Below are 87810 nucleotides of genomic sequence, written 5' to 3' on the forward strand. Positions count from 1 at the left end.
AGGATAGAAAGGTGAAGTTCACCACGACCTGATACGCGGAATTTATCTGGATCGTCTGTTTGCTCAACGCGTAGTGCAACGTTGTGTACCAATTCCTTCTCAAGACGCTCAAGGATGTTACGTGACGTTACGAACTTACCTTCTTTACCCGCGAATGGAGACGTGTTTACTTGGAACGTCATTGTTACTGTTGGTTCATCAACAGACAATGGTGGTAATGCTTCTACTGCGTTTTGTGCACAGATAGTGTCAGAAATTTTCAGCTCGCCAAGACCAGTGATTGCGATGATATCACCCGCGTTAGCTTGTTCCACTTCGTGACGCTCTAGGCCAAGGTAGCCCATTACTGTACCCACTTTACCGTTGCGAGTTTTACCGTCAGCACCAATAATGGTTACCTGCTGGTTTGGCTTAACGCTACCACGAGTTACGCGAGCCACGCCGATAACACCAACGTAAGAGCTGTAGTCTAGCTGAGAAACTTGCATCTGTAGTGGACCATCAAGGTCAACATTTGGCGCGTCAACAACATCAACGATAGTTTGGAATAGTGGTTCCATGTTCTCGCCAGTTTCGCCTTCTTCTAGAGAAGCCCAACCGTTAAGTGCTGATGCGTAAACTACTTTAAAGTCTAGCTGGTCATCAGTTGCACCTAGGTTGTCGAACAGGTCGAACACTTGGTCCATAACCCAATCAGGACGTGCGCCAGGGCGGTCAATCTTGTTGATTACAACGATTGGTTTTAGACCGTGAGCAAACGCTTTTTGTGTTACGAAACGCGTTTGAGGCATTGGACCATCAACTGCGTCAACGATAAGTAGTACAGAGTCTACCATCGACATGATACGCTCAACTTCACCACCGAAGTCCGCGTGTCCCGGAGTATCTACGATGTTGATACGGTAATCGTTCCAGTCGATTGCTGTGTTTTTAGCAAGAATGGTAATACCGCGCTCTTTCTCGATGTCGTTCGAGTCCATGACTCGCTCTTCAGCTTCACCGCGAGACTCAAGCGTGCCTGATTGTTGTAGCAGCTTGTCAACCAACGTGGTTTTACCGTGGTCAACGTGCGCGATGATCGCGATATTTCTTAATTTATCAATCTGTGGAGTAGCCATGGATATTGATTCACTTAGATAGATGAAATGCCCCCACGCTGAGAACGGGTGCTCTCTGGCGACATTTGCTGATTAAAAAAACGGCCATAATGTACCAGATTTTAGCAAAAAGCCTAGAAATATGTGATCTACTCCCGAGCATTTCTGCGATTTTTACGCTTAATGCCCATTTTCTTCCTCAGAACGAATTGATTAAACGCAACTTTATTCTAATCGATGCATAATTCAAATTGACTCTTGCTCAAAAACTGGGCTGAATACGCAATCTATCTGTCACATTATGGTGCAACAATGATTTTTAGCACCATAATAGTGCAATCAAAGATCATTTTGGTGCAAGCAACTGCACCAAACTAGCATTCAAAAACACAATTGCTTGAAATTAATGGAATATTTTTTTTGGCACGGTTTTGGCTTTAGTTAAAACAGCATCGATTAATGAAAAGTCAAATTGATTAATCAATGCCAGGTTTCATGAATAATTCATAAATCGAGCTTTTACCGCTTATTAACACTGGAGGTTATCCAAGATGTCAGTAGAAAACGTTCTATCGCTGATCCAAGAAAACGAAGTTAAGTTTGTTGACCTACGCTTCACTGATACAAAAGGTAAAGAGCAGCACATTTCGATCCCTGCTCACCAAATCGACGCAGACTTCTTCGAAGAAGGTAAAATGTTCGATGGTTCATCAGTTGCTGGCTGGAAAGGTATCAACGAATCAGACATGGTAATGATGCCTGACGCATCTTCTGCTGTGCTTGACCCATTCACGGAAGACGCAACACTAAATATCCGTTGTGACATCTTAGAGCCTGCAACAATGCAAGGCTATGACCGTGACCCACGCTCTATCGCAAAACGCGCTGAAGACTTCATGCGTTCTACAGGTGTTGCAGATACTGTACTTATCGGTCCTGAGCCAGAATTCTTCCTATTTGATGACGTGAAGTTCTCGACAGACATGTCAGGCTCTTTCTTCAAAATCGACGACGTAGAAGCGGCATGGAACACAGGTTCTGACTACGAAGAAGGTAACAAAGGTCACCGTCCAGGCGTTAAAGGTGGTTACTTCCCAGTAGCTCCAGTAGATTCATCTCAAGACATCCGTTCTGCTATGTGTCTAGTAATGGAAGAAATGGGTCTTGTTGTTGAAGCGCACCACCACGAAGTGGCAACGGCGGGTCAAAACGAAATCGCAACTCGTTTCAACACGCTAACAACCAAAGCTGACGAAATCCAAATCTACAAGTATGTTGTACACAACGTTGCTCACGCGTTTGGTAAAACAGCGACGTTTATGCCTAAACCACTTGTTGGCGACAACGGCAGCGGTATGCACGTTCACCAGTCTCTAGCAAAAGATGGCGTAAACCTATTTGCTGGTGACAAGTACGGCGGTCTATCTGAAATGGCGCTTTACTACATCGGTGGTATCATCAAACACGCTCGTGCAATCAACGCATTCGCTAACCCATCAACAAACTCGTACAAACGTCTTGTACCAGGCTTCGAAGCACCAGTAATGCTAGCTTACTCAGCGCGTAACCGCTCTGCTTCAATCCGTATCCCAGTGGTACCAAGCCCGAAAGCACGTCGTATCGAAGTTCGTTTCGGTGACCCAGCGGCGAACCCATACCTATGTTTCGCAGCAATGCTTATGGCTGGTCTTGACGGTATCAAGAATAAGATCCACCCAGGCGAAGCGATGGATAAAGACCTTTACGATCTTCCAGCTGAAGAAGCAGCAGAAATCCCAACTGTTGCATACTCACTAAAAGACGCGCTAGCAGAGCTAGATGCTGATCGTGAGTTCTTAACAGCGGGCGGCGTATTCTCTGACGACTTCATCGATTCATACATCGACCTTAAGTCTCAGGACGTAGAGCGTGTGAACATGACAACTCACCCTGTTGAGTTCGAACTTTACTACTCTGTGTAAGGTCGACACTGTGTAAAATGTAAACACAGCAATAAAATATTAGGCTCGCCTCGCAGGCGGGCCTTTTTTGTATTCGCCAGTCAAGCTTCGACGTTTAACATGAGAGGATAATAAAAATACACTTAGAATTTTTCCTTACAGGTCAAAGAGCTAAGCCATTGAAACGTGAAATCATCGAACAAGAGAAGGTGAGCAATGAAAGTTCAGCTTATTCCATCACTGTGTGCACTCAGCGGATTGTTAATCGCCTCTATCGCCTTCGCGCAGGTCGCGTATACGTGGGTAGATGAAAATGGCGTGGTTCACTTTAGTGATACACCAAACAAAGGAGCAAAAGCGATCGCACTGCCAAACCTTGAAGCCAGCGCACCAGCTCCTGAGGTAGAAAGTACTGAATCGCTCGCACCTCAGACTACGCCATCTACTGCATCACAAAACAAGCCAGAGAAAACAACCGAGAAGCCTCTTCCATTACAACTCTCGATGCTGACTCCCAAGCACAACGAGACCATCCGCAGTAATCGAGGCATCATCAATATTCAATTAGAAACCAATCGCAAGCTTGGTATCGGTGAGCAATTGCAATTGTTACTCGATGGAAAACCTTATGGTGCACCACAAAACCATATAGTGTGGCAGTTAAACAATATTGACCGAGGCACTCACACACTTGCTGTGCACGCGAAAAGAAGCGGCAAGCTTATTGCATCTACTAGCCCTATAACGGTGCATTTACATAGAGCAAGTGTTAAGCCGACCGTAAAAGGGGCAAAATAGAATATCTGGTGAAAAAAATCACATCACAGCGGTGCTTTTCACTTTTTCTTCTAAGATTTATTCGCCATACTTAACGTTCAATTGCACCATTATTGTGCATCGCACAATCTTAAAGCAAAACAAGGACGTAATGTGGATACCAGTCTTCCTAGTGCCATTCTCAACAATATGGTGACAGCAACGCTGATTCTTGATGATGGATTGGCCATCCGTTATGCCAATCCGGCTGCCGAATTGCTGTTTTCTCAAAGCGCCAAACGAATTATTGAACAATCACTTTCTCAATTGATTCAGCATGCGTCGCTGGATCTCGCGCTGCTCACTCAACCGTTGCAAAGTGGCCAAAGCATCACCGACAGTGACGTCACTTTCGTTGTTGATGGCCGCCCTTTAATGCTAGAGGTGACGGTTAGCCCTATCACTTGGCAAAAACAGTTGATGCTTCTGGTCGAGATGCGCAAAATTGATCAGCAGCGCCGACTCTCTCAAGAACTGAACCAACACGCCCAACAACAAGCGGCGAAGCTGTTAGTCCGAGGGCTTGCACATGAGATCAAAAATCCGCTTGGCGGCTTACGCGGTGCGGCGCAATTGTTAGAAAAAATGCTGCCAGAGCCCTCTCTCACCGAATATACACACATCATCATTGAGCAAGCAGACCGTTTAAGGGCGCTCGTGGATCGATTACTAGGACCGCAAAAGCCAGGTAAGAAGACACAAGAGAATCTGCACCAAATTCTTGAAAAGGTTCGCCAACTGGTTGAATTAGAGTCACAACGCTCAATCATCATTGAACGAGATTATGACCCAAGCTTGCCAGAGATTTTGATGGATACAGACCAAATCGAACAGGCAATGCTTAATATCGTCAGCAACGCCGCACAAATTCTTAGCCATCAAGAACACGGGAAAATAACCATTCGCACCAGAACGGTGCACCAAGCCAATATTCACGGCAAACGCTGTAAACTCGCTGCTCGTGTCGAAATCACAGACAACGGCCCAGGTATTCCACCGGAACTACAAGACACGCTGTTCTATCCCATGGTCAGTGGCCGCGAGGGAGGAACTGGATTAGGGCTATCTATTTCGCAAAATTTGATCGACCAGCACAATGGAAAAATAGACGTAGAAAGCTGGCCTGGTCACACAACATTTACTATTTATCTGCCGATCTGATTGCGCTAATGGACTTCAAGTCGCGTCAGTTTTTCGGTTTGCTGCAAGGATTACTACATGAGTAAAGGATATGTTTGGGTCGTTGATGACGACAGTTCAATTCGCTGGGTAATGGAGAAAACGCTCTCCTCTGCCAACATCAAATGTGAAACCTATGCCGATGGAGAAAGCGTGTTAATGGCGCTCGAACGCGAAGTGCCGGATGTTCTAGTATCAGACATTCGCATGCCAGGTATTGATGGGTTGGAGCTACTAAAACAAGTACAGCGCGATTACCCAGACCTTCCCGTGATTATCATGACCGCACACTCAGATTTAGATGCGGCAGTGAATGCGTACCAAAAAGGTGCTTTTGAATATTTACCAAAACCTTTTGATATTGATGAAACCTTAACTCTGGTTGAGCGAGCCATTGCACACAGCCACGAAAACAAACGCGAGCAGCTCTCTCCAGAAGACATTCCAGCAGAAACGCCTGAAATTATCGGTGAAGCACCAGCGATGCAAGAGGTGTTTCGCGCCATTGGTCGTCTTTCTCGCTCCTCTATTTCAGTCTTGATTAACGGTGAATCGGGCACGGGTAAAGAACTCGTTGCTCATGCACTGCACCGTCACAGTCCACGTGCTAACAAACCTTTCATTGCGCTCAATATGGCGGCGATTCCCAAAGACTTGATTGAATCAGAACTATTTGGCCACGAAAAAGGCGCGTTTACGGGGGCAAACAATGTTCGTCAAGGACGATTCGAACAAGCCAATGGCGGCACTCTATTTTTAGACGAAATCGGCGACATGCCATTGGACATTCAAACTCGTTTACTACGCGTTCTAGCTGACGGGCAGTTTTATCGAGTGGGCGGTCACTCTCCGATTAGTGTCGATGTACGAATTGTCGCGGCAACACACCAGAACTTAGAAAAGCTGGTGCACGAAGGTGACTTCCGTGAGGACCTCTTTCATCGCTTAAACGTGATTCGCGTTCAGATCCCGGCACTGCGTGAGCGTAAGCAAGACATTGAAAAGCTTACACAGCATTTTCTTATCCGTGCGGCTGATGAGCTTGGTGTGGAAACAAAAACTCTCCACCCGTCGACTGTAGAGATTCTTAACCGCCTTGATTGGCCTGGCAACGTGCGTCAATTAGAGAATATTTGCCGTTGGTTAACCGTTATGGCCAGTGGTAGCGAGGTGTTACCAAATGACTTGCCAAGCGAACTACTCGAAGAGAAAAAATCCATTTCAGACTCTGCACATGGTAGTTGGCAAGAACAATTGGCGGATTGGGCACGGCATTCACTCGCAGCAGGAGATAAAGAACTACTTTCTTACGCTTTACCAGAATTTGAACGCATTTTATTAGAAGCAGCCTTAGAGCACACTAAAGGTCATAAGCAAGATGCCGCTAAAGTATTAGGCTGGGGGCGAAATACACTCACCAGAAAATTAAAAGAATTGTACTGACAATCACTTACGTGGTGCGTTAACAACGAGCGTCGTTTGTCACTCGATATTAATAAAAACATCAGTACAATTGTGGCGCACCACCATCTATGTGATTAGGCGATGTCTACTGCTACGACTCAAATTACACTGCGTACTGCTGTTCTGATTCCATTTGTCATGATCTTCTTACTGGCGATCGGTGTCGTTGTCTACGTCCAAAAACAAAGTTACGAAGAAGTGGTCACGGATATCAGTGACAAGCAACTTTCCGTGTTAACCGAAAGTGTCCACGACCACCTCAATAGCTATCTACGTAAGCCTTTTACTGCGGTTATGGCTCTCGCGCACAACGTCAGCTATCACAACCTTTATCGCCCTCACGATACCTCAGACATTCAAAACTACCTGCTGAGTGCATTCAAAAATCTTTACCAATCGATACCGCAGTTGGATGTAATCGCATTTGGTTCAGAAAACGGCGACTTTGCAGGCTTTCGCCGCGAGCTTTCCGACGATTACACCTTAATGGTGCAAGATCGCTACACCGATGGTGATCTGGTTATTTATGGAACCAACCATGTGAGTAACAACATTCGAACGGTTATCTCCCAATACGATCCTCGCACTCGCCCATGGTATAAGCCCGTTGCAGAGAGCCAAAACGCCACTTGGTCTGAAATTTATACCAACGCTGATGAACGCCAGGATATTACGCTATCAGCCATGACGCCGGTGTACAAACACGACCAATTTGCTGGTGTTTTGGTGACAGACATTCGTATCAATACATTCAACGAATTCCTGCGCGAGTTAAAATACAACACTAAAGCGTCGGTCTACATCATGGACCCAGATCATCGTTTAATCGCTCACTCAGGCCCGGGAAGCGTCATCTCATGGGGCACAAAATTTTCGGATAAAGGGCAGCGTTTGCTTGCCGCTGAAAACGCAGACCCGATCATCAAAATCAGTGCGAGCCGAGTCCGGTCTTTCGATCTCAACAACACCAAGCAACCTTATACTTTTTCATTTGAACATGATGGCCAACGTATTTTCAGTCGGCTAACCCCGTATCGAGACCAAGACGGCTTAACATGGTTTATCGGCACCTCCATTTCGGAGTCTGAGCTTCTCGGCCTGTTACCAAAAAGCCAGCAAGAGAGCTGGCTCGTTGGCATTATTGTAAGCCTATTTGGTATCGCCATCAGTTGGATCATTTTCAACCGAGTTACCAGACCAATTAACGCGACGGCCGCCGCCGCTCAGCACCTGGCAAATGGGGATTGGGATAGCGGCATGCCAAAGCCTGGTTATGTGTATGAGACAACCGTACTGGTTCATGCTTTTAATGAAATGGCGAACAATCTAAGAGCTTCATTCAAAGCATTGCGTGAACAGTTGGTTTATGACTCTCTGACACGCTTATATAGTCGTCAGGGTTTGGTCGAAATCTGTGAAAATCAGTCTGATCTTTGTCACGGCAGTTTATTTTTACTTGGTATCAACAAATTTAGAGATATCAACGACAGTGTGGGTCATCACAACGGCGACCAGCTGTTGGTCAGCATCGCTGAAAGGTTAAAACAGCAGTTTCGTGACAACGCATTATTGGCTCGGATTGGTGGTGATGAGTTCGCGGTGTTTCTCTCAAATGTCGACACTGAAACCAAAATTAAACAAACCGAGCGTCGATTACAGCAACTCTTTTCCACCCCATTTATGGTGGAAGGCGAGAATGTAGTGATGAAGATTTCACTTGGTATTGTACAAACCCAGCCAAACGAAACCATGCCTTTATGGTTACGCAACGCCAGCATCGCATTAAGTTACGCCAAACAAGACTCACTGACTGGTGTTTGTCACTACAGCCCAGAACTAGCGAGCGCTTCAAAGTTTCGTACGCAAATGCTGACCAAGATCCAAACTGGCATTGAAAACCGAGAGTTTATTCCTCATTACCAACCGATTGTGGATCTCGTCAGTGGCACAGTGTGTGGCGCCGAAGCACTTGCGCGTTGGCATAGCGACTCAGGTATGGTGTCACCATTAGATTTTATCCCAATCGCGGAAGAAAGCGGCATGATCAAAGCCATCGGCCAACAGATTCTGTTACAAGCTTGTCGCGACACTTACCAAGCGATCGAAAGCAAACAGTGGCCGTCGGACTTCCAACTGCATGTGAATATCTCCGTTAATCAACTATCTTGCCCAAGTTTTGTTGATACGGTGACAAGCGTATTGGATATCACGAAATTACCAGCAAGTAACCTCACACTAGAGATCACAGAATCACGCATCATTGATAGCGCACCGACCACACTAGAAAATATGACTAAGCTGCGTGAAATGGGTATTGGTATCGCGATAGATGACTTTGGCACCGGTTACTCATCACTGGGTTACCTCCACTCTCTACCGTTTACTTGCTTGAAGATTGATCGCACCTTCATCAATCAACTCACGCAAGAAAACTTAAACAGTTCAGTCGTCGCTGCCGTCATCAATATCACAGCAGGTCTCAAAACTAATGTCGTCGCGGAAGGTGTCGAGGATAGCAATCAAGCACAATTACTCCGCTCTTTAGGCTGTAATCAGGTGCAAGGCTTCTACTACAGCCGCCCTATGCCACTAGAAGAATGGCCAACACATTTGGTGAACATGAAGTAGAAAAGAGCGAGAATCGTTGATTTCCTAGTCATCCTCTACTGACAATCTACCCAACTGTTATTTATACTTAACTGCAAATCTTACCCATGTATTGTCACAGATGATGTTTGGGCCCTGTTCCAGTTCATAACTATCCGGATCGACAAAATGATAACGAAGAACCTTCCTCTTACTGATTTGCACCGTCACCTCGACGGTAACATTCGTACTAAAACGATTCTTGAGCTAGGCCAAAAGTTTGGCATTGCCCTACCAGCGTACGATATTGAGTCTCTCACTCCTCACGTTCAAATTGTCGAAGCGGAACCCTCTCTTGTTGCTTTCCTTTCTAAGCTCGACTGGGGTGTTGCTGTACTGGGCGATCTAGATGCGTGTCGTCGTGTCGCGTACGAAAACGTAGAAGACGCGCTAAACGCACAAATCGATTACGCAGAGCTGCGTTTCTCTCCTTACTACATGGCGATGAAACACAAGCTACCAGTAGCGGGGGTTGTTGAAGCCGTCGTGGACGGTGTGCAAGCGGGTATGCGCGATTTTGGCGTGAAAGCCAACCTGATCGGTATCATGAGTCGCACATTTGGCACTGACGCATGTCAACAAGAACTGGACGGCATTCTGAGCCAGAAAGATCACATCGTTGCCGTCGACCTTGCGGGTGACGAACTAGGCCAACCGGGTGATCGCTTTGTGTCTCACTTCAAGCAAGTACGCGATGCTGGCCTTGGGGTAACGGTCCATGCTGGTGAAGCAGCAGGTGCAGAGAGCATGTGGCAAGCAATCAATGAGCTGGGCGCAACTCGTATCGGTCACGGCGTAAAAGCGATTCACGATCCAAAACTGATGGATTACCTAGCAGAAAACCGCATTGGTATTGAATCTTGCCTGACGTCAAACTACCAAACAAGTACGGTAGAAACGCTAGAAAACCACCCTCTCAAGCAGTTCCTAGAGCATGGCGTTCTTGCGTGTTTGAACACTGACGATCCAGCGGTTGAAGGTATCGAACTGCCATACGAATACGAAGTAGCGGCACCAGCCGCTGGCCTGAGCCAAGACCAGATTCGCCAAGCGCAAATCAATGGCCTTGAGATTGCGTTCCTTTCAGAAGCAGAAAAATCGGAACTGAGAGAAAAAGTAAAAGATCGCGCTTAAATCCAGCGAAAACATAAAAAAATGCCAGCATCTGCTGGCATTTTTTATATCTTGAATCTGTATCTCTGATTAAATAACACGAGAGAACTGTTGCTGACGTGCCTTTGCTCGTAGGTATTTATCGAAGCTCATACAAATATTACGGATCAACAAACGACCTCGCAGCGTCACACGAATTTCATTATCATCCACTTCCACCAGCTCATCGTTAATAAAGGTCTGAAGTAGCTGCAAATCTTCTTTAAAGTACTGTTCAAACCTCACTTTAAACTCAGACTCAATGGCTTTCTTGTCTAACTTGAAGTTACAAATCAGCTGCTTAATCACTTCACGACGGAGCAAATCATCGGAGTCCAGAGAGACCCCTTTCCATAGAGCGTGACGAAGTTCGTTGACTTGAGCGTAGTATTTCTTCAGCTCTTTCTGGTTTTGCGCGTACGCATCGCCGATCATCGAGATTGCAGAAACACCAAAGCCAACCAAGTCACATTCACCTTGTGTGGTGTAGCCTTGGAAATTGCGATGCAAAATACCTTCGCGCTGGGCAACAGCAAGTTCATCGTCCGGCAAAGCAAAGTGGTCCATACCGATAAATTGGTAGCCAGCATCAGTCAGTGTCGCGATGGTGTCTTGCAGAATCGCCATCTTCTCTTCTGCCTTTGGCAGATCTTCGTCTTTAATCTTACGCTGCGCTGCAAATAGCTGTGGCATGTGCGCGTAGTTAAACACGGATAGACGGCCCGGCTGCATCTCTAGCACTTGTTCTAGAGTCTTGGCAAAAGATTCTTTGGTCTGCTTCGGTAAACCGTAAATCAAATCTAGGTTCGTCGAACGAAAGCCTAACTCTTTTGCGCGCGCAACCATCGCAACGATGAACTCTTCATCTTGCTCACGATTCACCAGTTTTTGCACTTCTTTGTTGAAGTCCTGAACACCGATGCTCAAGCGATTGAAGCCTTCACTACGCAGATGATCCAGCATGGTCAGCTCGATTTCACGCGGGTCAACCTCGATACTGATTTCAGCATCGCTACTAAAAGTAAACTCTTGGCGTAGCAGGCTCATTACACGCGTGATTTGCTTTTCAGAGAGAAACGTCGGTGTACCACCACCAAAATGCAATTGCGTCACGGTGCGACCAACAAGTAATGCAGCACGTTGACGAATTTCGTGTTCAAGCACGTCGAGGTATTCATCCGCTTTGTGCGAGTGGCGCGTAATGACTTTATTACATCCACAGTAGTAACAAAGCTTGTGACAGAACGGAATGTGTACGTACAGCGATAATGGGCGTTCTGGGTATTGAGTGCATGCCATATCATAATCAGAAATGGTGAACGCTTCATGAAACTCCAGCGCCGTTGGGTACGACGTATAACGAGGCCCGGAATAGTTGTACTTATCCAATACCGCTTGATCCCAGACGATTTGCTGTTTCGATTCAGTGTGTTGATTCGACATGGTGGTACTTTCCGTTAAATGCTAGGGCAACGAAAGCCGTCACCCGATATTCAGAGCCGCTATTTTGCCATACGACGATGACAAGCGTGGCAACGCCGACTGGCTTTTTAAGTATAAAACTAAAGAAGTGCTAGCGTGATCACGATACCCCCATTAGTCATAAGGAGACTATTGGGGGTCGCGCTTAAATCATCTGAATATTGATTTGATTATTCAGTGGCTGGACGTTTTTCTGCAACACTTTGAGCTCCTCAATAATCGCATCAGTGAGGCGGCTTTCCGCTTTATGACGCGTCAAGTTCTGTTGCATACGCTCTTTCTTGGCAAGTTGTTGGCGTTCTTCGCCACGCGCCATATCTTTCACGATGTGGTAAAGCTCAGAAATCGCAGGGTACGTTTTATCGAAATCAACGCGGTCTTCACCTTGTACATAATCCATGATGTTATACACACGGATACTGATTTCAGATAAATCGCACTGGCCTTGAATGCCCGCCTGACACAAGGTATGCACATTCTCAAAAATGTTGGCGTTACGTTTGTCTATCGCCAATTTTTGATGCTTCAGCTGCAATTCCTTTTGCTTTTTCAATTGAAGCAGAAGGTAACCTGCATAAGAAGCGAGTGCGATGATAATCACAACACCAGCAATAGCTAATAAGGTTACATTCATAGCTTAATTATCCTTTATAGTCGTCGAAATTAATGTCGTCGAAATCTGCCAGCAAGTCATCATCGTTGCGCGTGCTTTTCTCAGCAGGTGCAGTGAAGTCTTCCTCTTCTTCAGGTTCCAACAAACCTAGTTGGTCCATTAGTTTCTCAATGCGATCGAGTTTCTCATCGACGAATTTCTGTAGACCTGTGCCCAGGTTTTCACCCGCTTCAATACGGTCTAGCAACACGTTCAATTGCGCGTCATTTTCTAGCATCTCTAGTTCTTGCTCTGCCGACAAACGACGCTCTTGCTTCGTCATTTTCTTCGCAGGTTCAACAATCAGAGGTATTTTCTTTTTGCTGCCTAAGCGCGGGTCGCGATTTTGTGCAGCAGCTTGCTTTTTCTGCTCGTTAACTTCTGAGTTACGGTTACCCGTTTTCAGACCTTTACGCTTTTTAGCACGCTTGCGTAAGCGGCCTTCCACATCAGATTCTGTACGGTTACGAGTTACAACAAACTCAGGTGCACCAGCGGCACCCGGTTTTCTAGATTTTTTACTACGGCTCATTACTGGGGTTTCCTCAGTAAAATTACATCATTACCAATAAATTCGAGTTCGAGCTTATCCCGCTCAGCTAGGAACTGGAACGTGTCACGACTAAAGAACACTACGTGAGTGAGATCGTTCTTATAATGCCATGATTTGAAAGCCTCCACGTCGATGACCATTTTCGTCATCAGGCCTATCCAGCCCCCTGGCTTAACTAAATTCAACCATTGCTTCCACACCAAATCTGGGTGGTAGAGGTGCTCTATCACCTCTGTTGCTGTCATGAAGTCGTACGTTTTTTCTAAAACCGACGTATCAGGGTGGTAGTAGAGATCGTACAACGCCATGTTGTGCCCCGCCTCTTCCAGCATCAAGGAGAGCGTTGGGCCAGGACCACAACCAAAGTCGATACCATTTGATTGTGGAGAAATTCGCTCTGTGATCGGGTCAGCAATACGCGACAAAAAGCGTCGGTAACCCAAATCATCGGGGTTGTTCTCATGCAAATCATAGTGAGCTTTTTCGCTTTCCGCATCCAAACGTTGGTCTGGATTTACGAATACCAAGCTGCACTGCTCACATTGAAGATATTCACGACGCTTATCTTCAAAATAATGGTGAGTGCGCTGATTTTGGCATAAAGGACAGGTATGCATGCTGACTTCCTCAAACAGGGATGCGAAACATACCAGAAAGTGAACTCGGATTGGAGTGTTGTTGAGTATTTTTTCAGCAATTTTTATTAAAAAACTTTGTTTACAACCTATAAAGCTAAATAAGTGCAGTAATCTCAATTCAAGTTACGACTGAGCAAGTCAACGGATATAAAAAAAGCGACAGTCAGACTGTCGCTTTCTAAGTGCCATCAATTGGCGAAACTGTGTTGCACACATTTGGTGCACCAATGATCCCTTTGTTTTTAGAGCTTTCCCTGCCAAAAAGAGTTGTTTTTCATCTTCCTGATGAGTTTTGGCTATCCGTTTACTTCCTGTCTACTGAGCAACTTCCTGTGCCTGATCCGTTTCACTGTCTTAACCGTCAGACGAGATGACCATCCTTATCTGATAGGCTCCCTACCTATCTAAATCCCTTTCTAAATCACCAAGCATCCGAGCTACATCCTTGGAGACCTAAACCGTGGTCTTAAATCCTTACATTCACTCCCTGTGAACGACTTCTACTTTACGCCATCCCGTTATGCTCACAAGTAATGGGTTGAAAAAATAATCCGCCTATTTTTCTAAAAAATCAAAATTATCATTTAATCAAAAGCTTAAAAACACTAACAAGAAAAAGCCAACATCAAGTATGGCAAATGTCTCACAAACTGCCGAGCCAACTATCGCTTTCGCATCCAAACTCGACTGTGATATCTGTCACGAACAAAAATGCCCTAGTGGATTCACTAGGGCATTTTTGTACAAGTTGCTCGAACGATGTAGGGACATCTACCCAACCAGCTCAAGATGCAGGATCTTGAGCGATTTAGGTATATTAGTGCAGACCGCCAACGTATTTAGACAGCACTTCGATATCTTCGTCTGTCATTTTCTTCGCGATGTCGCGCATCATGGCATTCATATCATTGCCACGGTCGCCATCACGGAATTTTTCTAGCTGAGCTTTGATGTAGTCAGCATGCTGACCAGAAATTTTCGGGAAACCTGAAAGCTCAGTACCATTGCCACGAGGACCATGACATGCAATACATGCGGTTAGGCCACGCTCGGCATCACCAGCGGTATAAAGCGTTTTGCCTTTTGCTACTACATCTTCAGGTGTTGAGTTTTCTGAAACTGGTAGCGAAGCGTAGTAAGCAGATAGGTCTGCGATATCTTCATCGCTCAGTGGCATTGCCATACCACTCATTACAGGATCGTAACGACCTTGTTTACCACCACTTGTCATGCCTAGCTTAAGTTCTTTTAACTGCTTCTCAAGATACTTAGCGTGTTGGCCTGCGAGTTTCGGGTACGTTGTTATTGCACTGTTGCCATCTGCTCCGTGACAGGCGACACAGGTTTGTGATTTTGCTTTACCAGCCTCAATATTACCTTGGGCCCATACTGAGCAACTGGCTAAAAGACTCAAAATTAGCGCTAATTTCTTCATGACATTCCATTATAATTATCAAGCTTCCAGTACCACGGAATGTGAACATACCGCGTACACTCATGGTACAATAGGCGACCTTATGCCGAGCACGGTTATTTTACACATTTTCACAAAAAAGTAATCAATCGACTACACAAAGTCGAGATGGAGTTAACAGTGAGCGTAAAAATTCATTACCAAAATACGCATTTCATCACCAGCGCACCCGATATTCGTCACCTGCCGGAAGACGAAGGTGTCGAAATTGCGTTTGCAGGACGCTCAAACGCTGGTAAATCGAGTGCACTTAACCGTCTAACTAATCAAAAAAGCTTAGCCAAGACATCAAAGACACCTGGTCGTACGCAATTAATCAACCTTTTCAAAGTAGAAGAAGGTTGTCACATTGTCGATCTACCTGGATACGGTTTTGCTCAAGTACCGGTAGAGATGAAAAACAAATGGCAGAAATCTTTGGGTGAATACCTACAGAAACGCGAGTGCCTAAAAGGCTTAGTGGTTCTAATGGACATTCGTCATCCAATGAAAGATCTCGACCAACAAATGATTTTCTGGGCCATCGATAGCCACATTCCTGTGCAAGTTTTGCTAACCAAAGCAGATAAACTAAAAAGTGGTGCACGCAAACAAACTCTACTGAAAGTTCGTAAGCAAGTAGAAACTTTCGGTGGTGACGTTTCTGTTGATGTGTTCTCTTCACTGAAAGGATTAGGTGTCGATCAGCTACGTGCAAAACTGGATACCTGGTTTGCACCAGCACTAGCACACCTGATAGAAGAAGACGAACAAGAGATACCAGCGAGCGATGAAGAATAATTAACAATATTTGTTAAATTTCTTCGACACGGCCCTGCCATTTGGTGGGGCTTTTGTTTATCTGAACTAAATAACAGGCAATAAAAATCCCCGCCTTCCTGGCAGGGATAACGGGAGAGAAAAATTGGTAATTATTGTTATGTGACGAAGCATTGCTGAACTGAGATTCGATTTCAATAGGTTAAAAAGCGCTCTTGTTTCCTGTGTATCACCAAACATTCACTCCAAAAACACCCAATAGTGTTACAATTCAGACAGTTAAGCCAAGCAAATCTTCAAAAAGATGTAACTTAGTTTCTTTCAAGAAAAAATAATAGTGTGACTGGCGTAAATTTACAGGATGAATAACGCGATAAATTTGAAGGAAAAATCGAGATTTTGCAGTGATTTAGAAAGGTCAAAAAAGAAGGTTTCTGAAGGCTTACTTTAAGCTACTGATCCAAAAGAATAATTTTCTTTCGTCCAATAAAAAACGCCCCAGTCAAAAACTGACTGGGGCGGCTGAATCAGCCTAATCCAATAACGTGAAACAAAAGGTCTGAAAGATAGAACATCTTACCTCTGTACCCTACGAGTATTAATGTACAACAATTGGTCAGAATTGCAAAGAATTTTTGTAGTTTTTTTTCATGAAATTTTTATTAAGCAACATCAAAGTTAACTTTGCGCTAGCTTTTTTAATCTCAAAAAAAAGCCAGCGTTTGTGCGCTGGCTCATAATTAATTGGTTATTTTGGTCTAAAAGTGACTAATGAGCTTGATCCCAGTTATCACCGTGACCTGCTTCTGCAACCAACGGTACTTTTAGCTCTGCTGCAGATTCCATCAATTTCTGTACTTTACTTTCAATTTCGGACAATGATGACTCTTCAACTTCAAAGACCAATTCATCGTGTACTTGCATTAATAACTTCACACGACCATTGCCTTCTTCCTGAATCCACTGATCAACCCACAGCATCGCTTTCTTAATGATGTCCGCAGCCGTACCTTGCATTGGTGCGTTGATTGCCGCACGTTCAGCAGCTTTACGACGCATCCCGTTGCGCGATTTGATTTCTGGTAAATGCAAACGTCGACCAAAAATCGTTTCAACATACCCTTTATCTGCTGCCGTGCTGCGTGTGTCTTCCATGTACTGCATCACGCCTGGGTAACGTTCAAAGTATGTATCCATGTACGCTTGAGCCTCACCACGAGGAATGCCTAATTGCTTCGCCAAACCAAACGCACTCATGCCGTAAATAAGACCGAAATTAACCGCTTTCGCACGACGACGTTGCTCACTTGAAACGTCCTCAATAGAAACCCCCATGATTTCTGCTGCGGTTGCCGCGTGGATATCTTTGCCATCACGGAATGCATCCAATAAAGCTTGGTCGCCAGAAAGGTGCGCCATGATGCGAAGTTCGATTTGCGAGTAGTCGACCGCTAAGATTTTATGCCCTGATGGCGCGACAAACGCTTGACGAATACGACGGCCGGCTTCGTTACGAATTGGAATATTCTGTAAGTTCGGATCAGTAGAAGATAGACGACCCGTTGCGGTCACTGCTTGGTGGTAAGAAGTATGCACGCGACCCGTTGATGGGTTGATCATCTTCGGCAGTTTGTCGGTGTAAGTTGATTTTAGCTTCGCCAGACCACGGTATTCCAAAATCAGTTTTGGTAGTGGGTAGTCTAGTGCGAGTTCTTGCAGAACTTCTTCATTCGTCGATGGTGTGCCTGATGGCGTTTTCTTCACAACCGGTAAACCCATTTTTTCAAATAGGATGGCTTGTAATTGCTTTGGCGAGTTCATGTTAAACTCTTGCTCTGCAATTTCGTACGCTTTCTTTTCAAGCTCATCAAGGCGAGCGGTAATCTCGACCGACTGCGCACTCAGCTTCATTTCATCGATAAAGACCCCAGTGCGTTCAATGCGCGAAAGAACTGGCACCAACGGCATTTCAATCTCTTCGTAAACTGTCTTCAGGCTTTCATCCTGCTCGATATTAGCAAACAAGCGATTGTGCAGACGAAGGGTCACATCCGCATCTTCTGCCGCGTATGGCGATGCTTGTTCCAGTTCGATTTGGTTAAACGTAAGCTGATTTTTGCCTTTACCTGCAATTTGCTCAAAAGAAATGCAGCTGTGCTGTAGGAAGCGAAGCGCCAAGCTGTCCATATCGTGTTTACCGCCGACACTGTTGTAGATATACGATTCCAACATCGTGTCGTGCTTGATACCTTTTAGCTCAATGTCGTAACGAGCGAGTACAGACGCATCATACTTTAAGTTTTGACCGACTTTTGCTTTCGCTGCATCTTCAAGAATTGGCTTCAGCTGTTCTAGTACCCAATCACGATCAAGCTGTTCAGGCGCATCTAAATAGTCATGTGCAACTGGCACATAAGCCGCAATACCTTCATCGACAGCGAATGACAAACCAACTAGATTCGCTAGCATGTAATCTAGGTTATCGGTCTCCGTATCAAATGCAAACAGCTCAGCCGTTTGAAGTTTATCTAGCCAAGCATTGAAGGTTTCTTTATCCAGAATTGTTTCATATTGGCTGCGATCGATTGTTACCGCAGAAGTTTCCATCTCGGCTTGAGAAGAAGAAGCTTGTGAAGATCCAGCAAGCTCTACAGCCTCCACAGATCCAGAACCGCCTTCAAGTAGTTCATTCAACCAAGATTTAAACGTCAGTTGGCCATACAGCTTCACTAATTCGTCTTTATTTGGTTCCGCTTTCAGCAATGATTCTGGCGTTTCCTCAAGCTCAACATCCAATTTGATGGTCGCGAGCTCATACGAAAGCATGGCATTTTCTTTGTTGTCGATGAGCTTTTTCGCCATGGTTTTAGAACCACGGAAACCAAGCCCTGCAATATCATCGAGGTTTTCATACAACTTCGTCAGACCACCAATACCTTGCAGTAGTGCGGTCGCTGTTTTATCACCGACACCCGGTACACCAGGAATGTTATCTACTTTATCGCCCATCAGTGCTAAGTAGTCGATGATCAACTCAGGTGGAATGCCAAACTTTTCAACCACACCTTCACGATCCATTACGACGTTCGTCATGGTGTTGATCAAGGTAATGTTATCATCCACTAGCTGCGCCATGTCTTTATCACCAGTACTGATCAATACAGGCATGCCCTTTTGTGATGCTTGGTATGCTAACGTACCGATGACGTCATCCGCCTCGACGCCAGGAACACAGATCAGCGGCAAACCCATTGCACGAATAACATTGTGTAATGGTTCAATTTGACAACGCAGGTCATCCGGCATTGGCGGACGATTCGCTTTGTATTCTGCATACATATCATCACGAAAGGTTTTTCCCTTTGCATCGAAAACCACCGCGATGCGCTCAGACGCAAACTGACGCATCATGCTGCGTAACATGTTCACGACGCCGTAAACGGCATTAGTTGGAATTTCACCATTGCTCATGGTGCCCGGGTAGGCGTGAAAAGCGCGATATAGGTAAGAAGAGCCGTCGATAAGGATCAACGGATTTTCAGGAATACTTGCCATAATTGTCTGTATCCAATTCAGTACTTGAGAGATCTGCCTAGGATGCCATGACTGCTGATCTGAATCTATCTTGTTCGCTCGATCTAGGTCGCGTAAATTTTTCCGACTTTATTCACGAAAACACCACCTCCTGTGGATAACTCTGTTTATAGAAATTATCCACTGGTTATCCAATAACAAAAAACACAAGAAAACACCAACCCAAACCATTGATTAATAACAATAAATTCGCATAACGGCGAGAAGATCAACGATCCTAAAATGATCATCGCATGTGGAAAAGATATTAATAGTGACGTCAAATAGAAATCGTAGAAAAGAAAAAAGCGACCCGAATGGGGTCGCCTAGCAGAAGTGGTAAAGCAAATTCTGTAAATAGAGCAGCTTAACCAAGAAGCTATAAATTACACTGGAAGCAATGTGAGCAATGTCGTGTCAAAAAGAATTCGTGCAAGTTCTCGGAAAAATGTTTCATCACTTCTCAACTTTCAGTTAATTAACTTCTGTTAATAAGTCACTCAACGTCCTTGTGAACTTTCCTCATTCCCTAAGACAGGTTTAATAATAATGATTCTCATTTCGTAGTCAACAGTTAAATGAGAAAAAATCTCATTTATTTTCACATTGCTTTAATGAAATGCACTCGAGATTCTCGAAGATTTACTTTTTCTTCAAACTTTTCAATTATATAGCCATTTCTCAATAACAAGCGAAGCATAGCCGGAAACTGGTTTCGAGATTTCACTTTTAATGTGTTGTAGCCTTGTTCTGCCACCCAATCCTCTTGAGCTTCCAAAAGCAGTTGTGCCACGCCTTCATTTCGAGCTTCAGGGACAACACCACCTAACCAGCTATAGAAAACACCATCCTCTAATTCGTAACCTATTTTGAAGCCGACAATCGTGCCATTTTTTTCTGCAACGAGGATTAAACTGTTTTTCTCTTCTAAACGTTGAGTCATGGAGTCTACCGTTTCTCCTTTCGAAAACTCGGTAACACGCGCCACAACTTGAAGTGCTTCTTCCAATGTGCCTTCACGAATCAGCATTGTCATTGTTCTCTTCTCCAAAATAAAAATACCCAAGCACCTTGGATTGTTACTGTTGTAATCCGCCTGAGGTTACTTGGGTATATACAGACGAACAACTCTTGTTGGTCTGGTATTTCTCACTGAGCGATAATTACTCTTCTGTCGCTTCCGGAGTACGATTTAGGTGTTGAGCAGTTTGTGCATTCTCTTCTGCCAACCACTCAGCAACGTCTTTCGCAAAGTACGTTAAGATGCCATCTGCACCTGCACGTTTGAAGCACAATAGTGATTCCATCACAATTTCACGCTCTTTGAGCCAGCCATTCATGATCGCCGCTTTATGCATCGCGTACTCACCAGACACCTGATAAGCAAACGTCGGTACCTGAAGTTCGGTTTTAACTCGGCGAACTACATCTAAGTATGGCATACCAGGTTTAACCATCACCATGTCCGCACCTTCATTGATGTCTAGCGCCACTTCATGGATCGCTTCGTCAATGTTTGCAGGGTCCATTTGGTAGTTTTTCTTGTTGCCGCCTTTTAGATTTGAAGAAGAGCCAACCGCATCACGGAATGGTCCGTAGTAGTTCGATGCGTACTTAGCCGAGTAAGCCATGATTTGAGTATGAATGTAGCCCGCGTTTTCTAATGCTTCGCGGATCTTACCAATTCGGCCATCCATCATGTCTGAAGGCGCGACTACGTCAGCACCCGCTTCTGCATGAGACAAAGCCTGCTTAACCAATACTTCTGTGGTTTCATCATTCATTACGTAGCCATCTTCATCGATGATGCCGTCTTGGCCATGTGTCGTGAATGGGTCGAGTGCCACGTCTGTGATTACACCAATTTGAGGAATGTGTTCTTTAAGCGCTCGTACTGCTCGCTGAACCAAACCTTCTGGGTTGTAGGCTTCAGTAGCACATAAGCTTTTAGCGTCTTGGTTTACGACAGGGAAAAGCGCGATTGCTGGAACGCCTAGATTTGCAAGGTATTGTGCTTCTTCTAGCATTAAATCAATCGACAAACGCTCTACACCCGGCATGGACTCCACGCTCTCACGACGATCTTTACCCATAAGAATGAACATTGGATAAATCAGATCATTAACAGAAAGTTGGTTCTCAGCCATCAAACGACGACTAAAATCGTGCTTACGTAAACGACGCATACGGCGTGCAGGGAATGGACCTTGAATTGATACAGACACCATTTTCTCCTTGTCTGGACGGTTATGATGATCAAATCATCTGGTGAACAAAATCATATCACTCTTGATGCATGTTGCGAGTGACAATCTGGAAAAAGGTAATGAAAAAAACTGAAAATGACCCAGCACTCACACTCAAGTATACTTCGAATACGAAACCAACTATGAAGCACAGAGAGTAACGATGATCGATACCCACGCGCACATCTATGCCAGCGAATTTGATAACGACCGCGATGAAGTAGTACAACGCGCCTTAACGCAAGGCATTAATAAAATCCTGTTGCCAAACATCGATCTGGACTCTATTGAGCCCATGCTACAAACCGAAGCGGCATATCCTGACGTGTGCCACTCAATGATGGGACTCCACCCTTGTTATGTGGACAGCAATGTTGAACAAACGTTGGAGATCATCCGCGGTTGGTTTGAGAAACACAAGTTTATTGCGGTGGGCGAAATCGGTATCGACCTGTATTGGGATAAAACCTATCGTGCTGAGCAAGAAATGGCGTTCGTAGCTCAACTTAACTGGGCAAAAGAGATGGACTTACCAGTCGTTATCCACACTCGTGATTCGATTGAAGAAACACTCACTTTGCTAAGACAAGAGCAAGATGGTCGTCTGCGTGGTGTATTCCACTGTTTTGGAGGCAGCTTAGAAGAAGCGCAAGCAATCAATGAGCTAGGCTTCCACTTAGGCTTGGGTGGCGTATCGACCTTTAAGAATGGCGGGATGGATAAAGTCATTCCACATTTGGATATGCAGTGGGTCATTTTAGAAACCGACTGTCCATATTTAGCGCCTGTGCCACACCGTGGTAAACGTAATGAACCAGCCTACACTTCTCTCGTTGCACAACGTGTTGCCGACTTGCGTGATGTCGACATCGCAACCATCGATGCCATAACGACTGAGAATGCCAAAAAGCTGTTTAATATTTAATTCACGAGAATTGAAAAAAGCGACGAAATCAACGTCGCTTTTTTATCACCTAAACTATTGAATGAACGATTCAACCCGTTGAAATAGTAGAACAATCCATACAAAATTATTGATAAACATAATAATTAACTAGCAACTCTACTTACTTCTCATATCGTCACTTTACTTCGTCCGCTTTGCAAAACTGTCGACAACTCGACACATTATTTTTCTATACTGATTTACGCCCATTAATTAGCACAAATGTAAAACAGCATGAATATGGAAGTTGAAGTGTGTACACATGGTGCTTACTTACAACGCGTACCGCGCAGTTTTTTTCAAAAGCTGCTGGGCATCAAGGAAGTATACGTATGCACAAAATGTGGTTACGTCATGAAAGTTAAGTAATTAGCCCAAGAAAAAACCAACCGCAAAAAAAGCGGCTCAATTGAGCCGCTTTTCACATCTAGATTAGCCTTATTCTTCGGTTTCCGCTTCTACTTCTTCGCTTCGACGAGTATAAAAACGCGCGAAGAACAAACCGACTTCAAACAGTAAACACATCGGAATAGCGAGTAAGGTTTGCGAGATCATGTCTGGTGGCGTTAACACCATACCTACGACAAACGCAGCCACTATAATATAAGGACGTTTCTGTCTTAAATCTTCTGGTGTAGTGGCCCCAGTCCAACACAACAAAATAATCGCAACAGGCACCTCAAATGCGATACCAAACGCCATAAATAGCGCCAGCACAAAGTCGAGATAACTCGAGATATCAGTTGCAAACTCTACTCCACCAAGAGAGATGGCGGTAAAGAAGCCAAACACCAATGGAAATACCACGAAGTAGGCAAATGCCACTCCACAGTAGAACAATAGCGAACTAGAGAACAGCAGTGGCATGATCAATCGACGTTCATGCTTGTACAAACCTGGCGCTACAAAGGCCCAAACTTGATACAAAATAAACGGCACCGCAATAAATACCGAAGCAATTAACGTCAGCTTAAGTGGCGTAAAAAAAGGTGACGCTACATCCGTAGCAATCATGGTCGCGCCTTCAGGTAGACGTTCTACTAAAGGTGCGGAAACAAACTCGTAAATGTGGTTAGAGAAATAAATTAGTCCGACAAACACGACCAACACTGCGAGGATTGAACGCAGTAGTCGGTTGCGAAGCTCCAACAAATGACTAATTAAAGGTTGTGTCTGCTCGACGGTAGACATGGCAAACCTCTTATTAAAAACCAGATCAAAAAGGAGCTACCAATCACTAGTAGCTCCTCCTAATGAGACTATTCGGCTTTCTTATCTGCCGCTGTAACCTTGCTCTCTTGCGCTTTCTCTACCTTTTCTGCTGCTGGCTCTGTTTTTACAGGCTCAGCCTCTGAATCGGTGTTCTTTGCGTAAGGACGATTTACAGATTGCGCTGCCTTCTTCAACTCTTCAACTGAAGATTTCAACTCAGGGGACAAATCATCCATCCCCATTTGTTCTGCTTTGCGCAAGTTTTCTTGCAGCTCTTGGACTTTCAGCTCGTGTGACAATTCGTCTTTGACGCTATTTGCCATACTCTTAGCGGCACCGATAAAGCGAGACACGCTGCGAATAGCATGAGGCAAACGCTCCGGCCCAAGAACGACCAGACCAACAACAGATATTAATACCAGTTCCCAAAAACCGATATCAAACACGTTTTACGCCTGCTCTTTGTCTTTTTTCGTTTCAGGAGCAGCTTCTTTTTTCTGCTGCTCTTCTAGACTTTTTGGTTCGAAGTCTGCGTCTTTGTCATTTTTCGCAGGTTCATCTTCGCTCATCGCTTTTTTGAAGCCCTTAACGGCACCACCCAGATCGCCACCGATACCGCGTAGTTTCTTTGTTCCGAATAGCAATACAACAATTACAGCAATGATTAGAAGTTGCCAAACACTGATACCACCCATTCTCTTTACCTCGGGTCTTTAAACAAACAAAAATATTTCAAGAGTTTAACGTCTATTGACGATAAGCTCGCCAACTAAGCAGCCAAAATGTGACACCTGCGATACCGCAGGCCAACGAAAGCTGCTCAAAAGCATCGTTCACCAATATTGCCGAGCATACGACTAAAGTCGCGCCAACGCCAAACAAAAACTTTCCTGTCGCCTGCTGGCGCTTGCTCTGGCGATACCCTTGATAAAGCTGATCCATACGTTGATTCATCGCTTTACCTTGTTTCAGGCTATCGTAAAGTAGCTCTGGCAGTTCAGGTAATTTCTCTGCCCAAAATGGTGCGCGGTCTTTAATCGCATTCACTAGAGCTTGCGGCCCAACTTGATTCATCATCCATTCCTCCAGGAATGGTTTTGCGGTCTCCCACAAATCGAGTTGAGGATATAGCTGCCTACCAAGCCCTTCCACGTACAATAGCGTTTTTTGCAACAGTACAAGCTGTGGCTGAACCTCCATATTGAATCGACGTGCCGTGTTGAACAAATTCAACAACACATGACCAAAGGAGATTTCGCACAATGGCTTAGCAAAAATAGGCTCACACACAATGCGAATCGCGAACTCAAACTCATCGACATTGGTATCCGCAGGCACCCACCCTGAATCCACATGTAACTCCGCCACTCGGCGGTAGTCACGATTGAAAAACGCCAGGAAGTTTTCCGCCAGATAACGCTTGTCTTCGCTATTAAGTGTACCAACGATTCCGCAATCTAGCCCTATCCACATTGGGTTCTCTGGATGTTCGGGTTTGACGAACACATTACCCGGATGCATATCGGCATGGAAAAAGCTGTCTCGGAACACCTGAGTGAAGAACACACTCACACCGCGTTCCGCGAGCAATTTCATATTGGTGCCATTTGCTTTCAAGCCTTCAATATCAGAGACTTGAATGCCATATATTCGCTCAGAAACCATGACAGTTTCATTACTGAAGTCGGGAAAAACTTCAGGAACATACAATTCTTCGCTGCCCTCAAAGTTGCGGCGCAACTGAATGGCATTCGCCGCCTCACGTCGCAAGTCGAGTTCATCAAGCAGGGTTTTCTCGTACTCACGCACGACTTCAACTGGTTTTAAACGACGTGCTTCAGGCATCGCTCCGGCGACTATACGCGCCATTCGGTGCATCAGTTTTAGATCTGAATCAATGACTGGGCGAATATCTGGGCGGATAACCTTTAATACCACTTCTTGGTTAGTGTCTTTTATGCGCGCAGTATGTACCTGAGCAATCGACGCAGACGCCAGTGGTTTGATATCAAACTCGGTAAACCATTTTTCTAACGGACCACCTAATGCTTGCTCCATCTGCTTTTTTGCCAACTCGCCATCAAAAGGAGCGACTTGGTCTTGAAGTAAAGCTAGGGGATCAGCGATATGCGGAGGAAATAAGTCACGGCGCGTCGACATCATCTGACCGAACTTAATCCAAACCGGCCCCAGCTCTTGCAGTGCTAAACGCAGACGTTCACCGAGTGGTTTTTCTGGGTGCTTGTTCTTAATCCAAAACAAGCTTTTGCGCAGTAAAAGCGGAGCTTTGGTCAGTTGGTGATCGGGAAGCAGCTCATCTAAGCCGTATTCCAGTTGTACTTTGGCGATGTGGTATAAGCGCTTTAGTTCTGCTGGCGTCATGGTTTCTCCAATGCAGGCTTATCTGCATCCAGCTTATTCAGCAAAGCCGTTAAACGAGCTTCAATGCGAGAAGCCTGGCTGCGAACCTCATCAACTTGGTCGCAGAAATAGGCCACTTCTAACGGAGCGGGAGCCAGTTTCCATTCTTCAGTCACTACTTGCGCAAGATGACGCTGGTGTTTTTCTGCTTGAGACGCAAGAAAGTTGCCGATGTTTTTTGAACCTTGCACAAAGGTATGTGCGGCGACATCGCCAGTCACGCGAGACAACCACTCTTCAACATCTGGTTTGCAATCCACCATCAACTGAGAGAATTTCTGCGCCAATTGAATATCGCCTTCGAGTTCAAGTTTATCTTGTTTAATAAGACGAGTGATGTTGGCCTGATCGCGCAGCTCTGGTAACACACTCAAGTTGAGCGATAGATAGCAGTTAGGCTGCCCTTCGTAATGACCAAGCACATCAATTTGCTGACTAAAAACGAATGTCAGTGTTTTATTGATCTCTTTCAGGTGAACTTGAATAACTTGACCTTTTAGACGCGCTAAACGACGGCCCAATGCTGGGTCGTCTTTGATCAGTGTATTCAGTGACGTTTCAATCACAGCGGTGATAAGTGGTTCAAATGGCATGCCGTTAACCCTTAGAATTTATAACCGCGATGCAAAGCCACAATACCACCAGTTAAGTTGTAGTATTTGGTGTTTTCAAAACCTGCGTCTTGCATCATGCCTTCCAGCGTTTCTTGGTCTGGATGCATACGGATTGACTCCGCTAGGTAGCGGTAACTCTCTGAGTCATTCGCAACTAGCTCACCGATTCTCGGCAACAAGTGGAATGAATATGCGTCGTATACTTTCGATAACGGCTCTAGCACTGGTTTTGAAAATTCCAACACCAATAGACGGCCGCCTGGCTTCAGTACGCGGAACATTGAACGAAGCGCTTTGTCTTTGTCTGTCACATTACGCAAACAAAAACTGATGGTGATAACATCAAAATAATCATCAGGGAACGGCAGTTCTTCTGCGTTGGCTTGAACGTAATGCACGTTACCCACAATACCGTTGTCACGCAGTTTATCGCGACCAACGTTAAGCATTGAGTTATTGATATCGGCAAGGATGACATGGCCTTCATCGCCAACAATGCGCGAGAATTTCGCCGTCAAATCCCCCGTACCACCACCTAGGTCAAGAATACGCTGGCCAGGGCGAGCGCCACTACAATCGATAGTGAAGCGCTTCCAAAGGCGGTGAATACCACCTGACATCAGGTCATTCATGATGTCGTATTTTGTTGCCACGGAGTGGAATACTTCGGCAACCTTAGTCACTTTTTCGTCTTTTGCCACTGTAGAGAAACCAAAGTGAGTGGTTTCATTCTCTAACGCTGTATTGGATTGCAAACTTGTGTCCGTCATTCTAATTCCTCTTAGGCAGCGCTTTCCTCTACGGGGCGTTTGTTGACAAATAAAATCGCCCACTGCACTGCGGGCGATTAGTTTACTTTATCCTCAGCCGGATGTCTTTCTACTAACGGGTCATTTTCTGAAAATGCATCACTCTGCGCTAACTGCGCGAGGTCGGAAGAAATCGGTCGTTTAATTTCAACTCCCAAGTGTTTAAAGCTTTCGGCTTGGCGAATCACATTTCCGCGCCCTGTGGCAAGCTTGTTCATCGCACCTTGATAGCTTTGATTCGCCTTATCCAGCGCACCACCGAGCCCCTCCATGTCGTCTACAAACAATCGTAATTTGTCGTAGAGTTTTGTCGCACGCTGCGCAATCATTTTGGCGTTTTCATTTTGGCGTTCATTGCGCCATAGATTATCAATGGTGCGCAATGCCACCAGCAACGTTGTTGGGCTCACCAAAATGATGTTTTGCTCCATCGCGTCTTTGATCAAACTTGGATCGGCTTGAATCGCGACTTGGAACGCCGGCTCAACCGGGATAAACATCAGAACATAGTCCAAACTCTGAATACCTTTGAGTTTGTGGTAGTCCTTCATGCTTAACCCTTTGATATGTGCACGTAGAGCGGCTAAATGCGCATTCAAAGCCTGATCGCGCTCAGCATCAGTTTCGGCGTTGAAGTAGCGCTCATAGGCAACCAGCGCCATTTTAGAATCCACAACCACTTGTTTGTTTTGTGGGAGATGAACAATGACATCAGGTTGGTAACGCTTGCCAGCTTCATTTTGTAAGTTCACCTGAGTCTGATATTCGTGCCCTTCACGCAAGCCAGATTCGGCAAGTACCCTAGCGAGCACCACTTCGCCCCAGTTACCTTGCTGTTTGTTGTCCCCTTTCAACGCTTGGGTCAAATTAACCGCTTCGCGCGTCATTTGCTCGTTCAAACGTTGCAGGTTTTTCAGCTCATGCACTAAGGTATGGCGCTCTTTAGCTTCTTGACTAAAGCTGTCATTAACGTGCTTTTTGAACCCTTCTAACTGTTCTCTAAGCGGTGACAACAAGCCTTCTAAACTCTGACGGTTTTGCAAATCGACCTTCGCGGTTTTTTCTTCAAACAGTTGATTGGCCAAGTGCTCAAATTGTTGTTTCAAGCGTGCTTCTGCTTGTTCTAAAATTTGCAGTTTTTCGGCATTAGCTTGGTTAATTTGCTCATGGCGAGCTTGCTGTTCACGCAGCTGCGTTTCTAGACGTGATTTGTGTTCACGCATTTGGCCAAGCTCATCAAAGTATTGCTGGCGCTCTTGCTTTACAGCCTCGAAGTAACGCAGTTTTTCCATTGCTGCCATCAGCTTTCCATGTGTTTGGCGTACTTCAAACGCGGCTTTATCGCGCTCATCATCTAATTCATCCAACTCTTGCTGAGCATCGGCAAGGCTTTGCTTGACCTGTTCAAGTTGCTGTTGATGAAGCTGTTTTTCTGAAACAAGTTGTTGCTCGAGAAGCTGAGTTTGGGTGATAAAACGCTGTTTCACCCACCAACCGGCAGCGACACCACTAAGCGTGGCAGCACAAAGAGAAGAGAGAATGAGAGATTGGTACTCAAGAATCCATTGCATAATAGCGAGTTAGCCTGTGTTTTGTATCTATAACAATGGTATTTAGACACTGGATAAATGTCCAGTTTGTTGGATGAAAAATCCTCGCATACACTAGGCCTTCCTATAATATTCTTTCTTCCGCTCAAATTATCCAAACCGAGCGGCACATCATCACGCAGAGGCATCATGAACGAGCGTCGCGCCCTAGGATTTGGGCTCTCAGCAGTATTACTTTGGTCTACCGTTGCAACCGCATTTAAACTCACGTTGGCAGAATTTACGCCTATTCAAATGCTATGCATTGCCAGCATCGTCTCTGCGATTGCGCTAACAGTAATCTGTGGTGTGCAAGGTAAATTGGGCCAGTTAAGTGCTACATTTTTCTCAAACCCTTGGTATTACCTACTGCTTGGGTTGATTAACCCTTTGGCGTATTACGTTATTCTGTTCAAAGCATATGACTTGCTGCCCGCATCTCAGGCTCAAGCGATCAACTACAGCTGGGCCATCACCTTAACGCTAATGGCCGCTGTTTTCTTAGGACAAAAGATCCGTGGTAAGGACTGGCTGGCTTGCGGTTTTAGTTATGTCGGCGTGATAGTGATTGCCACACAAGGCAATCTTTTAGGCATGGAATTTGAGAGCCCGTTGGGTGTTGGTCTTGCGCTGCTATCAACGCTGCTGTGGGCCGGTTACTGGATTTTAAATACCAAAAATAAGGCCGACCCTGTGGTTGGCGTTCTGCTCGGCTTTTTGGTCGCTATTCCATTCGCCATTGGTTTAAGTCTTTATGAAGGTGCTGGCTGGCAGATGATCTCAGCTAAAGGCTGGGCAGCGGTGACGTATGTCGGACTGTTTGAAATGGGGATCACTTTCGTTTTGTGGCTGAGCGCACTCAAATCAACGCAAAACACCGCGCGTATCAGTAATCTGATCTTTGCTTCTCCATTTATCTCACTCATGTTGTTAGCTACCATCATCGGCGAAGAAATTCACCCTTCAACCTTGATTGGCCTAGTATTGATCATCAGTGGCTTAGTCATTCAGCAAGTCTCATGGGGCAAGAAAACCAAAGCGGTAAACGCTTCTTAATCACCTATCAAAAGCCCTAAAAAACGATGCAATAAGTTGGATAAAAAAGAGATATAGATAACATTTTAATGATAGAAAGCACTTTACGCTGCTAGGATTTAGCTACGCGTTGGATACGATACTCACAAAGCCCAATAGCTTACGCTAGATTCTAATATAATTACCTTTGGGCGATTTAGGACTCGTTATTAATTATGTTTCGCTTCGCTATTCCTTCGCCTTTGATGGCAGACTGGCAACACGTTCTGCGACAATGCTGTAATGTAACTCAAGCTCAGGGACAGCTTTATACTCTGAGCGATACTCAGCAGTGGCTATCGACTGAGGTGTCCACCTCAACCCAAAATCATCGTGCTATCGTCGATGTGATAACGCAAGTTGTCGATCACTTTACGCCGACAGATTTTACAGTTAGCCATACCCCCTTTGAAGAGCAAACCTTGAGCATTGGACCGATTTGGCTACCTAATGGCGAATTGCTTGCCGTACTGACACTGACTCACCCTAATGATCAATCAACGGTTGTTTCGGCATGGCTAAGCGCAATCGCGGGGCGGATCAGCTTTGATATCAACTTGCACTGTCAGCAAGAACAAACGCGACATCAAAGCGCGGAAATAAAGCCAACACCAACACTACAAGAGTTTATCGACTGCCTTGAAGACCACGTATGGATAAAAGGCATGGATGGTCTTTATTCGATGACCAACCGAAGCGTAGAAAATGCGTGGCAAAAAACCAACAGTGAAATCATTGGCAAAGACGATTTTGCCCTGTTTAGCCATGAACGTGCGGAAAAATTCATTGATGCCGATAAATTGGTGGTAGCCACTGGCACGCAAAATATTGTTGAAGAATGCCGTCAAATTGATGAAAACAATAACCCCACTTGGCTAGAAACCATTAAGTCTCCTGTCCGTGATCATGCGGGAAACTTAATCGGCATTCTGGGGATGACACGTAACATCACCCGCCGAAAAATGGTAGAAACGCAGCTCTCCTTAGCGTCCCAAATTTTCAACAATTCGCAAGAAGGCATGGTCATTACAGACCGCAATGCCAACATCATTGATGTAAACACGGCTTTTACCCAAATTACAGGTTACCGCTCTGAAGAGGTGATAGGAAAAAACCCACGAATTCTGCGCTCAGGTCATCATGATCAAGGTTTCTATCAACAGTTGTGGCATCAACTCGAAAACAAAGGCCAATGGAAAGGCGAATTCATCAACAGAAAGAAAGATGGCAGCATTTATCCGCAATTAGCGACCATTAGCGCCGTAATGGACGATAAAAACCACCTTATTAACTACATTTGTGTGTTTGAAGATATCTCTGTGCGTAAGGCACACGAAGAAAAGCTGCAGCGCATGGCTTTTTACGATCCATTAACCAATCTACCTAATCGCACTCATTTACTTAGCTTACTCGAGCAACACATCGAAACCGGACACAAAAGCCAGCAGACGTTTGCCACCCTATTCTTAGATATCGACCATTTCAAACACATCAACGATAGCATGGGCCACTTCTGTGGTGACCAATTGCTGTCTAAGTTAGCGATTCGTCTGCAAGATGTGCTTCACCTCAATGCGCATGTGGCTCGCATTGGCGGCGATGAATTTGTGATTATTTTGCCAGACATCCATAGTGATGTTTCCTTATTGGAAACCGTCGGCGATATTCTAAGCGTATTCCAGCAACCATTCGACTTGGCAAACCACGACTCACTTCGTGTCTCGACAAGTATTGGTATTGCCTTGTACCCAAGAGACGGTCAAGACAGTGAAACCTTACTGAAAAACGCAGACACCGCGATGTACTTAGCGAAGAAAAATGGACGCAACGGCTACGCGTTTTACTCACCGGATTTGACCGATAAATCCGTATCCCATGTACGCATTCAATCCGCTTTGCATCAAGCAATAGAAAAACAACAACTCCGGTTAGAATTCCAACCGCAATACAATTTGGAACAAAATACGATTGTCGGCGTGGAAGCTTTATTACGCTGGCAGCATCCAGAGTTTGGCCTTGTACCACCAGCAGACTTTATTCCAATTGCAGAAAAAACAGGGCTGATTCAAAGCATTGGTGAGTGGGTGTTACAACAAGCCTGTTTGCAAGGTAATGCTTGGCTGGACCAGGGCATCGAGTTTGGCAAAATCGCCGTCAATGTTTCTGCATTGCAGCTTCAGCAGTCAAATTTCATTCAGCGATTAAGTACTATCCTCGATAACACCGGATACCCTGCCCAACGGTTAGATTTGGAGATCACAGAGAGCTTTTTACTGATCGACCCTCAACAAGCCATTGCATCGTTAAATCAATTACGAGAGCTGGGTATTGAGATTTCTCTGGATGACTTTGGAACTGGCTATTCGTCTTTGTCTTACTTGAAAGGTTTGCCAATCAACAAACTGAAAATTGACCGCTCATTTGTCAGTGATGTCCCAAGTAATAGCGACAGCAACGCGATTGTGAATGCCATTATTGCCATGGGAAAAACGCTGTCGTTGAAAGTCGTCGCGGAAGGGATAGAAACTCGGGAACAAGCCGATTATTTATTCGAAAAAGGCTGTATTTATGGTCAGGGATATTTATTTAGTCAGCCAGTGAGCGCTGAAAAACTGTTTCGTTGAACCAGCTTGCTCCTCAAGTCACTCTCGCGGTGCCACGTCCGCGGAGGTGATTTGTTTTGCTTGATTTTGGGTTGATTGGCATAGCTCTAGACGATCAACCAAAATATTGATACAAACCAGCAACGGCACACCGATCAATAGTCCCATTCCGCCCCAAAGCCAGCCCCAAAAAACAAGCCAAACAAAAATCACTAACGGGTTTAAGTTAAACCTTTTCCCCAATAGTGTTGGTGTAACAAACTGACTTTCAATCAAATTGAGCAGTAAATAGATAGACACCACCGTCAGCATAAAACTGACCGACTCCAACTGCAGATAAGCCACAAAACCGAAACTCACCATGGAGATGACTGGGCCGAGATACGGCGCAAAATTCATCACGCCAGCAAACGCGCCCCACAAGAACGGGTCCTCAAGGCCTAAAACAAAAAACACCGCCCCAACACTCAACCCAAGTCCCGCATTCACCAACGTGATAGTGCCAATGTATCGAGATAGGTCTTTCTGTAGTGCTTTGACCAGTTCAATCGCTTGGCGCTGCTTGGCAAACCCATGTAAGTAAGACACTGACTTTCGAAATAAGCTTCGTCCATGATTGAGCATAAAGTAAACCATAAACAGCACGATCATCGCTTGTGTCAAAATCGTCGGCGTAGTGGTCGCGAGCGTTTTTACCAAAGAAAAGACGGTGTTGTTCCCGACCTCATCCATACTCATATCATTGGCGATATTCAATGGAGTATTAAGGTGATCAGCCGAAGCTTTAGTAACTTCACTTACTTCTTGCGACACATTTTTCACGATACTGGGCAGCTCAGACCACCATTGCTTGGCGGGCTCCGACATGGCGGCAAGACCAATAATTGAGGCGCCAACGAGGAATGACAGTGTCAACACGACGGTAATAGCACGTGGTAAGCCTTTGTCTTCAAGATAATTAATGAAAGGACTGCACAGCAGAGAAATAAAGGTGCTAAGTACAATAGGTAACAATATTGGCTTGGCAAAATACAGCCCTGGGACGAGTAACAGGACGAGAAGCGTTGCACCAATCGCAGTGTTGGCAGGAATGTTCAATTTCGCTGTCATAATAAGCTCAGAATCGGTAAGAAAATTTTGCGGTGAAATCCGCTATTAGAGTGGTTCGCCCTCTGTCGTCGCAGCGTTGCTTATTTGTTTTGTGTTGCTGCATTTCCATTTTGCTCCGCATCTGACTCATCCAGAGAAGCTGCCGCGACCGGCTTTGTGAGCGAATCGGTAATATCAGACACGCTGCTAACCAATAGCCCCATTGACGAAATAGAAGAAGTCAGTCGAGACAATCGACCTGCTTTTGCAGCGGTAACGGCAACGACAGCACTAATGCCTAATGTCGTCCAAGGGTTTTCTCTCACAAACTTCTTGGTGGTAAACGTGAACATTTCCATCGACAAACAGCATTGCTCTAGAGACGCTTTACCTTCCATCCGCTTGATCCGCATGGCTCGGTTGAGCTTTTGTAGCGAGCGCATCCCACCCCTCCTGTAATTGTTCTGTCGTATTTTTGAATCCAAGAAATCCAACTAAACGCTTCTGCCACCAGGCTAAAGCAAATAATGCCAAGCCTAATGATGTGATAAATACACCCACGGCAACATATACGTTGGCAGTTAACTGATAAGCCACCACCCCAGAGGCAAGGCACAAACTGAATACGAACAATACCGACAATAGGGTAAAAACAACGGTACACAGCAAAATCTGACGCACTGCGGACACGTTAACTTTCATCTCCAAGAGGAACAAATCCAACGTTGAACCTGACCATGCTTTTAGCGATTTCGTCAGTTGGTCCAATTGCGCAAGAATGCTGCTCAAACCATTAATGGTTTGTTGGATATCCTGTTCTTCTGCCCCATCAGGGGCTCGGCCGCTGTCTGAAGCCGCCGAGCCTGATTGCTGATTGGTAACTTGCCCTGAGTTATTCATGTGAAGCCTCGCCTTTCTGTTGTGTGGCTTAATCCTTGATGACCACTATTATTTGATCAGCTTCGAAACCGCCCAACCAGCAAGGAAGGCACAGCCTATGCTCAGCAATGGGCGCTCCTTGATTACATTTTCTGCCGACTTAGTCGCCTGCTGAACTTGCTGTGCACCTACATCCAGCTTCTCTTTGGCTTGGTCTTTCATCGCGCCAACGGCTTCCGTCGTGGCTTGTTCCGCTAAGTGATATGCTTCTTCTAACTGCTCTTGAGGTTTTACTGTGCTTTCTTTTGTAGTAGCCATAACTAGCCTCCATTAATGAGTTGAATAGTGAATCAAGTGAAACAATGTTTGACCTCACTTACTCCCTACAAAGCCATATCCATGCCAGAATTTTAAGTTATTGTTTTTTATTGATTTTATTTTTATTTTGATAAAAAGCCGTATCTGTACGTGTAATTCTTTCCAGGCTTTCCCCGCCATTCTTGTAATTTTTTCTTAGCGCCTTACCGACTGTTAGCAAGTTATTGCAAAACAAGATATTAAGTCACTGATTAATAAGACTTAAAGTTCATTGGCATACAACCTGCAACTGAAGACGAAACATCGTGTTTGTATTCCATACGCTCAAACACCCCTATCACCAGTAAATAAGGAGTGGCATATGAAAAATGAAAACATCGCCTCAATCATTGAGCTTATCGAAAGCGGAAATGAAATTTACAACAAGGCCATCGAGAACATCGACAACACTTCTTTGAATAATGTGTTGGTAGAACTGCTCAGAGTACGTGAGCGTGCAGTCATTGAGCTCACTCCCTACTCTCTAGCAAGTAACAATGAAGAATCTGCCGACGACACTCCGGTTTCCTACACCATCAAGGCGCGTGAGGTCTACAGCGACGTGATGAAGGAAGTGTCCTCTGACAAAGAGTCTATGTATTTAGAACAGCTTGAAGGTGTCGAAAGCAAGGTACTCAAAGAGATTGAGAATTTGATTACTTCCCACCCAGAGCAGGCGGATAACTCGGTTCTGCTGAAAGTTCGTAGCGATATAAAAAGCTGCAAAGAAAAACTCAGCAGCATCAGCCTTATTAGCTAAAACTTGGTGGTCGCCTTTGCAATAAAGCTCAGTATTGAGCAAAGAAATGGCCAACTTGCTTTGGCCATTTCTGACAAGCCCACAGGCGCATTAACATAACCATCACGAGAAATGTCCCACGACAATAGTCATAAATAAAGAGGTCACTATGACATTGGATAACAATCGAGTAAGGGAGCTACTCGTAAAAATGACACACCATCGCCAAACGTGTTTGCCTCTCGTTAACCCGCAATCACATATGACACTCGCAAGAGCGGCATATCGATTCGTGAAAATAGAAAAAGTGATGATCAAAAAGATGGCGAAGCTGTTCTTCGATCAAGACGGTGAACAATTCATTGCAGAAAATGCCACCGAATACGGCGTTGCCGAGTTAGGCAATTACAAAGAAATGCATTTTATGAATAAACTACTGTTAGATGATTTAAAAGCCCTGCTTAGAGCCATTGACGACACCAACTTAACCGCACTTGTTTCTTATTGGTTAGCTGCTTTACAAGTTGAAAACGATGAAATTGAAAAGCACTTACCTCAGGGTGAGTAATTGTACTCGCCCTTCTTTCTTTCACTTTGTTTAAACCACATCCCCAATCAACCTAGTAAAAGGTGCAGATAGAAAAAAGCCGCTGCATCTACGCAGCGACCTTAATAGCCTTTTTACGACGCACACCAAATCATCAAACAACACAGAAAAAGCGCCATGTAGAATACGAAGCAAATGGCGCGTTATCCGCGGATTATCTGTGTTAAAGCGAAGCTGATTTACGTCTCTGGCTTGGAACAAATACGTTCAATGACTTTGGACGCAGCTTGATTGCCAGTTGCTCATCAGAATACAGTTCACCATCAATCACATACTCAATCGGTTTATTCGCAGAAATAGTGACGCTCTGAGCCGTCGCGTATTGAAAATGTGTCGATTCTTCCTGTGCGCCTACGCTCGTTAATGTCAGATCCGACAATGCGATAAGACGTCCGCCTAAAGACTCGGTGTGATCTAAATATGTGATATGCAGCTTGCCATCATCAGGCTGCGGCGCATCACCACCTTGGGCAAGCAACGTACTAAATGGAGCGATATTCGCAACGACAAAACTATGGACTTCAAGCGTTTGTGTATTATTGTCGTGGTTTCCATCTCCAGTTGGAGCATCTAACGAAACGGTTAAAGCTTGCGTTTCTTCCGCCACTACAGCATTAAAAAAGCCGGTGAGGTAAGCGAGTTGTCCAAAAACATTTTTCTCTTCTCGCTGAGCGTGCTCGATCATTTTCTGTTCTAGCCCAATGCCTAAGACCAATAAAATAAGCCGCTGATTACATTCCGCAGTATCAATACGTTGGCAGTGTCCGCCAAGCAACGCTTCACACGCTTTTTCGACTGGTGAGAATTTTGCGCCAACGCCATAGAGCACATGACATAACGCATTGGCAGTTCCGAGCGGAACAATACCGAGTTTGAGGTCGGTATCCACCAATTGGCTCGCCACCTCTGTTACTGTGCCATCGCCACCAGCTACGATGATTTGCTTAGCTCCACTTTCTTTTGCCTGTTGTGTTAGCTGCTCGGCGCTGAGGTTTGTGGTGGTTTGATGAATACTCAAGCGATATTTTTTGGTTAGTTCACGAATCAAGTGCTGTTCGTTTTCCTCCCATTTGCCGCCACCTGCAACAGGGTTAACCACCATCCAAGTGGATTGATCCAGCCCCAGTACGCCTTTTTCACTGATCGCTCGTAACGTCCTAATCTGTAATTTATTCAATCTCGCGGTACTGCGTACGTCATTGATTTTTTTCATCACGGATTCAACCGTCAGTGACGGGTCTTTGCTCAGTAAATACGCCGCCACAACAAACACTGAACGACCACGCCCTAACGCACAATGCACAACCACTGCCCGCGAGCACGAGATTTGAGTATCAATCCAGTTAATCGCATGGCGAAGGCGCTCTAGCGTCGGGGCTTTGTGGTCGAGTACCGGAATCGAAAGGTAATGAAACTGCTTGTCGGTCATCGCACTTTCAAGGCCTGCAAATTCTGCGGTGACATCGACAATACAAGAGATTTCATTGGATTCGAGAAAATCTAAGTCACTCTGAAACAAACGGCGAGATAGGTATAAATTGTCGCTGACTTTTTGGATTGGAGGCACTGTATCACGCCGTCTTTCCCAGGCGTTATACGCTCTAGCCCCCAATAGAAATGGGATGAATGCCCAGCGAATCCACCTGACAATCTTGCCATCTTGGTTTTTTCTAAAAATAGAGGGAATGTCGAATACGTAGGCTACGCTGACCAACGCTAAAGAAAGAGATATCCACAAGAACAGCAAACTAACGATAATTTGAGGCGTATATATAGCGGCCAATAAACTGATCAGAGCGCCAAGAATATAATATTTGATGATAAACATTCGCTCTCCTTGCCTTCAGCGAGTGCACTTTTTAGTGGAAGTTAGAATACGCGGGGGATTGAGCTTGGATACATGAACTTGAGTAAACGCCTTGATTGAGTGCCTTCCCGTGCCGAAATGGCACGAAAAGGTCCAACACTCTACCTAGCTTGCCATCTCTTCAACATAACCATCCGCTAGTTTCATTTTCTGCTTATCGGTCATTACTTTGCCGGCTAACTGGAAGAAACGCTGTTCTTCTTCCTCAAGATGGTGCAACACTTTGTGACGCAAGGTTTTCATTAGGTTGAGCCACGCTGGCGAGCTCATATCGGTTGCATCAAGCTGTGCAATCACTTTATCAATTTCATGATGCTCTGCGATGCCATGGCGAGTGAGATCAATGGTCTTATCGCTATCTATTAAAGGCGCGTAGAAAAATCGCTCTTCTGCCGCTGCGTGCTGTTCGAGTTCCTCTTTAAGGTTGTGGTAAAACTCTTCACGAGCGGGGGAATCTCCAGACGTTTCCATCAGAGCATCGAGTAAAAGGCGCTGCTTTTCATGACTCTCTTTCAGTACATCAAATATGTTTTTCATCTTTGACTCCTTATCTGATTGTAAACAATTGGGACAAAAGGAAGGGCGGTGATTGACCGCCCCTCTCTTACATAGCTATGCGTAAAAAACCTAACCTGATTCGGCTAACAGTCTTGGTCTTCAGCGTTTAGATTTTCTTTAATGTTTTCACATTCATCTTCAATCGCATTTTGGGTTTCTTCGGCGGCTTCATCTATCTTTTTGCCGGCCTGTTCCATTGGCCCTTCTTCACTACAAGCTGCCAACGCAAACACCAAACCGAATACTGCGGCGATACGGTAAATAAATGACGTAAGTTGCATGGAATCTCCTATCTATTTACGTTTTTTCTTCCTAGCAGAACAATCACTATTGATACAATTAATGACAATAGGAATAGGTAAAATATCACTTGCGCGATAGAGGCAGCAGCTCCTGCAATACCAGTAAAGCCTAATAGTGCAGAAATTAGTGCCAGTGCCAGAAAAATAAACATCCAACGAACCATAGTGTTACCTCCTAATAAAAGTGGGTTAAATCACTCGGCTCGCTATTATTGAACCACTTCTAGCTTATCAATCACCTTATTTACGTCATTGGTGTTATTTGCAATTGAAATTGCAAGATCATGCTCCGCATCTGAATTAACTTTACCTGCCAACGTTACCGTTTTGCGTTCTGTCGTTACATCAATATCCGTACCACTCACATTGGTATCCATTAGTAGGCGCGTTTTAACTATAGTCGTGATTTTAGAATCGGTCAGTGTAGCTAAAGCTTCTGAATCAGTTTCTTTCTTGCCTTCATTCACTACTGACAATTCGTTGTTTACTTTTTTCACACCATCAAGACCAGTAACAAGCTCTTCGGCAAGTGATTTTTCAAGATCATTGTTTACCGAACCAGAAAGGGTAACGACCTGATTCTCAACATCGGTATTGATATCAAAAGAGTTGAGATTGCTGTTTAGCAGTAGTGTGGTTTCAGCTTTACCATCTAGCCAAGCGTCCATGGATTCTTTTTCCCATTTATCACTCGCTAAGACTGCTGTAGATGAAGTAGCAAGAACTGACGTAAGTACAATTTTAGCTGCGATGTTATTCATGGTAATTCTCCTTTATTGACGTTGCACTTCCCTAGGAGCAAACCATGTGCCAACTTTATAACTTATTGTTTTTAATTAACTAATAAAGAAAAGAGGTAAAAATGAGATGAGCAATAAAGTATAAGCATGAATTATTTACACGTAAAAAATGTAATTTTTAATCGGTGACAAGCCTCCGTCACTTGTGCCGAAATAACCTGATAAAACAGAAAGGCTATTTCTCCAGAATCAATTAATAGCAAAATTATTATTTAAAAAATAAAAATCTGAACAAAAGGAAATATCTACTGATGGCTCTCACCGATATATATCAAAAAGGGGCTAACAACATAAAAATACCGAACAAATCCTTAAATCTATGCTGACAATATTTTGTCTTGTGAAGTGAGAATAATCCACGTACATTGTTTCTGTCATAGTAAAGAGGACATTTCTATGTCGATGCCAAGCCTGTTTCTAAGAATACAAGATCCATCACTTAAAAATGCCATCGCTTCTTGCCAGGAACTGAACAAATTTCGTCTGCATGACATCGATGCCGCAGACCAATGGATTGAAGATTTCCTACAACTCAAACCGGAAGTTGCGATTGTTGAAGTCGCCCACTTTACTAGTGCAGATTATCAACGTCTTTCTAATATCGAAGACATCTACGATATGGACTTGATCATCATTAGCTCAGGCGCTCCAAACGAGAACTTGGATAAGCTGATGAACTTGGGTGCTATTTTTCACTACAGAAAGCCCGTTGATATTGCCATTCTGACGGACACCCTGAGCGAAGTCAGCCAGTACTATCAACACAAACAAGATCAAGGGCGTAAAGTGTCCACCAGCGATCTTGACCAATTTGGTCTTTTGGTCGGCTCTTCCTCTCCGATGCATCAGCTCTATCGTATGATCAGGCGCGTTGCTAAAACAGAAGCCAACGTCCTTATTGTCGGTGAAAGTGGATCAGGCAAAGAACTGGTGGCGCAGACCATCCACTTAGCGAGTGAGCGTAAACAACAGCCCTTTATAGCGATTAACTGTGGTGCCATTAGCCCTGAATTGGTTGATAGTGAACTGTTTGGCCATGAGAAAGGCGCTTTTACCGGAGCAAATAAAACTCACCAAGGTGTATTTAAGCAGGCAGAGGGCGGCACCCTATTTTTAGATGAAATCACCGAGATGCCTATCGAGCATCAAGTGAAGCTATTACGGGTGCTAGAAACCGGAGAGTATCGCCCAGTTGGCAGTAATACGGTTCATATCGCTAATACTCGCATCATTGCTGCTACAAACCGTGATCCTAAAATCGCCATTGAGGAGCAGTTCCTGCGTGAAGATCTGTTTTTCCGCTTATCGCATTTCCCATTAACGATACCGCCACTGCGAGAACGAGGCGGTGATATCGTCGGTCTGGCCAAGCACTTTATCGCGCACCGCAACGCCAATGAGGCAAAAACCAAAACGATTCTTGACTCTGCGATCCAAAAAATCGCTGCACACGACTGGCCAGGTAATGTCCGTGAGCTCAAACACACGATCGAGCGTGCATTTATTTTGGCTGATGACACCATCCGAGATGAACACCTTATCTTCGACACACCACCATTGGAAACAGGCACCAGCATCGAAGACCTTGTTCCGGCGGGCGTTTCGCTAGAAGAGCTAGAAAAAGCCGCCATTCTCAATACCCTTGAAGAGAATCAAGGCAATAAAACGGAATCAGCGCAGGAGTTAGGCATTAGCGTGAAAACGCTCTATAACAAACTCGAAAAGTATCAAGACGAGTAACTCGCTATGGGAATACAAAAAGAGCACTGACTTTTATTCAGTGCTCTTTTTGTATCTTATCTTTTATGCAGTTAGGCTGCGTTTGGTGTTTGATTAAACCCACTGCCCCGCAACAAAGCCGCTCGACCAGCACCACTGAAAATTGTAGCCCCCTAGCCAACCAGTCACATCCATCACCTCACCAATAAAATAAAGCCCTTTAATGTCTTTGCATTCCATGGTTTTCGAGGATAAGTGATCAGTATCGACACCGCCGAGTGTCACTTCCGCAGTTCGGTAGCCTTCAGTGCCATTCGGGGCGATATCCCAATGCTCTAGGCGCTCCACAATCGCCGCAAGCTCCTTTTGATTGAACTGTTTTAGCGGTTTATCGACTAGCTCTTTACGTTCAATTAAGACTTCAACCAGACGCTTAGGCAGCACTTTGGCAAGCGTATTCTTGAGTGACTGATTTGGATGCTTCTCACGACTGCGTTCTAATAACTCAGCAACATCATCGTTTGGCACAAGATTGATCAACACCTTTTGTCCGGCCCGCCAGAATGAAGAAATCTGTAACACTGCTGGACCAGATAACCCACGATGTGTGAACAACAGGGCTTCTTTGAACATGGTGCCATCTTCAGCCGTAATTTCCGCAGGTACCGCGATACCGGATAACTCAGCAAAGTCTTCTTTGTCTTCTTTATGCAGAGTAAATGGTACAAGACCTGCCGTGGTTGGGATAACTCGAAGACCAAATTGTTCCGCGACTTTATAACCAAATGGTGTCGCCCCCAGTTTTGGCATCGACAAACCACCTGTTGCGATAACTAAAGACTCACATTCGACAATCTCAGTACCAGCATGCAAACGAAAGCCTTCATCAATTTTTTCAATCGAATGAACATCGCATTGGTAACGCTGCTCGATGTTCGGCATGTCACACTCAGCTAACAACATCTTCACGATATCTTTGGCCGTAAATGCATCGACACAAAACAACTGGCCGTGATCACGCTCTTCGAACTCAATGCCATGTTTACACACCATCGAGATGAAATCCCAGTTAGTGTATTGGGAGAGCGCCGACTTAACAAAGTGCGGGTTTTGACACAAATAGTGATTAGCTGAAACGTCGTAGTTAGTGAAGTTACAACGACCACCGCCCGAGATAAGGATTTTACGTCCTGGCTTTTTAGCATGATCGAGCACCAAAACACGGCGGCCTCGCTTGCCTGCTTCTGCAGCACACATTAAACCTGCTGCGCCTGCGCCAATTACAACAACATCAAATTTCTTACTCATCGGTAGCTCTTAGACTGATTGGTATCGAATCAAAATAAAAAAGGATGTGCACATTGCACATCCTTGCTTTCTAGGCGCGACATTCTACCGACAAATACCGAAAGGGAAAAGCGCTTAAACTCTAAGCGCTCTGTATGTCCGCAAAATCTCAGACAGAACAACTTCTGGATTATTGACTCTTAGAGAATGAAGGCCGCAAGTAGCGTCACGCCGAGCAACGCGGTCGATAGAACAAACAATTCACGCACTCTTTCACACTTACCAGTAAAAATTTCATCGTGGTGATGATGATATTCTTTACTTTTAATGTAGTGATACAACCTCACCTGCTTGGTGACATTTCCATGAGTAGTAAAAAAACCATTACCATCAACTTGCTGATATAACAGCGGATGCGCTTCACGCATGATATAAATTAGAGAACGAAGAGCGGTGAGATACCGGATCATATTAACTCCAGTTACCACCATTAGCGCAAATAAGATTGTGTCTCCACTGATCATCTTTTCCTCCCTACATCTTCAACAATGCTCAAAAGAAAAAGACGACCAAGACTTCGTCTTTACCCGCTACTTACAACGTCCCAAAACGCGTTTACGCAGCTGGAGCATCCATGATTGAAGATGAACCTTCTTTCGCCATTTGTGCTAGATCTTTGTCGATGAAGAACAACGCTTTACCGTCTTCACCTACCAGTTCGATCTTATCTAAAATCCCTTTAAACAACTTCTCTTCTTCGTGCTGTTCTGACACGTACCACTGTAGGAAGTTAAACGTTGAGTAGTCTTGGCTAGTAAATGCAACGTGCGCCAGTTTGTTGATTTTTTCCGTGATCATTTGCTCATGTTCAAATGTCTCGCGAAAAACGTCACCTAGGCTCGCAAAGTCATGCTTTGGCGCATCAATAGCGCCTAAGATTGGCATTGAGCCAGTTTCACTCACGTAAGTGAATAGGCGTTGCATGTGCTCCATTTCTTCTACGGCGTGAGCGCGTAAAAATTCAGCCGCACCTTCAAAACCTTTGTCTTCACACCAAGCACTCATTTGTAAGTATAGATTGGATGAGAAAAATTCTAGGTTAATTTGCTCATTCAATTGTTCGACCATAGTTTGAGACAGCATGTTAACTCCTATTATTGTGCATGCAATATACCCAAGTAACCTCGAAATAAATGACGCTGCGAGAATAGCTTGGTCTGGCAGACACGGCGAAGTTTCACTTCAACTCCAGTCAGTAACACTACGCTTATTTCAGCATATCAAAGTCACTTGGGTATAACGCCACTATAACATGATTACTGAGACAAGACTTTGTACCTACGGCACCGATATGAGATCACTTCAGCAAATTTTTTTTGGGGTTGGTGCTAATCTAAAACTATGACCTTACAAGGAGATAGCAATATGAGTTACAAACACATACTTGTGGCAGTCGACCTTTCAGACGACAGTAAAGTGTTGATTAAGAAAGCCGTATCACTGGCTAAACCTCTGGATGCGAAAGTCTCTTTTATTCACATCGACGTGAACTACGCAGAACTCTACACTGGGCTTATCGATATCAATATGGCAGAAGCGCAACATCAAGCAATGGAAGCATCGCGCACACAATTGGCAAACTTCGCAGAATATGCGCAATACCCAATTGCCCATACTTTAGTCGGTAGTGGCGATTTGAGTAATGAGTTGTGCGATACCATTCAAGACTACAGTATCGATTTGGTGGTTTGTGGTCATCACCAAGATTTCTGGAGCAAGATTCTATCTTCGACTCGACAGCTTATTAACTGCTCACCAGTCGATATGCTGGTCGTACCGCTAAAAGACTGATTGGCGCAACGATAAAACTTGGTTAGACTGCGGGCACATTTGTTGTTGATAAAGATTCTCATCCATGGCTTATCTATCCGCAGTTACCCTACTTTGGGCATTCTCATTTAGCCTGATCGGCGTTTACCTCGCCGGTCAGGTTGATTCTTGGTTCTCGGTGTTCATGCGCGTGGCACTGGCGAGTTTGGTTTTCATTCCCTTTTTGAAATTCCGTGGCGTTAGCAAATCCCTAATCGCGAAACTGATGACTGTCGGTGGCTTCCAGCTCGGTTTGATGTATTGCTTCTACTACCAATCTTTTTTGCTCCTTTCCGTGCCAGAAGTATTGCTGTTCACCGTATTCACACCCATTTACGTCACGCTAATCTATGACTTCTTGAAAGGTCGCTTTTCACCTTGGTACTTAGTTACCGCTGCAATAGCCGTATTTGGTGCCGCCTGGATTAAATTTGCAGGCATTAATGAAGATTTCCTACTGGGCTTTTTGGTCGTACAAGGAGCAAACCTCTGCTTTGCCATCGGTCAGGTGGGCTACAAATATATCATGGAGAGTGAGCCCGTCGATTTGCCACAACACACCGTGTTTGGCTACTTCTACTTAGGTGCACTTTGTGTAGCAACCGTGGCTTTCGCGCTCATGGGTAACCTCGACAAACTACCAACCACTACAACGCAATGGGGCATTCTGACATACCTTGGGTTGATTGCTTCTGGTTTTGGTTACTTTGCTTGGAACAAAGGCGCGACTATGGTGAACGCAGGTGCACTGGCAGTAATGAACAATGCATTGGTTCCGGCGGGCTTGATTGTAAACATTGTGATTTGGAACCGCGATGTTGATGTCATGCGACTCGCCATTGGCGGTGCGATCATCATGCTATCCCTATGGATTAACGAAACCTGGGTGAAAAAGCGCGTCGAAATGAGCTACGCCAATAAGTAACGCCATCGCTACTAACAAATATTCCAGCAATAAAAAACGCTCTCCGACTGGAGAGCGTTTTTTGTTTGATTAATGCACTTTGGCTTGTGAGATTGCGTTTATCAAAGCATTAGGTGGCGTTGGCAGCAACACTTCTAGTTTCGCATTACGCGCTTCCAGTTTACGCTGACGCTTAAGTAACTTTTGTTGTTTTTTCGCCACTTTTAGCAACTTCTTTTGCTGCTTATAGTGCTTTTTCAGTGCTTTTTTCGCTTTCTTGAGCGATTTTTTATCCGCTAAATCAAACCATACTGATGCGTCGGCTCTTACTGGCTCCGGAGATTTTTTGGCTTGTTTTTTCTCTTTCACGCGCTCAACAACACGCTTCACAATCGCTGCTTTTTCGTTGCTTTGTTTAGTGGTCACTGGAATCGCTTGTGATGGCAGAGCTTCAACCAATAAGCCACATGCTTGTTGCTCACTCAATGGCTTGTCTTGGCATTTTTGTGGAGGAATTGCGGCTGGCTTACAAAGGGTATCTTTGGCCGATGAAGAGCGTGCGCAAGAACGACAAACGAATTTTGGTGCGACAACTAAACGATGGATATCACCAAGTTCTGCCGCGATCTGTTTGCGACTCATTTTACATAAACGTTTAGCCATTCTACTACTCCAGCTTCCCAGTTATCGACCGCATCACAACAAGTGAAATAATAATAATTCTTAGTTAGATATACAGTCAGGGAAGGGAATTAGCAAGAGAAAACTATCAATAGAGACGAGGAAAGAGAGGCTGAGTCACAGCACGACACACCGTACTATGACAAGAAAAGTTGAGCCGTCAGGAAGTTATGCCATCGATGCTTTAACGTAGACATCGAAGCGATTTTTTTTCGTTTCAATCGCCATGGTCGGTTTTTTCTCGTTCAGCCAGTTAGCATAGTCTGGGCGTTTAACTACTACACGCTTTGTGGCTAACGCCATGGCTGGTTCTAGCAGACCATCGGCGTCCAAATCGGCGCCAACCAACGATTGGAAAACGCGCATTTCTTTTTTCACGAGCGCCGACTTCTTTTTATTTTCTGGGTGCGGATACATCGGGTCAAGATACACCACATCTGGCTGGAAAAAGTCTTTATCTTGCGCCAATTGTTCCAGCGCATCATGGCTAGAAGCATGGATTAGCGACATGCGCTCAGATACCCAGGTGCCGATTTCTGGGTCTTGTTTCGCTCGATCCAAGCCATCATCTAACAAAGCCGCTACGACTGGATGACGCTCGACCATCTGCACTTTACAACCTAGCGAGGCGAGCACAAACGCATCACGACCAAGACCTGCCGTGCCGTCTAACACGGTTGGCGTTGCCCCTTTGTTCAACCCCGCAGCTTTCGCAATTGCTTGGCCTTTACCACCACCGAACTTGCGACGATGACCTACCGCACCACCAATCAAATCCACAAAGATTGCCCCCAGCTTTGGCTCATCCACTTTACGTAGCTCCAAACGCTCGGTGGTTAGCACCAAAGCAAAATCGCTATCGTCAGTGTGAGAAAGCTGCCAACGCGCAGCGAGTTCATCAAGATGAGATTGTTGAGACGGGTTTTCACAGATCAATTGCAGTTGCAAAAGGAGGCTCCAATAAAAATCGAGGTAACTGGCGCTGAGTGTATACCTAAGTTACCTATTAATGCTAGGTTGAGCTTGCTACGAAGAGGTTATACAACCGTCAGTTGCTCCACTAGCTCAGAAAGCGGCTTAGGATGACCAATACCGTAGCCTTGACCGTAGTCCACACCGAGGTCTATCAAATGCTGCATAACCTGGTCATTTTCGACAAACTCCGCCACCGTCACTTTACCTAGTTGCTTCGCCAAGTCATTGATTGAACGAACCATCACGCGGTCCATTTCATTTACGTTGATATCTTGCACGAAAAGACCATCAATTTTCACGATATCGACAGGAAGTTTCTTTAAGTAACCAAATGAAGACAATCCAGATCCGAAATCATCCAATGCAATCATACAACCCAAAGCCTTTAGCTTGGTAAACAGCTCAATGGCTTGATCCAGATTGCTCATCGCCGCTGTCTCGGTGATTTCTAAGCAGATTTTTTCACACGGCAGAGTCGAACTTTCCAATCGCTCCAATAAGAAGTCAATAAACTCTTGATTCCCCATAGATTGACCTGAAAGGTTTATCGAACAGCGACCAAGCTGTTCAACCACCTCAGGACGCTGTTCAAACCACTCTAGCGTTTGAGTAATAACCTGCTTATCAATCCAATGGGCAATGTTGTAGCGCTCGGAAGCAGGGATAAACAGCGCAGGAGAAACATAATCACCGTACCCATTGCGAATACGCACCAAAATCTCAAAATACATTTGAGTCTCGTGCTTTTGTAAGCTTTTTATCGGTTGAGCAAACAGTTCTAAACGTTGATTCGACAATGCCTCATGCACCAAATTGACGCTCTGCATTTCCATCTGACGACGCTGCAACTCTTCGTTATCTAAGCTGAATAGATTATAGCGGTTACGGCCTTGCTCTTTAGCGGCGTGACAAGCAGAGTCTGCTTGAGCATGCACCATTTGTGGCGTATCAGCGGTATGATCGATGATACGGATACCAATTGAGCAACTGATGAACAGGCGTGTGTCTTCCCAAATAAAGAGGTGTTCGCTTAGTGTCGAGATGATCAGTTTGGCAATATTGATGGCGCCATATTCGTCACAGTCTTTGAGTAACACCGCAAACTCATCGCCTCCCATTCGAGCCAAGGTGGAATTGTACGGCAGAACGCCTTCCAGCATACTGGCGCAGAATTGAATCGCCGCATCACCTGCATCATGCCCAACCGTATCATTGAGGACTTTTAGTTGATCTAAGTCGAGGTACAACATGGCGTGGACTCGACGATGGCTGTCCACTTCGCACAGTGCGGTCTTAAGCTCTAGTTCAAAATGGTTTCTGTTGTAAGTCCCCGTCAGTAAGTCATAGCGAGCTTGGTATTCCAATTTCTCGGAGAGCAGTTTGGTTTCGGTAATATCTTCGCCCACAATCAGCAGTTGCTCAGATTCACTCAGCGGACGAATATTCTCGCGCACCCAAACACGATGACCATTTGCATGACGATACTCGACTTCACGTCGCCAAACACCATGCACTTGCTGGTTGGGTTGCAATAACACTTGGCGAGGGAACAGCACTTTGTCATCAAAATAGAACTCCCTCAGGCGATGTCCGAGCATGTCCATCGGTTTGTAGCCAAGAAGTAGTTGAGCAAATCGATTCACTTCTTGAATTCGGTTATTACTATCAAGCGTCACCATCATCACGGGCTGCTGCTCGTAATAGTTGCGTAGGGTTGACTCACGTTGGTAGAGCTTGTCCTCCATCAATTTACGACTGGTAATATCGCGCGCTTCAAACAAGTATTGCTTATGATTCCCTACTTGCTGAGAAAAAGGCTTGAGCGAAACTTCTAACACCAATGCGCCGTGTTCTTTACTCCAAATTTCAGCTTCAAACGTCGACACTTGATGGTGAGGCGCGTGGAAATACTCCTCAAGCAACGCTTGTGCTTTTTCACTCCAGTTGGGGTGAAACCAAAGTGGTCGGTCTAAGCGCAGTCCTTGGTGATAAAGTAAGGATTGAAGGTGATCGTTGCCCGATTTAAGCACACCGTTGGCATCCAAAATGCCCATATACTGCATGCTCTGATCGAAAATCGATTCTAGAATAGCCTGGCTTTCTCGCGCAGCGCTCTCACTTCGACGCATCCGCTGTAAATAATAACCCATCAGCAAAATGACCACCGACATCACCACAAACAGGCTACCAAACAGGCGAATTTCCTTGGCAAAACGTTCAGAAAGCTTCATTGGCTTATTAAAAAATACCGCAGAAACCTCTTGTTCAGCCCCCAATCCCCAACGCGCTACCGCTTGGTAATCGAGCTTTATTTCAGAATCACTTTTTTTCACCGCAGGCAGAGGCTGATCAGGGTTATCCAAAACGAACTCAAGCATCTCTGCGCTCTCAATACCATGCCGATAACCACTTTGAATAACCCCTCCAACTGCGCCATGACCCAAACCAATGTCATGCACCATAAACAGCGGCGCGTTTGAGACTTTGTTGACACCAACCCAGTCACGCTCGCTGCCAACCATACCTTGTTTATCTCGGTAATAGGTCCAGAACAAGACGACTTTATCGGAACTCAGTTTTGCGACTTGTTGTTTTAGATCGATGATACTGTCTGGGACAACTTGTACGATTTTGTCTCGATATTGCGGGAACTTGAGGACAAAATTGTCGATTTGATAACGCAACACCTCACCGGTCACCGAGTGGTCACTGACGATGAGAACTTGTGTGTAGTTCGGATGTAAGCGCTCAATAAGAGCGAGATTCGCTTCCAAATCGACATCTTCCATAACTCCGGTTGCATTCAGAGAACGATGTAAAGAAGGATGGTAGTTATTAATGCCGTTAAATATAACTGGGGTGTCTTTGATGATTGAGGCTAAACGCTGCATGAGTTCAAGCGCATTGTTATCGCTCACTAAAATGGCATCGAATCGCTCTTTGCGTAATTTCGTAAGATATAAGGATTTTAGTTGTGCAAAAAACTGCTCACTCTGGTTACGTTTCGAGTCTAGATAGAGCACACGCATGTCCAGCGCTCGATCGCCCAGCTGTTGCTCGATGCCTCGCTGTATGGAGTCCGTCCAGAAAAAACCCTGATGATAGGAGTGCACGACCAACACCTTCGGATCTGAGGCCGTAGCAAACGCGCTCCAACATAGCGCGGCAATAACCAGAAAACGCTGCACATTATCTCCATAGCTCGGAGTTAACCCGCAGTTACTCCTGCCAAACCTTGTGAATCCTATCCGCTATGAGTATAAAAGGGAGGTAAAACTCTATCCCTAACGGAAATCATAGTATGAATGCGAGCCTGCCGAAACTCGACGACCTTGACCGCGCAATATTAAAAACACTGATGGCTGACGCCAGAACGCCCTACGCAGAAATGGCAAAGCAGTTCGATGTCAGCCCTGCCACTATCCATGTGCGTATCGAGAAGATGAAGTCGGCGGACATCATCGAAGGAACGGAGGTGATCATCAATACTAAAAAGCTTGGCTACGATGTGTGCTGCTTTATTGGTATTAACCTCAATGCAGCTCGTGATTACCACTCCGCGTTAGAAAAACTCAACGCGCTCGACGAAGTCGTTGAAGCTTACTACACCACGGGCGCGTATAACATATTCGTCAAATTGATGTGCAAATCGATTGAAGAGCTGCAATTTGTACTGATCGACAAGCTGCAAGCCATTGATGAGGTTCAGTCCACGGAGACATTGATATCGTTGCAGAACCCGATCAACCGAAACGTAAATCCGTAAAATTTTTTATAAAAAATGTACAAAAAAGGCCAACCGTTCGGTTGGCCTTGATGTTTTTTGCTCAATTTACGCCGCAATACCCGAATGGCGCAACAGTGCATCGATTTGTGGCTCGCGGCCACGGAAGCGCTTAAACAGCTCCATTGGCTCTTCACTGCCCCCCATTTCTAGGATGTTGTTCAGGAAGCTTAGACCCGTCTCTTTGTTGAAGATGCCTTCTTCTTCAAAGCGAGAATACGCGTCTGACGACAGCACTTCAGCCCACAGGTAGCTGTAGTAACCCGCACTGTAGCCACCAGCAAAAATATGGCCGAAGCTGTGTGAGAAACGCGCCCACTCAACCGCAGGAACTACCGCGACTTTCTCTTTCACTTTCGCCAGAGTTTCCAGTACACGCGCACCCACTTCAGGGTCATATTCGGTGTGAAGCGTGAAGTCGAACAAGCCGAATTCTAGCTGACGCAAAATACCCATCGCAGATTGGAAGTTTTTCGCTGCGAGCATTTTGTCTAGCATCGCTTTAGGTAGCGGCTCACCTGTCTCATAGTGACCAGAAATGAACGCCAGCGCATCCTCTTCCCAACACCAGTTTTCTAGGAACTGACTTGGTAGCTCAACCGCATCCCAAGGCACGCCATTAATACCTGAAACAGCACCTGTATCAACTTGCGTCAACATGTGGTGGATTCCATGACCAAACTCATGGAATAGCGTCACGACTTCATCGTGCGTGAACAGTGCTGGTTTGTCGCCCACTGGACGGTTGAAGTTACACGTTAGATACGCAACCGGCGTTTGCAGCTCGCCAGATAGCGTAACGCGACGACCACGACAATCATCCATCCACGCGCCGCCACGTTTGTGTTCACGAGCGTAGAGATCTAGGTAGAAACTGCCACGGAGTGTGCCTTCAGCATCAAAGATATCGAAAAAGCGCACAGATTCGTGCCAAGTGTCTACGCCTTCGCGCTCAGTAACGGTCATACCAAACACGCGGTTTAGCACTTCAAACAGACCGCTCACGACTTTTGACTCTGGGAAGTATGGGCGCAGTTCTTCATCCGAAATTTGGAACAGGTGCTGCTTTTGTTTCTCGCTGTAGTAAGCGATATCCCAAACGTTCAGCTCTTCAACACCAAACTCACTTTTCGCAAACTGACGTAACTCTTCGACTTCACGTTCACCTTGCGGTTTCGCTCGTGTCGCTAGGTCATTCAGGAAGCCCAGCACTTGATCCGGCGTTTCAGCCATCTTTGTTGCTAACGACTTTTCACTATAAGTATTGAAACCTAGCATACGTGAAATTTCATGGCGCAGTTTTAGCTGCTCAGTAATGATTTCTGAGTTATCCCATTTGCCTGCGTTTGGACCTCGATCAGAAGCGCGCGTCACGTACGCTTCGTACACTTCTTTACGCAACTCTTGGTTATCGCAGTACGTCATGACAGGTAGGTAAGATGGGATATCTAGCGTAATGAGGTAACCATCTAACTCTTTTGCTTCTGCGGCAGCTTTCGCTGCTGCCAGCGCCGATTCTGGCATACCTGCTAGGTCTTTCTCGTCTGTGATGTGCTTGGTCCAACCCATGGTGGCATCCAGCACATTGTTAGAGAATTTAGAGCTCAGCTCAGACATACGTTTGCTGATCTCGCCGTAACGGTGCTGCTCATCGGATGGCAAACCAATGCCTGATAACTCGAAATCACGCAGTGCATCAGTGATGGTTTTCTGCTGGGCACGAGTTAACGTTGCAAATTCTTCGCTCGCTTTGATGGTTTTGTACGCTTCGTACAACCCTTTGTGCTGACCAACCCAAGTGCCGTACTCTGACAAAATTGGTAGGCAACTTTCGTAAGCTTCACGTAGCTCTTCGCTGTTCACTACCGAGTTCATGTGACCCACTGGCGACCAGATGCGGCTTAAGCGATCATCCGCTTCTTCAATTGGCGCAATCACACTGTCCCAAGTTGGGTGAGCGTTGTCTTGTAGAACTTCATCGATTTTTGCTCGGCAGTCAGCAATCGCTTGCTCAACGGCAGGCTTGATGTGTTCTGGTTTAATTTGAGAAAACGGAGGTAGGTCCGTAAACGTCAGAAGAGGATTAGACATGAATAATTCCTTTTGTGTTTTGACTCTGTGATTGCCTGTCTATTTTGTGTAGATAGGCCAACTCAATGTACAGACGAGCCAGCAACATGGATTGGGGGAGCTCCGTTCCCTTTCTCTATGCCGCGATGACCATCTTATAGTCAACCAGCGCTACTCTGTCCTTGAGTCTTGTTATACCTAAATGAGATTTCACACCCTTTTGAGTGCGAGAAACTCACCTAGTTCAATTCGATTACCAATAGTAAGTGTGGGTGACTTAAAGAAATTTCAATAGCGTCCCCTTATCAGAGGAACAGATTTGATTGGAAGTTCTACATCTTTAAGTTACTTGAGTATAATACCGCCATAGAGTGAAAATCACAGACCACACTCAGCCAAAGAGTGTTTCGAGAGTTTAATTTGTTAAGTTACCGCCACAGCTTCCACGCTGGCAACCATGCCGACGTGGTCAAACACATCGTTCAAAGCCTCATTCTTGATGCGCTGAAACAAAAAGATAAGCCATTCGTTTATCACGATACCCACTCGGGTGTGGGCCGTTACGATCTGACTCACGAATGGTCTGAAAAAACGGGCGAATACAAACAAGGCATCGCACGTATTTGGGATAACCCAAGCATTCCTGAAGACATCAAAAGCTACATCGATGCCATTAAAGTGCTCAACAATGGCGAGAAGCTGCGTTACTACCCAGGCTCACCACGTGTGGCGCGCGCGCAAATCCGCCCACAAGATCGTATGGTGCTGACCGAGTTGCACCCGGCCGATCACCCATTGTTAGAGCAAGAATTCCATCGTGATCGCCAAGTGAGCATCTTCAAAGAAGACGGATTCCAACGCCTCAAAGCAAGCTTACCGCCACAAGAGCGTCGTGGTTTGGTGCTGATTGACCCACCATACGAACTCGCGAAAGAGTACCGCGATGTGGTGCGAGCGATTCATCAGAGCCATAAACGTTGGGCAACCGGTATCTACGCGATTTGGTACCCAGTGGTAAACCGCCACGACATCGAAGATATGATCGAAGGCTTGGAAGCACTGGGCATTCGTAAAATTCTGCAAATCGAGTTAGGTGTTGCACCAGATACCAACGAGCGCGGCATGACGGCATCCGGCATGATTGTGATTAACCCGCCATGGAAACTGGAAAGCCAGATGAAAGAGATTCTGCCATTCCTGCAAGACGCGATCGCACCAGCAACTGGCCACTGGAAAGTGGACTGGATTGTGCCAGAGTAAGCACTTCAGTACTGCTATCTTCAAGCGCAACGATATTCTCGTTGCGCTTTTTTATGCTCTCACCTTCTCCCTCCAATCGTGCTTATTCTTCTTTTTGTGCCTCTCATCGCTATTTGTCATAAGTATTGTCGCTTTTTCCCATTTAGGAATTAGTCGAATTCGATTTATGATAGTGGGATAACGGTGGCATTGAGTTCGGACAAGGTCATCCCAATCTATCTATGTACCAGATAAAATTTATAAGCTCTTGGAGAAAGTAATGGCGACTCATTTTGACTATATCTGTATCGGTGGCGGCAGTGGCGGCATCGCATCTGCAAACCGTGCGGCGATGTACGGCGCGAAAGTTGCGCTAATCGAAGCTCAAGACCTTGGCGGTACCTGTGTCAACGTAGGTTGTGTACCGAAAAAAGTGATGTGGCATGGCGCGCAAATCGCAGAAGCAATGAACCTGTACGCAGAAGATTACGGTTTTGATGTCGACGTGAAAGGTTTCAACTGGAGCAAACTAGTTGAGAGCCGTCAGGCGTACATTGGTCGTATTCACCAATCTTACGATCGCGTTCTTGGCAACAACAAAGTAAACGTGATTAAAGGCTTTGCTAAGTTTGTTGACGAAAAAACTGTCGAAGTAAACGGTGAACACTACACAGCAGATCACATCCTGATCGCGGTTGGTGGTCGTCCTACTATTCCAAACATTCCAGGCGCTGAATACGGCATCGATTCAAACGGCTTCTTCGACCTAGCAGAGCAACCAAAACGCGTTGCGGTTGTGGGCGCAGGCTACATCGCAGTTGAAATTGCTGGCGTACTGCACGCGCTAGGTACAGAAACGCACCTGTTCGTACGTAAAGAGTCACCACTGCGTAGCTTCGATCCAATGATCATCGATACGTTGGTTGAAGTGATGGACGCAGAAGGTCCAAAACTGCACACCCACTCTGTACCAAAAGAAGTGGTAAAAGAAGCCGATGGCAGCCTAACTCTGCACCTAGAAAACGGTGAAAGCCAAAACGTTGACCAACTGATTTGGGCAATCGGTCGTCACCCTGCGACAGACGCAATCAACCTAGCGTCAACCGGTGTGGCAACGAACGAAAAAGGCTACATCAAGGTAGACGAATACCAAGAAACCAACGTGAAAGGCATCTACTGTGTGGGTGACATCATGGAAGGCGGTATCGAGCTAACGCCAGTAGCAGTGAAAGCGGGTCGTCAACTTTCTGAGCGTTTGTTCAACAACAAACCAAACGCGAAGATGGACTACGATTTGGTACCAACTGTGGTATTTAGCCACCCACCAATCGGCACTATCGGTCTTACAACGCAAGAAGCAGAAGAGAAGTACGGCAAAGACAACATCAAAGTCTACACATCTGGCTTTACTGCGATGTACACCGCTGTTACTAAGCACCGTCAACCATGTAAGATGAAGCTTGTATGTGCGGGCGAAGAAGAAACGGTTGTTGGCCTACACGGCATCGGTTTCACGGTAGATGAAATGATCCAAGGCTTCGGCGTAGCAATGAAGATGGGCGCAACCAAAGCAGACTTCGACTCTGTTGTGGCTATCCACCCAACGGGCTCTGAAGAGTTCGTAACGATGCGTTAATTACGCTCTAATCGCATTGCTGATTTCAGTGAATCATTTGAAAAGGTCATCTTAGGATGACCTTTTTTTGTTATCCCATGCTTAACTCGCATTCTCTAATAATGTGCGAATAAACTCGGCTTTAATAGCACTCTCCTGCTTACCATCATGAATCAGACACAAGTCTGCACGCAGTGACTCTTTCAGCTTGATAAAACGAATCCCATGCCAATGATGCTGAGAAAACGTCGACGGCACCAACGTCACGGTATTGCTGTTTGCTACATATGCCATCAAGGTGCTTGGCTCCACCACTTGTTTGCCAATATAGGGTGAAAAGCCTTCTTGCAGACAGGCATTGATGATGAAGTTTGCCGAGGCAGAATTCGCCAAACTCATAAACGCAAACTCACACGCCTTTAAATCTTGGAGCCGCAGCAAAGATTTGCTGGCTAACTCATGTTGCTCCGACACCGCCACCACAAACACATCTTTGCCCAAAGACACCGACTGGTACGGATAAATGTTGAGTGCATCGGCAAAACGCACGATGCCCACATCGATTTTCTTCTCGCTCAGATGCTTCTTTTGCGTCTCTGGGTTAAGGTCAAAAATGTCGGCGTGATAAGTGTCATGCTCAGCATGGAAGCGCTGTAACAAACGATCAAATCCGCCCCAAAATGCGCTACTTACCACACCAACTCGCAGGATATTTCTCTGGTTCAACCCCACTTGCTGCACTTGATTGAGCGAGACATCCAAGGTCTGAAAAATCAGTTGGCATTTGGACTCCAACAATCGTCCGGCCTCCGTTAGCATGACGTTTCTTGAATCACGCTCAAACAGTTTGACGTTAAGCACTTCTTCCAACTCTTTGATGCGATTGCTCAACGGCGAATTGGTGATATTGAGGTTCTCGGCGGCCTTAGTGAAATGCTTGGTTTGTGCGACCTCGTAAAAGTAACGCAGCATCTTCAGCGTCACGCGCTCAAATGGTTCTGACTTCATAATTGAGTCCTAGCGAATTTCATCATCCTCTTTTTAAGGATGATAGTAGCGAATAAAGCAAAGATAACCAGCGCAGAAAGTCACACAATGGAATCAACACACAACCAGAAGGTGACTAACATGAATCACGATCCAGTAATCGGCGCGCTACAAACCATTCGCGAACGCAAACCAAACTTCCAACCTAAAGCGGCGTTTATTTTAGGCTCAGGCTTAGGCGTATTGGCAGACGAGCTACAAGACAAAGTGGTCATTCCATACGAAGAGCTCGAAGGCTTTCCGGTTAGCACCGTGCAAGGCCACTCTGGTGAGTTGGTACTTGGCACCATGGGCGGCGTAGACGTAGTGTGCATGAAAGGTCGCGGTCACTACTACGAACACGGCTCAATGAAGGTCATGACAACACCCGTACGAACCTTTAAAAAGCTGGGCTGTGAGTTTCTGCTCGTCACCAACGCGGCAGGCTCACTTCGCCCTGAGCGTATTGATGTCGGCTCTCTGGTGGTATTTCATGACCACATCAACACCATGCCTGAATCGCCAATGATCGGTCCGAATGATGAAGAGTACGGCCCGAGGTTCTTCAGCCTCGCCAATGCGTACGACAAAGACCTGCGCGCAGAAGCGTTTGAAGTCGGCAAAGCCAATGGTATTCACCTGAATGAAGGCGTGTTTGTCTCTTACACAGGCCCCAACTTTGAGACCGCAGCCGAAATCCGCATGATGCAAATCATCGGTGGTGATGTCGTGGGCATGTCGGTCGTGCCAGAAGTGATTTCTGCGGCGCATTGCGGCTTACCCGTATTGGCAGTATGTGCGATCACCAACATGGCAGAAGGCTTGGGAGATGTAGAATTGTCTCACGCCCAAACATTGAAGTGCGCGAAGCTAGCCGAAGCCGATTTCATTCGCTTTATTAAGCGCTTTATGAAGCATCACTTCTAAAGCCGTTTCATCCCAAAAAGAAAAAGGGTCATCAAGTTACTTGATGACCCTTTTTCGTATCACGTTTCCCAACGTTCGGGGGCATTTCGGAGCCGTTTGTGCGTTTTACTTAACTGCGCGAACCAATTCAGCAATGCCTTCCCAATCGCCGTTGTCCATCATTGCGGTTGGCACCATCCAAGTACCGCCACAAGCTACAACCGATTTCAGCGCTAGGTAATCTTCCACGTTGGATGGGCTCACGCCACCTGTTGGCATGAATTCCACTGGGTAAACCGCCGTGAGTGCTTTCAGCATGTTTACGCCGCCTGATGGCTCAGCAGGGAAGAACTTCAACGTACGCAGACCCATTTCCATCGCTTGCTCAACCAAGCTTGGGTTGTTTACACCCGGTACGATAGTCACACCACGTTGCTGACAGTATTTCACTGTGGTTGGGTTGAAGCCTGGGCTAACGATAAAGTCCACGCCTGCTTCGATCGCGATATCCACTTGTTCTGTGGTCAGAACGGTGCCCGCGCCAATCAACAATTCTGGGTACGCTTCACGCATGATGCGAATCGACTCCGCCGCCGCTTCGGTGCGGAATGTCACTTCCGCACATGGTAAACCGTTTTCTACCAACACTTTTGCCAGTGGCAGAGCGTGTGCTACGTCGTTGATTGCGATAACTGGGACGATTTTGATTTCTCTTAATCGTTGTTCAAGTGTTGTCATGGGGAACCTCTAAAGAATAAAGCTTAATGTTGCGACGATAATAAACGCGATACCGCCAAGTAACGTTTCCATTACCGTCCAAGTTTTTAATGTGGTTTTCTCATCCATCTCAAGCAGACGAGATACCAACCAGAAACCAGAGTCATTGAAGTGAGACAGTACCGTTGCACCACCCGCAATCGCGATTACGATAAAGCAAAGGTCGAGTTCACTCAAACCTGTTGATGCTGCCACAACCGGCGCGATAAGAGCCGCCGTGGTGGTTAGCGCTACGGTTGCCGAGCCTTGAGCAACACGCAGACAGGTTGAAATCACAAACGCCGCCACAATCACAGGCATACCTGTGTCTGTAAGAACGTCAGCCAGTGCATCACCAATACCGCTTGAGCGCAGTACGCCGCCAAACATGCCACCTGCACCCGTTACTAGGATAACACCACAGATAGGAGCCAATGACTCACCACATAATTTTTCTAGTTTTGCCATGCCGTAGTCTTTGGCAAACACAGCCAGACAGACAATCAAAGTGATCAGCAACGCAACTGGGGTTTTACCTAGCATGCGTAGGAACTCAACCAGTGCCGTTTTGCCATCAATCACACCCGCAACCGCCAGTGTGTTCAATACCGTATCCAAACAGATTAGCAGGACTGGCAGCACAAGGATGGTCATAACCGTGCCAAATTTTGGTGCGTTGCGCTCATCCACCATCGCTTCGCCATTAAAGAAGGCTTTAGATAGTGGGATATCGAATTTTTTGCCCGCGTACAAACCAAATAGGTAAGCGCCAAGGTACCAAGTTGGAATAGCCACCAGAATACCCACCACCAATAGCAGACCGATGTTTGCGCCAAGGAATTCTGCCGCTGCAACCGGACCTGGATGTGGTGGAACAAACGCGTGCATAACCGCAAAAGCACCGGCTGCTGGCAACGCGTATTTAATTGGTGAGCCACCAAAACGAGCCGCCACACTTAGGATGATTGGCATCATCACTACAAGGCCAGCATCGAAGAAGATTGGGAAGCCAAACAGTAATGAAGCGACGCCCAAAGCAAATGGTGCGCGCTCTTTACCAAAGCGACCAATCAAAGTGTCTGCCAGCACTTTCGCACCGCCAGTCACTTCAAGAATTTTACCGATCATCGCACCAAGACCAACCAGCAATGCTACGGAAGCCAGTGTGCCGCCGAAGCCGCCCATCATGGTCGATACGACTTTCTCTGAAGGAACGCCAGTGGCGATTGCCGTACCTAAACTCACCATAGTAAGGGAAGCAAAAGCATGGACTTTCAGTTTAATGATCAGAACGAGTAACGCTGCAATGGCAAGGCCTGCAATCGTCAGTAGGAACGTAGGATCTGGGGCTTGGGTTAATTGCTCCATAGGTTCACCTTTAAGAATTATTGTTTGTGTTATGGTTCACATTTATTTCAGTTACCGGTAACATGTTACCGATAACATGAATAAGATAAACCCATATTTTAAAGTGAATTCAAAAATTGAGATCACGCGCAAATTTGGTTATGAGGATAAGTTATGGCTGGTAGTAGTGTCATCGTTATGGGCGTTTGTGCTAGTGGTAAAAGCACAATTGGTGAGCATCTAGCGAAAAAGCTAGGGCGTAAATTCATTGATGGTGATGATCTTCATCCACGAGCGAACATTCAGAAAATGGCTTCGGGCCAGCCTCTGAACGATGATGATCGCAAGCCATGGCTAGAACGCATTCGTGATGCGGCGTACAGCCTAGAAAGCAAAAACGAACACGGCATTATTGTCTGTTCAGCACTGAAAAAGATTTACCGCGATCAGATCCGCGAAGGCAACAACAACGTGACCTTCCTGTTCCTTGATGGCGATAGGGAGTTGATCCTTAATCGCATGCGTATGCGCAAAGGCCACTTCATGAAAGAAAACATGGTGAAGAGCCAATTCGAGACACTAGAGCGCCCAGACAACGAGCCTCAAACTCTGATCGTCAGTATCGACGGAGACATCAGCGACGTGGTGGAACGCTCTGCCGCTGAGCTAATCAAAATGCAAGCGATCGAGGTGGCGTAATGACTCACTCTGTTGTTCTTGAGGTCACACAGCGTTTGACCGAGCGCAGCCGTGAAGCGCGCGCTGCGTTTCTTGCTCGCACCGAAGTGCAAGCCGAAGCGGGCAAAGGCCGTGTTGGTTTATCTTGTGGTAACTTAGCCCATGCAGTCGCCGCTTCTTGCTCTTCTGAAAAGAAAAATATTCTCGATTTTACTCATGCCAATGTCGCGCTGATCAGCGCCTACAACGACATGTTGAGCGCCCACCAGCCGTACCAAGACTACCCAGCACAAATCAAAAAAGTGCTGGCGGACTACGGCCATACGGCGCAAGTCGCAGGTTGTGTGCCAGCGATGTGCGATGGGGTGACTCAAGGTCAAGCAGGCATGGATATGTCACTGTTTTCGCGTGACTTAATTGCGCAATCAACGGCGTTGTCTTTGAGTCACAATGCCTTTGATGCCACATTACTGCTTGGCATCTGTGACAAAATCGCACCGGGGCAACTGATGGGCGCGCTGTCTTACGCACACCTACCAACGGCGTTTGTGCCAGCGGGTCTGATGGCAACAGGCATCAGCAACGAAGAGAAAGTCGACGTGCGCCAAAAATACGCAGCGGGAGAAGTCGGCAAAGACGCTCTGCTGGATATGGAGTGTCGCGCTTACCACTCTGCGGGTACGTGTACATTTTACGGCACCGCCAATACCAACCAGTTGGTGTTCGAAGCCATGGGCTTGATGCTGCCAGGTTCAGCATTCATTCATCCCCATACCCAACTGCGTAAAGCGTTAACCAATCACTCGGCTCTGAAAATCGCCTCTATGACGGCGGGTTCTGCACACTTCCGTCCGCTGGCCGAGGTGGTCACAGAAAAGAGCTTGGTCAACGGCATCATCGCTCTACTTGCATCTGGCGGCAGCACCAATCACACCATTCATATGATCGCCGTGGCGCGTGCTGCTGGCATCTTGCTCACCTGGCAAGACATCAGCGATCTGTCGGATGTGGTTCCTTTATTAGCGCGCGTTTACCCGAACGGCCCAGCCGATATGAACGCGTTCCAAGACGCGGGGGGCGTGCCAGCGTTATTGCACCGCTTGAACCAATCCGAGCTTTTGCATCGCGATGTGAAACCCGTGTTTGGTGAATTTGAAGACCAAATGACGCTACCGAGCCTTGTCGATGGCCAACTGACCTGGACATCGTGCCAAGGCAGCCAAGACGGTGACGTGATCGCCAAACCAGACGCCACATTCCAAAATACTGGCGGCACTCGCGTATTGACTGGCAACTTAGGCAAAGCCGTGGTGAAAGTGTCTGCGGTGAAAGAAGAGCAACGCGTGATTGTGGCACCAGCGATCGTATTCCAATGCCAACACGAAGTGGAAGCCGCATACAAACGTGGCGAGCTGAACAAAGACTGCATCGTTGTGGTCACACACAACGGCCCAGCGGCAAACGGCATGCCTGAACTGCATAAACTGATGCCAATCCTCGGCAACGTGCAGAAAGCGGGCTTTAAAGTCGCGCTAGTGACGGACGGTCGTTTATCTGGTGCATCCGGTAAAATTCCGTCTGCGATTCACGTTTCTCCAGAAGCCATTCGTGGTGGCGCGATTGGTTTGGTGCGCAACGGTGATTTGATTCATCTGGATTGCCAAACGGGCGAACTGAACAACTTAAGCGATACCACTGGTCGCGAGTTGATTCATTTCGATACCGAATCGACCCAACAAACTTGGGGACGAGGCTTGTTTAGCGTGATCCGCCAAAACGTATCGAGTGCAGAAGAAGGCGCAAGCTTTATTGTTTAAGGCGAGAAGAAAGACCTCGTCATTCCGACGAGCCTAGGCGAGATCAGGACTCTAATATCAACGTGCTGTGAAGCCAGAGAAAACCCCTCTGCTACAGCACTTTTTTGTTGGTAGATTCTGAATCACGCTCGTCCCTCGCTGTTCAAAATGACGAGCTTTGGGATTGGCCTCAGTTCTTTCTAAAAAACGAATGAATCCGTCATTCCGACGAGCCTAGGCGAGATCAGGAATCTAATAGCAAAATGCGTGAAGCCAGAGAAAACTCCTCTGCCACAGCACTTTTTGTTGGTAGATTCTGAATCACACTCGTCCCTCGCTGTTCAGAATGACGAGTTTTTGAGATTGGCCACCGCTCTTTCTAAAAACGAATGAATCCGTAATTCCGACGAGTCTAAGCGAGATCAGGAATCTAATATCAATGAGCTGTGAAGCCAGAGAAAATCCCCTCTGCCACTGCACTTTTTGTTGGTAGATTCTGAATCACACTCGTTCCTCGCTATTCAGAATGGCAAGCTTTGGAGTTGGCCTCGGTTCTTTCTAGAAACGAATGAATCCGTCATTCCGACGAGCCTAAGCAAAATCAGGAATTTAATATCAGCGTGCAGTGAAGTCAGAGAAAACTCCTCTGCCACTGCACTTTTTGTTGGTAGATTCTGAATCACACTCGTTCCTCGCTATTCAGAATGACGAGCTTTAGGATTGGCCTCTGTTCTTTCTAAAAAGCGAATGAATCCGTCATTCCGACGAGCCTCAGCAGGATCGGAATTTAATATCAACGTGCTGTGAAGCCAGAGAAAACTCCTCTGCCACTGTACTTTTTTGTTAGTAGATTCTGAATCACGCTCGTCCCTCGCTGTTCTAAATGACGAACTTTAGGATTGGCCTCGGTTCTTTCTAAAAAACGAATGAATCCGTCATTCCGACGAGCCTCAGCAAGATCAGGAATCTAATATCAACGTGCTGTGAAGCCAGAAAAAACACTTCTGCCACAGCACTTTTTGTTGGTAGATTCTGAATCACGACCGTCCCTCGCAGTTCAGAATGGCAAGCTTTAGGATTGGCCTCGGTTCTTTTTAAACGAATGAATCCGTCATTCCGACGAGCCTAGGCGAGATCAGGAATCTACTATCAACGTGTTGTGAAGCTAGAGAAAACCCCTCTTCCACAGCACTTTTTGTTGGTAGATTCTGAATCACGCTCGTCCCTCGCTGTTCAGAATGACGAGCTTTGGGATTAGCCTCAGTTCTTTCCAAAAAACGAATGAATCCGTCATTCCGACGAGCCTAGGCGAGATCAGGAATCTAATAGCAAAATGCTGTGAAGCCAGAGAAAACCCCTCTTCCACAGCACTTTTTGTTGGTAGATTCTGAATCACGCTCGTCTCTTGCTGTTCAAAATGACGAACTTTAGGATTGGCCTCTGTTCTTTTTAAAAATGAATGAGTCCGTCATTCCGACGAGCCTAGGCGAGATCAGGAATCTAATATCAAGGTGCTGTGAAGCCAGAGAAAACCCCTCTTCCACAGCACTTTTTGTTGGTAGATTCTGAATCACACTCGTCTCTTGCTACTCAGAATGACGATATCTAGCATTCATTAAATTACATCAAGCGGTCTTCATCACCACGACGGCAGCAATCACCACAAAGATACCAAACCAGCCGATTGGCTTGAGTTTCTGCTTAAACAGCAAGGCTCCACCCACTGCGGTACCCAAGATACCGATCGCACCCCAAGAGGCATAAGCAATGGCTAAGTCGATCTCTTTCACCGCTTGTGCCAACAGCGTGAATGCTGTCAGTACCAACACAATCGCCGCAATGCCCCAGCCTTTATATTTAAAACCTTTTGAGCGTGTCAGCGCCATATTGGCCATGATATCGACCAAGGCAGCCATCACGACAAATCCAAATGACATCGTAAAAAATTGACTCATGATTCGCACCTTGTACTAGTAGAAAATGAACGTTCTTTTGCCGGTTTATCGGCATTTTTCTTGGCGTTAGGTTGACCATGTGATTCCCCTAAGGTCACACACACAATGCCAACAACGGCTAACATCAAACCAAACAACTCTTGATGGTTTAAGTTGGCATCAAAGGCGATGATCGACACCACGGTGATCAACGAGATACCTAACCCTTCCCAAACAGCGTATGCCACACCTATCGATATTTTCTTCGCGGCAAACGCGAGAAAGTAGTAAGAGATTGCGATCAGCACATACATTACGATGTAGCCCCACCACCCGTGCCCTTGTCCGATAAGAGACATAGTGCTGGTGCCAGCCACTTCGGCAACGATGGCGAGCAATAAAAATAGACGTGCAACTAGCATGATTAATCCTCCATCAGAAATTAAAAAAATGCATAACGGAGAATGGTGAATGCCGCGTACCTGTATCGACATTCAAAAGTTAAAAAGATAAAAATGAGCCACTTCTCCTGACTATTTGAGATAAGGTTAGCGCTGGGTAGGAAAAAGAGACAGGTAATTGAGATATTCATTTTTGAATATCTTAAGAAGTAAGTTGTCTATGTAATCACACAATATTGATAAGGTTAAAGCATCTACTCTCTCATTCAGCCGATGCCATAAGGTGACGTCATTGCGTAAAAATCAGCGGCGTATTGAGGGTTTGTCGCACCACTTTATGCAGGTGTCTGTGCAAAGGATGGTTGCGGTTGGTTTGAAGGAAACCGCCAGAGACAACAAACTGGCTAAACTCACGATTAACGGGTGGCATTGCGTAAGAGGCGAGTTCTGGCATCAACAATGCCGAGCTTTGACTGGCATACATAATCGCGTCGGTTTCTTGCAACATTTGGCAAGCCAAACGCAAATTATAGGACTTCAGTAACACTACTGGCTCATAACCCATGCGTCGATACTCGGACTCCACGGTACAAAGCGGTTTATATGACGCAGGCGCAGGCAAAGAGACGAGTGGTAGTTTGGACACCGTGTCCCAATCATTGCTGACTTTCGACAACGTTGGGTGGTTTTTGCGCGCCAAAATCACTCGTTTTTCAACGAATAACGGGCGCATGTAAATGTCTTTCGACAGCTCGGTCTCTTGGTCAAGAATGCAGTAATCGTGCTCGCCTTCTAACATTTCATCGTGCGAGTAAGTATTCCAGCTGGAAAAGGCAAAGTGCGCTTTGGGAAAGGCTCGATGACAACCAGTGAGCAGTCGCTGCCCTTGTTCATCCATCAAATAAGGGTCAGTTACAATCGCAATCTGCCCTTGGTATTGCAGTGGGTCGAACACTTCAAATTCTTGCACCACTTTTTCCAGTGGCGCAACCATATTGTCGAACTCGGCGGCGAGACGAATCGCCATGGGTGATGGCTCTACCCCATGTGCTTTACGCACAAAAAGCGGGTCATCAAACACTTGCTTCAACTTCATCACACCGCGGCTGGCGCTCGGTTGAGAAATGCCAAGCTGCATTGCGGCCAGCTTGATGCTGCGGTTTTCCACCACGGCTTTTAATAAACGCATTAAGTTGAGATCCAATGCATCCAGCTGATGTGCCATACCCTAACCTACCAATACCATTGATGAGCGAATACAAAGAGCAGTTAACAATTAGTTAAACACTCTCTCCCGACGTGATCTGATACCCCATATCGAAGACTTTTTCTTCTTGCGTTTCGCCTTTCAGGCGCGCAATTAATAGCTCTGCGCTCTTTACACCAATTTGGAAACGCGGCGTATCAACGCTGGTCAGTTTCGGGCTGATGGTTTGACCGATATCCAGCGCGTTATAGCCCGCCACTGCCAATTTCTGTGGAACTTGAATGCCACGTTGCTGCGCACTCAGCATGGTGCCAATTGCGATGTCATCGTTGGTACAGAACACCCCATCGAGCGTTGGGTGCGTTTCCAGTGCGCGTTCGAGCAAATCATGCGCTAAAGAAAAACTAGAATGATCACCAGTTAATACATGTTTGGGTTCTAGCCCTGCTTCTGTCATCGCGCGATCGTAACCTTGCATCCGCAATTTGGTTCGCGTATCCAGACGCGCGCCAAAATAGACGATTGTACGCTTCCCCGTATCTAGCATCTGCTTAACCACGGCGTACGACGCATCTTCATGATCGAGTCCAACCGCCATATCAATCGGCTCCGATGGCAGTTCCATGGTTTCGACCACCGGAATGCCCGCATTTTTGATCATCTGTAATGTACGCGGCGTGTGATGGCTTTCAGTTAGAATAAGTCCATCGACTTGATAAGAGAGTAATGACGCGATCTTACGCTCTTCTTCAAGCTCATCGTAGCTAAAATGCGCTAAAAGCGTCTCATAGCCATTGGCTTTGGTCACCATCTCTATGCCCTGAACAAAGGGAGCAAAAATTTGGTTGGACAAAGACGGCAGTAAAATACCAATGGCTTTACTGGAGGACTTTGACAACATCGCCGGTGCACGGTTTTCGATGTAACCCATCTCTTCAATCGCAGTCGCAATCTTAGCACGAGTCTTTTCTGCCACCGATTCAGGGTTACGCATATAGCGTGAAACGGTCATCTTCGTGACGCCAACCTGGTCTGCGACATCCTGCAATGTCGTACGAGTTTTCTTATTCTGTTGAGCCATAAATATGTGATTTATCAGTAATGTTACAAGTAACATTATGACGAATAGACTCTCTGCCGACAAGTTCAGTGAAAATAATTCGCAAAATGAGATGAATATCAGTGGTAGAGCGTATTAGCAAACGCATCACAAAGAAACGCCACTTAAATAGCGATAATATTTGAGACCGCAAAAAAGCCCCGAACTCGGGGCTTTCTTCTATATTTTGACCGCAATATCTGAGTCGTTATTTCACGCACACCACGTTCAATAATGAGGTTCCGGTGAGCTGATTGGGCTCACGATCGGCGAACAAACCTTTCTTATCTTTGCCCCAATACGGCAGTTGCAGTGGCCATTGATTTTTTTCCATCACCCCAGACGCCCTCAGCGCTTTAAACTCTGCAGGGTTGGCTAAGCTCATACCCAGTTGCTGACATACTTTGTGCGAGTTTTCGTAGTTGAGGCGGTTCCACGGCTTACCATGTTCCATGTAAAACTGATTATGGTGATCGAGTAAATATGGGACCACGTACGTTTTGCCCTGTACTGAAGTACTCAAGCGAACTTCAATGTCATCATTTCCGGTGACAATTGGCTTCGCTTTGGTCTTAGCAACAGGCTTAGACGAAGAGCTATCACGTGAACTTTTTGCCTTGGTATCTGGCTTCTCTGCCCGCGCTTTAAAGGCGTCGGTATCAGCTCGCACAGCAGGAACTGGCGCGGGTTTCGGGGTCACCGTCGGTGTTGGCTTAACCGAAGATGCGGCTGATTTCGACGATACAGTAGATTTAGGTGTAGGTGGTGTTACTGGTTGTTTCGTCCCTTTCCCAACCACTCGGATGAACGCCTCTTTGTAATTCGACAAGGTTTTGACTCCTCGTAAGTCATCCCTCGCATCAGACAATGCCTTGTAAGGTCCAATCAAACAGCGATAGCCTTTGGATTCAGGCTTCATCCATACGTCAGTCGTGATTTTACTATAGAGAGGCTTAGCTTTCGCGAGAGACATAGGCTTGGGTAGCAATCCGCATTGAATCCAGTAAAGGTAGTTGCCCCCCTGCGGCACTTTCTTTCCCCATACTCCGTTACCAATTGGGCACGTTTTCTCAAGCATCGGTAATTCTTTCTCGCTGGCTTGAGTGGCTTGGCAAAGGAACTCCTCCGCCGATACTGGGCTAGAAAACTGGGCGCATACCAGCGACAAGCCGAAAGCTAGGCTTGCTTGGAAGATACGAGATGGGTGTTGTGCCTTCTTCATTTCCATACACTTCACTCTAAATTAGTGGGTAAGGTCATTATGGCGGCAAAGCGCCAAAAAAATGTGAACAAAGAATAACTAGCAAAAAAAGAGCCGGAATTTGCATCCGGCTCTCAGTTTAGGAAGGAATTAAGCGAATTTACAACGCTTGGTGGGAAAATTCTTATCCTTTGTACAGTTTCGGGTTGAATACATCACGTAGCCAGTCGCCCAACAGGTTGATAACCAAAACCAATGTTACGAGCACGATGCCTGGGAAGGCAGTAATCCACCACGCACCTGAGAAGATGTAGTTAAAGCCGATGCTGATCAGCGCACCTAGTGACGGCTGATCAACAGGAAGACCCAAACCTAGGAATGACAGTGCCGCTTCCGACATGATCGCGTTCGCTACCTGTACCGTCGAGATAACCAAGATTGGCGATAGACAGTTCGGCAGAATGTGACGGAACATGATTCGCGGAGCTTTAAAGCCCATCACACGCGCCGCTTCGACGTATTCTTTCTTCTTCTCTGCCAATACCGAGGCGCGAATGGTACGTGCGTATTGCGGCCATTCTGCCACACCGATGATCACCACCAGCATGACCACCGCATATTGGCTGTAAAAATCACTGCCAAAGCTGGCTTTGAAGATGGCCGATACGATGATCGCCACCATCATGGTTGAGAACGATAGTTGAACATCCGCAAAGCGCATCAAGAAGCTATCGATACGACCACCGAAGTAACCCGCCGACAAACCAATGATGATACCCAGTACCAACTGAAGACCGACGGCTAAAAAGCCGATCGTCAAAGACAAACGAGAGCCGTAAAGAATGGTCGATAAAATATCGCGGCCTTGCTCGTCAGTACCCAACACAAAGCGCTCATCGCCATCTTCCATCCACGAAGGTGGCAACTCAGAGTCCATGATGTCGATAGACGTCAGATCGTACGGGTCTGTTGGCGCAAGAATCGGTGCAGCCAATGCCAATACTAAGAACATCATAAAGACGGTAAAACTCGCCATCGCCACTTTGTCGCGTTTGAAGTAATACAGAAAATCTGACTCTTTGAAACGCTGCCACGCTGATGGAGCAGGAGCTGGTGTTAAATTTGATTGGCTCATGATTAAGCTCCTTTTCCAGTTAGGTTCACAGTTGGGTTGATGATGCCGTACAGCAAGTCAACGATGGTATTGGTTACCACGAAGATCAGACCAACAAAGATAACGTAGGCAGTGATCAGCGGTGTATCTACACGGTTGATTGCCTCTAGGAAAAGGAAGCCAGTGCCCGGCCATTGGAACACGGTTTCAGTAAGAATGGTGTAGGCCACCATGGTACCAATCTGCACGCCACCTACCGTCAATACTGGTAGCATGGTGTTCTTAAGTGCATGTTGGTAATAAATCTTTTGTAAGTTCAAACCTTTTGCTTTGGCGAACTTAATGTATTCCGAACTCAGTACTTCCAGCATTTCTGAACGTACCAAACGGATGAACAACGGCAGCATGATAGACGCTAGCGCAATACAAGGTAGGATGAGGTGCTTGATACCATCAATGGTAAAGAAGCCAGATTCCCAACCGAGTACGTTAGCGGTTTCACCTCGCCCATAGGAAGGCAGCCAGCCGAGTTCGATGGAGAAGACGTACATCAGCATGATTGCGGTTAGGAACACCGGAATCGAGATGCCGACACTACTCATCGCCATAACAAATTTGGTAAAGACACTCTTCGGGTGAATCGCGGAATACACCCCGAGTGGTATAGAGAAAACGATAATGATGAGCGTCGCGCCAAACACGAGCTCTAATGTTGCCACCAGCTTATCGAGGATCACCTCAACCGCAGGTCGCTTGAAAAAATATGAGGTACCCAAATCACCTTGCAGTGCATTACCCACAAAGCGCGTGTACTTTGTGATAAAGGGATCGTTCAGGCCCAAGTCGTCGCGTAGCGCTTGACGCTCCGATTCCGAAACCGACTGACCTACAAGCTCACGCAGCGGATCACCCAGGTTGTCCTGAATGGCAAACGCCACCAAACTGATCACAAACATCACTATCAGTGCCTGAAACAGGCGCTTGACCAGAAACGAAAACATTCCTTGCCCCTTAACTATCCATAGATCTCTAAATTAGAGAGAAAATTCAGTCTAAATAACCCACTCAATCCGACTGAAACAAAACTGAGTCGAGTGCTTTAAGTTGAGGAGGGAAATCCATCCCTCCTCAAAGTCGACTAACCGTGATTATTCAACCACTAGGTCACCGAAGTAAGGCATTACCATTGGGTTAACGATGTCTGCCGCTTTCACGTTAGACTTCGCACCCCACGCTTCACTTTGCCAGTGTAGCGGTACGAATGCTGCGTCGTTGTATAGTGTTGCTTCTACACCTTTCAGCATTTCTGCACGTTTCGCAGGATCCGTTTCTACGTTCGCAGCTTCAACCACTTTGTCCATTTCTGGGTTTGAGTAGTAACCACAGTTGTACTGACCACGACCGGTTTCTTCGTTACGAGTCATCGTTAGGAACTCGTTGAAGTTCGCTGAGTCTTCTGTATCTGAGTGCCAACCGATCATCAGCATGTCTGCCGCACACTTGTCGAACTCTGGCCAGTATTGCGCTTTTGGCATGGTCTTCAGATCAACCTTGATACCGATCTTAGACAACATTGCCGCTGCCGCTTGTGCTACTTTCGCATCATTCACGTAACGGTTGTTTGGTGCGATCATCGTTAGCGTCAGGCCGTTTTCGTAACCCGCTTCTTTCATCAGTTCTTTCGCTTTCTTCAAATCGTAGCGAGGAACCAGTTTGTCATCGTGACCTACGTAACCTGCCGGGCTTTGCTGACCAGCGGCCGTTGCGAAGCCTTTCATGATTTTCTTCACGATACCTTCGTTATTGATTGCGTGAACAATCGCTTGGCGAACGCGAACGTCTTTCAATGCTTCGTTGCTGTTTTGGTTTAGTTGGAACGTGATGATACGAGTACCAGGTAGCGTAACTAGGTCGATGCCGTCAGCATCTTCAACGCGTTTGTGGTCGTTTGGCGCTACAGGGTGAATCATGTCAACACCGCCAGAAAGCAGCGCTGCTACACGAGTTGCGTCTTCTTTGATTGGCACAAGCGTTAGCTTATCAACGTTACCTTTCGACTCTTTGTCCCAGTAATCTTTAAAGCGTTCAAATTCCACTTTTACGCCCTGTTCACGTGAAGTCACAATGAATGGACCCGTGCCAGATACGTTAGTCGATGCAAATGAGTTACCGTGCTTCACTAGCTCAGACTTGTCTTTGCCGTCCGCAGTTTTGCCAGTGTAGAACTTGCTGTCCATTGGGAAAATGTACGTTGCGGTTTGCAGCACTAGTGGGTAAGGACCTTTAGTTACAAGATCGAACGTGTTGTCGTCCACTTTGACGATTTTCTCGTACGGGTCGAAGATGTTTTTAAAGTCAGGAGAGCTTTGTAAACGCTGGAACGTCCACACGACGTCGTCAGCAGTTAGAGTATTGCCAGAATGGAATTTCACACCTTCACGCAGTTTGAAACGAACAGTCGTATCGTTAATACGTTCCCAACTTTCCGCTAGGCGAGGCTCGAAATCCATTTTTTGAGTAAAGCGAACCAACGGATCAAATACCATGTGTGACATTTGCAGTGTGCCACCTGATAGCTGCTCATGTGGGTCAAGCGATACTGGGTCAGCTGCATAGCCAACTTTGATATCTGCTGCCATTGCGTTAAAGCTTAGGCCCGCAGCCATTAGCGCCACTGCTAATTTGCTTTTCATGGTTTTCATTTGCATAACTCCTTCATGCGGGGATACGGATCCCTTGTTGTTGTGTTTGCGTCTTTGTTATGACTAAAGGTTAGCCAAGCGAATTGCTTGGTTTATGCCGTTTCGATCTCTTCTCGCAAGCCAGTAAACTCCGGCATCAGAGAAATCAATTTTTTGCTGTATTCGTGTTGAGGTGCCGTGAATAACTGTTCTGTTGGTGCCACTTCTAAAAGTGTACCCATTTGCATCACACCTACTCGGTCACACATCTGACGAATAACAGGTAAATCGTGGCTGATAAACAACATAGTCAAGTTCAGCTCACTTTGCAGATCTTTCAGCAAGTTTAGAATTTGTGCCTGTACCGATACGTCCAGTGCTGAGGTCGGTTCATCACAAATCAAAAGTCGAGGACGAGTCGCCAACGCACGCGCAATAGAAATACGCTGACGCTGACCACCGGAGAATTCATGAGGGTACTTAAGCCCAGCCATTCGACCCAAACCAACATGATCCAATAGGTCATTCACGATTTGGCGAGTTTCCGACTCGTTTTTCGTCAATTTATGGAAACGGATTGGCTCAGCAATAATATCGAATACCTTCATACGAGGGTTCATTGAAGTATATGGGTTTTGGAACACCATCTGCATTTGACGACGCATCGGGCGGCGCTCTTTCTCAGAGGTTAAAGCGGTCAGGTCAATGCCCTCGAATTTCACCTGACCAGAGTTAGGTTGGTATAAACCAGCAATCACACGTGCAATGGTCGATTTACCTGAACCAGACTCGCCCACCAAACCAAAGGTTTCGCCTTCGTGCACTTCAAAGCTCACATTATTAGATGCTTGCACGTATTCTCGGCGGCTCTCGAACAAAGAGTCTTTGGTAACAAAGCGAAGATTGACGTTCTTCACGTCCAAAAGCGGGCCAGTGTACTCACGCTCATCTTGGCTTTGTCCTAACCAGTGGTTCTTGATATCGAGTGGCTCCATTTCCGCCGCTTCTTCGATATAGCTTACTAACGGGAAACGATCTAGCTTTCTGTCTGAACGTGGTACCGCTGAAATTAGACTGCGAGTATAAGAGTGATCAGGATCGCCCAATACTTTGGCTGTTGGTCCAAACTCCACCAAGTCACCACGATACATTACCGCCACGCGATCGGTGACGTTGGAGACGACACCCATATCGTGAGTAACCAACATACAGCCGACATTGTTCTTGATACACAGCTCGCGGATCAAGTTGAGGATTTGGTCTTGGATAGAAACGTCTAACGCCGTAGTTGGTTCGTCCGCAATGATGAGATCAGGCTCACCAGCCAAAGCAATGGCAATGACAACACGCTGACGCATACCACCAGAGAATTGGTGCGGGTACTGTTTTAAGCGGTTTTCTGGTTGCGGAATACCAACCTGCTGCATAAGAGAAAGCGCGCGCTGATACGCCTCTTCATCAGAGACCTTCATGTTGGCGTGGATCGTCTCTTTCAGCTGTTGCTCAACAGTAAAAAGTGGATTGAGCGAGGTCATCGGATCTTGGAAAATAAAACCTATTTTCGAGCCACGAACCTTACGCATCGCTTCTGGTGATAGGCCAGAAATTTTTTCTCCATCCAAGAAAACATCGCCGCTAGCAACGCGACCTGGAGGGCTAAGCAAATCAATAACGGCGTTACCAACGGTGGATTTACCCGCACCTGATTCGCCAACAACACCCACGATTTCACCACGTTCAATATGAAAAGAAAGTGACTTCACGGCAGCGTGAACGCCGTGTCGGGATGGGTATTCAATACGAAGGTTTTTCACTTCTAATAGTGACATTTCAGACCTCTACTGCCTTGTCTGTGGTATCGAATCATGCCAAAGGCACCATTCATCACCTGAATGAATCCGTTCAAATTCAGAATAATACTCTGAAATCTTAATGCGGAAATAATTTGGCAAAAATCACACAAAAAAGCAACAATTAAAGTATATTCCGCCGAAAAAACATTAAATAAACGCACAATTAGCGAATAAAAATGCATTAACAAGTATTTGACCATTTTCATATCACACTATTTTTGTGCGTCATGCACCAATAAAACTAGAAAAATGCTCTAAAAGTAAACATGAGCTAAACAAGATCATTAACCATATTATTCATGTGCATTTATTAACATTTAACAAACAATATCATATGCAAAAAGTGTTTTTTCAACATAAAAAACTATTAATAAAATAGTCGGCAAATACAAAAAGCCAAACTTAGGAAGAGAAAGGATAGGTCAAAACGTGAACAAAACAGCAAAACCACACAAATCCTGCTCCAATGCAGATTATGCGCCACTTAAGCGGTTTATTGACTAAGCAAAGGAAAGTACCGCTATCTTCATTCGTACGTCATAAGAAAACTCGCCGGTTTTAACCCTTTACGACACAATTGAGAGTGGGATAATAGATGAACAGTGTCAAAGCCAAGCCGTAAATAAAAGGAGCCCCTGTGCTTAAAGCGATTTTTTTTGATATGGACGAGACTTTATGTGCAACGTCACAAGCCGATAAAGTTGCAGGACAAGCGTTTACAACTTGGATTCATAAAACCTACCCACAAGTGACTGAGCCAAAAGCTTTTTTGCAGCGCTACTTACAGGGTGTATACAAAAAGCTGAATGCTGAGTTCCCTCACCTTGTTGCTCTGCTACCCGATGAAAATGCCTTCCGTTGTGGCCTGATCCAAAACATCTTGGCGGAGCAAGGCGTCAGCATCACTGCAAAAGAGGCTCAACAAGCTCAAGACTACTTTGACTCTGCACGTATGGGCGCGTTCACTTTCTTCCCTGGTGTAAAAGAAATGCTCAGCGACCTTCGTCAACATTACAAACTCGTCGTGATCACTAACGGCCCGATTTTTTCTCAACACCCTAAATTAAACGCGACACAAATGAGCAACTGGGTGGACCATATTATTGTGGGAGGAGAAGAGCCAGAAGAGAAACCTGCTACAAGTATTTTCCAAAAAGCGCTCGACTTGGTCGAAGTAAAACCAGAAGAGGCTCTACACGTGGGCGACTCTTTACCTGCTGACATTGCTGGCGCTAACAATATGGGCATTTTGAGTGTATGGGTGAATGCGACAGGCGCAAGCAACTCAACGGATATAACGCCAAGTTTTGAAATCCAAGAAACGGTAGAACTGAAAGAAATCCTTAAAACACTCGCCCAATAAAAGCAGCGGATTAGAAAACTACAAAACCCCAGACACTGCTCTGGGGTTTATTTTGTCAGCTCGAAAAGCATTTGGATCATAGGTGGTCAAAAGCCCCTAGAGCTGTACACTTTTGGGAAAAATTGAAATGGAATGCCGATTCTTTTCAGGAGAGATGCAAAAAAGCCCCAGTCTTTCGACTGGGGCTCTAAATAGCGGTCGGTGAAGAGCCGAATTCTAACTTCAGGCGAACCCCACTTGGGTTCAAATCCATTGATACATTACCGACTAATACAGTCCAAGCGAGATCATAAACTCTAAAACGACGAAAGCCTGCTAAAAAGCAGGCTTTCTAATAGTGGTCGGTGAAGAGGGATTCGAACCCCCGACCCTCTGGTCCCAAACCAGATGCGCTACCAAGCTGCGCTATTCACCGAACTGTATTTGCTGATTTTCTCAAATCAGACAGGACACTTCAACTAAGAAATCACCTTAATTAATGGGGTGGCTAACGAGATTCGAACTCGCGACCACCGGAATCACAATCCAGGGCTCTACCAACTGAGCTATAGCCACCATCAATTTTTTCTGTTTACCGCTCTATATAGCCATAAACTAAATAGTGGTCGGTGAAGAGGGATTCGAACCCCCGACCCTCTGGTCCCAAACCAGATGCGCTACCAAGCTGCGCTATTCACCGACGATGTTTTATCTTGATTGAATCAAGATTGGGAGCAATGCTACCGCATTCAATCTAAAAAAGAAAGAATGGGGTGGCTAACGAGACTTGAACTCGCGACAACCGGAATCACAATCCGGGGCTCTACCAACTGAGCTATAGCCACCACTGATTTTTACCGATGTATCCTCCGAGGCAATGGTACGCCCGAAAGGATTCGAACCTTCGACCTTTGGCTCCGGAGGCCAACGCTCTATCCAACTGAGCTACGGGCGCATGCCCTATCGGCGGAGTGGAATAATACGGATATCACACTATGCCGTCTAGTACTTTTTTTACTTTTTTTATCGTTTGGTCTCTTTTTCGACAGTTATCTTCCGTTAAAGTGGATTTTTGATGTGATTCACGCCCTGTCATGGATAACTTGTTGTTTATTGCAACAAGTTATCGGGATATAATCACCCATTATTTACATTGATTTAACAGCTGCAACCAAGTTGTCTAATCATTCTATGCCATTCAGTGGAATTTAATGATTTCTCTGCTCGGCATTAATACTCTAACTATATAAATAGGTAAGTCACTTACCTCGGGAATGTGAAGTGGGTTTAATGGATATGTCTCGACAAATGATTAGCGTTTTGTTCGCTGCCTTAACGTTTTCTACGGCAGCTTTAGCTTCTGACATCAGCCAAACTGAATACGATGCGATCGCAGAACGCATCCAACCTGTCGGTGATGTTTATCTAGCGGGTTCTGAGCCAGTGAAAGAAGAACCAACCGGTCCACGTGATGGCGCCACAGTTTATGGTACTTTTTGTATTGCTTGTCACGCATCTGGTGTAAACGGCGCACCTAAAACAGGTAATGCCGATGATTGGGCACCACGTATTGCACAAGGCAAAGATACGTTAGTGAAGCACGCATTAGAAGGCTTCAATGCGATGCCAGCCAAAGGAACCTGTATGGACTGTTCTGACGATGAAATCATCGCAGCAATTGACCACATGATTGAAGGTCTATAAGTAAAGACATCAACGAAAAAGGCTTGCCAGTTGGCAAGCCTTTTTGTTTTTAGTCAGTGAGAACAAGGTTACTTTACTTCTTAAACATTGCTCGAATATTGGCAATGTGTGCTTGACCTTTCGCCATACGCTCTTCTGCTGATACTGGCTTTTTGTTTACTTCCCATTCAACGTCATCAAATGGCAACTCATCCAAAAAGCGGCTTTGAGTCGGTTTGATCAACTCGCCGAACTGCCGACGCTCTTTGCACATAGTGAAAGTCAGTTCACGTTGCGCTCGAGTAATACCAACGTACATCAGGCGACGCTCTTCTTCCACGTTATCTTCATCAATACTGGTTTGGTGCGGTAAAATACCTTCTTCGGACCCAATTAAGTATACATATGGGAACTCAAGGCCTTTTGATGCGTGCAAGGTCATCAGTTGTACTGCATCACTGTCTTCATCTTCTTCACCGCGCTCCATCATGTCACGCAAGGTCAAACGTTGAACGACTTCTTTTAACGTTTTCTCTTCTTGATCGTAGTTGTCACCCTCTAGGTCCGCCACTATCCATGAATAAAGGTCAGAAACGTTTTTCATTCGCATTTCAGCGGCTTTCGGACTTGCTGAAGTTTCGTATAGCCAATCTTCATAATGGATATCACGAACTAGCGAACGAACCGCTTCGACGGTATCACCACGCTCAGCTTGATCAGCAATCGCCACTAGCCATTGGGTGAAACGACGCAAGTTTTCTAGACCACGTCCCGTTAGGTGCTGTTCGAGCCCCATTTCAAAGCTCGATTCAAACAGGCTCTTCCCTCGCATATTGGCATAACTGCCTAACTTCTCTAACGTTACTGGGCCAATTTCACGTCGTGGAGTATTCACAATGCGCAAAAATGCATTGTCGTCATCCGGATTAACCAAAACGCGCAAATACGCCATGATGTCTTTAATCTCTGCGCGCGCAAAAAACGAGGTGCCGCCAGAAATTTTATACGGTACACGGTTTTGCATCAGAGACTTTTCAATCAAACGTGATTGGTGGTTACCACGATATAGAATCGCATAATCTTTATATTCGGTACGGTTTAGGAACTTATGCGCAATTAGTTCACCCGTTACGCGCTCTGCTTCGTGCTCTTCATTTTTAGCCAACAACACTTTGAGTTTTTCACCGTCAGGAATTTCAGAGAACAGGGACTTCTCATAGACGTGAGGGTTGTTAGCTATCAAAATGTTGGCCGCACGCAGGATTCGACTCGTTGAACGGTAGTTTTGCTCTAGCTTAATCAAACGCAAATTCGGATAATCTTCACCCAGCAACACGAGGTTCTGAGGTTTCGCACCACGCCATGAATAAATAGACTGATCGTCATCCCCTACAACCGTCAATCGTCCACGTTCTCCGACAATTAATTTGACCAGCTCATACTGACTCGTGTTGGTATCTTGATACTCGTCAACCAGTAGGTAACGGATACGATTCTGCCAACGCTGACGAACGTCTTCATGATTACGTAAGAGTAAAACGGGCATCAAAATTAGGTCATCAAAATCAAGCGCGTTATAGGCTTTCATTTGCTTTTGGTACATATCAAAACAGAACGCAAACAATTGTTGCTGTTCACCTTGCGCACGCGCTTTGGCTTGCTCTGGCGTCAACATGTCGTTTTTCCAGTTGGAAATACAACTCAGAAGCTGACGTAGCAGATCTTTATCACCATCAAGCTGCTTTTCAGTAAGCTCCTTGAGCAGCGCTAGCTGGTCTTGGTCATCAAACAGTGAGAAGCCCGCTTTCAACCCTAAATGCTTGTACTCACGCTTGATGATGTTCAATCCTAAAGTGTGGAATGTTGATACCATCAAACCTTTAGACTCACCTTTCCCTAACGTTTGACCTACACGCTCCTTCATTTCACGTGCCGCTTTGTTGGTAAACGTCACCGCCGCAATGTTACGCGCTTTGTAACCACATTGCTGAACCAGATAAGCGATTTTATTGGTAATAACACGAGTTTTGCCCGAGCCAGCACCAGCTAGCACTAGGCATGGACCAGACACGTATTTCACGGCTTCATCTTGACTAGGGTTCAGCTTCATAGAAATTCTCTGCGGGTGATGAATGTGGCGCCTATGATAAAGGGGTGGCCTCGTGAAAGCTATGCTGATTTCTTGTAATTTTCACACCAATTAAGTGCAATATTCTGTTGCATAAATGGCGGGTATTTAAGCTATAATGAATGAACGTTCATTCACTAAAGGGTGACATTATGAAGGATAACCCTGCTGTAGATAAACGAGAACAAATCTTAGTCGCTGCTGAACAACTCATTGCTGAATCTGGCTTTCAAGGGCTTTCCATGCAAAAGCTCGCCAATGAGGCAGGTGTCGCAGCAGGGACGATTTACCGTTATTTCTCAGATAAAGAACATCTTTTAGAGGAACTACGCCTTAACGTTGCTAAGCGTGTTGCTACTGCGGTGCAACTAGGTGTTAGTGAAGAGATGCCTTTAAAACAGCGTTATCGAACCATGTGGCTCAATATTTGGAATCTAGCGAGCTCGAACTTAAGTGCGATCAGCAACCGAGTCCAATATGAATCTTTACCCTGTTCAAATAGTAGCAAAGCTCGGGAACTTGAGAGACAAATGTTTGCCCAAGTAGATCTTCTTTTCAATCAGGGCAAAGACGAGGGAGTATTCAAGCTTCTCGATAACGAAGTACTTTCTGGATTAAGTTTTGAGGCAAGTGTTGCACTTGCTCGGAAACACGCTTTGGGATTTTATCAACTGGATAAGACGGCATTAGAGGCCGCTATTGAAGCCAGTTGGGATGCAATTATTAAACACTAACTTGGAGTTCTTAATAGAATGAAAAAGTGGACTTTCTTTATGTTACTTATCGCCGTTCTCTTGTTCGGCAGCGTGATAGGTTTCAATTTATTTAAGCAACAAAAGATCGCTGAATACATGGCAAACCGTCCTGAACCTGAGTTCCCAGTAACCGTGACAGAAGTGCAAGCGGTGGATTGGGTACCAGTCATCGAGGCAATTGGTTTTATCGAGCCAAACCAAGGCGTGACGGTAGCGAACGAAACGAGCGGTGTTATCGATAAAATCGCGTTTGATTCCGGTACTCAAGTTAAATCGGGTCAGCCATTAGTGTTGCTTGATTCTGAAGTCGAAAAAGCAAATTTGAAGAGCTCGCAAGCTAAGTTGCCAGCGGCAGAAGCGAAATACAAACGCTACCAAGGCCTATTCAAAAAAGGTTCTATTTCTAAAGAAGCGTATGACGAAGCAGAAGCAAACTACTTCTCCTTAAAAGCGGATATTGAAAGCCTGAAAGCAACCATCGACCGACGTGAAATCAAAGCGCCATTTGATGGTGTGGTAGGTATTCGTAACGTGTACCTCGGTCAGTACCTACAGGCGGGCACCGATATTGTTCGCCTTGAAGATACCAGCGTGATGCGCTTGCGCTTCACCGTGCCACAAACCGATATTTCACGTATCAATATCGATCAAGAAGTGGATATCTTTGTTGACGCTTATCCAGACCAACCTTTCAAAGGGTCTATTTCTGCGATTGAACCAGCTGTAAACGTACAAAGTGGTTTGATTCAAGTTCAAGCGGATATCCCTAACAGTGACGGCAAACTACGTAGTGGTATGTTCGCGCGTGCAAACATCATTCTGCCTAAATTAGAAAATCAGGTCACGCTACCTCAAACCGCGATCACATTTACGCTGTATGGCGACAATGTTTACATCGTAACAGAAGAAGATGGCGAAAAACGCGTTAAGCAGCATGTGGTAAAAGTTGGCGAACGCTCTAAAGATATCGCACACATTCTAGAAGGCGTGAAGCCAGGTGATGTAGTGGTGACATCGGGTCAAGTCCGTTTGAGTAACCATGCGAAAGTAAGCATTGTCGAAAGCGATGCAACTACCCCACCTGCTGAAACACCAATGCTTTAAGTTGGAGGCATCATGCGCTTTACAGATGTTTTTATAAAACGTCCAGTTTTAGCGGTATCGATCAGCTTTTTGATTGCATTGCTTGGTTTGCAAGCGGTGTTCAAAATGCAGGTTCGTGAATACCCTGAAATGACGAATACGGTGGTCACCGTGACCACCAGTTACTACGGTGCAAGTGCCAACTTGATCCAAGGCTTTATTACTCAGCCATTGGAGCAAGCGGTAGCGCAAGCCGATAATATTGATTACATGACTTCGCAATCGGTACTGGGTAAATCGACCATTACTGTAAACATGAAGTTGAATACTGATCCAAATGCGGCGTTGTCTGACATTCTGGCGAAAACCAACTCGGTACGTTCACAGCTACCAAAAGAAGCCGAAGACCCAACCGTAACCATGTCGACAGGTTCGACAACGGCGGTACTGTACATCGGCTTTACGAGTGACGAGTTATCTTCAAGCCAGATCACTGACTACCTTGAGCGTGTAATCAACCCGCAGTTGTTCACCGTAAACGGTGTGTCCAAAGTTGACCTGTATGGTGGTATGAAGTACGCACTGCGCGTATGGTTAGATCCTGCCAAAATGGGCGCTTTGAAGCTTACCGCAACCGATGTGATGAGCGTTCTTAACGCCAACAACTACCAATCTGCAACCGGTCAAGCGACGGGTGAGCTCGTGCTTTATAACGGTAGCGCAGATACTCAGGTATCAAACGTTGCTGAACTTGAAGCATTGGTCGTGAAAACTGGTGAAGGGGATGTCATCCGCCTAGGTGATATCGCTAAAGTAACGCTAGAGAAGAGTCACGACGTTTATCGCGCAAGTGCAAACGGTCAAGAAGCTGTGGTTGCGGCGATCAACGCAGCGCCAAGTGCTAACCCAATCAACATTGCAGCAGACGTACTTGAACTGTTGCCTCAGCTTGAGCGCAACCTACCAAGTAACATCAAAATGAACGTAATGTACGACTCAACTATCGCCATCAACGAATCGATTCACGAAGTAGTGAAAACGATTCTTGAAGCAGCAGTAATCGTACTTGTGGTTATCACACTGTTCCTAGGTTCATTCCGCGCGGTAATCATTCCTATCGTGACCATTCCACTTTCATTGATTGGTGTGGCAATGGTGATGCAGGCAATGGGTTTCTCTTGGAACTTGATGACGCTACTGGCGATGGTGCTTGCCATCGGTCTGGTGGTGGATGACGCGATCGTTGTACTAGAAAACGTTGACCGTCACATCAAAGAAGGGGAATCACCATTCCGAGCTGCAATCATTGGTACACGTGAAATTGCGGTTCCAGTTATCGCGATGACATTGACGCTAGGTGCAGTGTACGCACCGATCGCATTGATGGGTGGTATCACCGGTTCATTGTTCAAAGAGTTCGCTTTGACACTGGCAGGTTCAGTATTCGTATCCGGCATCATCGCTTTGACACTATCACCAATGATGTGTTCGAAGATGCTGAAGGCGAACGAGAAGCCAAGCAAGTTTGAGCAAAAAGTTCACCATATCCTTGATGGCATGACCACTCGTTACGAAGGCATGTTGAAAGCGGTAATGGCTCATCGTCCGGTTGTTATTGCGTTTGCAATCATTGTATTTGCAAGCTTACCGGTCTTGTTCAAGTTTATTCCTAGCGAACTAGCACCATCTGAAGATAAAGGTGTGGTCATGCTGATGGGTACCGCACCATCAAACGCGAACTTGGACTATATCCAAAATACCATGGATGACGTAAACCAAATACTCTCAGATCAACCGGAGGTGGAATACGCGCAGGTCTTTAATGGTGTACCAAACTCAAACCAAGCGTTTGGCCTAGCAACATTGAAGCCTTGGAGTGAACGAGAGGCAAGCCAATCTGAAATCACGAAACGTGTGGGTGGCCTAGTATCAAGTGTACCTGGTATGTCTGTCACTGCATTCCAAATGCCAGAGCTTCCAGGTGCAGGCTCAGGTCTACCTGTTCAGTTTGTAATTACAACACCAAATAGCTTCGAGAGCTTGTTTACTATCGCTAGCGATATTCTAACCGATGTTGCAAGTAGCCCAATGTTTGTCTATTCCGACCTGGATTTGAACTACGATTCAGCAACGATGAAGATCAAGATCGATAAAGACAAAGCGGGTGCCTACGGTGTGACTATGCAAGACATTGGCATCACTCTCAGCACCATGATGGCAGATGGTTATGTAAACCGAATCGACCTGAATGGCCGCTCGTATGAGGTGATCCCTCAAGTTGAGCGTAAATGGCGTCTAAACCCAGAATCGATGAAGAACTACTATGTACGCTCTGTGGATGGTAAAGCGGTTCCATTAGGCAGTCTGATTACTATCGATGTGGTGGCTGAGCCTCGCTCTTTGCCACACTTCAACCAGCTAAACTCAGCGACTGTGGGTGCAGTACCATCGCCTAGTGTTGCTATGGGTGACGCAATCGACTGGTTTGAAAATATTGCACAAACCAAGCTGCCTGCAGGCTATAACCACGATTACATGGGCGAATCTCGTCAGTTTGTAACGGAAGGTAGTGCCTTGTATGCAACCTTCGGTCTTGCACTTGCGATCATCTTCCTCGTTCTGGCGATTCAATTTGAATCACTCCGCGATCCTATTGTCATCATGGTATCTGTACCTCTGGCAATATGTGGTGCCTTGATCGCATTGGCCTGGGGTACGGCCTCGATGAACATCTACTCGCAGGTTGGTTTGATCACGCTGGTCGGCCTAATAACCAAGCACGGTATCTTGATCTGTGAAGTCGCCAAGGAAGAGCAGTTACATAATAAACTGTCTCGTATTGATGCGGTGATGGAAGCTGCGAAAGTGCGTCTTCGCCCTATCCTAATGACCACTGCTGCGATGATCGCAGGTCTTATCCCACTGATGTACGCAACAGGTGCAGGTGCCGCGCAACGTTTCAGTATCGGTATCGTCATCGTTGCTGGCCTTGCAATCGGTACACTGTTCACACTATTTGTACTACCTGTGATTTACAGCTACCTAGCTGAAAAACACAAACCTCTGCCAGTATTTGTTGAAGACAAAGACTTGGAGAAGTTAGCGCGAGTTGACGAAGCGAAAGCAGCTCATCGTGAATTAGCGGATAACAGATAAGCTATTAAGGCATTCAAAAAGGTCACTTCGGTGGCCTTTTTTATTGCCGCTCTCTTTTTTGCCATCTAAATGGCGACTTTCACGTATCATTTACTTAAAATGAGGACAAATCAAAAGGAGTTTTAGCCACTATGTTTGACCCAAAGAAATTAGAGCAAATTGCTAAACAGATTCACGACTCAATGCCTCAACCTGTAAAAGAGTTGGGCTCTGATGTCGATCAGAAAGTTCGTCAAGTAATCCAAGGCCAGCTAAACAAGCTAGATGTTGTAAGTCGCGAAGAGTTTGATGTTCAAACTCAAGTTTTACTACGTACACGTCAAAAGCTAACAGAAATGGAACAGAAGTTGGCACAACTTGAAGAAAAGCTTGCTGAAAAATAAGTATCAAAGCGCTCCTCACAAAGGAGCGTTTTTCTTATCGGCGCGCAGATAAATCGGCTAAAAACAAAAAGGCTTGGTCAACGGCGACCAAGCCTTTTGATTAGATGTTGTGTTTTATTTTGTATTTATCACTCCAGTCTGCCTGGAGTTTATCTACTGCGTTACTTGAGACTAAGTAAATTACGCTGTATTAAGGTTTCATTTCTAGGAGTACGATAGTAAACGAGCACCTTCGACACCGAAATGGAGCCTTAAGGCCAGTCATTTAGCCGCCCACCGCGATACGCTTCATATCAGTCATGTAACCACGTAGCTCTTCACCGATGTACTCTACAGGGTGGTTACGGATTGTTTCATTCACAGCGATAAGAGTCGCGTTATCCACTTGGTTAGACGTTTCACCTAAACCTTTACCAATTACGTCAGTATTTACGGCTGGCATAAACTTCTCACGTAGAAGCGGCGTTGCTACGTTAGCGAACAGGTAGTTACCGTATTCCGCAGTGTCTGAGATAACCACGTTCATCTCGTATAAACGCTTACGTGCGATAGTGTTTGCGATAAGTGGCAGCTCGTGTAGAGACTCGTAGTAAGCAGACTCATCGATGATGCCAGATGCCGTCATCGCTTCGAATGCTAGCTCAACACCCGCACGAACCATAGCAACCATCAAGATGCCGTTATCGAAGTACTCTTGCTCAGAGATTTCTACGTCAGTTTCTGGGTAGTTTTCGAAAGCAGTTTCACCTGTTTCTGCACGCCAGCCTAGTAGATTTGCATCGTCGTTTGCCCAGTCAGCCATCATAGTGCTAGAGAAGTGACCGGTGATGATGTCATCCATGTGCTTGTTGTATAGCGGACGCATAAGTTCTTTTAGCTCTTCAGAAAGCTCAAATGCTTTCACTTTTGCAGGGTTAGTTAGGCGATCCATCATGTGAGTGATACCACCAAACTTCAGTGCTTCAGTGATGGTTTCCCAACCGTATTGAAGAAGCTTACCAGCGTAGCCAGGATCGATACCATCAGCAATCATCTTCTCGTAACACACGATAGAGCCAGCCTGTAGCATGCCACAAAGGATAGTTTGCTCACCCATTAGGTCAGATTTCACCTCAGCAACAAAAGAAGACTCTAGACAGCCAGCACGGTGACCACCGGTTGCAGCAGCCCAAGCTTTCGCGATATCCCAACCTTCACCTTTTGGGTCGTTCTCTGGGTGAACAGCGATAAGAGTCGGTACACCGAAACCGCGCTTGTATTCTTCACGAACTTCCGTACCTGGACATTTAGGTGCAACCATTACTACCGTTAGGTCTTTACGGATTTGCATGCCTTCTTCAACAACGTTGAAACCGTGAGAGTAACCTAGTGCTGCGCCTTCTTTCATTAACGGCATTACCGTCTCAACAACGTTTGTGTGCTGCTTATCTGGAGTAAGGTTTACTACTAGATCAGCTTGTGGAATTAGCGTTTCGTAGCTACCTACCTCAAAACCGTTGTCTTTTGCGTTTTTGAATGACTGGCGTTGCTCATCAATCGCGGCTTGGCGAAGCGCATAAGCAACGTCTAGACCAGAGTCGCGCATGTTCAGACCTTGGTTAAGACCTTGAGCACCACAACCTACAATGACTACTTTCTTACCTTTCAGATAATCCGCTTCTGAAGCGAACTCACTGCGGTCCATAAAACGACAACGACCTAATTGGTCCAACTGCTCGCGCAAGTTTAGGGTATTGAAATAATTAGCCATCTGGGTGCTCCTTTGAGATTCTTCCATTGAGGTCAGTAATTGCCTTACCGAATAACTTCATACTAAAACAGACATGAGATTGCTTAAAGTGATATATTCACAATTAGTTATTGCAATTTATGCAACATGGAAATGAAAATTTAATGAATATCAAAAGCCTGCAACTTTTCATTCATCTCTGTGAGAGTAAAAGTTTCGCCAAGACCGCAGCGGCAATGCATATTAGCCCTTCAGCCTTAAGCCGACAGATACAAAAATTAGAGGAGGAAACCAGCCAACAATTGTTTTTACGCGACAACCGTAGCGTTGATTTAACTATCCAAGGTAAAAAGCTAGTCCCAGTTGCCTTAAAGATTCTTGGCGAATGGCAGCAGTATCAGAGTCACCTGAAGGGAACCGAGGATGAACTGAAAGGAGAAATCCGTCTCTTTTGTTCTGTTACTGCAAGCTACAGCCATCTTCCGGAGCTAATCTCTGACTTTCGTATTCAGAACCCTTTCATTGAGTTCAAACTATCAACCGGCGATCCAGCTCAAGCGATCGACAAAATACTAGCAGATGAAGCCGATATTGCCATATCAGCCAAGTCAGAACAGATGCCAAATAAAATCGCATTTGAAACGATCAGTGAAATCCCACTTTCTGTCATCGTACCTGTTGGGGTTAGTGCGTTTGCTGAAGAGCTACAAAAAGAAAAACCAGACTGGTCGGTCATTCCATTCATACTCCCAGAAGCAGGAACGGCAAGGGACAGGGCCAATACTTGGCTCAAACAAATGAAAATAAAGCCAAAGATCTACGCACAAACCTCCGGACATGAAGCCATCGTAAGTATGGTTGCATTGGGGTGTGGAGTAGGTATAGCACCTGATGTTGTAATCAACAACAGTCCGGTAAGAGAAAAGATAAATCGTTTAAAAGTCTTACCAATTAAACCTTTTAAACTTGGTGTTTGCTGCAACAAAACTCAGCTGGAGAATCCGCTTGTTAAAGCCTTTTGGAAGGTTGCAGAGAGCAAGTATATCGCACCTTAGATGAACACTTTTTAGGTATAAAGTGAGCTAATTTTAAAACTCTATAGATGCAAAAAAGCCCGCTCTTTCGAGCGGGCTTCTTAAATTTAAAGCCTGGCGATGTCCTACTCTCACATGGGGAAGCCCCACACTACCATCGGCGCTATTTCGTTTCACTTCTGAGTTCGGCATGGAAATCAGGTGGGTCCAAAACGCTATGGTCGCCAAGCAAATTCTT

At 45.8% G+C, this 87810-nt stretch carries 74 protein-coding genes, 5 tRNA genes and 1 rRNA gene (1 of these 80 cut by a window edge); 28 read left to right on the forward strand and 52 right to left on the reverse strand.

The annotated features are described in order from the left end of the window. Positions 1 to 1118: the 5' portion of a translational GTPase TypA gene (gene typA / locus R7Z49_RS14020; protein WP_005379276.1), read on the reverse strand. It extends 712 nt beyond the left edge of the window; only the first 1118 of its 1830 coding nucleotides appear in the window; its start codon is at positions 1116 to 1118; its stop codon lies off the left edge, out of view. Positions 1119 to 1648: 530 nt separating this feature from the next. Here typA and glnA point away from each other — a divergent pair. The 6 genes from glnA (at position 1649) to add (ending at position 10276) form a co-directional block, all read left to right on the forward strand. Further along, positions 1649 to 3058 (forward strand): glutamate--ammonia ligase, encoded by a 1410-nt coding sequence (glnA, locus tag R7Z49_RS14025; protein ID WP_005379275.1) that lies wholly within the window; start codon positions 1649 to 1651, stop codon positions 3056 to 3058. A gap of 195 nt (positions 3059 to 3253) precedes the next feature. Next, positions 3254 to 3835, forward strand: coding sequence for a DUF4124 domain-containing protein (locus R7Z49_RS14030; protein WP_064353518.1), 582 nt, complete (start codon positions 3254 to 3256; stop codon positions 3833 to 3835). A gap of 132 nt (positions 3836 to 3967) precedes the next feature. Further along, positions 3968 to 5014, forward strand: a complete 1047-nt coding sequence (gene glnL / locus R7Z49_RS14035; protein WP_017821940.1) for a nitrogen regulation protein NR(II) — start codon at positions 3968 to 3970, stop codon at positions 5012 to 5014. Between the two features lie 57 nt (positions 5015 to 5071). Further along, positions 5072 to 6475: a nitrogen regulation protein NR(I) gene (gene glnG / locus R7Z49_RS14040; RefSeq protein ID WP_005379267.1), complete on the forward strand. Its 1404-nt coding sequence runs from the start codon at positions 5072 to 5074 to the stop codon at positions 6473 to 6475. 102 nt (positions 6476 to 6577) lie between these two features. Beyond that, positions 6578 to 9124, forward strand: a complete 2547-nt coding sequence (locus tag R7Z49_RS14045; RefSeq protein WP_186584550.1) for an EAL domain-containing protein — start codon at positions 6578 to 6580, stop codon at positions 9122 to 9124. 147 nt (positions 9125 to 9271) lie between these two features. Continuing rightward, positions 9272 to 10276: an adenosine deaminase gene (gene add / locus R7Z49_RS14050; RefSeq protein WP_005382965.1), complete on the forward strand. Its 1005-nt coding sequence runs from the start codon at positions 9272 to 9274 to the stop codon at positions 10274 to 10276. A gap of 69 nt (positions 10277 to 10345) precedes the next feature. Here add and hemN read toward each other — a convergent pair whose 3' ends face one another. The 5 genes from hemN to R7Z49_RS14075 all read right to left on the reverse strand — a co-directional run bounded on the left by hemN (position 10346) and on the right by R7Z49_RS14075 (position 15054). Further along, positions 10346 to 11737, reverse strand: a complete 1392-nt coding sequence (gene hemN / locus R7Z49_RS14055) for an oxygen-independent coproporphyrinogen III oxidase (RefSeq protein WP_017821952.1) — start codon at positions 11735 to 11737, stop codon at positions 10346 to 10348. 184 nt (positions 11738 to 11921) lie between these two features. Next, positions 11922 to 12410, reverse strand: a complete 489-nt coding sequence (locus R7Z49_RS14060) for a DUF2489 domain-containing protein (RefSeq protein ID WP_005379254.1) — start codon at positions 12408 to 12410, stop codon at positions 11922 to 11924. Positions 12411 to 12417: 7 nt separating this feature from the next. After that, positions 12418 to 12960, reverse strand: a complete 543-nt coding sequence (gene yihI, locus R7Z49_RS14065) for a Der GTPase-activating protein YihI (protein ID WP_005379252.1) — start codon at positions 12958 to 12960, stop codon at positions 12418 to 12420. Then, positions 12960 to 13598 (reverse strand): class I SAM-dependent methyltransferase, encoded by a 639-nt coding sequence (locus R7Z49_RS14070; protein ID WP_005379250.1) that lies wholly within the window; start codon positions 13596 to 13598, stop codon positions 12960 to 12962. The genes yihI and R7Z49_RS14070 overlap by 1 nt, the downstream gene beginning before the upstream one ends. A gap of 838 nt (positions 13599 to 14436) precedes the next feature. Then, complete coding sequence (locus R7Z49_RS14075; RefSeq protein WP_005379248.1) at positions 14437 to 15054, reverse strand: c-type cytochrome; 618 nt, start codon at positions 15052 to 15054, stop codon at positions 14437 to 14439. A gap of 159 nt (positions 15055 to 15213) precedes the next feature. On the opposite strand from R7Z49_RS14075, the gene yihA reads away from it, so the two are divergent. Next, on the forward strand, positions 15214 to 15873 hold the full coding sequence (gene yihA / locus R7Z49_RS14080) for a ribosome biogenesis GTP-binding protein YihA/YsxC (protein WP_017635019.1): 660 nt from the start codon (positions 15214 to 15216) through the stop codon (positions 15871 to 15873). Positions 15874 to 16620: 747 nt separating this feature from the next. Here the strand turns inward: yihA and polA are convergent. From polA to hemB, 3 genes are all read right to left on the reverse strand, one after another. Beyond that, the gene (polA, locus tag R7Z49_RS14085) at positions 16621 to 19407 is read right to left on the reverse strand and encodes a DNA polymerase I (protein ID WP_318111758.1); all 2787 of its coding nucleotides are present in this window, start codon (positions 19405 to 19407) and stop codon (positions 16621 to 16623) included. A gap of 619 nt (positions 19408 to 20026) precedes the next feature. After that, entirely contained in the window at positions 20027 to 20461 is a 435-nt protein-coding gene (locus R7Z49_RS14090) for a GNAT family N-acetyltransferase (protein WP_005379245.1), read from the reverse strand. 127 nt (positions 20462 to 20588) lie between these two features. Then, positions 20589 to 21650 carry a porphobilinogen synthase gene (gene hemB, locus R7Z49_RS14095; protein ID WP_031777176.1) on the reverse strand — a complete coding sequence of 354 codons (1062 nt, stop codon included), beginning with the start codon at positions 21648 to 21650 and terminating at the stop codon, positions 20589 to 20591. A 184-nt stretch (positions 21651 to 21834) separates the two neighbouring features. Between hemB and R7Z49_RS14100 the strand changes: the two genes are divergently transcribed. Then, positions 21835 to 22596, forward strand: coding sequence for a TatD family hydrolase (locus R7Z49_RS14100; protein ID WP_017821949.1), 762 nt, complete (start codon positions 21835 to 21837; stop codon positions 22594 to 22596). 459 nt (positions 22597 to 23055) lie between these two features. Here the strand turns inward: R7Z49_RS14100 and tatC are convergent, their stop codons facing one another. From tatC to rmuC, 7 genes are all read right to left on the reverse strand, one after another. Then, positions 23056 to 23808, reverse strand: coding sequence for a twin-arginine translocase subunit TatC (gene tatC, locus R7Z49_RS14105; protein ID WP_005379234.1), 753 nt, complete (start codon positions 23806 to 23808; stop codon positions 23056 to 23058). A 68-nt stretch (positions 23809 to 23876) separates the two neighbouring features. Continuing rightward, a complete protein-coding gene (tatB, locus tag R7Z49_RS14110; RefSeq protein ID WP_033905892.1) occupies positions 23877 to 24275 on the reverse strand; it encodes a Sec-independent protein translocase protein TatB in 399 nt (132 codons plus the stop codon). Positions 24276 to 24278: 3 nt separating this feature from the next. Then, complete coding sequence (tatA, locus tag R7Z49_RS14115; RefSeq protein WP_005382958.1) at positions 24279 to 24524, reverse strand: Sec-independent protein translocase subunit TatA; 246 nt, start codon at positions 24522 to 24524, stop codon at positions 24279 to 24281. A gap of 52 nt (positions 24525 to 24576) precedes the next feature. Beyond that, complete coding sequence (gene ubiB, locus R7Z49_RS14120; protein ID WP_005379226.1) at positions 24577 to 26211, reverse strand: ubiquinone biosynthesis regulatory protein kinase UbiB; 1635 nt, start codon at positions 26209 to 26211, stop codon at positions 24577 to 24579. Next, positions 26208 to 26843 (reverse strand): SCP2 domain-containing protein, encoded by a 636-nt coding sequence (locus R7Z49_RS14125; protein ID WP_005379213.1) that lies wholly within the window; start codon positions 26841 to 26843, stop codon positions 26208 to 26210. The genes ubiB and R7Z49_RS14125 overlap by 4 nt, the downstream gene beginning before the upstream one ends. Positions 26844 to 26854: 11 nt before the next feature. Then, entirely contained in the window at positions 26855 to 27634 is a 780-nt protein-coding gene (gene ubiE, locus R7Z49_RS14130; RefSeq protein ID WP_005379210.1) for a bifunctional demethylmenaquinone methyltransferase/2-methoxy-6-polyprenyl-1,4-benzoquinol methylase UbiE, read from the reverse strand. Between the two features lie 77 nt (positions 27635 to 27711). Next, entirely contained in the window at positions 27712 to 29244 is a 1533-nt protein-coding gene (gene rmuC, locus R7Z49_RS14135) for a DNA recombination protein RmuC (protein ID WP_005379209.1), read from the reverse strand. Between the two features lie 168 nt (positions 29245 to 29412). On the opposite strand from rmuC, the gene R7Z49_RS14140 reads away from it, so the two are divergent. Beyond that, complete coding sequence (locus R7Z49_RS14140) at positions 29413 to 30318, forward strand: DMT family transporter (protein WP_053349759.1); 906 nt, start codon at positions 29413 to 29415, stop codon at positions 30316 to 30318. Between the two features lie 194 nt (positions 30319 to 30512). After that, positions 30513 to 32960 carry an EAL domain-containing protein gene (locus R7Z49_RS14145; RefSeq protein WP_053349760.1) on the forward strand — a complete coding sequence of 816 codons (2448 nt, stop codon included), beginning with the start codon at positions 30513 to 30515 and terminating at the stop codon, positions 32958 to 32960. Positions 32961 to 32978: 18 nt separating this feature from the next. Here R7Z49_RS14145 and R7Z49_RS14150 read toward each other — a convergent pair whose 3' ends face one another. The 4 genes from R7Z49_RS14150 to R7Z49_RS14165 all read right to left on the reverse strand — a co-directional run bounded on the left by R7Z49_RS14150 (position 32979) and on the right by R7Z49_RS14165 (position 35225). After that, complete coding sequence (locus R7Z49_RS14150) at positions 32979 to 34049, reverse strand: AI-2E family transporter (RefSeq protein WP_005379202.1); 1071 nt, start codon at positions 34047 to 34049, stop codon at positions 32979 to 32981. A gap of 80 nt (positions 34050 to 34129) precedes the next feature. Then, positions 34130 to 34426: a glycine zipper domain-containing protein gene (locus tag R7Z49_RS14155; RefSeq protein WP_053349761.1), complete on the reverse strand. Its 297-nt coding sequence runs from the start codon at positions 34424 to 34426 to the stop codon at positions 34130 to 34132. Beyond that, positions 34416 to 34928 (reverse strand): phage holin family protein, encoded by a 513-nt coding sequence (locus R7Z49_RS14160; RefSeq protein WP_318111759.1) that lies wholly within the window; start codon positions 34926 to 34928, stop codon positions 34416 to 34418. The genes R7Z49_RS14155 and R7Z49_RS14160 overlap by 11 nt, the downstream gene beginning before the upstream one ends. Before the next feature lie 48 nt (positions 34929 to 34976). Continuing rightward, positions 34977 to 35225, reverse strand: a complete 249-nt coding sequence (locus tag R7Z49_RS14165; RefSeq protein WP_005379196.1) for a hypothetical protein — start codon at positions 35223 to 35225, stop codon at positions 34977 to 34979. A gap of 361 nt (positions 35226 to 35586) precedes the next feature. Here R7Z49_RS14165 and R7Z49_RS14170 point away from each other — a divergent pair, with 361 nt between their 5' ends. Together R7Z49_RS14170 and R7Z49_RS14175 are read left to right on the forward strand one after the other, a co-directional pair. Further along, a complete protein-coding gene (locus R7Z49_RS14170; protein WP_005379194.1) occupies positions 35587 to 36024 on the forward strand; it encodes a DUF2383 domain-containing protein in 438 nt (145 codons plus the stop codon). Positions 36025 to 36172: 148 nt separating this feature from the next. Next, positions 36173 to 36571 (forward strand): hypothetical protein, encoded by a 399-nt coding sequence (locus R7Z49_RS14175; RefSeq protein WP_005379193.1) that lies wholly within the window; start codon positions 36173 to 36175, stop codon positions 36569 to 36571. A 202-nt stretch (positions 36572 to 36773) separates the two neighbouring features. Here R7Z49_RS14175 and R7Z49_RS14180 read toward each other — a convergent pair whose 3' ends face one another. The 5 genes from R7Z49_RS14180 to R7Z49_RS14200 all read right to left on the reverse strand — a co-directional run bounded on the left by R7Z49_RS14180 (position 36774) and on the right by R7Z49_RS14200 (position 40098). Continuing rightward, the gene (locus R7Z49_RS14180; protein ID WP_186584552.1) at positions 36774 to 38438 is read right to left on the reverse strand and encodes a diacylglycerol kinase family protein; all 1665 of its coding nucleotides are present in this window, start codon (positions 38436 to 38438) and stop codon (positions 36774 to 36776) included. 144 nt (positions 38439 to 38582) lie between these two features. Then, positions 38583 to 39014: a hemerythrin domain-containing protein gene (locus R7Z49_RS14185; protein ID WP_005379185.1), complete on the reverse strand. Its 432-nt coding sequence runs from the start codon at positions 39012 to 39014 to the stop codon at positions 38583 to 38585. Positions 39015 to 39118: 104 nt separating this feature from the next. Further along, positions 39119 to 39316 carry a hypothetical protein gene (locus tag R7Z49_RS14190; protein ID WP_005394413.1) on the reverse strand — a complete coding sequence of 66 codons (198 nt, stop codon included), beginning with the start codon at positions 39314 to 39316 and terminating at the stop codon, positions 39119 to 39121. Positions 39317 to 39324: 8 nt separating this feature from the next. Then, positions 39325 to 39501 carry a DUF1328 family protein gene (locus R7Z49_RS14195; protein WP_005379177.1) on the reverse strand — a complete coding sequence of 59 codons (177 nt, stop codon included), beginning with the start codon at positions 39499 to 39501 and terminating at the stop codon, positions 39325 to 39327. Between the two features lie 45 nt (positions 39502 to 39546). Then, the gene (locus R7Z49_RS14200; RefSeq protein WP_005379174.1) at positions 39547 to 40098 is read right to left on the reverse strand and encodes a BON domain-containing protein; all 552 of its coding nucleotides are present in this window, start codon (positions 40096 to 40098) and stop codon (positions 39547 to 39549) included. Positions 40099 to 40533: 435 nt separating this feature from the next. On the opposite strand from R7Z49_RS14200, the gene R7Z49_RS14205 reads away from it, so the two are divergent. Then, entirely contained in the window at positions 40534 to 41877 is a 1344-nt protein-coding gene (locus R7Z49_RS14205) for a sigma-54 interaction domain-containing protein (protein WP_005382945.1), read from the forward strand. 93 nt (positions 41878 to 41970) lie between these two features. Here R7Z49_RS14205 and R7Z49_RS14210 read toward each other — a convergent pair whose 3' ends face one another. The 3 genes from R7Z49_RS14210 to ftnA all read right to left on the reverse strand — a co-directional run bounded on the left by R7Z49_RS14210 (position 41971) and on the right by ftnA (position 44286). After that, on the reverse strand, positions 41971 to 43164 hold the full coding sequence (locus tag R7Z49_RS14210) for an NAD(P)/FAD-dependent oxidoreductase (RefSeq protein ID WP_005382944.1): 1194 nt from the start codon (positions 43162 to 43164) through the stop codon (positions 41971 to 41973). A gap of 179 nt (positions 43165 to 43343) precedes the next feature. Further along, positions 43344 to 43667, reverse strand: coding sequence for a universal stress protein UspB (gene uspB, locus R7Z49_RS14215; protein ID WP_005382937.1), 324 nt, complete (start codon positions 43665 to 43667; stop codon positions 43344 to 43346). Between the two features lie 91 nt (positions 43668 to 43758). Then, positions 43759 to 44286 carry a non-heme ferritin gene (ftnA, locus tag R7Z49_RS14220; RefSeq protein ID WP_005379167.1) on the reverse strand — a complete coding sequence of 176 codons (528 nt, stop codon included), beginning with the start codon at positions 44284 to 44286 and terminating at the stop codon, positions 43759 to 43761. Between the two features lie 282 nt (positions 44287 to 44568). Here ftnA and uspA point away from each other — a divergent pair, with 282 nt between their 5' ends. Both uspA and R7Z49_RS14230 read left to right on the forward strand, forming a co-directional pair. Beyond that, entirely contained in the window at positions 44569 to 44994 is a 426-nt protein-coding gene (uspA, locus tag R7Z49_RS14225; RefSeq protein ID WP_005379165.1) for a universal stress protein UspA, read from the forward strand. A 64-nt stretch (positions 44995 to 45058) separates the two neighbouring features. Further along, positions 45059 to 45937: a carboxylate/amino acid/amine transporter gene (locus R7Z49_RS14230; protein WP_025768287.1), complete on the forward strand. Its 879-nt coding sequence runs from the start codon at positions 45059 to 45061 to the stop codon at positions 45935 to 45937. Between the two features lie 69 nt (positions 45938 to 46006). Here R7Z49_RS14230 and R7Z49_RS14235 read toward each other — a convergent pair whose 3' ends face one another. The 3 genes from R7Z49_RS14235 to R7Z49_RS14245 all read right to left on the reverse strand — a co-directional run bounded on the left by R7Z49_RS14235 (position 46007) and on the right by R7Z49_RS14245 (position 50760). Next, positions 46007 to 46579 carry a hypothetical protein gene (locus R7Z49_RS14235; RefSeq protein WP_132937279.1) on the reverse strand — a complete coding sequence of 191 codons (573 nt, stop codon included), beginning with the start codon at positions 46577 to 46579 and terminating at the stop codon, positions 46007 to 46009. A gap of 186 nt (positions 46580 to 46765) precedes the next feature. Beyond that, complete coding sequence (locus R7Z49_RS14240) at positions 46766 to 47545, reverse strand: class I SAM-dependent methyltransferase (RefSeq protein WP_132937278.1); 780 nt, start codon at positions 47543 to 47545, stop codon at positions 46766 to 46768. An 89-nt stretch (positions 47546 to 47634) separates the two neighbouring features. Further along, positions 47635 to 50760, reverse strand: a complete 3126-nt coding sequence (locus R7Z49_RS14245; RefSeq protein WP_318111762.1) for an EAL domain-containing protein — start codon at positions 50758 to 50760, stop codon at positions 47635 to 47637. 113 nt (positions 50761 to 50873) lie between these two features. Here R7Z49_RS14245 and asnC point away from each other — a divergent pair, with 113 nt between their 5' ends. Continuing rightward, entirely contained in the window at positions 50874 to 51338 is a 465-nt protein-coding gene (asnC, locus tag R7Z49_RS14250) for a transcriptional regulator AsnC (protein WP_005389595.1), read from the forward strand. A 66-nt stretch (positions 51339 to 51404) separates the two neighbouring features. Here asnC and prlC read toward each other — a convergent pair whose 3' ends face one another. Beyond that, positions 51405 to 53447: an oligopeptidase A gene (gene prlC / locus R7Z49_RS14255; RefSeq protein ID WP_017635033.1), complete on the reverse strand. Its 2043-nt coding sequence runs from the start codon at positions 53445 to 53447 to the stop codon at positions 51405 to 51407. Between the two features lie 399 nt (positions 53448 to 53846). Here prlC and R7Z49_RS14260 point away from each other — a divergent pair, with 399 nt between their 5' ends. Further along, positions 53847 to 54686 carry a 23S rRNA (adenine(2030)-N(6))-methyltransferase RlmJ gene (locus R7Z49_RS14260; protein ID WP_005379158.1) on the forward strand — a complete coding sequence of 280 codons (840 nt, stop codon included), beginning with the start codon at positions 53847 to 53849 and terminating at the stop codon, positions 54684 to 54686. 259 nt (positions 54687 to 54945) lie between these two features. Next, on the forward strand, positions 54946 to 56301 hold the full coding sequence (gene gorA / locus R7Z49_RS14265) for a glutathione-disulfide reductase (RefSeq protein ID WP_054579538.1): 1356 nt from the start codon (positions 54946 to 54948) through the stop codon (positions 56299 to 56301). Positions 56302 to 56382: 81 nt separating this feature from the next. On the opposite strand, the gene R7Z49_RS14270 is transcribed toward gorA, so the two are convergent. Then, positions 56383 to 57288: a LysR family transcriptional regulator gene (locus tag R7Z49_RS14270; protein ID WP_132937277.1), complete on the reverse strand. Its 906-nt coding sequence runs from the start codon at positions 57286 to 57288 to the stop codon at positions 56383 to 56385. 120 nt (positions 57289 to 57408) lie between these two features. On the opposite strand from R7Z49_RS14270, the gene xapA reads away from it, so the two are divergent. Beyond that, the gene (xapA, locus tag R7Z49_RS14275; protein WP_005379149.1) at positions 57409 to 58233 is read left to right on the forward strand and encodes a xanthosine phosphorylase; all 825 of its coding nucleotides are present in this window, start codon (positions 57409 to 57411) and stop codon (positions 58231 to 58233) included. 105 nt (positions 58234 to 58338) lie between these two features. Here xapA and R7Z49_RS14280 read toward each other — a convergent pair whose 3' ends face one another. Both R7Z49_RS14280 and R7Z49_RS14285 read right to left on the reverse strand, forming a co-directional pair. Continuing rightward, positions 58339 to 58950 (reverse strand): bifunctional 4-hydroxy-2-oxoglutarate aldolase/2-dehydro-3-deoxy-phosphogluconate aldolase, encoded by a 612-nt coding sequence (locus R7Z49_RS14280; RefSeq protein ID WP_005394384.1) that lies wholly within the window; start codon positions 58948 to 58950, stop codon positions 58339 to 58341. 9 nt (positions 58951 to 58959) lie between these two features. Beyond that, the gene (locus R7Z49_RS14285) at positions 58960 to 60336 is read right to left on the reverse strand and encodes a GntP family permease (RefSeq protein WP_012841240.1); all 1377 of its coding nucleotides are present in this window, start codon (positions 60334 to 60336) and stop codon (positions 58960 to 58962) included. Between the two features lie 153 nt (positions 60337 to 60489). Between R7Z49_RS14285 and R7Z49_RS14290 the strand changes: the two genes are divergently transcribed. After that, positions 60490 to 61014, forward strand: a complete 525-nt coding sequence (locus R7Z49_RS14290) for a gluconokinase (RefSeq protein WP_005379140.1) — start codon at positions 60490 to 60492, stop codon at positions 61012 to 61014. Then, complete coding sequence (gene edd, locus R7Z49_RS14295; RefSeq protein WP_318111764.1) at positions 61014 to 62810, forward strand: phosphogluconate dehydratase; 1797 nt, start codon at positions 61014 to 61016, stop codon at positions 62808 to 62810. Before R7Z49_RS14290 ends, edd begins: the two co-directional genes overlap by 1 nt. 1604 nt (positions 62811 to 64414) lie before the next feature. On the opposite strand, the gene R7Z49_RS14300 is transcribed toward edd, so the two are convergent. From R7Z49_RS14300 to R7Z49_RS14340, 9 genes are all read right to left on the reverse strand, one after another. Next, a complete protein-coding gene (locus R7Z49_RS14300) occupies positions 64415 to 64744 on the reverse strand; it encodes an SMR family transporter (RefSeq protein ID WP_005478614.1) in 330 nt (109 codons plus the stop codon). Further along, positions 64741 to 65145: an SMR family transporter gene (locus R7Z49_RS14305; protein ID WP_005379135.1), complete on the reverse strand. Its 405-nt coding sequence runs from the start codon at positions 65143 to 65145 to the stop codon at positions 64741 to 64743. Before R7Z49_RS14305 ends, R7Z49_RS14300 begins: the two co-directional genes overlap by 4 nt. Before the next feature lie 268 nt (positions 65146 to 65413). After that, positions 65414 to 66349, reverse strand: coding sequence for a LysR family transcriptional regulator (locus R7Z49_RS14310; protein ID WP_005379132.1), 936 nt, complete (start codon positions 66347 to 66349; stop codon positions 65414 to 65416). 55 nt (positions 66350 to 66404) lie between these two features. Next, entirely contained in the window at positions 66405 to 67412 is a 1008-nt protein-coding gene (locus R7Z49_RS14315; protein WP_318111765.1) for a substrate-binding domain-containing protein, read from the reverse strand. Positions 67413 to 67638: 226 nt separating this feature from the next. Next, a complete protein-coding gene (locus R7Z49_RS14320; protein ID WP_064368882.1) occupies positions 67639 to 68658 on the reverse strand; it encodes an SPOR domain-containing protein in 1020 nt (339 codons plus the stop codon). A 157-nt stretch (positions 68659 to 68815) separates the two neighbouring features. Next, positions 68816 to 69766, reverse strand: a complete 951-nt coding sequence (locus R7Z49_RS14325; protein ID WP_033907403.1) for an ABC transporter permease — start codon at positions 69764 to 69766, stop codon at positions 68816 to 68818. 2 nt (positions 69767 to 69768) lie between these two features. Continuing rightward, positions 69769 to 70746 (reverse strand): ABC transporter permease, encoded by a 978-nt coding sequence (locus tag R7Z49_RS14330; protein WP_005379110.1) that lies wholly within the window; start codon positions 70744 to 70746, stop codon positions 69769 to 69771. 147 nt (positions 70747 to 70893) lie between these two features. Next, the gene (locus R7Z49_RS14335; RefSeq protein ID WP_005379109.1) at positions 70894 to 72447 is read right to left on the reverse strand and encodes an ABC transporter substrate-binding protein; all 1554 of its coding nucleotides are present in this window, start codon (positions 72445 to 72447) and stop codon (positions 70894 to 70896) included. Between the two features lie 92 nt (positions 72448 to 72539). Continuing rightward, the gene (locus R7Z49_RS14340) at positions 72540 to 74255 is read right to left on the reverse strand and encodes a dipeptide ABC transporter ATP-binding protein (RefSeq protein WP_005379108.1); all 1716 of its coding nucleotides are present in this window, start codon (positions 74253 to 74255) and stop codon (positions 72540 to 72542) included. Positions 74256 to 74916: 661 nt separating this feature from the next. Between R7Z49_RS14340 and R7Z49_RS14345 the strand changes: the two genes are divergently transcribed. Next, a complete protein-coding gene (locus R7Z49_RS14345) occupies positions 74917 to 75642 on the forward strand; it encodes an HAD family hydrolase (RefSeq protein WP_005379107.1) in 726 nt (241 codons plus the stop codon). A 338-nt stretch (positions 75643 to 75980) separates the two neighbouring features. On the opposite strand, the gene R7Z49_RS14350 is transcribed toward R7Z49_RS14345, so the two are convergent. The 5 genes from R7Z49_RS14350 to R7Z49_RS14370 form a co-directional block, all read right to left on the reverse strand. Next, a tRNA-Pro gene (locus R7Z49_RS14350) sits at positions 75981 to 76057 on the reverse strand. A gap of 64 nt (positions 76058 to 76121) precedes the next feature. Next, a tRNA-His gene (locus R7Z49_RS14355) sits at positions 76122 to 76197 on the reverse strand. 47 nt (positions 76198 to 76244) lie between these two features. After that, positions 76245 to 76321: transfer RNA gene (locus tag R7Z49_RS14360), tRNA-Pro, on the reverse strand. 69 nt (positions 76322 to 76390) lie between these two features. Further along, positions 76391 to 76466 (reverse strand) — tRNA-His (locus R7Z49_RS14365). Between the two features lie 33 nt (positions 76467 to 76499). Then, positions 76500 to 76576: transfer RNA gene (locus tag R7Z49_RS14370), tRNA-Arg, on the reverse strand. 335 nt (positions 76577 to 76911) lie between these two features. On the opposite strand from R7Z49_RS14370, the gene R7Z49_RS14375 reads away from it, so the two are divergent. After that, the gene (locus R7Z49_RS14375; protein WP_005384252.1) at positions 76912 to 77325 is read left to right on the forward strand and encodes a c-type cytochrome; all 414 of its coding nucleotides are present in this window, start codon (positions 76912 to 76914) and stop codon (positions 77323 to 77325) included. 73 nt (positions 77326 to 77398) lie between these two features. On the opposite strand, the gene rep is transcribed toward R7Z49_RS14375, so the two are convergent. Beyond that, positions 77399 to 79414, reverse strand: coding sequence for a DNA helicase Rep (gene rep, locus R7Z49_RS14380; protein WP_005379104.1), 2016 nt, complete (start codon positions 79412 to 79414; stop codon positions 77399 to 77401). Positions 79415 to 79584: 170 nt separating this feature from the next. On the opposite strand from rep, the gene R7Z49_RS14385 reads away from it, so the two are divergent. The 4 genes from R7Z49_RS14385 (at position 79585) to ubiK (ending at position 84809) form a co-directional block, all read left to right on the forward strand. After that, on the forward strand, positions 79585 to 80166 hold the full coding sequence (locus R7Z49_RS14385; RefSeq protein WP_005384254.1) for a TetR/AcrR family transcriptional regulator: 582 nt from the start codon (positions 79585 to 79587) through the stop codon (positions 80164 to 80166). Positions 80167 to 80184: 18 nt separating this feature from the next. Then, positions 80185 to 81291 carry a multidrug efflux RND transporter periplasmic adaptor subunit VmeC gene (gene vmeC, locus R7Z49_RS14390; RefSeq protein WP_005379101.1) on the forward strand — a complete coding sequence of 369 codons (1107 nt, stop codon included), beginning with the start codon at positions 80185 to 80187 and terminating at the stop codon, positions 81289 to 81291. A gap of 12 nt (positions 81292 to 81303) precedes the next feature. Beyond that, positions 81304 to 84426 carry a multidrug efflux RND transporter permease subunit VmeD gene (vmeD, locus tag R7Z49_RS14395; protein WP_318111767.1) on the forward strand — a complete coding sequence of 1041 codons (3123 nt, stop codon included), beginning with the start codon at positions 81304 to 81306 and terminating at the stop codon, positions 84424 to 84426. A 131-nt stretch (positions 84427 to 84557) separates the two neighbouring features. Then, entirely contained in the window at positions 84558 to 84809 is a 252-nt protein-coding gene (ubiK, locus tag R7Z49_RS14400; protein WP_005379099.1) for a ubiquinone biosynthesis accessory factor UbiK, read from the forward strand. 265 nt (positions 84810 to 85074) lie between these two features. On the opposite strand, the gene ilvC is transcribed toward ubiK, so the two are convergent. Continuing rightward, positions 85075 to 86559 carry a ketol-acid reductoisomerase gene (gene ilvC, locus R7Z49_RS14405; RefSeq protein WP_005379098.1) on the reverse strand — a complete coding sequence of 495 codons (1485 nt, stop codon included), beginning with the start codon at positions 86557 to 86559 and terminating at the stop codon, positions 85075 to 85077. Between the two features lie 143 nt (positions 86560 to 86702). Between ilvC and ilvY the strand changes: the two genes are divergently transcribed. Continuing rightward, positions 86703 to 87593: an HTH-type transcriptional activator IlvY gene (gene ilvY / locus R7Z49_RS14410; protein ID WP_005379097.1), complete on the forward strand. Its 891-nt coding sequence runs from the start codon at positions 86703 to 86705 to the stop codon at positions 87591 to 87593. Between the two features lie 91 nt (positions 87594 to 87684). Here the strand turns inward: ilvY and rrf are convergent. Beyond that, a 5S ribosomal RNA gene (gene rrf / locus R7Z49_RS14415) occupies positions 87685 to 87801 on the reverse strand. Positions 87802 to 87810 lie beyond the last annotated feature (9 nt).

Source organism: Vibrio sp. 1562, assembly GCF_033340155.1.
Lineage (GTDB): Bacteria > Pseudomonadota > Gammaproteobacteria > Enterobacterales > Vibrionaceae > Vibrio > Vibrio alginolyticus.

Excerpts from the sequence above, each read along its gene's own strand:
- tatC (WP_005379234.1), bottom strand. The coding sequence starts at position 23,808 with ATGTCTACCGTCGAGCAGACACAACCTTTAATTAGTCATTTGTTGGAG.
- R7Z49_RS14070 (WP_005379250.1), bottom strand. The coding sequence starts at position 13,598 with ATGCATACCTGTCCTTTATGCCAAAATCAGCGCACTCACCATTATTTT.
- add (WP_005382965.1), top strand. The coding sequence starts at position 9,272 with ATGATAACGAAGAACCTTCCTCTTACTGATTTGCACCGTCACCTCGAC.
- R7Z49_RS14340 (WP_005379108.1), bottom strand. The coding sequence starts at position 74,255 with ATGTCACTATTAGAAGTGAAAAACCTTCGTATTGAATACCCATCCCGA.
- edd (WP_318111764.1), top strand. The coding sequence starts at position 61,014 with ATGACTCACTCTGTTGTTCTTGAGGTCACACAGCGTTTGACCGAGCGC.
- R7Z49_RS14300 (WP_005478614.1), bottom strand. The coding sequence starts at position 64,744 with ATGAGTCAATTTTTTACGATGTCATTTGGATTTGTCGTGATGGCTGCC.
- glnG (WP_005379267.1), top strand. The coding sequence starts at position 5,072 with ATGAGTAAAGGATATGTTTGGGTCGTTGATGACGACAGTTCAATTCGC.
- tatA (WP_005382958.1), bottom strand. The coding sequence starts at position 24,524 with ATGGGTGGTATCAGTGTTTGGCAACTTCTAATCATTGCTGTAATTGTT.
- R7Z49_RS14155 (WP_053349761.1), bottom strand. The coding sequence starts at position 34,426 with ATGGAAGGTAAAGCGTCTCTAGAGCAATGCTGTTTGTCGATGGAAATG.
- yihI (WP_005379252.1), bottom strand. The coding sequence starts at position 12,960 with ATGAGCCGTAGTAAAAAATCTAGAAAACCGGGTGCCGCTGGTGCACCT.
- R7Z49_RS14060 (WP_005379254.1), bottom strand. The coding sequence starts at position 12,410 with ATGAATGTAACCTTATTAGCTATTGCTGGTGTTGTGATTATCATCGCA.
- R7Z49_RS14330 (WP_005379110.1), bottom strand. The coding sequence starts at position 70,746 with ATGTTTTCGTTTCTGGTCAAGCGCCTGTTTCAGGCACTGATAGTGATG.
- rep (WP_005379104.1), bottom strand. The coding sequence starts at position 79,414 with ATGAAGCTGAACCCTAGTCAAGATGAAGCCGTGAAATACGTGTCTGGT.
- R7Z49_RS14235 (WP_132937279.1), bottom strand. The coding sequence starts at position 46,579 with ATGGCTAAACGTTTATGTAAAATGAGTCGCAAACAGATCGCGGCAGAA.
- uspA (WP_005379165.1), top strand. The coding sequence starts at position 44,569 with ATGAGTTACAAACACATACTTGTGGCAGTCGACCTTTCAGACGACAGT.
- uspB (WP_005382937.1), bottom strand. The coding sequence starts at position 43,667 with ATGATCAGTGGAGACACAATCTTATTTGCGCTAATGGTGGTAACTGGA.
- vmeC (WP_005379101.1), top strand. The coding sequence starts at position 80,185 with ATGAAAAAGTGGACTTTCTTTATGTTACTTATCGCCGTTCTCTTGTTC.
- R7Z49_RS14290 (WP_005379140.1), top strand. The coding sequence starts at position 60,490 with ATGGCTGGTAGTAGTGTCATCGTTATGGGCGTTTGTGCTAGTGGTAAA.
- R7Z49_RS14230 (WP_025768287.1), top strand. The coding sequence starts at position 45,059 with ATGGCTTATCTATCCGCAGTTACCCTACTTTGGGCATTCTCATTTAGC.
- R7Z49_RS14325 (WP_033907403.1), bottom strand. The coding sequence starts at position 69,766 with ATGAGCCAATCAAATTTAACACCAGCTCCTGCTCCATCAGCGTGGCAG.
- R7Z49_RS14140 (WP_053349759.1), top strand. The coding sequence starts at position 29,413 with ATGAACGAGCGTCGCGCCCTAGGATTTGGGCTCTCAGCAGTATTACTT.
- R7Z49_RS14210 (WP_005382944.1), bottom strand. The coding sequence starts at position 43,164 with ATGAGTAAGAAATTTGATGTTGTTGTAATTGGCGCAGGCGCAGCAGGT.
- R7Z49_RS14090 (WP_005379245.1), bottom strand. The coding sequence starts at position 20,461 with ATGACAATGCTGATTCGTGAAGGCACATTGGAAGAAGCACTTCAAGTT.
- R7Z49_RS14175 (WP_005379193.1), top strand. The coding sequence starts at position 36,173 with ATGACATTGGATAACAATCGAGTAAGGGAGCTACTCGTAAAAATGACA.
- glnA (WP_005379275.1), top strand. The coding sequence starts at position 1,649 with ATGTCAGTAGAAAACGTTCTATCGCTGATCCAAGAAAACGAAGTTAAG.
- R7Z49_RS14320 (WP_064368882.1), bottom strand. The coding sequence starts at position 68,658 with ATGGAAATGAAGAAGGCACAACACCCATCTCGTATCTTCCAAGCAAGC.
- prlC (WP_017635033.1), bottom strand. The coding sequence starts at position 53,447 with ATGTCTAATCCTCTTCTGACGTTTACGGACCTACCTCCGTTTTCTCAA.
- ftnA (WP_005379167.1), bottom strand. The coding sequence starts at position 44,286 with ATGCTGTCTCAAACTATGGTCGAACAATTGAATGAGCAAATTAACCTA.
- R7Z49_RS14375 (WP_005384252.1), top strand. The coding sequence starts at position 76,912 with ATGGATATGTCTCGACAAATGATTAGCGTTTTGTTCGCTGCCTTAACG.
- R7Z49_RS14165 (WP_005379196.1), bottom strand. The coding sequence starts at position 35,225 with ATGGCTACTACAAAAGAAAGCACAGTAAAACCTCAAGAGCAGTTAGAA.
- R7Z49_RS14205 (WP_005382945.1), top strand. The coding sequence starts at position 40,534 with ATGTCGATGCCAAGCCTGTTTCTAAGAATACAAGATCCATCACTTAAA.
- R7Z49_RS14075 (WP_005379248.1), bottom strand. The coding sequence starts at position 15,054 with ATGAAGAAATTAGCGCTAATTTTGAGTCTTTTAGCCAGTTGCTCAGTA.
- R7Z49_RS14125 (WP_005379213.1), bottom strand. The coding sequence starts at position 26,843 with ATGCCATTTGAACCACTTATCACCGCTGTGATTGAAACGTCACTGAAT.
- xapA (WP_005379149.1), top strand. The coding sequence starts at position 57,409 with ATGAATCACGATCCAGTAATCGGCGCGCTACAAACCATTCGCGAACGC.
- R7Z49_RS14100 (WP_017821949.1), top strand. The coding sequence starts at position 21,835 with ATGATCGATACCCACGCGCACATCTATGCCAGCGAATTTGATAACGAC.
- R7Z49_RS14150 (WP_005379202.1), bottom strand. The coding sequence starts at position 34,049 with ATGACAGCGAAATTGAACATTCCTGCCAACACTGCGATTGGTGCAACG.
- R7Z49_RS14270 (WP_132937277.1), bottom strand. The coding sequence starts at position 57,288 with ATGAAGTCAGAACCATTTGAGCGCGTGACGCTGAAGATGCTGCGTTAC.
- R7Z49_RS14305 (WP_005379135.1), bottom strand. The coding sequence starts at position 65,145 with ATGCTAGTTGCACGTCTATTTTTATTGCTCGCCATCGTTGCCGAAGTG.
- vmeD (WP_318111767.1), top strand. The coding sequence starts at position 81,304 with ATGCGCTTTACAGATGTTTTTATAAAACGTCCAGTTTTAGCGGTATCG.
- R7Z49_RS14190 (WP_005394413.1), bottom strand. The coding sequence starts at position 39,316 with ATGCAACTTACGTCATTTATTTACCGTATCGCCGCAGTATTCGGTTTG.
- ubiB (WP_005379226.1), bottom strand. The coding sequence starts at position 26,211 with ATGACGCCAGCAGAACTAAAGCGCTTATACCACATCGCCAAAGTACAA.
- R7Z49_RS14145 (WP_053349760.1), top strand. The coding sequence starts at position 30,513 with ATGTTTCGCTTCGCTATTCCTTCGCCTTTGATGGCAGACTGGCAACAC.
- R7Z49_RS14280 (WP_005394384.1), bottom strand. The coding sequence starts at position 58,950 with ATGACAACACTTGAACAACGATTAAGAGAAATCAAAATCGTCCCAGTT.
- ilvY (WP_005379097.1), top strand. The coding sequence starts at position 86,703 with ATGAATATCAAAAGCCTGCAACTTTTCATTCATCTCTGTGAGAGTAAA.
- ubiK (WP_005379099.1), top strand. The coding sequence starts at position 84,558 with ATGTTTGACCCAAAGAAATTAGAGCAAATTGCTAAACAGATTCACGAC.
- R7Z49_RS14310 (WP_005379132.1), bottom strand. The coding sequence starts at position 66,349 with ATGGCACATCAGCTGGATGCATTGGATCTCAACTTAATGCGTTTATTA.
- asnC (WP_005389595.1), top strand. The coding sequence starts at position 50,874 with ATGAATGCGAGCCTGCCGAAACTCGACGACCTTGACCGCGCAATATTA.
- R7Z49_RS14170 (WP_005379194.1), top strand. The coding sequence starts at position 35,587 with ATGAAAAATGAAAACATCGCCTCAATCATTGAGCTTATCGAAAGCGGA.
- R7Z49_RS14335 (WP_005379109.1), bottom strand. The coding sequence starts at position 72,447 with ATGAAAACCATGAAAAGCAAATTAGCAGTGGCGCTAATGGCTGCGGGC.
- R7Z49_RS14200 (WP_005379174.1), bottom strand. The coding sequence starts at position 40,098 with ATGAATAACATCGCAGCTAAAATTGTACTTACGTCAGTTCTTGCTACT.
- R7Z49_RS14195 (WP_005379177.1), bottom strand. The coding sequence starts at position 39,501 with ATGGTTCGTTGGATGTTTATTTTTCTGGCACTGGCACTAATTTCTGCA.
- R7Z49_RS14180 (WP_186584552.1), bottom strand. The coding sequence starts at position 38,438 with ATGTTTATCATCAAATATTATATTCTTGGCGCTCTGATCAGTTTATTG.
- hemN (WP_017821952.1), bottom strand. The coding sequence starts at position 11,737 with ATGTCGAATCAACACACTGAATCGAAACAGCAAATCGTCTGGGATCAA.
- R7Z49_RS14045 (WP_186584550.1), top strand. The coding sequence starts at position 6,578 with ATGTCTACTGCTACGACTCAAATTACACTGCGTACTGCTGTTCTGATT.
- R7Z49_RS14315 (WP_318111765.1), bottom strand. The coding sequence starts at position 67,412 with ATGGCTCAACAGAATAAGAAAACTCGTACGACATTGCAGGATGTCGCA.
- R7Z49_RS14185 (WP_005379185.1), bottom strand. The coding sequence starts at position 39,014 with ATGAAAAACATATTTGATGTACTGAAAGAGAGTCATGAAAAGCAGCGC.
- ilvC (WP_005379098.1), bottom strand. The coding sequence starts at position 86,559 with ATGGCTAATTATTTCAATACCCTAAACTTGCGCGAGCAGTTGGACCAA.
- ubiE (WP_005379210.1), bottom strand. The coding sequence starts at position 27,634 with ATGACGGACACAAGTTTGCAATCCAATACAGCGTTAGAGAATGAAACC.
- rmuC (WP_005379209.1), bottom strand. The coding sequence starts at position 29,244 with ATGCAATGGATTCTTGAGTACCAATCTCTCATTCTCTCTTCTCTTTGT.
- R7Z49_RS14030 (WP_064353518.1), top strand. The coding sequence starts at position 3,254 with ATGAAAGTTCAGCTTATTCCATCACTGTGTGCACTCAGCGGATTGTTA.
- R7Z49_RS14285 (WP_012841240.1), bottom strand. The coding sequence starts at position 60,336 with ATGGAGCAATTAACCCAAGCCCCAGATCCTACGTTCCTACTGACGATT.
- gorA (WP_054579538.1), top strand. The coding sequence starts at position 54,946 with ATGGCGACTCATTTTGACTATATCTGTATCGGTGGCGGCAGTGGCGGC.
- R7Z49_RS14385 (WP_005384254.1), top strand. The coding sequence starts at position 79,585 with ATGAAGGATAACCCTGCTGTAGATAAACGAGAACAAATCTTAGTCGCT.
- polA (WP_318111758.1), bottom strand. The coding sequence starts at position 19,407 with ATGGCAAGTATTCCTGAAAATCCGTTGATCCTTATCGACGGCTCTTCT.
- R7Z49_RS14160 (WP_318111759.1), bottom strand. The coding sequence starts at position 34,928 with ATGAATAACTCAGGGCAAGTTACCAATCAGCAATCAGGCTCGGCGGCT.